This window comes from Streptomyces sp. 7R007 (assembly GCF_054850255.1).
In genome coordinates this window covers 167,282-259,959 of the sequence record NZ_JBTWMV010000010.1, presented here as the reverse complement: position 1 = coordinate 259,959, position 92,678 = coordinate 167,282, and the positions used below count along the sequence as shown (strand labels likewise).

Here is a 92,678-nt window from a genome sequence, read left to right as displayed (position 1 = left end):
TGTTTCACGTGAAACAGGACGCCTCTCCCGTGGTCCACTGGCTAGCCGATCCCCCGCCATCCGTCCGGGTCCACTCCACCGGGCACGGAGGCCCCCTCGTCGTACGGCTGACGCGTGAACACGAAGGAGCCGAGGTCCAGGTGGTCCACCGTCCCGTCGGGCCGTCGTACGGGCTTCAGGAGCTCTCCGGCGTAGTAGCCCTCCAGCCCCGTCCACGTCCCGTCGCCGTTCGCCCGGAAACGCGACCCACGGCCGCTGCCGGACAGCGTCTCCAGACAGACCCCTCCGTCGGCCGTCAGCCGCAGGGCGAACGCATGCGTGCCCCAGTACCAGGGACCCGCCAGCTCCAGCGTTCCCGCGTCGACTTGGGGCAACGGACGCCACGGCTCGGGGATGCGCGGCTCCGCCTCCGCGACGATGCGCACGAGGTCGGCGCCGACGACGGACAGCAGCGGACCTGAGGTGCAGTTGGCCAGCACCACCGCCGCGACGTCGTCCTCGACGCTGATCGTGAGGTTGGCCAGGAAGCCCGGCAGCGAACCGGAGTGCCCCACCAGCAACCGGCCGTCCTGGCGCTGGATCTGCAGTCCGAGCCCGTACGTGGCACCGTCCAGCACGTCCACGGCCTCCGCCGGTGCCGCCGGGGTCCGCATCTCCCGTACGGACCACGCATTCAATACCCGTTCGTCGCCCTGTGCCAGGAAGACGGCGAACCGCGCCAAGTCCCCTGTGGTGGACCAGAGTTGCCCCGCCGGTGCCATCCGGCCGAGGTTCTCGGCGGGTTCGGGCAACAGAGCGTCGGCCCAGGGGTGCACGGCCCAGCCGCCCGCGTGAGGAGCCCGCGGGTGGGCGCTCGTACGGTGCAGGCCCAGGGGTTCGAGCACCTCACGCCGGAGTACCTCCTCCCACGGAGCCCCGCGCAGTTTCTCCACGAGAGCGCCCAGCACGGTGTAGCCGGGGTTGGAGTAGTGGAAGCGGCGGCCCACCGGGTGCAGAAGGGGCTGTGCGCCGAGGACATCCGCGAGCTCGGGGCGCAGGGAGCCCGGAGTGCGCTCCCACCACGGCGCCGGCGACTCGGCGGCCAGACCACCGGTGTGGGCCAGGAGATCGGCGATCGTGGCCTCCCCCGCGCCCGTGCCGGGCAGATGCTTCTCCAGCGGGTCGCCGAGGTCGAGCAGGCCCTCGTCCCGCAACCGCAGCACCAGCACGGCCGTGAAGGTCTTGGTGATCGAGCCGATGCGGTACTGCACGTTCTCGTCCGGCCCGTGTCCGTCCACCGAGGTCCGCGCGCCGTGCCAGACCGCCCGGCCGCCTCTCACGACGGTCGCCACCAACGAGGGGGCACGCCCCTCGGACTGGGCCACGGCGATCCGGTGCAGCAGGGCACGGCGGGTGGCGGGGAGCAGCTCTTCCTGAGAAGTCGTCATGCTCCCAGTCCATCCTGGGCGACGCCCGGCGGTCGAGCGCATTTGTCCAGCGGACGCGGATCAGGTCTGCGCCATGTCCACGAACCTGGAGTAGTGGCCCTGGAAGGCGACGGTGATGGTCGCCGTCGGGCCGTTACGGTGCTTGGCCACGATCAGGTCGGCCTCGCCCGCGCGCGGTGACTCCTTCTCGTAGGCGTCCTCGCGGTGCAGCAGGATGACCATGTCGGCGTCCTGCTCGATGGAGCCGGACTCACGCAGGTCGGAGACCATGGGCTTCTTGTCGGTGCGCTGTTCGGGACCACGGTTGAGCTGCGAGAGCGCGATGACCGGGATCTCCAGCTCCTTGGCGAGCAGCTTGAGGTTACGGGACATGTCCGAGACCTCCTGCTGACGGCTCTCGGCGCGCTTGGAACCGCCGGACTGCATCAGCTGGAGGTAGTCGATGACGACAAGCTTGAGGTCGTTGCGCTGCTTGAGGCGGCGGCACTTGGCGCGGATCTCCATCATCGACAGGTTCGGGGAGTCGTCGATGTAGAGCGGTGCGGCCGAGACGTCGGGCATGCGCCGCGCCAGGCGGGTCCAGTCCTCGTCGGTCATCGTGCCGGAGCGCATGTGGTGCAGGGCGACCCGGGCCTCGGCGGACAGCAGACGCATGGCGATCTCGTTGCGGCCCATTTCGAGGGAGAAGATGACGCTGGGCAGGTTGTGTTTGATCGACGCGGCCCGCGCGAAGTCCAGCGCCAGCGTGGACTTGCCCATGGCCGGGCGTGCGGCGATGACGATCATCTGCCCCGGGTGCAGGCCGTTGGTCAGCGAGTCGAAGTCCGTGAAGCCCGTGGGCACACCGGTCATCTCACCGCTGCGGGAGCCGATCGCCTCGATCTCGTCGAGGGCGCCCTCCATGATGTCGCCGAGCGGCAGATAGTCCTCGCTGGTGCGCTGCTCGGTGACCGCGTAGATCTCGGCCTGGGCACGGTTGACGATCTCGTCGACGTCGTCGTCGGCCGCGTACCCCATCTGGGTGATGCGCGTGCCGGCCTCGACCAGGCGGCGCAGGACCGCGCGCTCGTGGACGATCTCCGCGTAGTACTCGGCGTTGGCCGCCGTGGGCACCGTCTGGACGAGTGTGTGCAGATACGATGCGCCGCCGACCTTGTTGATTTCGCCGCGCTTGGTGAGCTCGGCGGCGATGGTGATGGGGTCGGCCGGCTCGCCCTTGGCGTAGACGTCGAGGATCGCCTGGAAGATGGTCTCGTGGGCCGGCTTGTAGAAGTCGTGGCCCTTGAGGATCTCGACGACGTCGGCGATGGCGTCCTTGGACAGCAGCATGCCGCCGAGCACGGACTGCTCGGCGTCCAGGTCCTGGGGCGGCACCCGCTCGAACGAGGTGCCTGCGCCCTCCCACGCGCCGCTGTCCCGGCCGCGGTCGTGCTGTTCGTCGCGGCCTCGTCCCCCGTCGCCGCGGCGGCGGGAGGCGGGCAGGCGATCACTGGGACCGCTGTCGGCCCACGGATCGTCCAAGGGCTCGGAAATGCTCACCGAGCCACCTCCTCCCGTCCGCTGAGCGGACCTCGCCGTGCTTCTCTTTTCTACGGCACGGCACTGACAAATGAGAGGCCCAACTCCGTTTGTGGCGCGTCGGGTTTGTACCGGTTTCTCGACCGACGAACGGAGCGGGCGCCGGACCACCGTAGGCCCGCGGGCACCGTCAGCCAATCTGGTTATCCACAGGCCATGTGGACGACGGCCCGGATGCTGTGGAGAACTCCGCGAAACCTGTGCACGACACGGTGGACAGCCCTGTGAACAAGCTGGCGACCTTTCCCCGTTACTCCGCTTGACCTGCACGTTTACCGTCCACCGGCTGTGCAGAAGAAAAACTTCCCCAGTCGGATCAAGATCACATCGAACGACGCACGGAAGACCACACGGCGAGAGGACTTGTAAGGGTCGCAAAAGCTTTGCATGTCTTACCTGTGGACGGTTAGATTGGTGCTCATGACACAGGCTCCCGCGACCCCCAGGGCCGGACGACGACAGCACGACCGAGAGATCGTCGCACTGGCCGTCCCGGCCTTCGGCGCGCTCGTCGCCGAGCCCCTCTTCGTCATGGCCGACAGTGCGATCGTCGGCCATCTCGGCACGGCCCAGCTCGCGGGTCTCGGGGTCGCCTCGGCTCTCCTGACGACCGCGGTGAGCGTCTTCGTCTTCCTCGCCTACGCCACCACGGCCGCCGTCGCCCGCCGCGTCGGCGCCGGTGATCTGCACGCCGCCATACGGCAGGGCATGGACGGCATCTGGCTGGCGCTGCTGCTCGGAGCCGCCGTGATCGCCGTCGTCCTGCCCGCGGCTCCCACCTTCGTGGACGTCTTCGGCGCCTCCGACACTGCGGCCCCCTACGCGACCACCTATCTGCGCATCTCGGCCCTCGGCATCCCCGCCATGCTCGTCGTGCTCGCGGCCACCGGTGTCCTGCGCGGACTGCAGGACACGAAGACTCCGCTGTACGTCGCCGTCGCGGGCTTCGTCGCCAACGCCGCTCTCAACGCCGGTCTCGTCTACGGCGCCGACCTCGGCATCGCCGGCTCCGCGTGGGGCACCGTCATCGCCCAGTGCGGGATGGCCGCGGTCTATCTGACCGTGGTCGTCCGCGGGGCCCGTCGGCACGGCGCCTCCCTGCGGCCCGACCTGGCCGGAATCAGGGCCTCGGCACAGGCCGGCGCGCCCCTGCTGGTCCGCACGCTCTCGCTCCGGGCGATCCTGATGATCGCCACCGCTGTGGCCGCCCGCCTCGGCGACGCCGACATCGCGGCCCACCAGATCATCCTGTCCCTGTGGAGTCTGCTCGCGTTCGCCCTCGACGCCATCGCCATCGCCGGGCAGGCCATCATCGGGCGGTATCTCGGCGCGGGTGACGCCGATGGCGCCCGCCAGGCCTGCCGTCGCATGGTGGAGTGGGGCGTTGCGGTCGGTGTCGTCCTCGGCATCCTGGTCGTCGTCGCACGGCCGGCATTCCTGCCGCTGTTCACCAGCGACTCCGTGGTGAAGGACGCGGCTCTGCCCGCGCTGGTGATCGTCGCTCTCTCGCAGCCGATCAGCGGTGTCGTCTTCGTCCTGGACGGAGTCCTCATGGGTGCGGGCGACGGGCCGTATCTGGCCTGGGCGATGCTGGTTACGCTGGCGGTGTTCGCCCCTGTGGCACTGCTCGTCCCCACGCTGGGCGGAGGTCTCACCGCACTCTGGGGGGCCATGACGCTGATGATGACGGTGCGGCTGCTCACCCTGTGGCTGCGAGCGCGGTCGGGCCGTTGGATGGTGACGGGCGCGACCCGCTGACCAGCCTCCCCATGGCACGTCGGCTCGGTTTCACGTGAAACATCGCCCGTCCCGCTCCGCCGATCCCGCGTCCGAACACCAGGAGCCAGACGTCGAGAGGGGCCACCCCGAACGGGGTGGCCCCTCTCTCAACTGCTCAAGCCGAACAACCGCTCAAACCGAGCGCAGCGTCACGCCGCGATGACCTCGATGTTGACCTTGGCGGCAACCTCGGGGTGCAGACGCACGGACGTCTCGTGGGCGCCCAGGGTCTTGATCGGCGCGCCGAGCTCGATGCGGCGCTTGTCGACCTCGGGACCGCCGGCAGCCTTGATCGCCGAGGCGATGTCGGCCGGGGTGACGGAACCGAAGAGACGACCGGCGTCGCCGGAGCGGACGGCCAAGCGGACCTTGACGCCCTCGAGCTGGGCCTTCACCTGGTTGGCCTGCTCGATGGTCTGGATCTCGTGGATCTTGCGAGCACGACGGATCTGCTCGACGTCCTTCTCGCCGCCCTTGGTCCAGCGGATCGCGAAGTTCCGCGGGATCAGGTAGTTGCGAGCGTAACCGTCCTTGACGTCGACGACGTCGCCCGCGGCACCGAGGCCGGAGACCTCGTGGGTGAGGATGATCTTCATGAGTCGGTCACCCTTCCCTTAGCGCGCGGTGGAGGTGTAGGGCAGCAGCGCCATCTCACGGCTGTTCTTGACGGCCGTGGCGACGTCACGCTGGTGCTGCGTGCAGTTGCCGGTCACGCGGCGGGCACGGATCTTGCCGCGGTCGGAAATGAACTTCCGCAGCATGTTCGTGTCCTTGTAGTCCACGTACGTGACCTTGTCCTTGCAGAAAGCGCAGACCTTCTTCTTCGGCTTGCGCACAGGCGGCTTCGCCATGGTGTTTCTCCTGTGTGATCAAGAAGTTTGGGTAACGACCCGCCCTCGACCCGCCAGGCCCGGAGATCCGGACCGAAGGTCTAGAAGGGGGGCTCGTCCGAGTAGCCGCCGCCACCGCCGCCGGAGTTTCCACCCCAGCCACCGCCGCCGCCCTGGTTGCCACCGGCGGGAGCGCCGGTGGCCCACGGGTCGTCGGCGGGAGCGCCGCCGCCCTGCTGACCGCCGCCGGGGCCACCGCCCCAGCCGCCGCCACCCTGGCCGCCACCGCCGCCGTAACCGCCCTGGCCACCGCGGCCGGCGGTCTTGGTGACCTTGGCCGTGGCGTTGCGCAGGCTGGCGCCGACTTCCTCGACGTCCAGCTCGTAGACCGTGCGCTTGACGCCCTCACGGTCCTCGTAGGACCGCTGCTTCAGCCGGCCCTGCACGATGACGCGCATGCCTCGCTGGAGCGACTCGGCGACGTTCTCCGCCGCCTGACGCCAGACCGAGCAGGTGAGGAACAGGCTCTCGCCGTCCTTCCACTCGTTCGTCTGACGGTCGAAGGTGCGGGGAGTGGACGCGACACGGAACTTCGCGACCGCCGCACCGGAAGGGGTGAAGCGCAGCTCGGGGTCATCGACAAGGTTGCCGACGACCGTGATGACGGTCTCGCCTGCCATGGGGGAACCTCTCGGCGGGTTTGCTGCTGGCTGCTTGTGCTGCTACTCGAATCCCGAGATCAGCTGAGCGGAAGGGCTCAGTGGGTCTCGGGGCGGAGGACCTTGGTCCGGAGGACCGACTCGTTCAGGTTCATCTGGCGGTCGAGCTCCTTGACGACCGCAGGCTCGGCCTGCAGGTCGATGACCGAGTAGATGCCCTCGGGCTTCTTCTTGATCTCGTACGCGAGACGACGACGGCCCCAGGTGTCGACCTTCTCCACCTTGCCGTTGCCCTCACGGACGACGGAAAGGAAGTTCTCGATCAGGGGGGAGACAGCGCGCTCCTCCAGATCGGGGTCGAGGATGACCATCACCTCGTAGTGACGCATGTGGAACCCACCTCCTCTGGACTCAACGGCCACGGTCGTTCCGTGGCAGGAGGGTTGTGATGCGTACGCAACGGTATCGGTCGCCACTGACAATCGGGGCTGACCTCGCGGTTCGCCCGAGCTGGCCTGGGCAGACACCGGTGCAGACGCTACAGACTACCCGCACACCCGCTTCCGGTTGAAATCCGGCCGGGGTGACCGTCAGTCTGTACACATCGGGTGTGTATGGCGCTACGATGCGCCGCCTTTCGCAGGAGGTGCCCCATGGCACAAGCATTGCGACCCAACACCGGCGCCGGAGGCCTCTTCGCCACGGACGGCAAGTCCCACCCGCTCCAGGACACGCTGCTCGCGGTGACCCTGGTGCTCGGCGTGACGGCGTTCGTGACCGGCTTCTTCCACAGTCTGCATCTGCTGAGCTCCTGGGCCGGCCTGGTGGGCATCCTCACCGGCGCGTACGGCCAGTGGATCTCGGAGACGACCCGCGAGCGCTTCGGACTCATCCTGGGTCTCGGCGCCTCCGGTGTCGGCTTCTTCCTCGGCATGGCGCACGGCGGGCTCTTCGGCGGGGTCATCGGCTGACGCCTGGGGACACCGTCCTCCCAACCCGACACAAAGCACCGCGCAACGCCCCGGCGGCCCGCAGGCCGGGGCGCAGCTTCCGTACGTCCAACCGGGGCGCTCGCAAGGCGCAGTAGGCTTCGGCGCGAGAGCCGGAGCCCCTGTACCCATGGGGACACACCAGCCCGAGGAGCGCCCCGAATGAGCCTGACCCTGAGGACGATCAGTCGCGAGCAGCATCTGGCCTACATCCAGAGCCTGCCGTCGGCGAGCCACATGCAGGTTCCGGCCTGGGCGGACGTGAAGGCGGAGTGGCGCTCGGAGAACCTCGGCTGGTTCGACGAGCGGACCGGCGAACTGGTCGGCGCCGGCCTCGTCCTCTACCGCCAGCTGCCCAAGATCAAGCGCTACCTCGCCTATCTGCCCGAGGGCCCGGTCATCAACTGGTTCGCGCCGAATCTGACCGAGTGGCTGGAACCGATGCTCGCCCACCTCAAGCAGCAGGGCGCCTTCTCCGTGAAGATGGGCCCGCCGGTGATCATCCGCCGCTGGGAGGCGAACTCCATCAAGGCGGGCATCCAGAACCCGGACGTGAAGCGGCTGCGCGACATCGAGGCCGACTTCATCGAGCCGCGCGCCTTCGAGGTCGCCGACAAGCTGCGCCGTATGGGCTGGCAGCAGGGCGAGGACGGCGGCGCCGGCTTCGGCGACGTCCAGCCCCGCTACGTCTTCCAGGTGCCACTGGCCAACCGCTCGCTGGAAGAGGTCCACAAGAACTTCAACCAGCTGTGGCGCCGCAACATCAAGAAGGCCGAGAAGGCCGGTGTCGAGGTCGTCCAGGGCGGCTACCAGGACCTTGAGGAATGGCAGCGGCTGTACGAGATCACGGCCGTGCGCGACCACTTCCGGCCGCGCCCGCTGTCGTACTTCCAGCGCATGTGGACGGCCCTCAACACCGAGGACCCCAACCGCATGCGGCTGTACTTCGCCCGGCACAACGGCGTGAACCTCTCGGCGGCGACCATGCTGATCGTCGGCGGTCACGTCTGGTACTCCTACGGGGCCTCCGACAACATCGGCCGTGAGGTCCGGCCCTCGAACGCGATGCAGTGGCGGATGCTGCGCGACGCCTACGCGCTGGGCGCGACCGTCTACGACCTGCGGGGCATCTCCGACTCGCTGGACGAGACCGACCACCTCTTCGGCCTGATCCAGTTCAAGGTGGGCACGGGCGGCCAGGCCGCGGAGTACCTCGGCGAGTGGGACTTCCCTCTGAACAAGCTGCTCCACAAGGCGCTCGACATCTACATGTCGCGCCGCTGACGTCACGTTCAGTGCTTCCATACCTCTGATACACCGCAGCCACGAGAAAGGTTCCAGGTCCGGCCATGGCGCTCACGCTCTACGTCGACACCGCGCGCTGGCGGGCGCACCACAAGCACGTGCAGGAGCAGTTCCCGGGCCTGGTCCCGGTCTGCAAGGGCAACGGCTACGGCTTCGGGCACGAACGGCTGGCGGAGGAGGCCACGCGGCTGGGCTCGGACATCCTCGCCGTCGGCACGACGTACGAGGCCGCGCGCATCAAGGACTGGTTCAGCGGTGACCTGCTGGTGCTGACGCCGTACCGGCGCGGGGAGGAGCCGGTCCCGCTGCCCGACCGGGTCGTCCGCTCGGTGTCGTCCGTCGACGGCGTGTACGGCCTCGTGGGCGCCCGGGTGGTCATCGAGGTGATGTCCTCGATGAAGCGCCACGGCATCACCGAGCAGGAACTGCCGCAGCTGCACGCCGCCATAGAGAACGTCCGTCTCGAAGGCTTCGCCATCCACCTGCCGCTGGACCGCACCGACGGCTCGGACGCCGTCGAGGAGGTCATCGGCTGGATGGACCGGCTGCGCGCGGCCCGGCTGCCGCTGCACACGATGTTCGTCAGCCACCTCAAGGCCGAGGAACTGCACCGGTTGCAGCAGCAGTTCCCGCAGACCCGCTTCCGCGCCCGGATCGGCACCCGGCTGTGGCTGGGCGACCACGAGGCCACCGAGTACCGCGGGGCGGTCCTGGACGTCACCCGTGTGGCCAAGGGCGACCGGTTCGGCTACCGCCAGCAGAAGGCGGCCTCGGACGGCTTCCTGGTGGTCGTGGCGGGCGGTACGTCGCACGGTGTGGGTCTGGAGGCTCCCAAGGCGCTGCACGGCGTCATGCCGCGCGCCAAGGGCGTCGCCCGTGCCGGTCTCGCCACGGTCAACCGGAACCTTTCTCCGTTCGTCTGGGGCGGCAAGCAGCGCTGGTTCGCCGAGCCGCCGCACATGCAGGTCTCCATCCTGTTCGTTCCCTCGGACGCGCCCGAGCCGAAGGTCGGCGACGAGCTGGTGGCCCATCTGCGGCACACCACCACGCAGTTCGACCGGCTCGTCGACCGCTGAGCGACAACCCCGAACAGGCGAAAGGCCGTACACGGAATCCCTCGTGTACGGCCTTCTGCATGGACGGCGGGCGGCCCCCTACGGGGCCGGCCAGCGCTTGTTCGCTCAGAGCGAACCGTCTGTGGGGGACCCCAGTGCATGGCTGCCCCACTCCACCTGCGGGCCCTCGTAAGAGGCCGCGTGGCGTGGTGGATGTGCCGCCGCGCCGAGGACGAAGACGTCCTCCGCACCGTCGAGCACGCCTCCCGAGGGGTCGTCGTCACCGGATCGGCGCACCGGGTCCCGTTCGGGCATGAGGATGTCGCGCACGACGACGGCGCACAGGTACAGCGTCCCCAGGAGGTGGATGCCGATGGCCCAGTGGTAGCCGTCCTGCGGCAGGCCCTTGTGGGCGTCTCCGCTGGTCGTATAGGCCAGGTACATCCAGATGCCCAGGTAGTAGACGACCTCGCCCGCCTGCCAGATCAGGAAGTCCCGCCACTTCGGCCGCGCCAGCACCGCCAGCGGTACGAGCCACAGGACGTACTGCGGCGAGTAGACCTTGTTGGTCACGATGAACGCGGCGACGATCAGGAACGCGAGCTGCGCGAAGCGCGGACGTCGCGGGGCCGTCAGCGCCAGTGCCGCGATGCCCGCGCAGCACAGCAGCACGAGCAGCGTGGCCAGCGTGTTGACGGTGTCGGTGCTCAGCGGGTCGGACGAGTTCTGAGCCATGATCAGCCAGAAGGACCCGAAGTCGACGCCCCGGTCGTGGCTGAACTTGTAGAACTGCACCCACCCGTCCCAGGCGAAGAGCATCACGGGCAGGTTCACCACGAGCCAGGCGACGACTGCTCCGGCCAGGGCCCTGCCGAAGTCCCGCCACTTGCCCGCACGCCAGCACAGCAGGAACAGGGGGCCGAGCAGGAAGACGGGATAGAGCTTGGCGGCCGTGGCAAGCCCCAGGAGGACGCCGAAGGCCACGGATCGGCCCCGGGCCCACATCAGCATCGCCGCGGCCGTCAGAGCGACGGCCAGGAGGTCCCAGTTGATGGTGGCGGTCAGCGCGAAGGCGGGCGCCAGGGCGACCAGCAGACCGTCCCACGGCCGGCGGGCGTGCGTGCGGGCCACGCAGACGGCGATGACGGCCGCGCACGCCATGAGCATCCCGGCGTTGACCATCCAGTACCACTGTTCCTGGTCCTGGATGCTGCCGCTGCCCGGGGTGAGCCAGGCGGCCACCTCCATGAACACTCCGGTCAGCACCGGGTATTCGAGGTAGGGCATGTCGCCGGAGAGCTTGTCGAAGTAGGGCACCAGCCCGTCGGCGAAGCCGCGCCCCTGGTACAGATGCGGGATGTCGGAGTAGCACGCCTTCGTGTACTGGGAGCTGGCGCCGAAGAACCAGGCGCCGTTGTAGCAGGGCGCCTTCTGGATCAGGCCGAGGGCGAACATGCCGATGGCGACCAGCGCGACCACTCTGACGGGCGTCCACCAGGACGTCCCGAGCAGGGCGCGCCGCCCGAGGGGGCCGCCGATCAGCTCACTGCCGCTCCGGGCGACCGCGTCCTCCCTGGTCGGCCGCACCGGGGCGGGCTCGTGCACGCTCTCTTGCGTCGATTCTGCGCGGGGCATGCCGCACATCCTGCCGTACATGCCTAGCAATACGCCGAGGGCCGCCACACCCTCTCAGGTGCGGCGGCCCTTGTTTCACGTGAAACATGCGCATGTTTCACGTGAAACACCCGTGCTGGGCGGATTCGCGCCTATCCGGTCGAGCCTCCGAAGAGACCGCCGTTGCCGTTGCCTCTGCTGTTGCCGGTCCCGGAAGTGTCCGTGGCCGTCGGCGACGACGTCACGCCTCCGTCCGTACCGCCCGTGTCCGTGCCGCCGGTATCCGTGCACTGCCAGCTGAACTTGCAGGACTCGGTCGCCGAAGGCGTCGGGGTCGTCAGCGTCTCGCTGGGCGTCGGGGTCGGGGTCGGACTGGACTCCTGGGTCTCCGTGGCCGTCACGCTGGGCGTCGGGCTCGGCACGTCGTTGACGACCTCGCCGATGGGTTCGGGCGTCGGGAAGTCCTTCGCCGGCATGCCCTTCAGCGCGTCCGCCATGTAGTCGTGCCAGATCTCGGCCGGGAACGACGCACCGTGGATCTTCTCCTGGCCGCCGGTTCCGTACATCTCCAGGAACTCGCGCTTCTTGTTGTTCTCGTTGTCGTCCAGGCGGAACATCGTGATCGCCGTGGACAGCTGCGGGGTGTAGCCGACGAACCAGGCGGACTTGTTGCCGTCGGTGGTACCGGTCTTGCCCGCGACCTCACGGCCGGGCAGCTGGGCGTTGGTACCCGTACCCTTCTCGACCACCGTCTTCAGCACGTCGGTGACGTTGTCGGCGACCTGCGCGGTGAACGCCTGCTTCGGCTGGTCCTTGTGCGTGAAGACCGTGCCGTCCTTGCTGGTGACCTTCTGGACGGAGTACGGGTCGCGCTGCTCACCGCTGGCGGCGAAGGTGCCGTAGGCGCCGGCCATGCGGATGGCACTCGGGTCGGAGATGCCGATGGAGAACGACGGGTAGCTGGTGCCGGTCAGGCTGCTCTCCAGCAGGCCCGCGTCGACCGCGGACTCCTTGACCTTGTCCAGGCCTACGTCCATGCCGAGCTGGACGTAGGCGGAGTTCACCGAGTACTGCATCGCTTCACGAAGGTCGATCTGGTAGTTCGGCGGATTGCCCACCGACTCGTTGCCGTCGTTGCTCTGCAGCCACTCGTTGCCCTTGTCGTCCTTCCAGACGTCCCCGTTGTACTCCTTGATCTTGAGCTTGTTCTTGCCGCTGTACAGGCTCTTGGGGGAGATCTGGGTGCGCTCGTCCTGCGCCTGTTCCGCGCCGAGGTCGGGGTCCCTGACGCCCCACTTCATCGCGGCCGCGAGCACGAACGGCTTGAAGGTCGAACCGACCTGGGCGCCGGTGGAGTCGGCGTTGTCCGTGAAGTGCTTGGTGGCGTCCTCACCGCCGTAGATGGCCTTGATGGCACCCGTCTGCGGATCCACGGAGGCACCGCCGAACTGGACGTGCGTGTCCGTCTTCGGTCGCTGCTTGGGCTTGATGTTGGCCTTCTCGACGTTCTTCACCGCGGTCTCGAGCTCGTTGACCTTCTTCTTGTCGAAGGTCGTGTAGATCGAGTAACCGCCCTTCTGCAGGTCGTCCGCGGAGATGTTCGTGTTGTTGATCAGGTAGGCCTTGGCCAGGTCGACGAGGTAGCCGATCTGGCCGCTCAGCTTGTTGTTGGCGCGCGGGTTCTGCCAGGCGGGGAGCTTGGTGTACTTGGCCCGTTCCGTGGCGCTCAGGTGGCCGTACTCGACCATCTTGTTGAGGGTGTCCTGCATCTGCGCCAGGGCCCGCCGCTGGTTGGCCTGGGGAGTGGCGGCCGGGTCGAGGGACGTCGCGCCCGCCGGGTCGTAGTACGTCGCGCCCTTGAGCATCGCCGCCAGGAAGGCGCACTCGCCCGGGTTCAGGTCGACGGCGTCCTTGTTGAAGTACGCCCGGGCCGCGGCCTGGATGCCGTAGGCGCCGCGGCCGTAGTACGCGGAGTTCAGGTACCCGGCCATGATCTCGTCCTTGGAGACCGTGGTGCCGACCTTGATCGAGACGAAGATCTCCTTGAACTTGCGGGAGATCGTCTGCGACTGGTCGTCGAGCATCGCGTTCTTCACGTACTGCTGGGTGATGGTGGAGCCACCCTGGGTCTCACCGCCCCGGGCCATGTTGAACACGGCGCGGGCGATGCCCTTGGGGTCGATGCCGCTGTCGGTGTAGAAGGTCTTGTTCTCCTGGGAGATGACCGCGTACTGCATCTCCTTGGGGATCTGCGAGAGGTTGACGATCTGACGGTTCGTCTCGCCACCCGTGGCGACCATCTCGCTGCCGTCGGCCCAGTAGAAGACGTTGTTCTGGGCCGTGGCGGTCTTGGCGAGGTCCGGGACGCCCACCATCGCGTAGGCAATGCCCGCGACCGCCACCAGGCTGCCGAAGAAGCCGATGAAGAGACCGGTCACCAGCTTCCACGACGGCACCCAGCGCGCCGCGCCGTACTTGCCGGCACGGGGATAGTCGATCAGCCGCTTCTTTCCGGGGTCGACCGCGCGTCCCCGGCCCCGGCCGGGCCCGTTCGGCCCGCCGGGCGCGCCGCGCCGGCCGCCCCGGCCGGGTTCGGCCGCTCTGCGGCGACCGCCCCCACTTCTCTGTGCCGCGCGCCGGGCTTCCGCGCGGCCGCCGTACGGCCGCTCCTCGCCTCCCGACCCGTGAGAACCCGACCCGTACGCGTCGGAAGGAGACTCGGTGGCGCCTCGCGGTGCCGCACGGCGGCCGGAGGACGAGCCGGACTGGCCGCGTCGGGCCGCGGCACGTCCGCCTCCCTGCGGCTGCGGCGGTTTGCGACGGTGCTCGCTCATCGAACGACTACTCCTCGGGCAGGCGCACCCTTGCGCGCCTGGAAACGGCGGCTGGTTTCCGGTCCCCCCGATGTACGGATGCGATCGGTTGCGCATTCACCCGTACTGCACCGAGGACGATGACGCCCCCTTGCGTCACTCGGTTCCCGGTGGTGTGCATGCCGCACAGACTACGCACCGTCAAAACCCACCGAGCCCAGAAGTTCACCCCAAATCAGGCAACTTGCCTCGGATGAATAAGTGATGTGATCCCGTTCACCGTCTCCCCACTTGTCGCAACCGGAAGGCCGTTCTATCGTCGTGATGTATCGAGTCGATACATCAGCGCGAGATAAAGACGAGGAGGCGAGAGGATGAGCCGACGCTCCGGGATCCTCGAATTCGCCGTACTCGGCCTGCTCCGCGAGTCCCCGATGCACGGCTATGAGCTGCGCAAACGACTCAATACGTCACTGGGCGTCTTCCGGGCCTTCAGCTACGGGACGCTCTACCCCTGCCTCAAGACGCTGGTCGCCAACGGCTGGTTGATCGAGGAGTCGGGGAACACCCACGAGGACGCCCTCGCCGCTCCACTCGCAGGGCGTCGCGCCAAGATCGTCTACCGGTTGACGGCGGAGGGCAAGGAGCACTTCGAGGACCTGCTCTCGCAGACCGGCCCCGACGCGTACGAGGACGAGCACTTCGCCGCCCGGTTCGCGTTCTTCGGGCAGACGTCCCGGGACGTGCGCATGCGCGTGCTGGAAGGCCGACGCAGCCGGCTGGAGGAGCGGCTGGAGAAGATGCGCGCCTCGCTGGCGCGCACGCGGGAGCGCCTCGACGACTACACGCTTGAGCTCCAGCGCCACGGGATGGAGTCCGTGGAGCGCGAAGTGCGCTGGCTGAACGAGCTCATCGAGAGCGAGCGGGCCGGGCGGGACCTGAAGGGTTCCGCGTCCGGGGGGTCCGCTCAGCAGGACACCACCAATGGATCGACGGGCGGCCTGCCCCGTCCCGGGGACACCCCCGGGACGGATACGCCCGGCGACACCGCCACGTGACGGCCCACTCGGGCGTCACTCGTACACACAGGGAGCAACCGGAATGGGTTCGGTTCGCGTAGCCATCGTCGGCGTGGGCAACTGCGCCGCGTCGCTGGTGCAGGGAGTCGAGTACTACAAGGACGCCGACCCGGCGTCGAAGGTCCCCGGCCTGATGCACGTGCAGTTCGGTGACTACCACGTCGGTGACGTCGAGTTCGTCGCCGCGTTCGACGTCGACGCCAAGAAGGTCGGCCTCGACCTCGCGGACGCGATCGGCGCCTCGGAGAACAACACCATCAAGATCTGCGACGTGCCGCACACCGGCGTGACGGTCCAGCGCGGCCACACCCTCGACGGTCTGGGCAAGTACTACCGCGAGACCATCGAGGAGTCCGCCGAGGCGCCGGTCGACGTCGTCCAGGTCCTCAAGGACAAGCAGGTCGACGTACTCGTCTGCTACCTGCCGGTGGGTTCCGAGGACGCGGCGAAGTTCTACGCCCAGTGCGCCATCGACGCCAAGGTCGCCTTCGTCAACGCCCTTCCGGTCTTCATCGCCGGCACCAAGGAGTGGGCCGACAAGTTCACCGAGGCGGGTGTGCCGATCGTCGGTGACGACATCAAGTCGCAGGTCGGCGCCACCATCACGCACCGCGTCATGGCGAAGCTGTTCGAGGACCGCGGCGTGCGCCTGGAGCGCACCATGCAGCTGAACGTCGGCGGCAACATGGACTTCAAGAACATGCTCGAGCGTGAGCGCCTGGAGTCCAAGAAGATCTCCAAGACGCAGGCCGTCACCTCCCAGATCCCGGACCGCGACCTCGGCGCGAAGAACGTCCACATCGGCCCGTCCGACTACGTGGCCTGGCTGGACGACCGCAAGTGGGCCTACGTCCGCCTCGAAGGCCGCGCCTTCGGCGAGGTGCCGCTGAACCTCGAGTACAAGCTCGAGGTCTGGGACTCCCCGAACTCCGCCGGCATCATCATCGACGCCCTGCGCGCCGCGAAGATCGCCAAGGACCGCGGCATCGGCGGCCCGATCCTCTCCGCGTCCTCGTACTTCATGAAGTCCCCGCCGGTCCAGTACTTCGACGACCAGGCCCGCGAGAACGTCGAGAAGTTCATCCGCGGCGAGGTCGAGCGCTAGTCCGACACCCCGCTCAACAGCTCCTGCCAGGGCGTCGAGGGTCCCCGGGTCCATGACCCGGGGACCCTCCCCGTATGTGAGGCTGTGCCCCATGGCCGTCGTCCGTGACCTGCGCACCCTCCTGCGGTTCGGGAACTTCCGGCGCCTGCTCGCCGTACGACTGCTCTCCCAGGGCGCCGACGGCGTCTACCAGGTCGCGCTCGCCGCCTACGTGGTCTTCTCCCCGGAGAAGCAGACCTCGGCCGCCGCGATCGCCTCCGCGATGGCGGTCCTGCTGCTGCCGTACTCCTTCGTCGGCCCCTTCGCCGGCGTCCTGCTCGACCGCTGGCGCCGCCGCCAGGTCTTCCTCCACGGCAATCTGCTGCGCGCGCTGATGGCCTCCGTGACGGCCCTGCTGATACTCGGGCACGCCCCGGACTGGCTGTTCTACGTCTCCGCCCTGTGCGTGACGGCCGTCAACCGCTTCGTCCTGTCCGGCCTGTCCGCGGCGCTGCCCCGCGTCGTCGACGACGAGCGGCTGGTGATGGCCAACTCCCTCTCCCCGACGGCGGGAACGCTCGCCGCGACCGCCGGCGGCGGGCTCGCCTTCGCCGTCCGGCTGGTGGTCGCGGACTCCGACGCCGCCGTGGTCCTGCTGGGGGCCCTGCTGTACCTGTGCGGTGCGCTCGCCTCGCTGCGCATGGCTCCGCACCTGCTGGGACCGGAACGCGCGCAGGTCCAGCCCGGGCTGGCGACGGCTGTCACCGGCACCGCGCGGGAGCTGGTGGCGGGTGTACGTCACCTGGCCGCGCCGCCCCGCCGGGAGGCCGCCTGGGCTCTGGTCACCATGACGCTGATGCGGTTCTGCTACGGCGCCCTGCTGGTCATGCTGCTGATGCTCTGCCGCTACAGCTTCACGTCGAACACGGACGACGGACTCGCCCTGCTGGGACTGGCGTTGGGAATCTCAGGCGCCGGGTTCTTCGTCGCGGCGGTCGTGACGCCCGCGGCCACGGCACGGCTCGGGCCCGGCTGGTGGATCGTCGTGTGCGCGGCGACCGCCGCCGTGCTGGAGCCTGCCCTCGGGCTGCCGTTCGCCCGGACTCCCATGCTGGTCGCGGCGTTCGTCCTGGGACTGACCACCCAGGGGGCCAAGATCGCCACCGACACCATCGTGCAGTCCTCGGTCGACGACGGCTTCCGTGGCCGGATCTTCTCGGTCTACGACGTGCTGTTCAACGTCGCCTTCGTCGGCGCGGCGGGAACCGCCGCCCTGATCCTGCCCCCTGACGGTCGTTCGGCGTTCCTGGTTGTCACAGTCGCCGTCATCTACGGGGCGGTTGCTGCCGCTATGGCCCGCTTTGAGCGCCGATAAGTGTCACATCAAAGCCACAGAGTGGTCCTGGAGTACGGAGTTGTCAGTGGGGACCGGTAGCTTACGTGCGTCTTACTCGCGCTTTATGCGCCACGAACTCTGCTTTTAGGGGGACCTCTAAGTGTCTACTCCGCCTTCCCAGGGCCAGAACCCGTTCGCGCAGGGCCAGCAGCCCTACGGCCAGCCTCAGGGCCAGGCGCCCTACCCGCCCCAGCAGGGGCAGGCGCCGTACCCGCCCCAGGGTGGCTACCCGCAGCAGCCGGGTCAGCCCGGGTTCCCCCAGCAGGGCGCCGCTCCGTACGCGCCGGTTCCCCCGCAGCCCAAGCGCAAGCTCAGCTTCAAGACGATCAAGAACATCGTCATCGTCGTGGCGGCGGCGGGAATCGCCATCGGCGGCTGGATAGCCAGCCGGGACGACGCCAACACGGCGAAGGTCGGTGACTGCATGCACCGCGGCAGCACCAATGACAGCGACCCGGACCTCGAGGTCGTGGACTGCAGCTCGGCCAAGGCCCAGTACACGGTGCTGGCCAAGATCGAGGGCACCTTCACCGACTCGGTCGCCCAGACGAAGTGCGAGGCGCAGGCCAAGGACTTCCAGTACATCTACACCGAGTCCGGTGACGGCTCCGACTTCCTGCTCTGCCTGAAGGACTACAAGTAAGTCCGACGCGAGAGGGGCGGTGTTTCACGTGAAACACCGCCCCTCCGTCGTTCCCGAGGTCATGTTTCACGTGAAACATGACCTCGTTTCACAGTCAGCCCTGCTGGGCCCACCACTCCTTGAGAGCGGCCACCGCAGCATCGTGCTCCATCGGACCGTTCTCCAGGCGCAGCTCCAGCATGTGCTGGTAGGCGCGGCCAATGACGGGGCCGGGACCGACGCCGAGGATCTCCATGATCTGGTTGCCGTCGAGGTCGGGACGGATAGCGTCCAGCTCCTCCTGCTCCTGAAGCTGGGCGATGCGCTCCTCCAGGCCGTCGTACGCGCGGGAGAGCGCCGCCGCCTTGCGCTTGTTGCGGGTGGTGCAGTCCGAGCGGGTCAGCTTGTGCAGACGGTCGAGGAGCGGTCCGGCGTCGCGGACGTAGCGGCGGACCGCGGAATCCGTCCACTCACCGGTGCCGTATCCGTGGAAGCGCAGGTGGAGTTCGACCAGACGTGAGACGTCCTTCACCAGTTCGTTGGAGTACTTGAGCGCCGTCATGCGCTTCTTGGTCATCTTCGCGCCGACCACCTCGTGGTGGTGGAAGGAGACCCGGCCGTCCTGTTCGAACCGGCGCGTGCGCGGCTTGCCGATGTCGTGCAGGAGTGCGGCGAGGCGGAGGGTCAGGTCGGGGCCGTTCTCCTCCAGCGCGATCGCCTGCTCCAGCACGATCAGGGTGTGGTCGTAGACGTCCTTGTGACGGTGGTGCTCGTCGCTCTCCAGGCGCAGGGCCGGCAGCTCGGGCAGGACGAGGTCGGCCAGCCCCGTGTCGACGAGCAGCGTCAGGCCCTTGCGCGGGTGCGCGGACAGGATCAGCTTGTTCAGCTCGTCCCGTACGCGCTCGGCCGAGACGATCTCCAGGCGCCCGGCCATCTCCTTCATGGCCGCCACGACCTCGGGGGCCACCTCGAAGTCGAGCTGCGCGGCGAAGCGGGCGGCCCGCATCATCCGCAGCGGATCGTCCGAGAAGGAGGCCTCGGGAGTGCCCGGTGTGCGCAGCACCCGCGCCGCGAGGTCGTCGAGCCCGCCGTGCGGGTCGATGAACTTCTTCTCCGGGAGCGCGAGAGCCATCGCGTTGACGGTGAAGTCCCGGCGTACGAGGTCCTCGTCGATGGTGTCGCCGTACGAGACCTCCGGCTTGCGCGAGGTGCGGTCGTAGGCCTCCGACCGGTAGGTGGTCACCTCGATCTGGTAGCCGTCCTTCTGCGCCCCGACCGTGCCGAAGGCGATGCCGACCTCCCACACGGCGTCCGCCCACGGCCGGATGATCTTGAGGATGTCCTCGGGGCGGGCGTCGGTGGTGAAGTCGAGGTCGTTGCCGAGCCGGCCCAGCAGCGCGTCCCGGACCGAGCCGCCGACCAGGGCGAGGGAGAACCCGGCCGCCTGGAAGCGGCGGGCTAGATCGTCGGCGACAGGGGCGACCCGCAGCTGTTCACTCATCGCGGGGCGCTCCTGGTTCACGGCGCTGGGGGCTTCTTCGTTGGCGTTCGGCACAACAGAAGAGGGTACGTGGCCCGGGCCGCCGCGGGTGCCTCCATTAAACGTGCACGGACAGTTCCGCCGATACACGCGCAAGGGCTGCCCTTGTGACGTACGGAGGCGCTCCTCTTTATACGTGCACATAGGGGATGCTGCGGCCGGGTCCCACGATCTTGTGGAGCGGACCGCGGCACTTCCCCTCAGCGCGCATCGTTACCATGCGTGGACGCACATTGCGACGACCACTGACGACGACGAGGGACGGGCGAGCGCGTGGCCGAGGCGGCAGACATCCAGGGGATGAGTTCCTCACCTGCCCGCCGCTGGCTGCGGCGCACCGGCGCACTGCTCGCCGGGGCGCCCCTGCTGGCCGGCGTGCTGCAGCTGCCCGCCCCGGCGGCCGAGGCGTCCACTCCGGAGGCCTCCGGTGCCGGCTCGGTCTCCGTCGCCGTCGACACGCTCACCCCGAGCGCCCCGACCGACGGGGACACCGTGACCGTGAGCGGCACGGTCACCAACAACGGCAAGCAGACGGTCACCGACGCCCATGTGGGCCTGCGCGTGGGCCAGCGGCTCACCACCCGCTCGTCCGTCGAGGACGCCGCCGCCGACAGCACCGACGTCCAGGCGGCGACGGGCTCGGAGGTCGGCGGCAAGTACGTGGAGGAGTTCTCCAAGCTCACCCCCGGGGTCGCCGAGCACTTCAGCATCTCGGTGCCGGTGGACAAGCTGGACCTCGGCGACGACGGCGTCTACCCGCTCGCCGTCACCCTGGCCGGCGAGACCGCCGCACAGCCCTGGAGCCAGACGCTCGGCGTCCAGCGGACCTTCCTGCCCTGGCAGCCCGACGAGGCCGGCACCAAGACGAAGACGACGTTCCTGTGGCCGCTGATCTCCACCGTCCACATGACGGCGGAGACGGGTTCGAACGAACAGCAGACGCCGGTCTTCCTCAACGACGACCTCGCCAAGGAGATCGCGCCGGGCGGCCGTCTGGACGAGATGCTGACGCTGGGCGAGAACCTCGACGTCACCTGGGTCGTCGACCCCGACCTGCTGGCCTCCGTCGACGCGATGACCCGTTCCTACAAGGTGCAGACCGACGGCGGCACCCCGGTGGCCGGCACGCACCAGGCGGTCGCCAAGCAGTGGCTCGCCGAGCTGCAGAAGGCGGTGGACGGCAAGGAGGTCGTCGCCCTGCCCTTCGCCGACCCCGACCTCGCCTCGCTCGCCCACAACGGCACGAGCGTCACCGGCTCGCTGAACCACCTCAACGAGGCCACCGCCGTCGCCGCGACCACGGTCAAGACCGTGCTGCACGTGACGCCGAGCACCGACTTCGCCTGGCCCGTGGACGGCGCCGTCGACCCGTCGATCGTGAAGGTCGCCACCTCCGCCGGTGCCGACACGGTGATCGCGCGCAGTGACAGCCTTCAGGAGACCGGCGGCCTGCCGTACACGCCCTCCGCGGCCCGCCCGATCGGCGGCGGCACCACGGCGGTGGTCACCGACGCACGGCTGTCCACGGCGTTCCAGGGCGACCTGACGAAGGCTTCCTCCGCCACCCTGGCGGTCCAGCGGTTCCTCGCCCAGAGCCTGGCGCTCACCCTCCAGACAGACAAGGAGCGCAGCATCGTCGTCGCCCCGCAGCGCATGCCGAGCGTGCGTCAGGCCCAGGCGATGGCGGCGGCGCTGACCGCCCTTCAGGGCGGCACGTGGTCCGACACGCAGAAGCTGTCCTCGGCCGCCGCGGCCAAGCCGGACCCGGGTGCCACGACGAAGGTGCCGTCCGCCTCCGCCTACCCGGCCGCGCTGCGCAGGCAGGAGCTGCCGCGCACGGCCTTCGAGCAGATCGCGGCCACGCAGGACAAGCTCGACAACTTCCGGGTGATCCTGACCGACGAGTCCCGCGTGGTGACCCCCTTCGGGCGGGCGATGAACCGTGAGATGGCCACCTCGTGGCGCGGGCGCGCGGCGGACGCGGACGGCTTCCGCAGCAGTGTGGCGTCCCACCTCGACGACCTGACCAGTCAGGTCCGGCTGATCGACAAGTCGGACACCAAGCTGTCCGGGCGCAGCGCCACCATCCCCGTCACCGTCCAGAACAACCTGGTGCAGGGCGTCGACCACCTCGTGCTGCGCCTCACCTCGATGAGCCCGACCCGCCTCCAGATCGGCGGCAAGGCGTACTACGAACAGCCCGTCGCCGTCTCCGGCGGGCACAGCCAGACGGTGAAGTTCACCACGTCCGCCAAGGCGAACGGCCAGGCGACGGTGGTCGCCCAGCTGTACACCGAGGACGGCCAGGCCTACGGCGCCCCCGTCAGCTTCGACGTGAAGGTCACCGAGTTCACGGCCACCGTCATGCTGGTCATCGGCGGCGGTTTCCTCCTGCTCGTCCTCGCCGGCTTCCGGATGTACACGCAGCGCAAGCGCGCGGCCGCCCGGGCGGCCGAGGGGAACGGCCCCGAGGGCGCCGGTGAGGCCGCCGACGGCCCGGAGAACCCCGAAGGCCCGCAGGACCGTCTCACGGAGGAGTCCGGCACCGACGTCCGGGCAGACGACCCGGTGCAGGCGAGTGACCCGACGGCGGACACCGCAGCGGAAAGCGCCGACCCGTCCGGCACGGGTGAGAGAGTGGACCGTTGAGGATGTCGTGGCCGGTGGGCCCGGGACGATGAGGTGGGGTAACCATGAACGCGCCGTACGACGGTGACCGCGGCCGGGCCGCGGGCTCGGGGCACCCCGAGGGCCCGCCGCCCGAGCAGGGCCAGGTGCCGCCGCAGTCGCCGGCGGACATGTACCTCCAGGACGCCTATGACCAGGACCCCTACCGTGCGCAGGACCTCGCCGCGCAGGACCCGGTCGCCGAGGCGCTCTACGACCGCGCCGCGCACCCTCCGCCGCCCCCGGGCACGTACCAGCCGCAGCAGCCGTTGTACGGCCGGCCGCAGCAGTCGCCGTACGCCCCCGACCCGCGTGTGTGGGCGCAGACCCCGGCGCCCGAACCGGACAGCGCCACCCAGTACCTGCCGCACGGCAGCGACCCCCGCACCACCCAGTTCGTGGGCGTCGACGACCTGGTGACCCAGGCCGGCGAGGAGCCCCGGGAACACGACGCCTTCGCGCACCTCTTCCGCGACCAGCAGCAGAGCGGCCCCCACCCCGCGTCGGTCCCGAACCCCGCGGGCGCCCCGATGCCCGCCGACGACCAGACCATGAACCTCGGCACCACGCCCGCCGCGGCGCCGCCTCCCGCGCCCGCCCCGGCACCGGCTCCCGCCGCGAAGAAGGGCGGCCGGGCGGGCGGCCTGCTGAAGTCCAGCGCCGTCATGGCCGCGGGCACGATGGTCTCCCGCCTCACCGGCTTCGTCCGCTCCGCGCTGATCGTCTCCGCGCTGGGCGTCGGCCTGCTCGGCGACACCTTCCAGGTGGCCTACCAGCTGCCGACGATGATCTACATCCTGACGGTCGGCGGCGGTCTCAACTCCGTGTTCGTGCCGCAGCTCGTGCGCGCGATGAAGGAGGACGAGGACGGCGGCGAGGCCTACGCCAACCGGCTGCTGACCCTGGTCATGGTGGCGCTCGGCGCGCTCACCGCGCTCGCCGTCCTCGCCGCGCCACTGCTGATCCGCCTGCTGTCCGACTCGGTGGCGAGCGACCCGGCGGCCAACGAGGTCGGCATCACCTTCGTCCGCTACTTCCTGCCGTCCATCTTCTTCATGGGCGTCCACGTGGTGATGGGCCAGGTCCTCAACGCCCGGGGCAAGTTCGGCGCGATGATGTGGACGCCGGTGCTGAACAACATCGTCATCATCGTGACCCTCGGCATGTTCATCTGGGTGTACGGCTCCGCGGCCGACTCCGGCATGAAGGTCACCAACATCCCGCCGGAGGGCCAGCGCCTGCTCGGCATCGGCGTGCTGCTGGGCCTCGTCGTCCAGGCGCTCGCGATGATCCCCTACCTGCGCGAGACCGGGTTCCGGCTGCGGCTGCGGTTCGACTGGCGGGGCCACGGCCTCGGCAAGGCGGTGACGCTCGCCAAGTGGACCGTCCTGTTCGTCCTCGCCAACCAGGCCGGCGCGATCGTCGTCTCGCAGCTGTCCACCGCCGCGGGCAAGCACTCGCCCGTCGACGGCACCGGCTTCGCCGCCTACGCCAACGCCCAGCTGATCTGGGGTCTGCCGCAGGCCATCATCACCGTCTCCCTCATGGCCGCGCTGCTGCCGCGCATCTCGCGCTCGGCGGCCGAGGACGACACGGGCGCCGTCCGCGACGACATCTCGCAGGGCCTGCGCACCACGGCCGTCGCCATCGTGCCGATCGCCTTCGGCTTCCTCGCCCTCGGCATCCCGATGTGCACGCTCATCTTCGGCTCCTCGGGCACCAGCGAGGCCACCAACATGGGGTACATGCTGATGGCCTTCGGCCTCGGCCTGATCCCGTACTCGGTGCAGTACGTCGTCCTGCGCGCGTTCTACGCCTACGAGGACACACGGACGCCCTTCTACAACACCGTCATCGTCGCCGGCGTCAACGCGGGCGCCTCTGCGCTGTGTTACCTCGTGCTGCCGTCCCGCTGGGCGGTGGCCGGCATGGCCGCCTCGTACGGCCTCGCCTACGCCATCGGCGTCGGCGTCGCCTGGAACCGGCTGCGCAAGCGCCTCGGCGGCGACCTGGACGGCAACCGGGTGATGCGGACGTACGCCAGGCTCTGCATCGCCTCCGTGCCGGCGGCGGCGCTCAGCGGCGCGGCCTGCTACGAGATCGGCCACACGCTCGGCCAGGGTGTCGTCGGCTCGTTCGCCGCGCTGCTGGTCGGCGGGGCGGTACTGCTCGGGATCTTCTTCGTCGCCGCACGCAAGATGCGCATCGAGGAACTGAACTCACTGGTCGGCATGGTGCGCGGGCGTCTGGGGCGCTGAGGCGGGGGTACGCGCACAACCATCGTCCGCCACCGCGTGTCGTGCATAGAGGCGGACTGTGGGCACAATTGGTTTCGGCGTCGGACGGCGCGCACGGAAGTCGGTCGGCGCGCAATGGATGGGGAGGCAGGAACGACGGTGGCGGAACGGAGCACGGCTGCCGTCGACGTGGCAGACAACAGCGGTGACAAGCCGCTGACCGCAGTGGCGGACCAGTCCACGGCCGACGGGGTGGCCCAGAACCGGGAGCGGGACACGGACATCGACGAGGCACAGGGGAGTGGTGGGACCGAGGGTCCCGGGAAGGCCTCACCGCCGGAACTGCACAGCGGTCACAAGCTCGCCAGACGGTACAGGCTGGAGGAGTGCGTCACCCGACTGGACGGATTCAGCAGTTGGCGTGCCGTGGACGAGAAACTGCGCCGCGCCGTCGGCGTGCACATCCTGCCGGCGGATCACGCGCGGGCGCGTTCCGTGCTGGCGGCCGCCCGGTCGTCCGCGCTCCTCGGTGATCCCCGCTTCGTCCAGGTGCTGGACGCCGTGGAGGAGAACGACCTCGTCTACGTCGTCCACGAATGGCTGCCCGACGCGGTGGAACTGACCACGCTGCTCGCCACCGGCCCGCTGGAACCGCACGACGCCTACCAGATGGTCAGCCAGATCGCCTCCGCCATGGCCGCCGCCCACCGCGAGGGCCTCGCCCATCTGCGCCTGAACCCCAACGCCGTGCTCCGGACCTCCAGCGGCCAGTGGCGCATCCGCGGCCTGGCCGTGAACGCCGCGCTGCGGGGCATCAGTTCCGACACCCCTCAGCGGGCCGACACCGAGGCCGTCGGCGCGCTGCTGTACGCGGCGCTCACCCAGCGCTGGCCCTACGAGAACGACGCCTACGGTCTGTCCGGGCTGCCCAAGGACGTCGGGCTGATCCCGCCGGACCAGGTGCGGGCGGGCGTCCACCGGGGTCTGTCCGAGCTGAGCATGCGCGCGCTCGCCAACGACGGTGCCACGGCCTCCCGTCACGAGTCGCCGTGCACCACGCCGGAGGAGCTGGTGAAGGCGGTCGGGGAGATGCCCCGCATCCGCCCGCCGGAGCCGGCGTTCACCGCGCCGCCCGAGTACCAGGGCACGACGTACCAGCAGGGCTCCTACGGCCGTCCCGCGCCCCACCCCGGCGTCACCCAGCCCGTCCCACCACCGCCGGCCCCCCTGCAGAGCCGCACCGGCAAGGCCCTCAAGTGGGCCGTCTCCGCGCTCCTCATCGCCGCTCTCGGCCTGGGCAGCTGGCAACTCGCCGATGCCCTCATGGACAACGGCAACAAGAGGGACGACACCAACAAGACCCAGACGACGGACGGCAACGACAAGAACGGCGACAAGACCAAGCCGGTCAGGAACCTCGCCGTGCAAAGCGCGCAGGAGTACGTCGCCGAGGGTTCCGCGCAGGCTCCCGAGGACGTGAGGAACACGTACGACGGAGACAGTTCCACGTACTGGCGGACCAAGAGCTACAACGCCGGCCCCAAACTGGCGCCCTACAAGCCGGGCGTGGGCATCGTCTACGACCTCGGTTCCGCCCAGACGGTGTCGGCCGCGTCGATAGGGCTCCGGTACGCCGGCGACCACACGACGATCCATCTGTACGCCACGGACTCGCTGTCCCCCTCGTCGTCCGTCGACGGGATGACGGAAATCGGAACCGCGACCACGAGCGGCACCTCTCTCACGGTGAAGTCGACGAAGAAGGTGAAGACGGAGTACGTGCTGCTGTGGATCACGGACGTGCCCAAGGCACCCCAGGACGACTACAGCAGCGCCGGCTACAAGCAGGGCATCACCGACGTGAAGTTCACCGGCTGAGCACTTCGTCCAAGGGGAGGGGGTCAGATGGCAGATGAACCGGCATACGGCGACGCAAGCGATCAGGACCTCCTCGCCCGCCATGTAGCGGGCGATCCCGACGCCTTCGGCGAAGTGGTGCGACGGCACCGGGACCGGTTGTGGGCCGTGGCCCTGCGCACGCTCGGCGATCGGGAGGAGGCCGCCGACGCCGTTCAGGACGCCCTGGTCTCCGCCTACCGGGCCGCGCACACCTTCCGCGGGCAGTCGGCCGTCACGACGTGGCTGCACCGGATCACGGTGAACGCCTGTCTCGACCGCGCCCGCAAGGCCGCCTCCCGCAAGACCTCCCCCGTCGACGACACCGAGCGGCTGGAGCAGTTGCTGGAGCCGCACGAGGAGGCGTCGGCGCCGGCCGAGCGCAACGACCTGCACCGGCAGCTGCTGGAAGCGCTCGGCACCCTTCCGCCCGACCAGCGCGCCGCCCTCGTCCTGGTGGACATGCAGGGCTATCCCGTCGCCGAGGCCGCCCGGCTGCTCGACGTCCCGACGGGCACCGTCAAGAGCCGCTGCGCCCGCGGCAGAGCGAGACTCCTGCCGCTCCTCACCCATCTCCGCCCGGAAAGCGCCGCCGGCGGAAAAGAAGAGGGTGACGGGCGGAACCGGACCCCGGGGACATCCGTCCCACCGGCAGCGGGGCCGCCGACTGACGGCCCACGCGATCCAGGACCAGGCGATTCAGCTGCTATGAAGGGCGGAGGTGGGCGAGCGTGACATCCACGACGGACATGGCCGGGCACCCGGACGTCGCGGAGATCTCCGACCTCACCGAGGGACTGCTCCCGCCGTCCCGCACCGCCGATGTACGACGGCACCTGGACGAGTGCGAGCTCTGCGCGGACGTGTACTCCTCCCTGGAGGAGATCCGCGGACTGCTCGGCACCCTGCCCGGCCCCCCGCGCATGCCCGACGACGTCGCCCACCGCATCGACGCCGCCCTCGCGGCAGAGGCCCTGTTGAACGCGACGGCACCAGAGGAGTCGGACGCTCCGGCCCTCGTCGGCGCCTCCCGTTCCACGGACGGCGGTGACGACGCGCATGTTTCACGTGAAACATCGACCGCCGCAGACCGCCCCTCCGGACACGCCCGCCCCTCGACAACCGGACCGGGCCGCAAGAACCGCAAGCGCGGCGGGCGCCGCAGGGTCGCCGTCCTCGGCACCGTCTTCGCTGTCGCCGCCCTCGGACTGGGCTCCGTGCTCGTCGCCACGCTCGACGACGGCAAGCCCTCCGACACGGAGGCCAACGGTCGGCACACGACGGCGACGGACACCTTCTCCGGGAAGCAGGTGAAGGATCAGGTCGCTGCTCTTCTCACCGGAGGCCAGGCGACCGGACGCGGCTCCGAAGCTCCGCACAGCAATGTCGGCGCGCTGGGAGACCCCACCCTCATCTCCCCGAAGATGAGCAAGGAGCCCTCGGTTCCCGGCTGCGTGCAGAAGGCCATCGGCCGCACGGACCCGGCCCTCGCGTCCACGGAGGGCACCTACAAGGGATCCGACGCCCTGCTCGTGCTGTTCTCCGACGCCTCCGACACCGCCAAGGTGAACGCGTACATCGTCGACGCGGCCTGTGTGACGCACCCTTCCGCCAAGGCGGCGGTTCTGCTCAGGCAGTCCTACAGCAAGCCCTGAGCGGCCCCCCGACGAGCCGCACCGCGGAAAGCCGTCACACCGAGGCGTGGTCCGTCTCTCGCGTGGTATCCCGTACGGTGCCTCGCATCCGTGTGCCCGGACACAGCGGGAATGCGCGCCCCTTAGGATCCGTTGGGTGGGGTGAGAGCTCAGAACCTGGCTCCCACCGGTCCGACGACGCAGTCCAGAGACGAGGAATCAAGCCGTGAGCGACGTCCGTAACGTGATCATCATCGGCTCCGGGCCCGCCGGCTACACGGCGGCGCTCTACACCGCGCGCGCGTCGCTGAAGCCGCTGGTGTTCGAGGGCGCCGTCACCGCCGGTGGCGCGCTCATGAACACCACCGAGGTGGAGAACTTCCCCGGCTTCCGGGACGGCATCATGGGACCCGAGCTCATGGACAACATGCGCGCCCAGGCCGAGCGCTTCGGCGCCGAGCTGGTGCCCGACGACGTCGTCTCCGTCGACCTCACCGGTGAGATCAAGACCGTCACGGACACCTCCGGCACCGTGCACAAGGCGAAGGCCGTCATCGTCACCACCGGCTCGCAGCACCGCAAGCTCGGTCTGCCGAACGAGGACGCCCTCTCCGGACGCGGCGTCTCCTGGTGTGCCACCTGTGACGGCTTCTTCTTCAAGGACCAGGACATCGCCGTGATCGGCGGCGGCGACACCGCGATGGAGGAGGCCACCTTCCTCTCGCGCTTCGCCAAGTCGGTGACGATCGTGCACCGGCGGGACACCCTGCGCGCCTCCAAGGCGATGCAGGAGCGCGCCTTCGCCGACCCGAAGATCAAGTTCGTGTGGGACAGCGAGGTCGCTGAGATCCAGGGTGACCCGAAGCTCGCCGGTCTGAAGCTGCGCAACGTCAAGACGGGCGAGCTGTCCGACCTGGCGGTCACCGGCCTGTTCATCGCGATCGGCCACGACCCGCGCACCGAGCTCTTCAAGGGCCAGCTCGACCTCGACGAGGAGGGCTACCTCAAGGTCGCCTCCCCCTCGACCCGCACCAACATCACCGGTGTCTTCGCCGCCGGTGACGTGGTCGACCACACCTACCGCCAGGCGATCACCGCGGCCGGCACCGGTTGCTCCGCCGCCCTCGACGCGGAGCGCTTCCTCGCCGCCCTCGCGGACGAGGAGAAGGCCGAGCCCGAGAAGACCGCTGTCTGACCCCCATCCGCCCCTCGCACCAACCAGTTAAGGAGCCCGCCGTGGCCGGCACCCTGAAGAACGTGACCGACGACTCCTTCGAGCAGGACGTCCTCAAGAGCGACAAGCCCGTCCTGGTGGACTTCTGGGCCGCCTGGTGCGGTCCGTGCCGCCAGATCGCGCCGTCGCTGGAGGCGATCGCCGCCGAGTACGGCGACAAGATCGAGGTCGTCAAGCTCAACATCGACGAGAACCCGGGTACGGCCGCCAAGTACGGCGTCATGTCCATCCCGACGCTGAACGTCTACCAGAACGGCGAGGTCGCCAAGACCATCGTCGGCGCGAAGCCGAAGGCCGCGATCGTCCGCGACCTCGAGGACTTCATCGCCGAGTAGTCGGCGGGGCCGTCACGCCGACGGCTGATGTTTCACGTGAAACACGAAGGGGCCAACCCCCGCGGGTTGGCCCCTTCGCTTTAGAGCGGCCGAAGCGCCGGTTCCTTCTGTACGGCTCCCAGCAGCCGGTCGAGCGCCATCTCCACGTCTTCCTTCCAGGAGAGCGTCGTACGCAGCTCCAGCCGCAGCCGCGGATGCACGGGATGCTGCCGTACCGTCTTGAAGCCCACCGCCAGCAGATGGTCGGCTGGCAGGAGGCACGCCGGCTCCTTCCAACGGGCGTCGCCGAAGGCCTCGATGGCCTTGAAGCCCCGCCGCAGAAGATCCTTGGCGACCGTCTGGACCATCACCCTGCCCAGCCCCTGTCCCTGGTAGCCCGGCATGATGAACCCGGTCATCAGCTGCACCGCGTCCGGTGAGACGGGACTCGTGGGGAACGCCGTGGAACGGGGGACGTAGGCCGGCGGGGCGTAGAGCACGAAGCCCACCGGTACGTCGTCGACGTAGACCACCCGGCCGCATGATCCCCAGTCCAGCAGGACGGCCGAGATCCACGCCTCCTTCTCCAGGGCGGGCGTGCCCGCTTTTACCGCTGCCTCACCGCTGACGGGGTCCAACTCCCAGAAGACGCACGAGCGACAGCGCTTGGGAAGATCCTGGAGGTTGTCCAGCGTGAGCGGTACGAGCCGACGCCCCATGAAGGCTGATCCTCGCTTCCTTCGCCCGCCGCGTCGCGGGCGGCCGTCAGAGCGCTCCGTTCCCTGAGCAGGCTGCCGACGAAGCCGCCGACCGCGCCCAGGCCCAGCCCCGCGCTCACGAGTCCGGTGCGGCTCATCGTTCGCATGGCCCCTGCCTCCCTCTCCAGAGGTGCTGCCAGGTGGATGCGCCATACCCGAACGCATCGTATCCACGATGTGAGGGCCTCGACACCGCCTGAAAGCAAAGAGCGGGCTGTGTCCGATACCCACCGGACACAGCCCGCTCCGCCGGCCGACCGAGCGCATCCATCCACTCGTCGGCCACAGGCTCAGGCCTCGTCGTCCTCGGCGTCGCCGTCCAGCAGACTCTTCTGCAGGACCGGTCCCTCGCCGGGAGCGAGGGTGCTGAGGATCCGCTCAAGGTCCTCCATGGAGGCGAACTCCACGGTGATCTTGCCCTTCTTCTGGCCGAGGTCGACCTTCACCCGTGTCTCGAAGCGGTCCGAGAGACGGGTCGCGAGGTCGCTCAGCGCCGGCGAGACCCGGGTGCCGGCCCGCGGCCCCTTGGAGCGCTGGGCCGTCTGCGGCCGCGAGCCCATCAGGGTCACGATCTCCTCGACCGCCCGCACCGACAGCCCCTCGGCCACGATCCGGTGGGCAAGCCGGTCCTGCTCCTCCGAGTCCTCGACGGAGAGCAGCGCCCGCGCATGCCCGGCGGAAAGCACCCCGGCAGCCACGCGGCGCTGGACGGCCGGGGAGAGCTTCAGCAGACGCAGCGTGTTGGAGACCTGCGGGCGGGACCGGCCGATGCGGTCGGCGAGCTGGTCATGCGTGCAGTTGAAGTCCTTCAGCAACTGGTCGTAGGCGGCGGCCTCTTCCAGCGGGTTCAGCTGCGCGCGGTGCAGGTTCTCCAGCAGGGCGTCCAGGAGGAGCTTCTCGTCGTCCGTGGCCCGCACGATCGCCGGGATCGCCTCCAGGCCCGCCTCACGGCACGCCCGCCAGCGGCGCTCGCCCATGATGAGCTCATAGCGGGCGGGGCCCAACTGCCGTACGACGACGGGCTGGAGGAGACCCACCTCCTTGATGGAGGTGACCAGTTCCTGCAGCGCGTCCTCGTCGAAGACCTCACGCGGCTGGCGCGGGTTCGGCGTGATCGCGTCGAGGGGGATCTCCGCGAAGTGGGCGCCGATGGGAGCCGCGGGCACCTCCACGGAACCGCCCAGCGTCGGCTCCTCGGTTTCATGTGAAACAGGCGGCAGCGTGGCCACCTTCGCCGCGGCCACTCCGCGGTCGGTCGTCAGCACCGGGACGGCCGTCGGGGAGGCCGAAGGAGCGCCTCCCATGGCCGCCGGGGCCGGCGTCTTCTCCGTCGGGGCAGCGGGGATCAGTGCGCCGAGACCACGGCCCAAACCCCTCCGTCGCTCGCTCACTGAATCCCCTCCACCATGCTCGGGTTGCTCTGGGCGCCGATATGGGCCTGCGTCGGGTCGTAGCTGACGCCGACACCCTTCAGCGCGATTTCTCGTGCCGCCTCAAGATAGGACAGCGCACCGCTGGACCCCGGATCGTAGGTCAGCACGGTCTGTCGGTAGCTCGGCGCCTCGGAGATACGGACCGAGCGGGGAATGCTCGTCCGCAACACCTCGTCACCGAAGTGGTTGCGCACCTCGTCCGCGACCTGCGAGGCCAACCGGGTCCGGCCGTCGTACATCGTCAGCAGGATCGTGGAGACGTGCAGGGCGGGGTTGAGGTGTCCCCGGACCAGGTCGACGTTGCGCAGCAGTTGCCCCAGTCCCTCCAGGGCGTAGTACTCGCACTGGATCGGGATCAGGACCTCCTGGCCGGCGACCAGCGCGTTGACCGTCAGCAGACCCAGCGAGGGCGGGCAGTCGATGAGGATGTAGTCCAGCGGCTGCTCGTAGGCCTGGATGGCCCGCTGTAGCCGGCTCTCACGGGCGACCAGCGACACCAGTTCGATCTCCGCACCGGCGAGATCGATCGTGGCGGGGGCACAGAAGAGGCCCTCGACATCGGGGACGGGCTGGACGACTTCCGCGAGTGGCTTGCTCTCGACCAGGACGTCGTAGATGGACGGGACTTCGGCGTGGTGGTCGATCCCGAGTGCCGTGGAGGCGTTTCCCTGAGGGTCGAGGTCGATCACCAGGACGCGGCCCCCGTGCAGGGCCAGGGACGCGGCAAGGTTGACCGTGGTCGTGGTCTTGCCTACGCCACCCTTCTGGTTGGCCACCACGATGACCCGGGTCTGCTCGGGCCGTGGCAGGCCCTCGCCGGCGCGGCCCAGAGCCTCCACCGCCAGTTGGGCAGCACGACCGATCGGAGTGTCGTCCATTGGGGGCGGTGTTTCACGTGAAACATCCTCCCCCATCGACTCGGTACGGGGACCGGGGACCGGATCGGTCATCGGTCCCGCGATGTTGGCGTCGGACCGCAAGGATTCACTCTCCTCGACTTCAGGCTCGCAATGAACAGAGCCTCCCATGTCTTCGGGGTCGTGAACCAGTGAGGCCTGGTGTTCTGTGGAGAAATCCACCTCTGTGGACAACTCCACACCCTCATCGAGTGATCCAAGAGGCTTTCGGTCGCGGGGTTCGGCCGCAGCGCGGCCCCGGCTGATGATGCCGTGCAGCAGTGAGCGACGTTTCACGTGAAACACGATGCACAGCAAGCAGGGCCGGAATGCCGCGACACTCCGGCATGCGTAGGTTTGGCAGCTTGTGTGGAGTACGTCTCGTCGTCAGGACGGATCAGCGGCGCCGGCGCGCACGCCCCGTGCGGGCGGCCTTCGCGCGCTTGGCCGCGAAGCGCACACCGCCGGGACTCTCACCGACCTCGACCCGGACCACGGTCGACAGGGGATCGACGACCCCCTCGCCCACGTGCAGGATGGACGTCTCCACGGCACCGAGCTTGCTGAGCGCCGTCGCCGCGCTCTTCAGCTCCTCCTCCGCGGTGTCGCCCTTGAGCGCCAGCATCTCCCCGTAGGGACGCAGCAGCGGGATGCCCCAGGTCGCCAGCCGGTCCAGCGGGGCCACCGCCCGTGCCGTCACCACATGCACCGGAGTGAGCTTGCCCATGACCTCCTCGGCGCGGCCACGGACGACCGTGACATGGTCCAGGCCGAGCAACTCCACCACCTCGGTGAGGAAGTTGGTGCGCCGCAGCAGCGGCTCCAGGAGCGTGATCTTCAGGTCCTCCCGGACCAGCGCCAGCGGGATGCCGGGCAGGCCGGCACCCGAGCCGACGTCGCACACGGTGACGCCCTCCGGCACGACCTCCGAGAGCACCGCGCAGTTCAGCAGATGCCGCTCCCACAGCCGCGGCACCTCACGCGGGCCGATCAGACCACGCTGCACGCCCGCCTCGGCGAGCAGCTCCGCGTACCGCACCGCTTCCGCGAACCGCTCGCCGAACACCTCGCGCGCCTGCTCGGGCGCGGGGGGAAGCTCCGCTGCCTCCGTCACGGGGACCGTCCTTCCGTACCGCATCAGCGCACCGGGCGCCGACCACCAGAACTATCAGGCTGACAAAGTTCGGCCCCGCCTGCGCTACAGACGGGGCCGGAGGAACGTAGGGACCGATCAGGCGGGCAGCACGACGACGAAGCGCTGCGGCTCCTCGCCCTCGGACTCGCTGCGCAGGCCCGCGGCCTTGACCGCGTCGTGCACGACCTTGCGCTCGAACGGCGTCATGGGCTTCAGCTTCACCGGCTCGCCGGTGTTCTTCACGTCGGCGGCGGCCTTGGCTCCCAGCTCGGACAGCTCGGCCCGCTTCCTGGCCCGGTAACCCGCGATGTCCAGCATCAGCCGGCTGCGGTCCCCGGTCTCCCGGTGCACGGCCAGGCGCGTCAGCTCCTGCAGCGCCTCCAGCACCTCGCCGTCACGGCCGACCAGCTTCTGCAGGTCTCGGCTGCCCGTGTCGCTGATGATCGAGACAGCGGCGCGGTCGGCCTCGACGTCCATGTCGATGTCGCCGTCGAGATCGGCGATGTCCAGCAGACCCTCAAGGTAGTCCGCCGCGATCTCGCCCTCCTGCTCCAGGCGGGTCAGGGTGTCTGCACCCTCGGCAGCGGCGGAGGTGGTGCCTTCCGTCACGGGATGGACTCCTTCTTACTTCTTGGACGGGGACTTGGGCCGCTGCGGGCCACCCTTGCGCTGCCCGGACTGAGCCCTGCTGCGGGCGCCGGAACCGGGCTGCGAAGCGGCTTTCTTGGCGGTGGGCTTGCCGGCGTCGCTCTTGGCGTCCTCGGGCTTGGCGTCCTCGGGCTCCGCGGACTTGCTCAGCGAGGTCGCCGCACCGGAGTCGGCCGGCTTCACAGCGCCGGACTGGCGCTGGGCCTTGGTCTGGCGCTTGGGCTGCTGACGCTTCGGAGCGGCGGGGGTCGTCGGCGTACCGTCCTCGGCGCTCTCCACGGCCACGGCGCTCTCGCTCTTCACCACGGTGCCGTCGGCCTGCGCCACGAGTCCGGCCTTGGTCAGGCCGTTGATGAACTTGCGCTCGAACTCGTTGCGGTCACGGCCCTTGGCGACGATCGCCTTGACGATGGTCTTCTCGCTGCGCCGGCGGACCTTGCCGTGGTGCGTGACGTGCTTGGCCAGCCGCTCCAGGTAGGCGGCCTGCGCCTTGGAACCCGGGGTGGGGTTGTTGTGGATGACGTACATCTGCTGGCCCATGGTCCACACGTTGGTGGTCAGCCAGTAGACGAGGACACCGACGGGGAAGTTGATGCCGAAGACGGCGAACATGACCGGGAAGACGTACATCAGCATCTTCTGCTGCTGCATGAACGGCGTCTTCACCGTGGTGTCGACGTTCTTCGTCATCAGCTGGCGCTGCGTGTAGAACTGCGAGGCCGACATCATGACGATCATGATCGCGGTCACGACCCGGACGTCGGTCAGCGTGGCGCCGAGCTGGGCGACCTTGTCGGAGCTGTCCGTGAACTTCGCGGCCAGCGGGGCACCGAAGATGTGCGCCTTACGCGCGCTGGCGAGCAGCGAGTCGTTGATGACGCCGATCGTCTTGCCCGTCGCGATGCCGTTGAGCACGTGGTACAGGGCGAAGAAGAACGGGGACTGCGCCAGGATGGGAAGGCACGAGGAGAGCGGGTTGGTGCCCGTCTCCTTGTACAGCTTCATCATCTCTTCGGACTGACGCTGCTTGTCGTTCTTGTAGCGCTCCTGGATCTTCTTCATCTCGGGCTGCAGCGTCTGCATGGCCCGGGTCGCCTTGATCTGCTTCACGAAGAGCGGGATCAGGCAGATACGGATCAGGATCACCAGGGACACGATGGACAGGCCCCAGGCCCACCCGGTGTCGGCGCCGAAGATCGCGCCGTACACCTTGTGGAACTGGACGATGACCCACGAGACGGGTGTCGTGATGAAGCTGAAAAGGCTGGCAATCGTGTCCACTAATCATGCTCCTTGGGCATGGGACGAGGTCTCTGCGGCCGGGCTCGAAGGACGATTGTCCTCGATGGCCGGTTCGGCGGCGGAGGGCCCGCCCCTGCGTGCGCGCCATGCGTCACGCAGCATTTCGTGCCACCGCGGGCGCTTGCGCGGCGGAACATGGTCCACACCCCCGAGCGACCACGGATTGCACCGCAGGATGCGCCAGGCGGTGAGTGCCGTGCCCTTGATGGCTCCGTGCCGGTCGATGGCCGTGTAGCCGTAGTGGGAGCACGACGGGTAGTACTTGCACACCGGCCCGAGCAGCGGGCTGATCGTCCACTGGTACAGCTTGATCAGAGCCAGCAGCGGGTACTTCATCGCGCGCCCCCTCCCAGCAACCGCTCCACGGCGGCATCCAGGTCTCGGGCCAGCTGTGCATGGTCGGCGTCGCCCGCTCCGGGCAGCGCTCGTACGACTACCAGGCTACCGGGGGGAAACAGGGTCACTCGGTCACGCATCAGATGACGCAGTCTGCGCTTCACTTTGTTGCGTACGACCGCGCCACCCACGGCCTTGCTCACGACGAAACCCGCACGCGTCGGGGGAGCGCTCTCCCCAGGCGCGTGCGGGTCCGTGGCACCGCTACGAAGATGGACGACGAGGGTCGGGCGGCCTGCCCGGCGCCCTCGTCGTACCGCGGTCGCGAAGTCCTCGCGCCGCCTCAGCCGGTTCTCGGTGGGCAGCACGACGGCATGACCTGACCGGGATCAGGCGGACAGGCGGGCGCGACCCTTGCTGCGGCGGGACGCGAGAATCGCGCGGCCGGCACGGGTGCGCATACGCAGCCGGAAGCCGTGGGTCTTGGCGCGACGACGGTTGTTCGGCTGGAAGGTGCGCTTGCTCACTCGGGGGCTCCAGAAATCAAATCGGTGTGGCGGGTGCCGTCCTGGCTGTCACCGTGCGCCCACGAGTAGCTCGCAGTGACGCCCGAGTGCACCGCTTCCCGATCACCTGACGTGACCTGTGCCCATCGGAGGCAGGCGGCAGCAGCCATCGACAACTCGACCTGGTTACGGTACGCGGGGCTACGCCATCCGGTCAAACCAGGAGTCACGCAGAGACACTATCCACAGGCTGGGGACAACAACTTGAACCGCACCCGTCGCCCTGACTACCGTGGCTGAACTCCGATTCGTTCCCTTGACCCCTTGTTCTTGGCTCCACCCCATTTGAATCCCGACCCGTCCCACAACCACACGTTCGTGGGACCCGTGAGAGAGCGTGCCCTGTGGCTGACGTACCTGCCGATCTTGCCGCAGTGTGGCCACGAGTACTCGAGCAGCTCCTCGGCGAGGGCCGCGGCCAGGGCGTGGAGGCGAAGGACGAGCACTGGATCCGCCGCTGCCAGCCGCTCGCGCTGGTCGCGGACACGGCCCTGCTCGCCGTACCGAACGAATTTGCGAAAGGCGTGCTGGAGGGCCGCCTCGCCCCGATCGTGAGCGACACGCTGAGCCGCGAGTGCGGCCGCCCCATCCGCATCGCGATCACCGTCGACGACTCCGCGGGCGACCCCCCGCCCGCGCCCCCGGCCCCGCGCCCCCAGCCGCGCTACGAGGAGCCCGAGCTCCCCGCCAACCAGTACGACGGCCCCTACGACGGCTACGGCCGCCACCGCGCCGACGACCACTCGCCCGCCGGCCGCCCCGAGCAGCGCCCCGGCGGCCCCGGCGGCCCCGGCGGCCCCGGCGACCAACTGCCCACCGCCCGCCCCGCCTACCCCGGCGAGTACCAGCGCCCCGAACCCGGCGCCTGGCCCCGCCCCGGCCAGGACGAGTACAGCTGGCAGCAGCAGCGCCTCGGCTTCCCCGAGCGCGACCCCTATGCCTCCCCGTCCCAGGACTACCGCCGCGAGTCCATGGAACGCCCCTCCTACGACGGCCAGCGCCCCGACTACGACCAGCCGCGCCAGGACTACGACCAGCACCGGCCCGACTACGACGCCCCGCGGTCCGACTACGACCAGCGCGACGCCCGCCGGGAGCTGCCGGAGCCGCCCCCCGGCTCCGGCCACGTCCACCGCGGCGGCCCCGTCGGCCCGAACCTGCCCACCACCGGCGCCCCCGGCCCGCTGGCCGCGCAGCCCGCGCCGGCCCCCGGCCCCGGCGAGCCCACCGCCCGCCTCAACCCGAAGTACCTCTTCGACACGTTCGTCATCGGCGCCTCCAACCGCTTCGCGCACGCCGCCGCGGTCGCCGTGGCCGAGGCGCCCGCGAAGGCGTACAACCCCCTGTTCATCTACGGGGAGTCCGGGCTCGGCAAGACCCACCTGCTGCACGCGATCGGGCACTACGCGCGCAGCCTCTACCCGGGCACGCGCGTGCGCTACGTGAGCTCCGAGGAGTTCACCAACGAGTTCATCAACTCCATCCGCGACGGCAAGGGCGACAGCTTCCGCAAGCGCTACCGCGAGATGGACATCCTGCTCGTCGACGACATCCAGTTCCTGGCGGACAAGGAGTCGACGCAGGAGGAGTTCTTCCACACCTTCAACACCCTCCACAACGCCAACAAGCAGATCGTGCTCTCCTCCGACCGGCCGCCCAAGCAGCTGGTCACCCTGGAGGACCGGCTGCGGAACCGTTTCGAGTGGGGCCTGATCACCGACGTCCAGCCGCCCGAGCTGGAGACCCGGATCGCGATCCTGCGCAAGAAGGCGGTCCAGGAGCAGCTCAACGCCCCGCCGGAGGTACTGGAGTTCATCGCCTCCCGGATCTCGCGCAACATCCGCGAGCTGGAGGGCGCGCTGATCCGGGTGACGGCGTTCGCGTCGCTCAACCGGCAGCCCGTCGACCTCGGACTCACCGAGATCGTCCTCAAGGACCTCATCCCCGGCGGCGAGGACTCGGCCCCCGAGATCACCTCCACCGCCATCATGAGCGCCACCGCCGACTACTTCGGCCTCACCGTCGAGGACCTGTGCGGCACCTCGCGCGGCCGCGCCCTGGTGACGGCCCGCCAGATCGCCATGTACCTGTGCCGCGAGCTGACGGACCTCTCCCTGCCGAAGATCGGCGCCCTGTTCGGCGGCCGCGACCACACGACCGTCATGCACGCGGACCGCAAGATCCGCAACCTGATGGCCGAGCGCCGCTCGATCTACAACCAGGTCACCGAGCTCACCAACCGCATCAAGAACGGCTGACGGCCGCGCGCGTACGTCCCTGAGGGCGCCCCCGGAGGAATCCGGCGGGCGCCCTTCGCCGTATCGACCCCCCGCCACGTCGCCCCGGCACCACCACGCCCCCCTGGGCCCCTCGTACAGCCCGTCGTACGGCGGCCATCCGCTGTTCGATTCCGGGGCCGGGTTACGGCCACGGTCCACAGATTCGGGGACTTTCTGCCGTCCACATCCTGGGGACTGTGAAGTTGTCCAGATCGCGGTCCACAGGCCACCCGCCTCAGAACGATCAGGCCAGGTCAGGTGGTTGTGGATTCGTGGACGAAGGATCTCCACAGACTGTGGACAGCCGGATGATCCACAAGCTGTGCACGGAGTTGTCCACCGGCAACCCACAGGCTGGGGCCGGTTGTCCCCAGTGATCCCCACCTTCTCCACATGCCTGTCCACTGTTCGGCAACGCGACGCGCCTGATCACCGCGTCGAGTGAAAGGCGTCACAGGAAGGTGCCGGGTTGGGCTGTGGGAAAGGTGGGTAAACCTGGGGACGGCGCTGGGGAGAAGTCGCCTCTGCCTGTGCATGGGGTGTGCAGAACTTTCTGTTCTCCACAGAACCCCCGAGTTGTCCACCGTCGTCGCCCACAGGGCCCGTGGACAAAATCTCCGCTCTGAGCTGGGCAAACGTGGTTATCCACGGTATCCACAGGCCCTACTACTACTCCCGACTAGAGACAGCGGGGAATTCGTTTCGAAGCGGGTCCTGTGCACAACTCGCCGTCCGGCTCCCGGCTGCCCCTCGTCACGACTTGACCCCGAGAGGCACCTACTGTCAGTGCCGTGCGTCAGACTGTTCCCCGGTGTCCTTCCCTCCACAGGGAGCCCACTACACCGGGACGAGCACCGAGACAGACGACGAAGCCACGCAGGCCGAGAAGCGCCGGCAACAGCAGGAGGCGGCAACAGTGAAGATCCGGGTGGAACGCGACGTACTCGCGGAGGCAGTGGCCTGGGCGGCGCGCAGCCTCCCGGCCCGTCCGCCGGCGCCTGTCCTCGCCGGCCTCCTGCTGAAGGCCGAGGACGGCCAGCTGAGCCTGTCCAGCTTCGACTACGAGGTCTCCGCGCGCGTGGGCGTCGAGGCCGAGGTCGAGGAGGAGGGCACGGTCCTGGTCTCCGGCCGGCTGCTCGCCGACATCTGCCGCGCCCTGCCCAACCGCCCGGTGGAGATTTCCACAGACGGTGTACGGGCGACCGTGGTCTGCGGCTCCTCGCGGTTCACACTCCACACCCTGCCTGTGGAGGAGTACCCGGCGCTGCCGCAGATGCCGAACGCCACGGGCACCGTCCCGGGCGAGGTCTTCGCCTCCGCGGCCGCCCAGGTGGCCATCGCCGCCGGCCGTGACGACACGCTGCCGGTGCTGACCGGTGTGCGCATCGAGATCGAGGGCGACACGGTCACGCTGGCCTCCACCGACCGCTACCGCTTCGCGGTCCGCGAGTTCCTGTGGAAGCCGGAGAACCCGGAGGCGTCCGCGGTCGCCCTGGTGCCCGCGAAGACGCTCCTGGACACCGCCAAGGCGCTCACCAGCGGCGACAACGTCACGCTGGCGCTGTCCGGCTCGGGTGCGGGCGAGGGCCTGATCGGCTTCGAGGGCGCGGGTCGCCGGACGACGACCCGCCTGCTGGAAGGCGACCTGCCGAAGTACCGCACGCTGTTCCCGACGGAGTTCAACAGCGTCGCGGTGATCGAGACCGCCCCCTTCGTGGAGGCCGTCAAGCGTGTGGCCCTGGTCGCCGAGCGCAACACCCCGGTGCGGCTGAGCTTCGAGCAGGGCGTGCTCATCCTGGAGGCCGGCTCCAGCGACGACGCACAGGCTGTGGAGCGGGTGGACGCGCAGCTGGAGGGCGACGACATCTCGATCGCCTTCAACCCGACGTTCCTGCTGGACGGCCTGAGCGCGATCGACTCCCCGGTGGCCCAGCTGTCGTTCACGACGTCGACGAAGCCGGCCCTGCTGAGCGGCAAGCCCGCCCTGGACGCGGAGGCGGACGAGGCCTACAAGTACCTGATCATGCCGGTGCGGCTGAGCGGCTGAGTGCCTGCCCGGTTGTCCACAGCGCGTGGACAACCGGGCGCCTCGCTGGGGAGAAGTCCCAGGTGAGGGCGTACGTCTGAGCGCGTATGCCCACAGATGTGCGCGGACGTCCGGGTTTAGGCTCGGACGCGGGTACGCAAGTGCCCCACACGCCACACAGCAACCTAAGGATCAACTGATGGAGCTCGGTCTCGTCGGCCTCGGCAAGATGGGCGGCAACATGCGCGAGCGGATCCGCCGCGCGGGCCACACCGTCGTCGGATACGACCGCAACCCGGATCTCGCGGACGTCCACAGCCTCAAAGAGCTTGTGGAGAGCCTCGCGGCCCCGCGCGTGGTCTGGGTGATGGTCCCGGCCGGTGCGCCCACCCAGTCGACCATCGACGAGCTCGCCGAGCTCCTGGAGCCGGGCGATGTCGTCGTGGACGGCGGCAACTCCCGCTGGACGGACGACGAGAAGCACGCCGAGGAACTGGCGGCCAAGGGCATCGGCTTCGTCGACTGCGGCGTCTCGGGCGGCGTCTGGGGCCTGGAGAACGGCTACGCGCTGATGTACGGCGGCGACGCGGAGCACGTCGCCAAGGTGCAGCCCGTCTTCGACGCTCTCAAGCCGGAGGGCACGTTCGGCTCGGTGCACGCCGGCAAGGTGGGCGCGGGGCACTTCGCGAAGATGGTCCACAACGGCATCGAGTACGCGATGATGCAGGCCTACGCCGAGGGCTGGGAGCTGCTGGAGAAGGTCGACTCGGTCACGGACGTGCGCGAGGTCTTCCGCTCCTGGCAGGAGGGCACGGTGATCCGCTCCTGGCTGCTGGACCTGGCGGTGAACGCCCTCGACGAGGACGAGCACCTCGACAGGCTCAAGGGTTTTGCACAGGACTCCGGTGAGGGACGCTGGACGGTGGAGGCCGCCATCGACAACGCGGTGCCGCTGCCGGCGATCACCGCGTCGCTGTTCGCGCGGTTCTCCTCGCGCCAGGAGGACTCGCCGCAGATGAAGATGATCGCCGCGCTGCGGAACCAGTTCGGCGGCCACGCGGTCGAGAAGAAGTAATCCACAGGGCTGCACGAGCGGTCCACAACCTGGGGGAGGTCGGCGACCGACCATGCACGTCACGCATCTGTCGCTGGCCGACTTCCGCTCGTACGCCCGGGTCGAGGTGCCGCTCGACCCGGGTGTCACCGCCTTCGTCGGCCCCAACGGCCAGGGCAAGACCAACCTCGTCGAGGCGGTCGGCTACCTGGCCACCCTCGGCAGCCACCGCGTCGCCTCGGACGCCCCCCTGGTCCGCATGGGCGCCGACCGCGCGGTCATCCGGGCGCAGGTCAGACAGGGCGAGCGGCAGCAGCTGGTCGAGCTGGAGCTGAACCCGGGCAAGGCCAACCGCGCGCGGGTCAACAGGTCCTCGCAGGTCAGGCCCCGTGACGTGCTCGGGATCGTGCGGACGGTGCTGTTCGCGCCGGAGGACCTCGCCCTGGTCAAGGGCGATCCCGGCGAGCGGCGCCGGTTCCTCGACGAGCTGGTCACCGCCCGCTCACCGCGGATGGCGGGGGTGCGCGCGGACTACGAGCGGGTGCTCAAGCAGCGCAACACGCTGCTGAAGTCGGCCGCGCTGGCCCGGCGGCACGGCGGCCGCTCGATGGACCTGTCCACGCTCGACATCTGGGACCAGCACCTCGCGCGCGCGGGCGCGGAGCTGCTGGCGCAGCGGCTGGACCTGATCGGGGCGATCCAGCCGCTGGCCGACAAGGCGTACGAGCAGCTGGCCCCGGGCGGCGGTCCGGTCGCCCTGGAGTACAAGCCGTCGGCGCCGGGCGAGGCGCACACGCGCGAGGGGCTCTACGAGCAGCTGACGGCGGCCCTGGCGGAGGCGCGCAAGCAGGAGATCGAGCGGGGCGTCACCCTCGTAGGGCCGCATCGGGACGATGTGACTCTCAAACTCGGTCAGCTGCCGGCCAAGGGGTACGCCTCGCACGGCGAGTCGTGGTCGTACGCGCTGGCGTTGCGGCTGGCCTCCTACGACCTGCTGCGCGCCGAGGGCAACGAGCCGGTGCTGGTCCTCGACGACGTGTTCGCCGAGCTGGACGCGCGCCGCCGGGAGCGGCTGGCGGAGCTGGTGGCGCCCGGCGAGCAGGTGCTGGTCACGGCCGCGGTCGACGACGACGTACCGCATGTCCTGGCCGGGGCGCGGTTCGCGGTGTCGGGCGGGACGGTGGAGCGCGTATGAGCGACGAACAGCCCCCGGAGAAGCCGAAGAAGGCACCCGAGCCCTCCGGCGTCGACCTCGCGCGCGTGGCGCTCAGGGCGGCGAAGGAGGCCGCACGCGCGCGTGGGGACGCGGCGCGGCAGAAGAAGCAGGCGCGGCGCGGGGGCCTGCGCTCCGGGGCGCGCGCCGACGGCCGGGACCCGATGGCGCTCGGCGCGGCGATCAACCGTCTGATCACCGAGCGGGGCTGGGAGGCCCCGGCGGCGGTGGGGGGCGTGATGGGGCGCTGGCCCCAGATCGTCGGCGAGGACGTGGCCAAGCACTGTGAGCCGGAGCGGTACGACGAGGACGAGCGGGTGCTCGTCGTGCGCTGCGACTCGACGGCCTGGGCGACGAACCTGCGGCTGCTGGCGCCCACGCTGGTCGCCCGGCTGAACGAGGACCTCGGGCACGGCGCGGTGCGGCTGATCAAGGTGCTGGGCCCCGGCGGCCCCGCCCGCCGCTACGGCCCCCTGCGCGCTCCGGGCAGCACGGGGCCCGGCGACACCTACGGGTGACAGACCTCACACAGCCACAAGCGGCGGCGGCCCGGTCACGGGACCGCACGCGGTTGCGAATCCCGACCTGACTCCCAAGTAGCCAAGGGTTGACAGCCGGAAGCGCTGAGTGCCTCCGTGAGCCTCTTGGAGCCCCGTTCCGCATATGGGGACTCCGCCGAGACCGGTTGAGGGCGCCACATGAGGACTCAGGTACCCGCAAACCCCCATCACTGTCGGCGCTACCGGTAGACTGGAAGCCAATCCCGCCCCAGTCGTGGGGACGTCCGGGAAAAGCTGAGCAACGCTGATCAAGGCTTACCAACGCAACATGCCGCAGCCGCTCCGGCAAACCGCCGACGAGTCTGGCTCGTGCTGTGCCAGAAAGGGCGCTTCGTGGCCGATTCCGGCAACCCCAACGAGATCAACCAGTCCACCGACGCCGGCGAGAACGGCGCGGTGACCTCGTCGAACGGCGAGGTCACCGCCTCGTACGACGCCAGCGCCATCACCGTCCTCGAGGGCCTGGACGCGGTCCGCAAGCGACCCGGTATGTACATCGGCTCCACGGGCGAGCGCGGACTGCACCACCTGGTGTACGAGGTCGTCGACAACTCGGTCGACGAGGCGCTGGCCGGCTACGCGGACACCATCGACGTGACGATCCTGGCCGACGGCGGTGTCCGGGTCGTCGACAACGGCCGCGGCATCCCTGTAGGCATCGTGCCGTCCGAGGGCAAGCCGGCCGTCGAGGTCGTGCTGACCGTGCTGCACGCGGGCGGCAAGTTCGGCGGCGGCGGTTACGCGGTCTCCGGTGGTCTGCACGGCGTGGGCGTCTCCGTCGTCAACGCGCTGTCCTCGAAGGTCGCGGTCGAGGTGAAGACCGACGGCCACCGCTGGACGCAGGACTACAAGATGGGTGTCCCCACGGCGCCGCTCGTGAAGCACGAGGCGACGGAGGAGACGGGCACGTCGGTCACCTTCTGGGCGGACGGCGACATCTTCGAGACCACGGAGTACTCCTTCGAGACGCTCTCGCGGCGCTTCCAGGAGATGGCGTTCCTCAACAAGGGTTTGACGATCAAACTCACCGACGAGCGCGAGTCGGCGAAGGCCACCGCGGGGGCGGACGAGGCGGGCGCCGACGAGAAGTCCGAGGTCAAGTCGGTCACGTACCACTACGAGGGCGGCATCTCCGACTTCGTGAGGTACCTCAACTCCCGCAAGGGAGACGTGGTCCACCCGACGGTGATCGACCTGGAGGCGGAGGACAAGGACAAGCACCTCTCCCTCGAAGTCGCGATGCAGTGGAACAGCGGCTACAGCGAGGGCGTGTACTCCTTCGCCAACATCATCCACACCCATGAGGGCGGCACGCACGAGGAGGGCTTCCGCGCGGCCCTGACGAGCCTGATCAACAAGTACGCGCGCGACAAGAAGCTGCTGCGCGAGAAGGACGACAACCTCACGGGCGACGACATCCGCGAGGGTCTGACGGCGATCATCTCGGTGAAGCTGAGCGAGCCGCAGTTCGAGGGCCAGACCAAGACCAAGCTGGGCAACACCGAGGCGAAGACCTTCGTGCAGAAGGCGGTCTACGAGCACCTCAACGACTGGCTGGACCGCAACCCCGTGGAGGCCGCGGACATCATCCGCAAGGGCATCCAGGCGGCCACCGCGCGCGTGGCGGCCCGCAAGGCGCGCGACCTGACGCGCCGCAAGGGCCTGCTGGAGACGGCGTCCCTGCCGGGCAAGCTCTCGGACTGCCAGTCGAACGACCCCACCAAGTGCGAGATCTTCATCGTCGAGGGTGACTCCGCCGGCGGCTCGGCCAAGTCCGGCCGCAACCCGCAGTACCAGGCGATCCTCCCGATCCGCGGCAAGATCCTCAACGTCGAGAAGGCCAGGATCGACAAGATCCTGCAGAACCAGGAGATCCAGGCGCTGATCTCGGCCTTCGGCACGGGCGTGCACGAGGACTTCGACATCGAGAAGCTCCGCTACCACAAGATCATCCTGATGGCGGACGCCGACGTCGACGGCCAGCACATCAGCACCCTGCTGCTGACCTTCCTGTTCCGCTTCATGCGGCCGCTGGTCGAGGCCGGGCACGTGTACCTGTCGCGCCCCCCGCTGTACAAGATCAAGTGGGGCCGGGACGACATCGAGTACGCCTACTCCGACCGCGAGCGCGACGCGCTGATCGAGATGGGCCGCCAGCGCGGCAAGCGCGTGCGCGAGGACTCCATCCAGCGCTTCAAGGGCCTCGGCGAGATGAACGCCGAGGAGCTGCGCGTGACCACGATGGACCAGGAGCACCGCGTCCTCGGCCAGGTCACCCTCGACGACGCCGCCCAGGCCGACGACCTGTTCTCGGTGCTGATGGGCGAGGACGTCGAGGCCCGGCGCCAGTTCATCCAGCGCAACGCCAAGGACGTCCGCTTCCTCGACATCTGAGTCGGTCTCAGCTGACCGCACCAGGAAGGACCTTCACCAGCAATGACCGACGAGAACACTCCCGTCACCCCGGAAGAGGGCGGCGAACTCGCGATGCGTGTCGAGCCCGTCGGGCTCGAGACGGAGATGCAGCGCTCCTACCTCGACTACGCGATGTCCGTCATCGTCTCGCGTGCGCTGCCGGACGTCCGTGACGGCCTCAAGCCCGTGCACCGCCGGGTGCTGTACGCCATGTACGACGGCGGCTACCGCCCCGAGCGCGGCTTCTACAAGTGCGCGCGCGTGGTCGGCGACGTCATGGGCAACTACCACCCCCACGGCGACTCCTCCATCTACGACGCCCTCGTCCGGCTCGCCCAGCCCTGGGCGATGCGCATGCCACTGGTGGACTCCAACGGCAACTTCGGCTCCCCGGGCAACGACCCGGCGGCCGCCATGCGGTACACCGAGTGCAAGATGGCGCCGCTGTCGATGGAGATGGTCCGCGACATCGACGAGGAGACCGTCGACTTCACGGACAACTACGACGGCCGCTCCCAGGAGCCGACCGTCCTGCCCGCCCGCTTCCCGAACCTGCTGATCAACGGCTCCGCCGGCATCGCGGTCGGCATGGCGACCAACATCCCGCCGCACAACCTGCGCGAGGTGGCGGCCGGCGCCCAGTGGTACCTGGAGAACCCCGAGGCCTCGCACGAGGAGCTGCTGGACGCGCTCATGGAGCGCATCAAGGGCCCCGACTTCCCGACCGGCGCCCTCGTCGTGGGCCGCAAGGGCATCGAGGAGGCCTACCGCACGGGCCGCGGCTCGATCACCATGCGCGCGGTCGTCGAGGTCGAGGAGATCCAGAACCGCCAGTGCCTGGTGGTCACGGAGCTGCCCTACCAGGTCAACCCCGACAACCTCGCGCAGAAGATCGCCGACCTGGTGAAGGACGGCAAGATCGGCGGCATCGCGGACGTCCGGGACGAGACCAGCTCCCGCACCGGTCAGCGTCTGGTCATCGTGCTCAAGAGGGACGCGGTCGCCAAGGTCGTACTGAACAACCTCTACAAGCACACGGACCTGCAGACGAACTTCGGCGCCAACATGCTGGCGCTGGTCGACGGCGTCCCGCGCACCCTCTCCCTGGACGCGTTCATCCGCCACTGGGTGACGCACCAGATCGAGGTCATCGTCCGCCGTACGCGCTTCCGGCTGCGCAAGGCCGAGGAGCGGGCGCACATCCTGCGCGGCCTGCTGAAGGCCCTGGACGCCATCGACGAGGTCATCGCGCTGATCCGGCGCAGTGAGACCGTCGAGATCGCGCGCGGGGGCCTGATGGAACTCCTGGAGATCGACGAGATCCAGGCGAACGCCATCCTGGAGATGCAGCTGCGCCGCCTGGCCGCCCTGGAGCGGCAGAAGATCGTGCAGGAGCACGACGAACTCCAGGCGAAGATCAACGAGTACAACGAGATCCTCGCCTCCCCGGTCCGCCAGCGCGGCATCGTCAGCGAGGAACTCGCCGCGCTCGTCGAGAAGTACGGCGACGACCGCAAGACCATGCTGGTGCCCTACGACGGCGACATGTCCATCGAGGACCTCATCGCCGAGGAGGACATCGTCGTCACCGTCACGCGCGGCGGCTACGTCAAGCGCACCAAGACGGACGACTACCGGGCGCAGAAGCGCGGCGGCAAGGGCGTACGCGGCACGAAGCTGAAGGAAGACGACATCGTCGACCACTTCTTCGTCTCCACCACGCACCACTGGCTGCTGTTCTTCACCAACAAGGGCCGCGTCTACCGGGCGAAGGCGTACGAGCTCCCCGACGCCGGCCGGGACGCGCGCGGGCAGCACGTCGCGAACCTGCTCGCCTTCCAGCCGGACGAGGCGATCGCCGAGATCCTCGCGATCCGCGACTACGAGGCGGCGCCGTACCTGGTGCTGGCCACGAAGGCGGGTCTGGTGAAGAAGACGCCTCTGAAGGATTACGATTCGCCCCGCTCCGGCGGCGTCATCGCGATCAACCTCCGTGAGCGCGAGGACGGTTCGGACGACGAACTGATCGGAGCCGAGCTCGTTTCGAGCGACGACGATCTGCTGCTGATCAGCAAGAAGGCGCAGTCGATCAGGTTCACCGCGACGGACGACACGCTGCGACCCATGGGCCGCGCCACCTCGGGTGTCAAGGGCATGAGTTTCCGCGAGGGGGACGAGCTGCTCTCGATGAATGTTGTTCGACCCGGTACGTTCGTGTTCACTGCCACAGACGGTGGGTACGCGAAGCGGACCGCCGTCGACGAGTACCGCGTCCAGGGTCGCGGCGGCCTCGGCATCAAGGCCGCCAAGATCGTCGAGGACCGCGGCTCGCTCGTCGGCGCGCTGGTGGTCGAGGAGAGCGACGAGATCCTCGCCATCACACTGTCCGGCGGTGTGATTCGTACGCGAGTCAGCGAGGTCAGGGAGACGGGCCGTGACACCATGGGCGTCCAACTGATCAACCTGGGCAAGCGCGATGCCGTGGTCGGTATCGCACGTAACGCCGAGGCCGGGCGCGAGGCGGAGGAGGTCGACGGTGACATCACCGTGGACGAGACCGCCGAGGACGCCACGACCGCCGGCACGGACGAGGGTGAGTCGCCCTCGGCCGAGTAGCACGAGGAGTGAGTCATCGTGAGCGGAGCCACGGGCGCCGGATCGGCCGGTACCTCCACCGGTTCCTCCACCGGTACGGAGACGGACGGCGGCGGCCGTGGCTCCGCCGCGCGTGCGACGGATTCGCACACGACCCAACTGCGCAAGATCGACGACGGCGCGGCCGCCTCACCCTCGCCCGAGAAGCATGGATCCCAGGGGGGAACTGTGACGGACTCCCGAGGCCCGCAGCCGCAGCCGGCCCCGTCCGCGCCGCCGCAGCAGCAGACGGCCTCTCCGCTGCCCGGGGAACGGCAGCCGGAACAGCCGGCGGGGCCGTATCACCCGCCACAGGCGTACCCGAACCCGGCGGCGGCAGCCCAGGCGGCTCCGGCGCCGGCCGGTGCCGTACGCCGTCCGCGCACGGGCGCGCGCACCACGCCGCGCGTCCGCAAGGCCCGGCTGCGCGTGGCGAAGGCCGATCCGTGGTCGGTCATGAAAGTCAGCTTCCTGCTCTCCATCGCGCTCGGCATCTGCACGATCGTCGCGTCGGCCGTGCTGTGGATGGTCATGGACGCCATGGGCGTCTTCTCGACGGTAGGGGGCACGATCTCGGAGGCCACCGGCTCGAACGAGTCCAACGGTTTCGACCTCCAGTCGTTCCTCTCGCTGCCGCACGTCCTGATGTTCACGTCGATCATCGCGGTCATCGACGTCGTCCTCGCGACGGCACTCGCGACCCTCGGCGCGTTCATCTACAACCTCTCGGCGGGCTTCGTCGGCGGTATCGAGCTGACGCTGGCGGAGGACGAGTGACGGCCTCGCCGATCAGCCGCTGAATACCGATTTTGGGACTGCCCGCGTCGTGCGCTAATCTTCAGGAGTCAGCGCGCGGGACACACACCGCAGAGCGCGGCGGGGCTATAGCTCAGTTGGTTAGAGCGCATCCCTGATAAGGATGAGGCCACAGGTTCAAATCCTGTTAGCCCCACCAGCATGAAGGCCTTCAACCGGTTCCGGTTGGGGGTCTTCCGCTTTTTCAGGGCCTTTTCCGGGTCAGGAGGCGCAGTCGGCCTCGGCCTGCTCCGACGCGGGCCCGGACTCGGTGTCCGTGAGCGGACGGTGGCGGCAGCTGGGGGTCTTGCCGTGGGCCTCGGCCCGGATGCGCTGCTTCATCGTCGGCGGCAGGGAGCGGGCGTGGACCCGGGACCAGGGGAGCGCGGCCGGCGTCGTCACGTCGCCGGTGGCGGCCGGGCTGCTGTTGCGGGTCTGCTCGGTCTGCGGTACGGCCGCGGCGGCGGTCGTGGTGGCCAGTCCGAGCGCCGCGAACAGCGCCAGGAAGGCGGTGACGAGCGCGGTCCACAGCTTGGTGACCTGGTTCCGGTTCATGGGCCCCTCACTTTCGGGTTGGGCGATTTGCGTACTTTCCTCATGATGTGTATGGGGGCCTCGAAGTGGTGGATCGACGCCCGTGGCGCGTCGATCTTCAGATGAACACCACCCGGATGGAGGCACGGGGGGAGAAAAGTGAGAAAAGGAGCACCGCACTCCGGTTCTACTGCGGTGCGCGAGTGGGCAGTTGGAGGGCCCCCGCAGGTCACCGATCGGTATCGGTCGGTGTGTATAGTCGGGCGCCAGAGGTCCCCTACGTCAAGGAAAGACGAGGTCGCGCGGTGAAGAAGCTTCTCCTGGTCGCACTGGCCGCCATCGGCGGGCTCCTCGTGTACCGCCAGATCCAGGCGGATCGCGCCGAGCAGGATCTGTGGACGGAGGCGACTGACTCCGTGCCCACGGGTTCGTGAGTACCGACAGCCGATTCTGAGCACACCCCGGCCGCCTCGCGGTCGGGGTTTTGTGTTGCCCGCGTCACTCCCGGGGCCTGCGAGGCGGGTGTTTCGGACGCGCGTACGCAATCCCCGGGTGCCGCGCGACCGGGCGGGGCAGGATGGCCACGGTCCGGCGGCTTGCGCGACGACGAGGGGTGGCGGGTGACGGTGCGGCGTACGGCGTGGTGGTGCGGTCGTCCGTCGCTCGGCGCGCGCGTGGCGGCCGTGGTGACAGTCCTGGGCGCCCTGACCGCGCTGCCGGCCCGTCAGGCCACGGCCGACGCGTCCTACGGCTCCAGCGGTTCCGGCGCCTCCTACGGCTCCTACGGCTTCGCGGACGACGTACGGACCGTCGCCGGAGCGAAGCAGACCACCGACGCCCCTCCCCTCACCCCCGGCGCCGACTACCGCAGCTCCCTCCCCAGGGCGGCCAAGCTCTACTACCGCCTGGACCTGGACGCGACCTCCAACACCTACGTCGCCGTCACCGCGGTCCCGCCCGCCGGCAGCGCCCCCGCCGCCACCGACGGCATCAGGGTCTCGGTGCAGAACGCCGACAGCCACTCCTGCTCCTACGAGAGCGCGAGCTTCGGTGCCTCGCACAGCCCCCGGCCCATCACCGCGTGGGGCGCGCGGACGACCGCCCCGGCCAACCCCGTGTGCGAGGGCGGCGGCACGTACTACGTCGTCGTCGAGCGGGTCGGCACGGCGGACTCCCCGCCCGGCGCCTGGGACCTGGAGCTCACCGCCACCACCGAGGCGCCCCTGCGGAAGGCCGGCGCCACGAACGCGCCCGAGTCGTGGAACTCCGCCTCGCCCGCACCCCTCACCGGCGAGGCGCGGCGGCGCCAGGGCGGGTCGGGCTTCAGCCGGGCGGTCTCGGTGGGACAGGGCGTGTGGCGCGCCGACCTGCGGCCCGGGCAGACCCTCTTCTACAAGGTGCCGGTCGACTGGGGACAGCAGCCGTACGCCACCGCCGAACTCGGCAGCACCGGCAGCGGCAGCGGCTACGCGGTCGACGCACTGGACCTGGACCTCTACAACCCCGTGCGCGCCTACGTCGAGGACGCGGGCGTCGGCTACGACGGACGCCAGAAGACGGCCACGCTCGCGCCCGTGGCGCCGGTCGCCTACGTCAACCGCTACGGCATCTCCGCCCAGGTGAACGGCATGCGGTTCGCCGGGGCGTACTACCTCGCGGTGCACCTCGCGGCCGACGTGGCCGACGAGTTCGGGGACGGGCCGTTCGGGCTGACCCTGCGGGTGCGCGTCGCCGGGGCGGCGCAGTCCGGTCCGGCCTATGCGGGGCCGTCCGTCCCAAGGGGCCTCTTCGAGGTCACGTCGGGGGAGCGGGAGGCCGCGGCGGACGGCGGCGGGAGCGGCGGCGCGGGCGGCGGCGACCTGATGAGGGCGGTGGCCGTCGGGGGGATCGGCGCGGGGACGCTGGTGCTCGTGGTGCTGGGGGTGTGGACGGTGCTGGGGCGCCGTCAGATGCGGGCCAGGGCCCAGAAGCCGATGGCGTAGCAGGCCAGCGAGAAGAGCAGGAGCGGGATCGCCACCTTGGCCGGGGGGCCCGGGCGGCGTGCCCTGCGGGCGGCTTCACGAGCGGCCTGGCGTGCGGCCTGGCGGGTGCCCGGTCGCGGTGGCTGGGGGGAGGCCTGGAGGTTCGGGTGCGTGATTTCCTGCGCGGGATGGGGAACCTGCGGGATCTGGGCGGTGTACCAGAGAGTAGAAGCGTCAGCGCGCTGGGGTGGCGGGGGAGTCAGAGCCTGGGTCGGATCGTGCGGGGAGACATAGGGGGACCCATGAGGGGACATGTGGGGGGACACATGGGGGGCAGGGGAGGACGCGTGGGGAGATACGGGGGGACGCGGGCTCTGGTCGGTTCGCGTGGGAGTGGGGGACGGCTGCGGGGGCGGCAGGTGGAAGCTGCCGGTGTCCGACATGGCGGGCCAGGAAGGAGCGGAGGCGGCGGTATCCGCGGCCTGCTGAGGCGCGGGCTCGCGAGAACGGCGTGGGTCGGCGGACGCAGGCGACGGGCTCGCCTCGGCCTCCTCCTCGACAGACGGCGGCTCGGCCGGGACTGTGCGGCTGCCGGTGCCGGTGCCGGTGCCGGTGACGGTGATGGTGCCAGTGGCGGTGGCGGTGTCGGTGGCGGTATCCGTGTCGGCCTCGGAGGCGGACGGCGGCCGCGTGCTCCGTCCGGCGGCCACACCCGGGGCCGGCTTGAGGGGGCCCCGGGGACCGAAGCCCGGGGGAAGGGGGCCGAGTTGGTCGAAGATCTCGATCTGTTCGTCGTCGGGGCCGGGCTCCGGCAGGAGTTCCACGGCGGCGGCGAGCGCCTTGCGCGCCCCCGTGGCGGTGCGGAAGCGGGCCTGCGGGTCCGGTTGCAGCAGCGTGGCGACGACCTGCCACAGCGGTTCCGGGATGCCCTTGGGCGCGCTCGGCGTCCCGTGCGTCGCGAAGTACTGCACGAGCGCCTTGGCGTCCGGCTTGGCGCCCTCCAGCAGATACAGGGCGACCAGACCCGTGGCGAACAGGTCGGCGGCGAAGTCGGGGTCCGCGCCCAGCATCTGCTCGGGCGCCAGATAGCCGGGCGTGCCCACCACCAGGTCGGTCTCCGTCAGGCGCGGCTCGCCCAGCCGCATCGCGATGCCGAAGTCGGACAGCCGCAGCCGCGGCCGGCCGGCGCCGGTGGCCTCCAGCAGGATGTTGGCGGGCTTGATGTCCCGGTGCACGACCCCTTCCGCGTGCACCGCGGCCAGCCCCGACAGCAACTGGTCGAGCAGGGTGCAGACGAACGCGGGGGGCAGCGGGCCGTAGTCCCCCACCAGGTGGACCAGCGAACCGCCGGCGACCAGGTCCATGGTGAACAGGACCTTGTCGTCGTCGGCGGCCCAGCTGGCCGGTGCGAGCACATGGGGGTGGTCGATGCGCAGGGCCTGTTCGCGCACGAAGCGCAGCAGGGAGTGCGCGTCGCTCTGCTGGAGCACCTTGGCGGCCACATAGCGGCGGCGGCGGTGGTCCCAGGCGCGCCAGACGGCGCCGACGCCGCCGCGTCCGATCGGGTCGACCAGTTCGTACCGGCCGGCGAAGACCTCACCCATGGCAGTGCGTCGCTCCTCCCCCTGCGGCTGTCCCCCTTACGTGCCCTTGCCTGCCCTTGCTTCCCCCCTCGATGAGCGATACGACCCCCCGTTGTCGCCGCGGACTTCCCGTCAAGCTCGCGCGGACTTCTCCCCGGCCGTCAGTTCTGGTGGGACTGGTAGTGCGCGACGGCGTCGGAGGTGCGGCCGGCGCCGTAGACCCGGAGGAACTCTGCCAGTTCCGGGTGGGTCGGGGCGAGGGTGTCGGCGGCGTCGATGATGTCGCCGGCGGCGGCCACCGAGCGCAGCAGCGACTGGATCTCGCGGACCACCCGCTTGACCGTCGGCGCTCCCGAACTGCTCGTCGTGGTCGTGCTGTTGCTGAGCACCGAGCCCCCCTGTGACTTCTTGATCTCTTCCATGCGGTCGGTGGCCTCGGCGGCGCTGACGCTGCCGTCGGCGACCTGCCCCGCCAGGTCCTGCAGCAGCTGCACCCGCTGTACCACGGCCGGATTGCCGATCTTCGCGCGCTGACCGCTCATCAGCTGTGACAGCATCGGAGCGGACAGTCCCAGTACCCCCGCCAGACGAGCCTGGTTGAGCCCAAGATCGTCTATGAGCTTACGGAAGAGCGCCCCCAGCGGCTCCCCGTACCAGTTCCGCTGCAGTTCCCGCGCTCTTGCGGTCGCTTCCTGCTGTGCGGCGTCCATTGCGTCTCCCCATCGCTTCCCCAAGTACGGTGGTTCGCTGTAGCGAACCACGCCGAGCATCTTACGGAGAGTGGTCGCCCGCGGGGACCCCCAATCTTTTTGCGAGATCCCGGGGGTGACCCGGTACTCTGGTCTCCGGCGCCCGCCGGGACGAGGTTCTTCCGGGGGGACGCTCCTCTTCCGGGGCCTTAGCTCAGTTGGTAGAGCGCCGTCTTTGCATGGCGGATGTCAGGGGTTCGACTCCCCTAGGCTCCACCCACGAGAACCCCTCCACCTGCGGAAACGCGGGTGGAGGGGTTCTTTTCGTGCGGGTGCCGGTCAGGGCAGGACCGCCGCCGAGACCACGTAGTCGGCGACGATCGCCGACGTCACCGCCAGGCGGGCGGGCAGGCCGTGGGCGGGGCGCAGGCGTACCGGGAGCGGGAAGGCCGGGGGCCAGGCCAGGGCGGTGCCGCGGAAGGAGAGGCGGGGCTGGAGCTCGGCCGGGGACGCCTTGTAGGCCGCTTCCTTGGCGGAGAACAGGACGAGGGAGGCGTGGTCGGGGGCGGCGGTGAGCGGGGTCAGTTCGGTGGGGTGGGCGATCAGGTGGCGGGCGCGGTGGAGGTGGGGGGCGGAGGTGAGGGGTTCGATGTCGACGCCGACACGGGTGCCGGTGGCGTCCGGCAGGACGACGCACACCGCCACCGTGCCGCTGTGGCTCAGTGACCCCTGGACGCCTGCCGGCCAGGCGGGGGCGCCGGTCGGGGTGCGGGCGGGCCAGTGCGGGCGGCCCGTCGCCGCGGACAGGGCGCGGTGGGCGGCCAGGCGGCCCGCCGCGTACTCCGCGCGGCGGCGCGGGCACGCGGCGGACAGCCTTGTGGGGACGGGGAGTCGGTCGTGGTCGAGCTCGCCCACGCGAGCGATGCCGATGCTCACCGGCAGCGGGGCGAACAGCGCGGCGATGGACTGGGCGGCGTGCGGTGCGCAGGCGAGGGGCGCGGTGGCGGACGTGGGGGCGATGGGGCTGTTCATGCCGAGCACTCCCGTGGTCCGTCCGCCCCGCTCCCGTCTCAGCCCGCCGCCGTCTCCGCCAGGTAGTCCTCGAAGGTGCCCTTGCCCACCGCGTGGGCGGTCGTGAGGTGGCCGCCGTCGCGGAAGGCGCGGAACGTCCTGCCGGGCAGCCGCAGGGGGACGACCTTGCGGCTGCGGCCCTGCGCGGCGAGGTAGGCGCGGGCCAGTTCGGTCGCCCGGCGCACCTGGGGGCCGCCCATGTCGGTGACCCGGCCCGCGGGGCCGCCGAGCGCCAACTCGGCCAGCCGGTCGGCGACTTCCTCGGCGGAGATGGTCTGGTACGAGAACGCCGGGGCCAGCATCATCAGCGGCATCCTGGAGGTGCCGTCGAAGATGGCGCGGACGAAGTCGTGGAACTGGGTCGCGCGCAGGATCGTGTACGGGATGCCGCTGTCGCCGACCAGCCGCTCGCACTCCAGCTTGCCCTTGAAGTAGCTGAACGGCACCCGGTCGCAGCCGACGATGGAGATGTACACCAGATGCCGGGTGCCGGCCTTCTTGGCCTCGGCCACGAGCCTCTCGGTGGCCGCGACGTCCTTCTTGCCGTTGCTGGTCGTCGCGCAGTGCACGATCGTGCCGGCTCCGCGCACCGCCTCCGCGACGCCCTGGCCGGAGAGCAGGTCGGCGACCACCGGCTCGCCCGCCTCCGGCTTGCGCCCGCCACGGCTCATGACCCGCACCGTGCGGCCGGCGTCCAGCAGGCGCGCGACCACGGGGCGGCCGAGCGTGCCGGTCCCTCCGGTCACCAGGATGGTTTCGTCCATGACACTCCCCACACTCCCCTTTTCACGACACTGCTCACGGCGCTGGTCACAACGCTGTTCACAACGCTGGTCATGACCCTTTTCATGACGGCTTTGTTCAGCACGCAGCATGCCCGTGCCGTGAGCAGCGGGCCACAGGGGAATCGGAGTCTGTCAGGTCGCGCGAATACCTGACACATTCCCCGGTGAATCAAGGGAATCCCCCCGGAAGACCTGACGGACTCGCTTCCGTGCATCCTCCTGCCTCCTTTGGCTGCCCCACCATCCATTCCATGTCGCGCACCGAATTCATCCCGACCAAAGTCGGGGAGCTTTTCGTGGAAGTAGTGGAAGCGGCCGGCAGCGGTCCGCCGGTCCTGCTGTGGCACAGCATGCTGGTGGACCGCCTGCAGTGGCAGCGGCTCACCGACGCGCTCGGCGCCGAGCGCACCCTCGTCCTCGTCGACGGCCCCGGCCACGGCCGCAGCGGCACCCCGCCGGCCGGCTACACGCTGGAGGACTGCGCCGACGCGGCCGCCGAGGTGCTCACCGCCCTCGGACTCGACGCCGTCGACTGGCTGGGCAGCGCCTGGGGCGGCCACGTCGGCCTGGTCTTCGCCGCCCGGCACCCCCGGCGCTGCGTCAGCGTGGTCACCATCGCCACGCCCGTCGCGCCGCTGCCCGCCGCCGAGCGCCTCCAGACCCGTGTACTGGCCGCGGTCTACGGCCGGTTCGGGCCGCTGAAGCCGCTGGCCGACGGGGTCGCCGACGCGCTGCTGTCCAGGCGCTCCAAGCGCACCGACCCCGAGGGCCGGCGGATCGTGCGGGACGCCTTCGTGCGGGCCGGCCGCGTCGGCATGCACCGCTCGATGCACGCCATGATGCTGCGCCGGCCCGACATCACCGGTCTGCTGCCGGCCATCGCCGCGCCCGTGCTCGTCATCGCCGGCGGCGCGGACCGGATGTGGCCGCCGGAGGCCGCCGCGCGCTCCGCCGCCGACATCCCGCGCGGCTCCAGCGCGGTCGTCGACGGCGCCCACCGGCTGCCGGCCCTGGAGCGGCCGGAGGCGGTGCTCACGCACGTACGCGCGTTCTGGGCGCGCATCGGCCGCATTTCCGTCGTGAAGTAACGCCGGGCAGTCCGTCCCCGGAGAAATCCACCGTACGACAGGGAGAAAAAGAAATGTCCAACCCCGATTTCGGTGTCCTCGACGTCCGTTACAAGAACCACGAGGCGATCGCGCTTCCGGGCGGCGGCGAGCTCTACTACGAGGAAAGCGGCGTCGGCGGCGACGGCATCCCGCTGACCTTCGTGAACAACTTCTACATCGTCAGTCCCATCTGGGGGAACTTCACCCAGGACCTCGCCACCGAGTTCCGCCTGCTCAACTACGACCTGCGCAACCAGGGCGCCTCCAGCCCCGGCTCCGCCCCGGCCACCTTCGACGACCACGTCGAGGACCTGCGCCGGCTGCTCGACCACCGGGGCATCGAGAAGACGTACGTCGTCGCCACCTCGATCTCCACGCTGATCGCCCGCGAGTTCACCTACCGCTACCCGGAGCGGGTGGCCGGGCTGGTGCTGATCGGCCCGGCGTTCTCGCCCAACGGCTCGCTGCGCCGCATCCTGCTGAGCCGGCACTGGCTGTGGACGCTGGAGACGGGCGGCACCACGGCCCTGTTCGACCTGCTGTACCCGCTGGTCTTCCCGGACCAGCTGGTGCACTCCGGGGGCAAGGCGGCCTACCTGGCGCTGCGCGACAACTTCCTGGCGCTGCTGTCGAAGAGCTCCATCGCCGAGAACCTGCGGGCCTCCCTGGAGATCGAGGACGACCCCGGCAAGCTCGCCACCATCACCCAGCCCACCCTCCTGATCAACGGCGACGGCGACTTCGCCTGGAGCCGCTCGGTGATCGAGGACGCCCTGGCCCGTATCCCCGACAGCCGCGAGGTCACGCTCGCCCGCGCCGGCCACGTGCCGTTCTTCGACGACCCGGCCGGCTTCCAGAAGGCCACGGCGGAGTTCGTCCACGAGTGCGAGGCGAGGAAGGCCGCCGCGTAGGCCGCGCCGCCACTCCCCCCGTCCCCCGCGTCATTCACGAACCCGCGAAGGGAATCCCATGACCACACGCCTGCTCACGGGCGCCACCGGCTTCGTCGGCGGAGCCGTCGTCCTGGAGCTGCTGGACCGCACCGAGGGCGACGTCTACGCCCTGGTCCGCGGCGCCGACGCGGCCGACGCCCGGCGGCGCCTGCACGAGGCCCTGATCGCCATGGCCCGCGGCTACGGCCGCGCCGACCTGGAGGACGCCGTCGTACGCCGTACCAAGGCCGTGCGCGGTGACATATCCGAGCCCGGCTGCGGCGTCGACCCCGCCGGGCTGCCCGCCGTCGACGAGGTGTGGCACTCCGCCGCCTCGCTGCGCTACGAGGAGGAGTTCCGCGCCGAGATCGAGGCGCTGAACGTCGGCGGCACCCGCAACGTCCTGGACCTGGCCCGCCGGTGCGGCGCCCGCACCTTCCACTACGTCAGCACCGCCTACGTCGCCGGTTCGCGGCGCGGCTTCGTGCCGGAGGAGCCCGTCGGGGACCTCTCCCTGGCCAACAACTGCTACGAGGAGACGAAGATCCGCGCCGAGCTGCTGGTGCAGGCGGCGGCGGGCGACTTCGACCGGATCCGGATCATGCGGCCCACCGTCGTCATCGGGCACAGCCTGACCCGGCACGGTCTGAACTGGTCGGGCATGTACGGCTTCACGCGCCAGGTGATGGTGTTCGAGAAGCTGGCCCGCCGCAAGGTCGGCACCTTCCTCGACCACGCGCGCGTGCGGCTGATCGCCGAACCGGACTGCCCGGTCAACCTGGTCCCCGTCGACATCGTGGCCCGCAACGCGGTGAGCATCGCGCTGTCGGACTCCCCGGCGACGTACTTCCACCTCGGCAACTCCGCCACCGCGCCGGCCGGCATGGTGCTGAGCAAGATCATGGAGCTGGTCGGGCTGCGCGAGCCGGTGTGGGCCACCGACCCGGACACCTTCACCGCGCTGGACGAGCAGCTCGACAAGGGCATGGCGTTCTACGGCTCGTACATCAAGAACGCCAAGTCCTTCGACCTCTCCCACACCCGGGCCGTCTGCGGCCCCGACTCCTGCCACGCCCCGCTCGATGCGGAGGAGATCCAGGAGTACGTCCTCTACTACCTCCGCCAACAGCCCACGTACGTCGAGAAGTCGGGCCCCCGGCGCACCCTGCACCCGCTCGTGGCCTGACCGGCAGCCGCATCCCCGGAGGAATCATGCACGACAACGACGCGGTGACCGCCGCCCTCAACGAGGTCTGGGCCCAGGTCACCGGCGCCCCCCTCGCCCTCGACGATCCGGCGGCCCGCTCCGGGTCGCTGTGGAACCTCGGGCTGACCTCGGCCGGCTTCATCCAGCTGCTGGCCGCCGTGGAGGAGGAGTTCGGCTTCGAGTGGGACCTCGACGACGACATCTCCTCCTTCGACCAGCTCGTCGCGCACGTGGCGGCCAAGGGGAGCCGGTGATGGGCCGCCCGGTCCCCGCCCGGCTGGCGCTGCCCACCGCGCCCGCCCTCGCCGCCCGCCGGCACGGCCGCGTCCCGCTGCACCTGGACGCGCCGCTGGACCTGTTCCCGCACGCCGGCACGGAGCTGGACTACGTCACCTTCGCCGACCTGGTGGACCGCGCGGCCCGGCTGCTGGCCACCGCCGGAGCCGGGCCCGGCGACCGGGTGATGGTGGTCAAGCGCCCCAGCTTCGACATTCCGCTGCTCGCCTTCGCCTGCGCCCGCCTCGGCGCCGTACCCGTGCTGATCCACCCCACGGTGGGCGCGGACAGCCTGCCGGTGCTGGTGCAGCGGGCGCGCCCGGTGGCGGTCGTGACGGACGCGTACGCCGAGCGGCTGGGCGTCCTGGACGGCCTGGCCGAGGACGGGCCCGCGCTGTGGCGCATACCCGAACTCGCCTCGCTGGTGCCCGGCGAGCTGCCCGGGGCCGCGGCTCCCGCGCCGGAGGCCGAGCAGCTGGTCACCCACACCTCGGGGACGACCGGCGTGCCCAAGCTGGTGCTCCAGACGGCCCGCACCTTCGCCGGGCAGGCCCGTCCGCAGACCGTCATCGGACGGCTGCTGCGGGTGAGGGACCCCTACCTGGTGTGCATCTCGCCGGTGCACGTGCGGACCATGGCGGCGATCGTGTCGACGCTCGCGCTGGGCATCCCGTTCGGCTTCATGACCCGCCCGGATCCCGAGAACGCGGCCCGCATGCTGGAGCGGGTGCGGCCGGGGTTCGTCGAGACCGTGCCCAACGCGTTCATCCGCTGGGAGGAGCTCGCCGAGGAACGGCCCCACCTCCTCGCCGGGGTGCGGATGTTCGTGAGCACCTTCGACGCCGCGCACCCGCGGACCATCCGCACCCTGCTCGGCGCCGGGCGGCGGGGCGCCCGGTACGTGCAGGTGTACGGGCAGTCGGAGACCGGGCCGGTGGCGATGAAGTTCTACCGGCGCAAGGGCAGCGGGCGGTGCGCGGACGGGCGGTGTGTCGGGCGGCCGCTGCTCGGCCAGGCCAAGGTGCGCATCGACACCGGGCGGCGGGGGAGCCCCGGCGCCATCCTGGCGCGGACCTCCGCGGTCACCCCCACCTACCTCGGCACCCCCGACCAGCGGATCGACGGCTGGTGGGCGATGGGCGACTTCGGGGCCGTCACCGGGAAGGGGTGCCTGCACCTGTACGACCGGATCGTCGACCGCAAGCCCGGCGTGGACAGCCTGCTCGCGCTGGAGGACACGATCCTGGAGCGCGTTCCCGCCCTCACCGAGGCGGTGCTGATCCCCGTCGAGGACGGGCCGCCGGTGCCGCTGGTGTGCACCCGTGGCGACCGCCCGCTGGACCCGCGGGCCTGGCGCGAGGCCGTCGCCGGACTGCCGGCGCTCGCCGCACCGGCCCAGCTGACCTGGGACGACATTCCGCACACCGCGACCTGGAAGGTCAAGCGGCGCGAGGCGGCACGGATGGTGGAGGGAGTGGGACCCCATGTCGGAGGTGCCTGACATCTGGCTGGAGGCGCTGAAGCGGCTGCGCCCGGTGCCCGAGGAGTACTTCCGGGCCACCGTCGACGTCGCCGAGGCCGCCCGGCAGCTCGGCGTCCCCGCCGAGACGGTGTACGGGCTGGTCGAGGCCGGACTGCCCGCCGAGGAACGGTGCGGCGGCCCCCGCCTCGACTACCACGACGTCGCCAACCTGGGCCTGACCGCGGCCCAGGGCCGTTCCCTGGCCGAGCTGGCCGAGGCGCGGATGCTGCGGATGGCGGCCGGGGAGCCCTCCGGCTGGACGGCCGAGCGCACCTGGCGGCTGCGGCTGGCCGCGCCCTGCGACGCCGAGGGCTGCCCGGGCGAACGGCCCACGGCCCCCGAACCCGAACTGCTCGACGGCCGCCTCCTCGACCTCACCGACGACGGACAGGCCACCGTGCTGACGCGGGGCCTCGGGGACGCCCCCCGGACGGCCGCCGTGAGCGCCGTGTACGACGAGCTGCTCGCCCGCCTCGACGACGGCACCTACCAGTTCGGCTGGCTGCCGCACCGGCTGCGCGAGACGCCGGCCACGGCCGCCGCCTACGGCATGGTCGACTGCCGGGTGGCCGCCTGGATCATGGCGCACCGGGCCCGCGCGGCGGGGCTGGAAGCCCGTACCCGCAAGGGCTTCGTGCTCGGTCTGGTGGGCGTCGAGCACGCCTGGACCGAGGTGTTCGAGCAGGACCGCTGGCTGCCGCTGGACCCGGTCCTCGCCTTCCTGGCCCGCCGGCACAAGGCGTCGCACCCCGCGTTCACCGACTTCTGCCGCGGTTCCGTGCACAACCGGCTGCTGGCGTGGCCGGTCGCCGCCGAGGAACCGCTCGTCCCGCACGCGTGCGCGTACGGCGGCCGGGTGACGCTCACCTGCCACCAGCTCACCACCCGACCCGCTCCGACCTCTGGGAGGGTGTAATGCTCGCGAAGCTCGCCGCGGTGACCGCGGGCCGCCGCACACTCGTCCTCGTCCTGACGCTGCTCTTCGTCGTCGTGGGCGGAGCCCTGGGCGGCGGTGTCAGCGACAAGCTCTCCGCCGGGGGGTACGAGGTCCCGGCCGCCGAGTCCACCCGCGCCGCCGACACGGTCGCCGCCGACTTCGGCGGCGGCGTCCCCAACCTGGTGGTGCTGGTGCGCACCCCCGCCGGCCTCGACGATCCGGCGACCACCCGCAAGGGCCTGGCGCTGACGAAGGCGCTGGCGCACGAGCCCGGCGTCCGCACGGCCGTGTCGTACTGGTCGCAGGACCGCGCGCCCCTGCTGCACAGCGAGAAGGGCGACTCGGCCCTCGTCCTCGCCCATCTGTCGGGCGACGAGGACCAGGTCGCCGCGAGCCTGAAGAAGCTGCTGCCGCACTACGAGGACGGCTTCCAGGGCCTGAAGCTGAAGTTCGGCGGGCAGGCCGAGGCCTACCGGGAGCTGACCGAGCAGACCCAGAAGGACCTCGCGCTCGCCGAGACGCTGGTCCTGCCGCTCACGCTGCTCCTGCTCGTCCTCGTCTTCCGCGGGGTCATCGCCGCCCTGCTGCCGCTGGCGCTCGGCATCGTCGCCATCGTCGGCACGCTCGCCGTGCTGCGCGCGCTGGTCGCCGTCACCGACGTGTCGGTGTTCGCGATGAACCTCACCACCGCGCTCGGCCTCGGACTCGGCATCGACTACGCCCTGTTCGTCGTCAGCCGCTTCCGCGAGGAGCTGCGCAAGGGCGCCGAGGTGCAGCAGGCGATCACCACGACCCTGCGCACGGCCGGCCGGACCGTGCTCTTCTCCGCGCTGACCGTCGCGCTCTCCCTGTCCGCGCTGCTGATCTTCCCCATGTACTTCCTGCGGTCCTTCGCCTACGCGGGCATCGCCGTGGTCGCGTTCGCGGCGCTGGCCGCGCTGGTGGTGCTGCCCGCGCTGCTGGCGGTCATCGGGCACCGGGTGGACAAGTGGTCCTTCGGCCGCCGCCGGGAGCGCGGCGCCGACAGCGGCTTCTGGCACCGGCTCGCCACCCTGGTGATGCGCCGCCCGCTCCCGCTGGCCACGGCCGTCGTCGCCCTCATGGTGTTCCTGCTGACGCCGTTCACCGGCATCAGCTTCGGCCTCGCCGACGAACGCGGCCTGCCCAGGCACGCCGAGGCCCACCAGGTCGGCGACACCATCACCCGCGACTACGCCGCCCAGGCCATGTCGCCGATGCTCATCGCGGCCGACGGCGCCGCGGGCACCGCGCAGGTCGCCGACTACACCGAGCGGCTGTCGAGGCTGCCGGACGTGGCCCGCGTCGACGGACTCGCCGGGTCCTGGACCCACGGCCGGCAGGTGGCCGAACCGGGGCCGCTGTACCGGCAGTTCGAGGGCGAGGGCCGCACCTGGCTGCTGCTGGTGCCCGACGTCGGCCCCTACAGCGACGCCGGACAGCACCTGGTGGACGAGGTGCGCGCGCTGCCCGCGCCGTTCCCCGTCGAGGTGGGCGGCACGGCCGCCTCGTTCAAGGACACCATGTCCTCGCTCGACCACCGCCTGCCCTACGGCCTGCTGATCATCGCCGTCAGCATCTTCGTGCTGCTCTTCCTGCTCAGCGGCAGCGTGCTGATGCCGCTGAAGGCCCTGGTCCTCAACCTGTTCAGCCTCACCGCCACCTTCGGCTCCCTGGTCTGGGTCTTCCAGGACGGTCATCTGAAGTGGCTGGTCGGCGACTTCACCGCCACCGGCACGACCGTCGCCACCAACCCGATCATGATGTTCTGCGTCGCGTTCGGGCTGTCCATGGACTACGAGGTCTTCCTCCTGTCCCGGATCAAGGAGGAGTACGACCGCACGGGCGACAACACCCGTTCCGTCGCCCGCGGCCTGGAGCGCACCGGCGGCCTGGTCACCGCCGCCGCCCTGCTGATGGCGCTGGTCTTCCTGTCCTTCCTCACCTCCGGCATCACCTACATGAAGATGCTCGGCTTCGGTCTCGCGCTCGCCGTCCTGATGGACGCGACCCTCGTGCGCGGCGTCCTGGTCCCGGCGTTCATGCGCCTGGCCGGCCCCTACAACTGGTGGGCCCCGGCCCCGCTGGCCCGCCTGCACGAGCGGATCGGCCTCAGCGACGGCGACGAGGAGCCCGTACCGCGTCTGGCCGCGGTGCCCAAGCAGCGCGAACCGGTCAACCGCTGACGCCCGAGCGGACCGCCGACGCCACCGTCCACAGCCTGTGAAAGGAAACCCGATGAGCGACCGTGCCCCGCACGCCTCCCCCGGCCGCCGCCTGCTGCTCGAACTCGTCGACGTGCCCGGCCTGTTCGACGGACTGGACGACGACGCCGACCTGCTGTCCGCCGGCATCAACTCCGGCGAGCTGATCCGGCTCGCGCTCGCCATCGAGGAGCGCACCGGCGTCCCCCTCGACGACGAGGAGATGACCGCCCTCTACACCATCGACGGCATCGACCGGGTGCTGGCGGCCGCGGGGGTGAGCGGCTGATGTGGCTCGCCCACGCGGTGCGCCGGCGCCGGCAGCTCGCCCCCGGCGCGCCCGCCCTCGCCGACGAGACCCGCACGCTGACCTGGCGGGAGCTGGACGACCGCACCGACGCGCTGGCCGCCGGACTGCTGGCCCGTGGCCTGCTGCCCGGCGACCGGTTCGCCGTCGCCTCCCGCAACCGCCTGGAGGTCGTCGAGCTGTACATCGCCGCCGCCAAGGCGGACGTCGTGGTCTGCCCGGTCAACCCCACCTTCCCCGCCCCGGAGATCGCGCACATCCTGGCCAACGCCGGACCGTCCCTGATGATCGCCGACCCCTCGGTGGTCACCCGGCTCGACGACACCGTGCCCCGGATCCTGCTCGACTCCCCCGAGTTCACGGCCCTCTACGACACCCCGAAGCGCCCGCTCCCCCTGCCCGACCTGGACGAGGTCTTCGCCGTCGTGCACACCTCGGCCACCTCCGGCCGCGCCAAGGGCGTCGCCCTCACCCACCGCTGCATCGCCGCCGGCTACACGGCGACGGCCGCCGAGTTCGGGTTCACCGCCGACGACGTGCTGCTGTACCCGTGCCCGCTCTTCCACGGCAGCATGGTGGTCGGCCTCGCCCTGCTCGCGGCGGGCGGCACCCTCGTCGTGCAGGGCGAGTTCACCCCGCAGCGGTTCCTGGCGAACGTCGAGCGGTTCGGGGCGACGACCACCTTCCTGGTGCCGTCGATGATCCGGTTCGTGCTGCGGGCCAGGGCCTTCGCCACCACCGACCTGTCCAGCCTGCGCGAGGTGATCTTCGGCGGCGCGCCCATGCCCGAGCCGTTGCTGCGCGAGACGATGCAGCGCTTCGGCGTCCCGGTCCGCAACTCCTACGGCCTGTCCGAGGGCGGCCCGATCGCCACCGCCCGCTACACCCCCGACGGGCCGACCCCCCTGACCTCCTCGGGCCGCATGCTGCCCGGCTGCCACATCGAGATCCTCGACGAGCAGGGGAACCCGGTCCCGTACGGCGAGACGGGCGAGGTCTGCGTCAAGGGGGACGGCGTGATGCGCGGCTACTGGAAGGACCCCGAGGCCACCGCCCAGGCCGTCCGCGACGGCCGGCTGCGCACCGGGGACCTCGGCCACATGGACGCCGACGGCCACATCCACCTCGTCGACCGGCGCGGAGACGTGGTCATCCGGGGCGGGCAGAACGTGTACCCGGCCGAGATCGAGCGCGTGCTGGGCACGGTGTCGGGGGTGCGGGACGTGGCCGTCGTCGCCGCGCCCTCGGAGGAGTGGGGGCAGGTGCCGGTCGCCTTCGTCGTGGCCGAGGGCGAACCGCCTTCCGTGGCCGACCTGTTCGCCGCCTGCACCGCCCAACTGGCCAGTTACAAGCGCCCGGCGGCCGTGCACTTCGTCCCGGAGATCCCGCGCAACGCGGCCGGCAAGGTCCTGCGCCGGGTCCTCAAGGAGCGGCTGCCATGAGGGTCGCCTGCGTCGGCGGCGGTCCCGCCGGACTCTTCTTCGCGCTGCTGCTGCGCCGGGCCGGCGCCGGCCACCAGGTCGACGTCTTCGAGCGCAGCGCCCCGGACGCCACCTTCGGCTTCGGGGTGGTGTTCTCCCGGCTCAGCCTGATGCGGCTGCGCCGCACCGCCCCCGACGTGGTGGCCGGCATCCTCGACGCCGGCGCCCGCTGGGACCGGGTCGAGGTGCGCCGGGGCGGCGAACGCGCGGGCGCCTGCGGGCACGGCTTCGCCGCCGTCGAACGCCGGGCGATGCTCCGCATGCTCCGGCGCCAGGCCGCCGAGGCGGGCGCCCGGCTGCACTACGGCACGGAGGCCGACCCGGCCGCCCTGCTCGACCGGTACGACGTGGTGGTGGCCGCCGACGGGGCCGGCAGCCGCGGCCGGGCGGCCTTCGCCGAGGACCTGGGGGCGCGGGTGGCGCCGGGGGAGGGCCGGTACGTGTGGTTCGCCTCCGACCGGGTCTTCGAGGACATGACGTTCCTGTTCGCCCACAGCCCCTACGGGCCGGTCGCCGCGCACGCCTACCCGTACGGCCCGGACCGCTGCACCTTCCTGGTGGAGATGGACGCCCGCAGCTGGGCCCGGGCCGGCTTCACCGACGGGCACACCAAGGCGCCCGACTGGACCGACGAACAGGCCATGGCCTTCGCCCGGGAGGTCTTCGCCGACCAGCTGGGCGGCGGCCGTCTGTACGGCAACGGCTCGCGCTGGCTGCGCTTCCCGCAGGTGACGGCCGACCGCTGGCACCACAAGAACCTGGTCGCCATCGGCGACGCCGTGCACACCGCGCACTTCTCCATGGGCTCCGGCACCACCCTGGCCCTGGAGGACGCGGCGGAGCTCGTCCGCGTCCTGACCGAGGGCGCCCCGCTCGCCGCCTACGAGGAGACACGGCGGCCGGTCGTCGCGGGCGTCCAGGAGGCCGCTTGGGCGAGCCGCCGCCTGTGGGAGTCGCCCGAGTCCCACCAGGGGCTCCCGCTCGACGTGCTGATGCTGCGCCTGCTCACCCGGGCGGGCCAGTTGTCCGTACGGCAGATCCGGCGCCTGGACGCCGGGTTCGGCCCGTCCCTCGCCGACCTGCCGGAGGGCCCGGTGCGGCGGCTGACGGAGCTGGACGGCGCGCTGGTGGAGGTGCGCGCCGACGCCGACCCCCGGGAACTCGCCGAGCGGATACGGCGGTTGGGGGCCCCGGAGACCGGCCTGCTGGTTCCGGCGCCGGATGCGGACACCGGGTCCGTACGGCGGCTCGTGGGCGTCGTCGGTGACGTGGTGCGGGCGGCGCCCGTGGACGTCGTCCTCGTGGCCGAGGGGGCGCGGGGCCGCCTGCCGCAGATGGTCCTCGCCGAGGAGCTGCACGGTGGTTCGGGGGCGCGTACGGGATACGTATGCCGTCCACAGGATGTGGAGTACGGCTGGACGCACGTGCTGGCCGGCCGGGCGGACGAGGTGTGGACGACGCAGTGACCCGCACGCACGACGGCCCGTCTCCTTCACGGGGAGACGGGCCGTTCGCCGTTTGTCTTCCTGCGACCGCACCGGTTCATTCCTGCGACAGCGCCGGCCGCACGACCTCCAGCATCCGCACCAGCCACTCCCGGGAGGTCTGCCGGGAGGCGAACGGGCCGTCGCCGAAGGCGAGTTCGGCGGGTGAGCGGGTCATCGACGCGGCGCCGACCACCAGGGACATCAGCACGCCGGTGGCCGGGCGGACCTCGACGCCGGGCAGCAGGGAGCCGTCCGCGCGGGCCCGGCGCAGGGCGCGGAAGAGGGCGTCGAGCCAGCCCAGCTGGCAGTGCAGCGAGGGGTCCTCGGGCGTCTGCAGCTCCTGGGTGAGCCGGGCCCCCGCGCGGACGACGACATCGCTCTCCAGCATCCGCACCAGCGTGTCGACCATGTCGACGGCGATCTCGAACCCCGGCGCGCCGCGCTCGGCGAGTTCCGCCAGCGCCGCGCCCGAGATCCGGCACGCCTCGGCCTGGACGGCCCGGGCCAGATCCGACTTGGCCGCGAAGTGGAAGGTCAGCGCCCCCTTGGTGACCTGGGCGAGATCGCTGATCGCCGTGAGAGCGGCCCGTTCGTAGCCGACCTGGTCGAACACCGTCGAGGCCGCGCGGACCAGCTTGGCCCGGGTCCGCTCGGCCCGCTCCTGTTTCACCACGACTGTTTCACCACGACCCCATCGCCCCCACGCTCTGGCCTCAGTGGCTCCTTGGTCTTACCCGACACGACGACATTAGAAACCGGGCGTGCGGTTTGTCAAAGGTCAGGGAGGGGAGGGCTGAATGTGGAAGATCCCCTTCCTGTCCATCGCGATCACCAGGGCTTTTACCTGCACTTTCGTGACCATGTGGGGTGCGGGGGGTGCTGACCAGCGAACGTTGACAAACCGCGCGCCCGGTTTTTAATGTGTGGCTTGTTCTTGAGCATTCAGGTGGCTGTCGGACACACACACCCAAAGGGGGACACCGTGAGCACTGCCGTCCTGAGGCCTGAAACACCTTCCGTCGACAACGGTCTGGCCGAACTGGCCGACCTGCTCTTCGCCTCGCTGCGCCGGCGCGACCAGCGGGAGAAGGGCGAGAAGTACCTGCGCGGTCTGCTGACGGCCAAGGGGCGCAAGTCGATCCGCAACATCGCCAGCGTCAGCGGCGGTTCGGCCACCGAGCAGAGCCTGCACCACTTCGTCTCCTGCTCCCCCTGGGACTGGGAGCGGATGCGCCGGGTGCTGGCCGAGTACGTGCACAAGACCCTGGAGCCGCAGGCCTGGGTGGTGCAGTCGATGCAGATACCCAAGGTCGGGGAGCACTCGGTCGGCGTCGACCGGCACTTCGTCCCGCACCTCGGGCAGACCGTCAACGGCCAGCAGGCGTTCGGCGTGTGGATGGCGGCGCAGCACGCCAGCGCGCCGGTCAACTGGCGGATGTACCTGCCCGGTTCGTGGCTCGGTGACAGTGACCGGCGGCGGCGGGCGGAGATACCGGAGTCGCTGCCCGAGGAGAACCTCGCCGCCTGTGCCGCGGCCGCGGTGCTGGAGGTGGCCGGCTGGGGGCTGCCCACGCTGCCGGTGCTGCTGGACGCCCGGGCGCCGCAACTGCGGGGCGCGCTGGACACCCTCGGGGCGCTGGGGGTGCCGTTCCTGGCGCGGATCAACCCGGGCGACCGGCTGACGGTGGCCGACCCGGCACTGCCCGGGTACGGGGCCGGACCGCTGCCGGCCCAGCAGATCATGCGGTCGGTCACGGGGCTGCGCCGTCCGGTGCAGTGGCTGGACGCGGGCGCGCCGACGCCGGCCGTGCGCACGTCACTGGCGGCGGCGATCCGGGTGACCGCGGGGCGCGGCGGCGACGCGGGGGCGGAGCGCATGCTGCTGCTCGCGGAGTGGCGTGACCCGCAGCGTCCGCCGGCCGAGGTGTGGCTGTCGGGCATGGCGTCCTCGCCGCCGGGCGCCCTGCTGCGGCTGACCAAGCTGGTGCGCCGCGTCGCCCGCGACTACCGCGAGGTGGGCGAGCCCAGCGGCCTCAGCGAGTTCGCGGGCCGCTCCTACCACGGCTGGCACCGCCACATCACCCTCGCCTCGGCGGCCCACACGGCGGCCCTGCTGGGCGGTCGACGATGACGGGGACGCCTGGGTGGAGCGCCGATGGAGTTGCCGGGTGGGCGGCGGTGGTGGCTCCTGTGCGGGCGGCGGTGAGGGTGGTGGCCCGTGGACGGGGTGCCGATGGAGCTGCTGCGAGGGCGAGGGCTAGGTGTATTGATCACGAGCGTTGTTAACGCGGGCCGGTCTTGATCGTGGCGAAGGCCCCCGTGTGTGGTGGAGGTGTCGAATCTTCACCGCACGGAGGCCTTCGTGTCCCACCGTAATGCCCGGCTGACCGTTCACGGCAGGCGGTTGCTGGTCGAGCGTGTCCGTTCCGGCCGTCCGGTCGCGCATGTCGCAGCCGAGATGGGTATCTCGCGGCCCACAGCTCACAAGTGGATCCGGCGCTGGCGGTTGGAGGGCGAGAGCGGTCTCGTCGACCGTTCCAGCCGTCCGCGCAGGACACCGCACCGAACCACGACCGCCACCGAGGCGCATGTCTGCCGTCTGCGGCAGGACCGCAAGCTGGGCCCGGCACGTATCGGACCGATCCTGGGCCTGCCCGCCTCCACCGTGCACCGCATCCTGACCCGCCACGGCCTGAACCGCCTGGCCTTCCTGGACCGGCCCACCGGCCAGGTCATCCGCCGCTACGAACGCGACCGGCCCGGCGAACTGATCCACGTCGACGTCAAGAAACTCGGCCGCATCCCCGACGGCGGCGGCCACAAGGTCCTGGGCCGGCAGGCCGGCCGCGCCCGCCGCAACAACGTGGGCTTCGACTACGTCCACTCCGCCGTCGACGACCACTCCCGCATCGCCTACAGCGAGATCCACGACGACGAGAAGGCCGCCACCTGCGCCGCCTTCCTGCGCCGGGCCGCCGCCTTCTTCACCGCCTGCGGCATCGACCGCATCGAGCGGGTCCTGACCGACAACGCCTGGCCCTACCGCAAGAGCTTCGCCTGGCGACAGGCGCTGGCCGACCTCGGCGCGGCCGGCAAGCTGACTCGCGCCTACCGGCCGCAGACAAACGGCAAGGTCGAACGCTTCAACCGCACCCTGCTCGACGAATGGGCCTATCTGCGGCCCTACACCAGCAACACCGAACGAACCGACGCCCTGGCAGACTTCCTGCACACCTACAACCACCACCGCTGCCACACCGCACTCGGCGGCCAGCCACCCATCAGCCGCGTGAACAACGCTCCGGGTCAATACAGCTAGGGCGAGGGCGGCCGGGGTGGTCCCGGTCCCCAGCCGTCCGTGTCCGGCGCTGCCGGGGACGGATCAGGTGGCTTCGGGCCGGCAGGTCATGGACCTGCTGGGAGAGTCCCGGTGATCGGGTCGGGGCGGGTTCCCGCCGTGCTGGTGCCTCGGGGGATACCCGTCGGGGAACCCGGCGTTGGTACCCCTCCGGCCGGCCTGTCAGCCGGCCCTGACCTCCGCCCCGCTGCTGCCGACCCCGGCGTTCTCCGTGGCCGTCTCGCGGGAGGTCGCCGCGACCGGGTCCGTGGCACCCTCCGGGCGGAGGCGGGCGATGGTGGCCGGGTGGGCGATGGAGGGCAGGATGTGCCGCCACATGACGGCGACCCGGACGCGCAGGTCGGCCCGGCGGTTGACGGCCTCGGAGACCAGCTGGACCCCGGTGAAGGTGGCCACGATGAACTCGGCGGTCTCCCGGGGCACGACCTGCGGCAGCACCTCCCCCTGGTCCTGCCCCTCGGCCAGCAGCCGGGTGGTGAGGTCGAACCAGTCACCCCACGGGTGCGTGCCGTGGAAGAAGACGCCCTCTATCGACAGCCGGGTGCCGGCCCGGGCGATCGGGTCGTGCCGCAGGACGTGCGCGAACTGGTGCGTGATGTCGATGACCGACTGCAGCGGCGAGACGTGCGGCGGCACGGTCACCAGCCCGGTCTGCTCGTCCATGATCGCCTGGGCGAGTGACTCCTTGGACGGGAAGTGGAAGTACATCGCGCCCTTGGTCACGTTCGCCCGGCGCAGGATCTCCGAGGTGGCCGCGCGTTCGTAGCCGTACTCGGCGAACACGCTCGCCGCGGCCTCCACGATCGAACGCCGGGTCTGCACCGCGCGCGCCTGCTTGGCCATGACTTCCCTCCGAGCCGTGTGTGCCGCCCACTCTACCCGACCACCCGGTCTGTTTCCCCAGTCCCGACTTGGAGACCGTGGGCGGAATGACCCCCTCCATGGCGGCCCGTCCGCAAATGAGTGAGGTACATCACGTGGTGAGCGCCCCGCTTTCCTCGCTTAAACAGACCGCGCATCCTGTTTTTTGGCATACTGGCCTCACGCCAGAGCCGAACGCCCCGCCGCGAAGGGGGAACCACCCGTGACCGCGCTCCTGCCGATACCCCGGGAGTTCGTCCACCGGACCGACGACCGGGACGTCCTGCTCACGCATTTCCAGTCCCGCGCCGACGGAACCTACCGGATGGCGACCCGCTGGCCCCACGCCCACGCGCTGTTCGCCCCGCTCCCCGGCGGCGGCCACAACCCGATGCTGATGGCGGAGACGATCCGCCAGGCGGGCGCCGCGGTCGCGCACATGGCCTACGGCGCCCCCACCGACCTGCGCTTCCTGCTCTGGGACCTGCGCTACGACGTCCCCGAGTCCGTCCTCGACGCCGGCCTGCCGCTCTCCCCGGCCACCGCGACCGTACGGTTCGCGGACGTCCGGCGGCGCGGCGGCCGCCTGTCCTCCTTCCGCTTCGAGGTCGACCTGCACCGCGGCGACCTGCGCGTCGGCCACGGCGCCGCCTCCGCGACCTGCGTGACCCCGGCGGCGTACGGCAGGCTGCGCCCGCCCCGCCCCCGCGCCGTCGCCGAGGTCCCCGAGCCGCTGCCCCCGGCGCTGGTCGGGCGCGACCGGCCCGCGGACGTGCTGCTGGCGGCGACCGGCAGGCGGGACGTGTGGCGGCTGCGGGCCGAGCCCGGTCATCCGGTCGTCTTCGACAGCCAGAGCGACCACATGCCCGGCCGCGCCCTGATCGAGGCGATGCGGCAGGCCGTCCAGGTCGCCACGGGGTGCGAACGGATCGTGATCCCTTCCCTGAGCGCCGAGTTCCGCCGTTACGTCGAACTCGACCGCCCCTGCCACGTCACCGCCGCGCTGCCCCGGTCGCCGGGCCGCCCCGCCCGGGTCACCCTCGTCCAGGACGGCGAGGTCGCCGCGGAGGGCGAGCTCACGGTGCGGGCGTCATGACGGGCCGCGTGCTGGTCGTCGGCGCCACCGGGTTCATCGGGTCGGCGGCGCTGCGGGCCCTGGCCGGCGACGGCGGCGCGGTGCGTGCCTCGGTACGGCGTGTGCCGGACGCCTCCGCCGCCGTGCCCGGCGTCGAGTACGCCGTCGCCGACCTCACCGACCCGGCCTCCCTGCGCGGCCTGTGCGACGGCGCCGACACCGTGCTGCACTGCGCCTCCTTCATCGGCGCCGACGAGGAGCGCTGCCGCGCCGTCAACGTCGACGGCACCCGCGCCCTGCTCGCCGAGGCCGCGCGCGCCGGGGTGCGCCGTACCGTGCTGGTCGGCACCACCGCCGTCTACGGCGCCGGACCGCACCGCGGGCTGAGCGAGGACGAGCGCGAGCCCGCGCCCACCTCGGCCACCAGCCGCACCCGGCTGGAGGCCGAGCACGCCGTGCGGGCGGCCGGCGGCACGGTGGTCCGGGCGCCGCTGGTGTACGGCCCCGGCGACGTGTGGGTGGTCCCCGGCATCGCCGAACTCCTCGCCCGCGTACCGGCCCTGCCCGGCGACGGCACGGCCCTGCTGTCCCTGGTGGCCGTCGCCGACCTCGCCCGGCTGCTGGCCGTCCTCGCCCGCACCCCCGACCTCGTCGCCCCCGGCGGCGTCCACCACGCCGCCCACCCGCACACCCTCACCCTGCGCGGGTTCGCCACCCTGCTCGGCGCCGCGCTGGACCTGCCGGTCCCCTCGGCGGGCCTGCCCCTCGACGCCTACCTGACCCGCCTGGCCGAGACGCCCGGCACCGTCAGCGCCCACCAGGCCCGCCTCCTGGCCGAGGACCGCTGGTACCGCACCGCGCTGTGGTCCCGCACCGGCTGCCCCACCGGTCCCGGCCACGCGACCCGGCTCACGGAGGCGGCCGACTGGTACCGGGAGCGGCCGGCGGCGCGGACCGCCGACTGACGCGCGAGATACGGGGGAAAGCCCCGGCACGCAGGGGGGACCCGGAAGGCGGCCCCCACCCGAGCACCCACCGGCCGTCCGCCGGGGCTCCACCACCCGGTCCCGCTCCCCGCCCCTGGAAGAAGACCATGCTCGCTGCCTACATCGAAGACTTCGGCCCCCCGGACGTCATCCGTCACGGTGAGCTGCCCGACCCCGTGCCCGGTCCCACGGACGTGCTCGTGGCCGTCGACGCCGTCGCCGTCAACCACGTCGACACCTTCGTGCGGTCCGGTGCCTGGCGCACCCCCGTGCCGCTGCCGTTCGTCGTCGGACGGGACCTGGTGGGGACGGTGGTCGAAGCCGGGCCGGGGGCGCCCGGGTTCGCGCCCGGCGACCGGGTGTGGTGCAACAGCCTCGGCCACGAGGGACGCCAGGGGGCCGCCGCCGAGCTGGCCGTCGTCCCCGTGGAGCGGCTGTACCGGCTGCCCGAGGGCGCCGATCCGCTCGACGTGGTGGCGGTGGCGCACGGGGCGGCGACCGCGTACCTGGGCCTGTTCACGCACGGCCGGCTGCGCGCCGGCGAGACCGTGGTGGTCGTGGGCGCCGCCGGGAACGTCGGCAGCGCCGCCGTCGTCCTCGCCGCCCGCGCCGGGGCCCGTGTCGTCGCCGTCGCCTCGGCACGCGACGAGGCGTACTGCCGGTCGCTGGGCGCCGCCGAGTTCGTCGACCGTCACCACCCGCGGCAGCCGGAGGCCGTCGGCCTGTGGCTGGACGCGGCCGGCGTCAACGACCTCGACCCGGCCGTGGCCGCGCTCGCCCGGCGCGGCCGGATCGTCCTGCTCGCCGGACTGCGCACCCGCCCCGAACTCCCCGTCGGCCCGCTCTACTTGAAGGACACCTCGGTACACGGCTTCGCCATCTCGCACGCCACCACCGCCGAACTCGCCGAGGCCGCCGCCGTCGTGGGCCCCCTCGCGGCGCGCAAGGCACTGCGGCCGCCCTCCCTCGACGTGCTGCCGCTGAGCGCGGCGGCCGAAGCGCACCGGCGGCTGGAAAACGGCGAAGTGCGCGGGAAAATCATTCTGCGTACGGGGACTTGACGCACCCTCGGGGCTTTCGTTGACCGCGTACGGCCGCGGTCGTCACGCTTCCCGATATGACGACCGAAAGCATTGTCAGCATCGTCGACGCTTCCCCGCTGTTCGACTTCCGCGCGGAAATACAGATCAAGGGAACACCGGACGGAATCTATTCCGTCGTCAGTGATCTGCCCCGCAGCCGCGAATGGAGCCCCGAATGCCGGGGCGGCGTCTGGGTCGGCGGCCCCCCGGCGGCCGTCGGCACCGTCTTCCGCGGCGAGAACGAGCGCGCCGACGAGGTGGTCGGCTGGGCCCCCGTCGTCCGCGGCACCTGGTACACCGAGGCCGAGGTCATCGCCGCCGAGCCCGGCCGCACCTTCCGCTGGGCCATGCGCACCGCGGCCGGGAAGCGGCAGGAGAGCGTGTGGGGCTTCGACCTCGCGCCCGGCACCAGGCCCGGGCTCAGCACCCTCGTCCACCACTTCCGTATGGGCCGGGCCACCGAGGGAATTCGCGCGATCACCGCGGAAATGGACGAGCCGGCCCGCGAGAAGTTCGTCGCCGAATGGGGCGCGAAGATCGAAGGCGATCTCGCGGCCACCCTCCGGCGGATCAAGAACATCGTCGAGCAGCAGGGCCGATAAGGAGGCGGACATGTTTCTGCAGCGGATAGCGAACAACGGAATCCGGCTCGGCACGCTCTTCGACCGTGCGGCCGCCAGGTTCCCGGCGAACTTCGTCGTCCTCGACCACGACCTGGACATCGCGCCCGGCACCGGCCGCCGGATGTCGGTCACCGAGGTCGCCGACCTCGTCGACGACTTCGCCGCCCGGCTGTGGGCCGCGCGGGTCCGCCCCGGCGACCGGGTGGTGCTGCACAAGTCGGACGGCTTCGACATCACCCTGCTCGCCGTCGCCGTGGCCCGCATCGGCGCCACCGCGGTGCTGCTGTCGCCCAAGCTGGACGGTGCCACGGTCGCCGCACTCGTCCGCCGCACCGGCCGGCCGTACCTGATCACCGACCAGGACAAGCTGGAGCGTCATCTCCCGCACGAGATCGTCGGCTTGACGGAGAAGGTGCTGCTCGCCACCGGCCGGCACCCGCACGCCACCCCCCTCGCCGGCCTCGCGGGCGCCCCCCGCGTCGACCCGGTGACGATGTCCCCCGACCACCCGGTGCTCATCACCCACACCTCCGGCACCACCGGCATCCCCAAGCTGGCCGTGCACACGGGCCGCACCTTCCAGGCCCGCTACCGCCCGCAGGCGAGCGTCGTCTCCCTGATCGGCCGGCGCGAACCGGTCGCGATGCACATGTCCTTCGTGCACTCCCGCCTGTTCACGGCGATGCCCATCACCCTCCTGCAGGGCCACCCCCTGCTCATGCTGCGCGACGACGAACCGGCCGCCGTCGCCGAGCTGTTCGCCCGGCTGCGCCCCGGCATCGTCGAGACCCACCCCAACACCCTGCTGCGCTGGGAGGTCCTGGCCGACGACCCGCGGGCGCCGCTGGCCCACGTCAAGTACTTCTCCTCCACCTTCGACGCCATCCACCCGCGCACCGTCGCCACGATGCTGCGCGCCTCCCGCCGCCGGAACCCCCGCTACGCCCAGATCTACGGCCAGAGCGAGGTCGGCCCCGTCGCCGCCCGCACCTACACCGACCGCCACCCCTTCGACGGCCGCTGCGTCGGCATGCCCTTCCCCGGCATGACGGGCGTGCGCGTGGTCAGCCGGGACGGCAACCCGGTGACCAAGGCCAACCCCGGCTTCATCGAGGTCCGCACCGACGGCCGCATCCTCACCTACCTCGGCGAGCACGCCCGCTGGCAGAAGCAGGTCAACGACGGCTGGTGGCGCATGGGCGACCTCGGCTACCGCACCAAATGGGGCTGTCTGCACCTGCTGGACCGCGAGGTCGACAGCATCCCCGGCATCGACAGCACCCTGGAGATCGAGGACACGCTGCTGGGCCGGCTGCCCGAGCTGGTCGAGGTCATCGTCGTGCACGGCGCGGACGGCGTCCCCGTACCCGTCGTCTGCACCCGGGACGACACCCCGCTGGACCTGGCCCGCTGGAAGGAGGCCCTGACCGGGCTGCCCGCCCTCGCCGCACCCGTCCAGTGGCGGCAGAGCGACCTCCCCCAGACGGCCACCACCAAGATCAAGCGCCTCGAACTCGCCCGCCTGCTCACCGAGGCCCCGGCATGAACCGCGCCGAGATCTGCGTGATCGGGGCGGGCCCGCGCGGCCTGTCCGTCCTGGAACGGCTCCTCGCCAACGAACGGCACACGCCCACCCACGACGAACTCCTCGTCCACGTCGTCGACCCCGCCGCCCCCGGCGCCGGGGCCGTGTGGCGCGCCGAACAGTCCCGCCACCTGCTGATGAACACCGTGGCCTCCCAGATCACGGTCTACACCGACGACTCCGTCCGCATCGAGGGCCCCGTGGAACCGGGCCCGACCCTGCACGAGTGGGCCGCATCGCTCGCCCTGCTGGGCCCGTTCGGCGACCACGACGAGGAGACCCTCCGGGAGGCCGCCCGGCTCGGCCCCGACTCCTACCCCACCCGCGCCTTCTACGGCCGCTACCTCGCCGACTGCTTCCGCCGCATCGTCGCCGGCGCCCCCGCCCACGTCACCGTGCGCGTCCACCGCAGCCGTGCCCTCGCCATGGCCGACACCCTCGGCATCCCCGGCGGCCCCCAGGGCGTCCGCCTGGAGGACGGCACCCGGCTCAACAGCCTCGACGCGATCGTCCTCGCCCAGGGCCACGTCCCGGCCCGGCTCACCCCGCACGAGGCCCGCACCGCGAGCCTCGCCCGCATCCACTACCTGACCTACGTCCCCCCGGCCAACCCCGCCGACCTCGACCTCGACGCCGTACAGCCGGGCCGGCCCGTGCTGCTGCGCGGCCTGGGCCTGAACTTCTTCGACCACATGGCCCTGTTCACGGCCGGCCGCGGCGGCACCTACACCCGCGGGCAGGACGGTGCCCTGACCTACCGGCCCTCCGGCCGCGAACCCCGGCTGTACGCGTTCTCCCGGCGCGGAGTGCCCTACCACGCGCGCGGCGAGAACGAGAAGGGCGCCCACGGCCGCCACCACCCGCGCCTGCTCACCCCCGCCCTCGTCGCCGCCCTGCGGGCCCGCCCGCACCTCGACTTCACCCACGACCTGTGGCCGCTGATCCGCAAGGAGGTCGAGAGCGTCTACTACGCCACCCTCCTGCGCGCCCACGGCCGCGGCGCCGAGGAGGACGGCTTCGTCGAACGCTTCCTGGCCGCCCCCGCCGACCAGGAGGCGGCCCTGCTCGACGCGTACGCCGTCCCGCCGGCCGAACGCTGGGACTGGGAGCGGCTCTCGCGCCCCTACGGCGACCGGGAGTTCGCCGACCGCGACGACTTCCGGACCTGGCTCCTCGCCCATCTGCGGGCCGACGTCCGCGCGGCCCGCGCCGGCAACGTCAGCGGCCCCCTGAAGGCCGCCCTCGACGTCCTGCGCGACCTGCGCAACGAGATCCGTCTCGCGGTGGACCACGGCGGCCTCGACGGCGCCTCCCACCGCGACGACCTGGAGGGCTGGTACACGCCGCTGAACGCGTTCCTGTCGATCGGCCCGCCCGCCTCCCGGATCGAGGAGATGACCGCGCTGATCGAGGCGGGCGTCCTCACGGTCACCGGTCCCGGTACCCGCGTCCGCATCGACACCCGCGCGCCCGCGTTCGTCGCCGACTCCGCCCAGGTCCCCGGCCCGCCGGTGCGCGCCACGGTCCTGATCGAGGCCCGGCTCCCCGAACCCGACCTGCGCCGCACCGACGACCCCCTCCTGCAGCACCTCCTCGACACCGAGCAGGCGGCGCCGTACCGCATCCCCAGCGCCGGCGGCCCCGCGTACGAGACCGGCGGCCTGGCCGTCACCGAGCGCCCCTACCGCCTCCTCGACGCCCGCGGCCGGGCCCACCCCCGCCGCTTCGCCTACGGCGTGCCCACCGAGTCCGTCCACTGGGTCACCGCGGCCGGCATCCGCCCGGGCGTCGACTCCGTCACCCTGACCGACTCGGACGCCATCGCCCGTGCCGCCCTCGCCCTGCCCCCGGTGACCGAACCCCCCTCGGGCATCCGCGCGGTGGGCACGGACACCGACCTGACCGGAGTGATCGTATGAGCGCCCCCGCGCAGACGGACGGCACGACAGGAACGGACCGGCAGGCCGGACTCCTCGACGCCGGACTGCTCTCCCCCGTCCGTGCCGGCACCCCCGTGGAGGCCGTCGTCGGGGACCAGGCGTGGCTGCGGGCCATGGTGGACGCCGAGGTGGCGCTCGCGAGGGCCCAGGCCCGGCTGGGGACCGTGCCGGGGTGGGCGGCCGAGACCATCGGTGACGTCGCCCGCTCCGCCCGGCTCGACCCGCGGCGGCTCGCGCTCGCCGCCCGGGAGACCGCCAACCCCGTCGTCGGCCTCGTCCAGGCCCTCGGCCGCGCGGTCGCCGACGTGGACCCGGCCGCCGCGGAGTACGTGCACCGCGGCTCCACCAGCCAGGACATCCTCGACACCGGCGCCATGCTGGTCGCCGCCCGGGCCCGCGCCCTGACCCTCGCCGACCTCGACCGGTCGGCCGCGGCGTGCGCCGCCCTGGCCGCCGCCCACCGGGACACCCCGATGGCCGGCCGCACCCTCGCCCTGCACGCCGTGCCCACCACCTTCGGCCTGAAGGCCGCGGGCTGGCACCGGCTCCTGCTCGACGCCCGCGAACGCCTCGCCGCCGTACGCCTGCCGGTCTCCCTCGGCGGCGCCGCCGGCACCCTCGCCGGCTACCTCCAGTACGCGGCACTGGACGGCGAAGGTGCCGTGGACCGCGGGGAGTACGTGGACCGGCTGGTCGACGCGTACGCCGCCGAGACGGGACTGGACCGGCCCGTCCTGCCCTGGCACGCGCTGCGCACCCCCATGGCCGACCTCGCCGCCGCGCTCGGCCTCACCGCCGGGGCGCTCGGCAAGATCGCCGTGGACGTGCAGTCGCTGGTGCGCACCGAGGTGGGCGAGGTCGCCGAGCCGGGCGGCGCCGGACGCGGCGGCTCCTCCGCGATGCCGCACAAACGCAACCCCGTCCTCGCCACCCTGCTGCGCGGCGCGGCCCTCCAGGTGCCCGTCCTGGCCGCCGGCCTCACCCAGTGCCTGCTGAGCGAGGACGAACGCTCGGCCGGCGCCTGGCACGCCGAGTGGCTCCTGCTGCGCGAATGCCTGCGCCTGGCGGGCGGCGCCGCCCACACGGCCGTCGAACTCACCGAGGGCCTCCAGGTCCGCCCCGACCGCATGCGCGCCAACCTCGCCCTGACCGGCAGCCAGGTCGTCTCGGAACGCGTCGCGGCCGTCCTGGCCCCGCGCCTGGGCAGGACGGCCGCCAGGCAGCTGCTGGCCCGCCTGTCGGCGCGGGCCGCGCGGACGGGACGTCCGCTGGCCGAACTCCTCGCCGCCGTACCGGAGGTGACACTGACGGCCCGGGAACTGGCGGACCTGTGCGACCCGGCGGCGTACACCGGCGCCGCGGGCGACCTGGTCGACCGGGCACTGCGCGGCTGACCGACGGCACACCGAAGGGGCCGGCCCCCGTCCAGGAGGCCGGCCCCATCGCCGTACGCCCGCTCAGCCCACCGCCACCGGCCGCCGCAGCCAGGCCAGCAGCCCGCCCACCAGCTGCGGACCGTCCTGCGTCAGCACCGACTCCGGATGGAACTGCACCGACGCGAAGTGCGCCCCGAGCAGCGCGTGCACCTCGCCCGAGTCCGCGTCCCGGCTCACCTCCACGGGGCCGGCGCCCACGCAGTTCACGCGGTCGGCGTGGGAACGGGCGGCGAAGGTGTTGTAGAAACCGACCCGGGCCCGGCTCCCGAACAGCTCGATCTCCCGCTGCACCCCCTGGTTCGGCACCTCCCGGCGGACCATCGCGAAGCCGAGCCGCGTGGCCAGCACCTGGTGGCTGAGACACACGGCGAGGAACGGCCGGCGAGCGGCGATCAACCCGTCGACGGCGCCCCGGAGATGGGCGATCTTGGGATGGCCGACGTCCCGGGGATCGCCGGGCCCCGGTCCGAGGACGACGAGGTCGTGCTCGGCGAAGGCATACGGCTCGTCGAAGCGGCGGACGGTGACGTCGAGCCCGAGCGAGTCCAACTGCCGCCCCAGCATGGCCGTGAAGGTGTCCTCTGCGTCGACGATGAGCACGCGGGCACCGGTGAGGCCGGGCAGCGGTTCCGCCACGCCGTCGGCCAGCCAGAACCGGGCCAGCGAGGCGTTCCGCTGTTCGAGAGCGCCGCGGACGTGGGGATGCGCCTCGAAGGAGCGCGGGGCCGCATCCGACGCGCGGTCACCGCCGCCGGCGCCCAGCGCCCGCAGCAGACCGTCCGCCTTGACCCGCGTCTCCGCCGCCTCGGACTCCGCGTCCGAGTGCCGCACCAACGTCGCCCCCACCGACAGCCGCAACCGGCCCCCGCCGTCGATCTCGGCGGTCCGGATGAGGATCGCCGAGTCCAGCGAGTACGACCCTGCGTCCTCCCACCCGATCAGCGCCGCGACCCCGCTGTAGAACGCCCGTCCCCCGGGCTCGTAGCGCTCGATCACCCGCGCCGCGCTCTCCACCGGCGACCCGGTGACCGTGGGCGCGAACAGCGTCTCCCGCAGGACCTCGCGGACGTCCCGCCGCGTACGCCCCTCGATGAAGTACTCGGTGTGCGCGAGGCGGGCCATCTCCTTCAGGTACGGTCCCACCACCCGCGGGCCGTCGTCGCAGACGCGGGTCATCATCTTCAGTTCCTCGTCGAGCACCATGTACAGCTCGTCCGCCTCCTTGCGGTCGGCGAGGAACTCCAGAACGCCGTCGAGCGTGGGCCCGTCGGCCGGATACCGGTACGTGCCGCTGATGGGGTTCATCACGGCCGCGCCCCCACGCACACTCACGTGCCGCTCCGGCGTCGCCCCGACGAGCGTGCGCTCACCGGTGTGGATCAGGAACGTCCAGTACGCGCCGGACTCCAGCGTCAGCAGCCGCCGGAAGAGAGCCGGCGCCGTGGCGGGCCCGTAGTCCGTGAGGTCGGCGACGAAGGTCCGCTTGAGCACGAAGTTCGCGCCCTCGCCCGTGCCGATCTCGTCCCGCACGATCCGCCGCACCAGCTCGGCGTACGCGTCGTCGCCGACGTCGAAGCACCCGCCGCTCAGCTCCACCGGCCCGCGCGGCGCCCGGTCGAGGAAGTCGTCCACGGCCACCGTCTCCCGCTCGGCGACGGTCATCGCCAGCAGCGGCGTCCCGTCGTCCGGCGCGGCGAACCCGCGCTCGGCGAGCTGCCGGTAGGGGACGAGCGCCAGCACCGCCTCGCCGGGCCCCGCGGGCAGCGGCAGCTCCGCGAGCCGGCCGACCTCCGCGACCGGGCCGGTGAGCACGTCGAGCAGCCCCGGCCCGTTCGTCTCCGGCCGGTGCAGCATCGCGTACGGCAGCCCCGGGCCGCCCAGCACCCGCTCCAGCAGACTCCTCCGGCTCACCGGAACACCTCCTCCGCGGTCGTCACCACGGCACAGCACCGGGCCGCGTACTCCAGCGTCCGCCGGTGCTCGGCCGCCCCGAAGTCCGCGACGCCGTCGGCCACCAGGAACGTACGGATGTCGTGCGTGAACGCGTCCACGGCCGTCATCAGCACGCCCACGTGCCCGTACACCCCGCACACCACCAGCTGGTCGCGGCCGTGCGCGCGCATGCGCTCCAGCAGGTCGGAGCGGAAGAAGGCGCTGTAGCGCCACTTGGTGAACCGCCAGTCGCCGTCCCGAGGCGCCAGTTCGCCGACGATCTCGCGGTCGGCGGGCGCGGTGCGCATGCCCGGACCCCAGAAGTCCCGCAGCAGTCCGCGCTGCTGGTCGGTCATGCCGCCGGGCTGCGCGGTGTACGCCACGGGGACGCCGAGGGCGCGCGCCCGGTCGGCCAACGCCGCGACCCGGGTGACGAGTTCGGCGCGCAGGGAGTCGGGCAGTGGCGCGAGGAAGTAGCGCTGCATGTCGTGCAGGAGCAGGACGGCCCGCTCCGCGTCGACCGTCCAGGCGGCGGTGTTGACGGGCAGGTCGCCGGCGGTGGGCAGGGGATAGGGGGCGATGGTGGGTATGCCGGGCATGGGGGACGGGGTCCTTTCACACGAAGTCGGCGACAGATACGGCTAGTTGCCGAGGGACGCCCCGCCGTCCACGGTCAGGACGTGCAGGGTGACGTGGGACGCCTGGTCGGACAGCAGGAAGGCGACGGCGTCGGCGACGCTCTCGGGCCGGGCGACGCGGCCCAGCGGGATGCCGGTGCGGAAGGCGCCGAGGTCGCCCTCGACGGTGGCGGCCGGCCCCGACTCGTCCCGCCACATGGAGCGCAGCATCGGGGTGTCGGTCGAGCCCGGCGCCACCACGTTGCAGCGAATGCCGTGCCGGGCCACCTCCAGGCCGAGCGACCTGGTGAACATGGCGGCCGCCGCCTTCGACGCCGCGTACGCCGCCATCGAGACGCGGGGCGTGCTCGCCGCGTTCGACGCCACGGTGACGATGGCGCCCCGGGAGCGCGGCACCATCCGGCGCACCACGGCCCGGCACAGATGGAAGACGCCGTCGGTGTTCACGGCGAACGTCGACCGCCAGTCCTCGTCGCCGTACCCGGACACCTCGCCCAGCCGCAGCACGCCCGCCGCGTTGACGAGGTGCTCCACCGGGCCGAGGGTGTCCTCCACGGCGCCCACGACCCGCTCCACGTCCGCGCCGTCGGTCACGTCGACGGCCCATCCGCGCACCTCGTGCCCGTCGCCGCGCAGCTTCTCGACCGTCTCGGCCAGCCGGACCTCGTCGCGGTCCAGCGCGGCCACCACGGTGCCCCGCTCGCACAACGCCCGCACCACGGCACCGCCGATCCCGCCGGCGGCCCCGGTGACCAGGGCGACTCGCTCCACCACCACGTACCTCCAAGAAAACGAACGTCGGCTGGACTAGGGCCGCCAGGCCGAGACGACGGCGACGGCCTGACGCGGATTGAGCCGGGGATCGCACAGGGTCGTGTACGGCCCCGCGGGCGCCCCGGGCCCGAGGTCGCACTCCGTCACCTCGTACGGCGTGGCCTCCAGATGCAGCCCGCCGGTGACACCGCCGCTGGAGCGCACCACCCGCTGGAAGGCCCGCACCTCCGCGGTCACGGCCTCCAGACGCCGGGTCTTGAGCCCGCAGGCGGCGGTCACGGTGTTGCCGTGCATGGGGTCGCACAGCCACACCACCGGATGCCGGGCCGCCCGCACCGCCCACACGAGCGGGGCCAGCCGCTCGCCGACGCGGTCCGCGCCCATCCGGGCCACCAGGGTCAGCCGGCCGGGCTCACGGTCCGGATCGAGGCGGGCGCACAGCTCCAGCACCTCGTCGACGCTCGTGCCCGGGCCGACCTTGCAGGCGACGGGGTTCACCACGCCGGCCAGCAGGGCGACGTGCGCCCCGTCGGGCTGCCGGGTCCGCTCGCCGATCCACGGCCAGTGCGTGGAGCCGAGAAAAGGACGGCCGCGCTCGTCCAGCCGCGTCAACGGCATTTCGTAATCGAGCAGCAGCGCCTCATGGCTGGTCCACACGCCGGAATTCAGATGCCGCAGAACGTTCCGGGCGGCCGCGTATCCGCGCAGCAGCCGCAGCGGGTCCGGCTGGCGGGCGTCCTTGTCGGCGACCGGTGAATTCACCATGTGCCCGCGATATACGGGGAGTTCGATGCCGTCGATGATTTCGCTGGGCTGCGAGCGGGGCTTGGCGTACTGACCGGCGATCCGCCCGACGCGCACCACCGGAAGCCCCGAGCGGGCGGTCAGCACGCCCGCCAGCGCGTCCAGCAGGCCGGCCTTGCGCACCACGTGCGCGCGCCCGCACTCCGCGAAGTCCTCGGCGCAGTCACCGGCCTGCACGACCAGGGCCCGGCCCTGCGCCACCTCGGCCAGCAGCGCCCGCAGGCGCCGTGTCCGTGCGGCCGACACCAACGCCGCACTCGCCCCGAGCCGCTCCCGCACCCCCGGCAGCCGCGGATCATCACCCCAGTCCGGCTGCTGAAGCGCCGGGAGCGTTGTCGTCACTGTCACTGGTCGTCTCCCGTAGCAAAGGTGAACCAAGACGACGGGAATTCCGGATCCCGGCGGTCCAGCCATGGTTGGCCGCCACCGACACCCACGGCAAAGGGCGGGGGAAGAGTAGGTCAGGTGCGAACCAGAGCTGACAGACAACACCACGAACAATTCGGGGGAACCGCGGACCGGTTCTACTGTCATTACTCCCGGACGGGATGCATGTGACGACGGTGATGGTGGCGGCGTACTTCGGCGTGACCGTGGCTCCGACCTGGCGAAATTCAAGCGTGACATCGTGTCGCGCTATCCAGGAAGTCATCCACAGCCCCGGTCCAGCCTCACCCTCTACTCCCGCCGAGCCGTCCTCACCATCGCCCTGCTCCTGCGCGACAGCGACGTCGCCCGGCAAGGTGCGCACCTACCTGCTCGACATGGAGCTGATCGGGCTGCGGGACGGAGTCCAGCGCATCGAGCGGCGGCTGCGGCAGCACCACGCCCGGCGGCGCAGGATCGAAGGCGGACGTGCGGAAGCCCGGAGGCGCGGGGTGTGATCGCGGCTCCGGGCTTCGTGGTGGCAGGTCAGCGCTGGTCGTCGCCCTTCGCTGCCTCCTCCTCCGCCTGCTTCGCCTGGACCTCCGGGTCCAGGACGGATTGGCCACTGCCGTCCACGGACGTCAGATTGCCGGACTCGGGGACCTCGGTCGCGGCGGGAGGCTCGACCAGCCAGTCCGGGTTGGCCTGCTTGTCCCACCACTTCCACGCGGCGAAGGCGCCGCCGGCCACCGCGCCGAGCACCAGCAGGAACCGGGCGGCACGCCCGGCCCGCGCACGGCGCTGGTGCTTACGGGCCAGCTTCTGAATCTCCTTCGGCGACACCTGGCCGCGCAACGCGGCCAACGCGGCAGCCCCACGCGCGGCGGCCTCGTCCCGGACGGGCCCGGCCGCGGCGACCGCCTGCTCGATCCTCGGCCGGGAGTAGTCGGCGGCCTGCCGAGCCGCCCGGCGCGTCACGGCCGCCGCCTCGTGCGCGGCCTGGTCGACCTTCGGCGGCACATGCGTCCGGGCCTGTTCCAGCCGCGGCGCGACATACGCGTCGTACTGGACGCGGGCCTGATCCGCGGCCAGCGACACCTTGGGCGCAAGCCGTACGCGGGCCTCGTGTGCGTAGTGCGCGGCCCTGTCCTTGGCCGTGTCGGCGTAGGGCGCCACCACTTCCGCGGCGTGCAGCACGCTGTCCTTCGCCGAACCGGTCGCGGCGCGCACGCTGTCGATGCGGGTCACGGGTTCCTCCTCCTCGGTGGCGTACGGTAATCGACTTTCCACCCTTTTACGGATCATGCCTGCCAACAGACCCCGAGGCATGTTGGCGGAGTCCAATAGAGGATGAATACGGTGCAACAGGAGCTTGTCGTCGACAATGCCACGGATCGACGCCGAGCGCGCCCCCCGCGGCCCCGGCCGTGCGAGGATCAGGGGGTCACAGGAAGACAACGGAAGGCAGATCGTGGCTGAGCAGCTTTACGCCACCCTGAAGACCAACCACGGCGACATCGAAGTCCGGCTCCTGCCGAACCACGCCCCCAAGACGGTCCGGAACTTCGTCGAGCTCGCCCAGGGCGAGCGTGAGTGGGTCAACCCCGCCACCGGCGCCAAGTCCACGGACCGGCTCTACGACGGTACGGTCTTCCACCGGGTGATCAGCGGTTTCATGATCCAGGGCGGCGACCCCCTGGGCAACGGCACCGGCGGTCCCGGCTACCAGTTCGAGGACGAGTTCCACCCGGACCTCTCCTTCAACAAGCCCTACCTGCTGGCCATGGCCAACGCCGGCCCGGGCACCAACGGCTCGCAGTTCTTCATCACCGTCGCCCCCACGACGTGGCTGAACCGCAAGCACACCATCTTCGGCGAGGTCACCGACACCGGCAGCCAGAAGGTCGTCGACGCCATCGCCGGCACTCAGACCAACCCGCGCACCGACCGCCCGGTCAAGGACGTCGTCATCGAGTCGGTCGTCATCGAGACCCGCGAGGGCTGAGACCGCGAGGACCGAGACCGCCGGGGCACAGTCCCCGCACGGCAGGAACCAAACGCCCCGCTCATCCGTAAAGATGGGCGGGGCGGTGCATTCCGCCCACCGGTGTACGACGACCTAGGGGATGTCATGGACCACGCGGCAGGCAGCTCGCAGGACGCCCGAAGCCTGCCCGGCTGCTACCGCCACCCGGACCGCGAGACCGGCATCCGCTGCACCCGCTGCGAACGCCCGATCTGCCCGGAGTGCATGGTCGACGCCTCCGTCGGCTTCCAGTGCCCCGACTGCGCCCGCGGCGGCTCCGGCACCGGCCGGCTCCCGGCCGCCGCCCGCCCCCGCACCCTCGCCGGCGGCACCGTCACCGCCGACCCCCGCCTGGTCACCAAGATCCTGGTCGGCGCCAACCTCGCGTTCTTCCTGGTCCAGCTCGCCGTCGGCGACCGCTTCACCGACCGTCTCGAGCTCATCGGCCAGGCCTACGTCCCCCTCCTCGGCGGCGTCGAGGGCGTCGCCCAGGGCCAGTGGTACCGCATGCTCACGGCGATGTTCCTGCACGCCGGCTACGTCCACATCCTGTTCAACATGCTCAGCCTGTGGTGGATCGGCGGCCCCCTCGAAGCCGCCCTCGGCCGCGCCCGCTACCTCGCCCTGTACGTCGTCTCCGGCCTCGCCGGCAGCGCCCTGTCCTATCTGCTCGCCGCCGCGAACCAGCCCTCCCTCGGCGCGTCCGGCGCCATCTTCGGCCTCTTCGGCGCCACCGCCGTCCTGATGCGCCGCCTCAACTACGACATGCGGCCGGTCATCGCCCTGCTGGTGATCAACCTCATCTTCACCTTCGGCTGGAGCGGCATCGCCTGGCAGGCCCACATCGGCGGTCTCGTAGCCGGCGTCGTCACCGGCTACGCGATGGTCCACGCCCCCCGCCGGCACCGCGCCCTCGTGCAGTACGGCACCTGCGCCGTGGTCCTGCTGGTCGTCGTGGTCATGACCCTGGTCAGGACGGCTCAGCTCACCTGAGGTGCCCGGTTGTCCACAGCGGGTGGCGAATCTTGTGCACACTGTGCGCGAACACCCGTGCCCCCCGGTGCCGACCGACGTTCACGCAGGTCAGAGCGGGTGCGAACAGGTGTCCGAGTCATCGTCCGACGGGGTCTGACAGTCGTATCGGCGTCAACACCCGACGGGTTATCCACAGATCGTCTTTCTTTTTCCCCACTGTGGAAACCGCTGTGGATAACTCAGCGGATAGCCGTGGGCAGAGCTGAGTTCACAGGGAAGTCGCCGCTACTTCCACTGCGTGGAGACGCCGAATCCGGCCGCGATGAACCCGAAGCCGACCACGATGTTCCAGTTGTCCAGCTTGTCGATGGGCAGCGAGCCGTCGGTCACATAGAAGACGACGATCCAGGCGAGCCCGATGAGGAACATGGCCAGCATCACCGGCGCGACCCAGGCCCGGCTGTTCAGCTTGATGCTGGTCGCCTGCTTCGACGGCGGCGGCGTGTAGTCGGCCTTCTTGCGGATACGTGACTTCGGCACGAGGGTCTCTCCTGTCGATGCGCTGCGTGGCCGCGCAGGGAACTGTGGCTGGCTCCGGGGCAGCGTACAAGGGGACTCTTGGGCTCCCCCGGGCGTCCGTTAGCGTAGTGCTTCCGCGGTGCCGAAGGAGATAAGGGTACGTTGAGCAATTCTGCCGACTCCCCCCAGGCCGGATCCAGTCCTGCCCGGGGCCGCCGTTTCCGGCCCGTGCGGGTGCTCACGGTGGCCGTCTTCGCCCTCGCGGGGCTCATTTTCTTCACCAGTTTCAATACGGCCAAGGGCACCAATATCCGCACGGACACGTCCTTGCTGAAGCTGTCCGACCTCATCCAGGAGCGCAGCCGCAAGAACAAGGGGCTGGACGAGTCCAACGCCTCGCTGCGCGACGACGTGGAGGCCCTCGCCGAGCGGGACGACGGCAGCACCAAGGCGCAGGACGACAAGCTCGCGCGGCTGGAGGAGAGCGCGGGCACCCAGCCGGTCAGGGGCACGGCGATCACCGTCACGCTCAACGACGCCCCGCCGAACGCCACCGCGAAGCTGCCGGGCTATCCGGAGCCGCAGCCCGACTACCTGGTCATCCACCAGCAGGACCTCCAGGCCGTGGTGAACGCGCTGTGGCAGGGCGGCGCCAAGGGCATCAAGGTCATGGACCAGCGGCTGATCTCCACCAGCGCCGTGCGTTGCGTGGGCAACACGCTGATCCTGCAGGGCCGGGTCTACTCGCCGCCGTACAAGATCACCGCGGTCGGGGACCCGGAGAAGCTGAACCGGGCGCTGTCGGACTCGACGGCGATCCAGAACTACATGGTGTACGTGAATGTGTACGGCCTGGGCTGGAAAGTCACCCAGGACGGGACGGTGACTCTGCCCGGCTACTCGGGCACAGTGGATCTGCACTACGCCGAGCCCGCGGGGTGAGCTGAGCCGTTCAGGAGCTGCCGGTGCGCGTTGTGGTCAGGACCGTCAGCGAGCTGTGCATCACCGTGGGGACACTGATCGCCCTCTTCGTCGTCTACGTCCTGTTCTGGACCGGTGTGCGGGCGGACGGGGCGATGAACCACCAGATCGACGTGCTGCACGACCAGTGGGCCCGGCAGACCGCGGCGCCGGGAACGACCGCCGGAAGCCCGGCGGCCCCGCGGAAGGCGGCGCCGTACGTGCCCGGCAAGCCCTTCGCGATCATGTACATCCCGCGGCTGGGCCGGGGATGGCACAAGCCGGTGCTGGAGAACACGGCCGTGAACACCCTGAAGAAGGGCCTCGGCCACTACGCGGGCACCGCCCGTCTCGGCGGGACCGGGAACTTCGCGGTCGCCGGCCACCGGCGCACGTACGGCGATCCCCTCGTGGACTTCCCCAGGCTGCGGCCCGGGGACGCGGTCGTGCTGACCGACGGGACGACCTGGTTCACGTATCGGATCGACAAAGGGCCCTACAAAACGGTTCCCACGGACGTTGAGGTGATCGACCCTGTGCCACGTAAGTCCGGGTACACGCGTGCGGGCCGGTATCTGACCCTGACCACGTGCGATCCGGAGTGGGGACACAGTCACCGGCTCATCGTGTGGGCCCACCTGGATTCCACACGGCCTGTGGACGAAGGCGAACCGGCGGCGCTGCGCGGTTAGTCTGGTGCGGGTACGGCGTGAGTCTGGTGCCGTGGTGGAACGGAAGGGACGGCATGTACGGCTGGATCTGGCGGCATCTGCCGGGGAACGCGTGGGTGAGGGCGCTGATCTCGCTCGCGCTCGTCCTGCTGGTGGTCTACGTCCTCTTCCAGTACGTCTTCCCGTGGGCCGAACCGCTGCTTCCCTTCAACGATGTGACGGTGGACAACCAGTGAGCGCGCGCGTTCTCGTCGTGGACAACTACGACAGCTTCGTCTTCAACCTGGTCCAGTACCTGTACCAGCTGGGCGCCGAGTGCGAGGTGCTGCGCAACGACGAGGTCTCCCCGGCGCACGCCCAGGACGGCTTCGACGGCGTGCTGCTGTCGCCGGGCCCGGGCACGCCCGAGGAGGCCGGCGTCTGCGTCGAGATGGTGCGCCACTGCGCGACGACGGGCGTCCCGGTCTTCGGCGTCTGCCTGGGCATGCAGTCGATGCAGGTGGCGTACGGCGGTGTGGTGGACCGCGCGCCGGAGCTGCTGCACGGCAAGACCTCCCTGGTCGAGCACGAGGGCAAGGGCGTCTTCGCCGGCCTGCCGAGCCCGTTCACCGCGACCCGCTACCACTCGCTGGCGGCGCTGCCCCCGACCGTGCCCGCCGAGCTGGAGGTCACCGCCCGTACGCACGACGGCATCATCATGGGCCTGCGCCACCGTGAACTGCCCGTCGAAGGCGTCCAGTTCCACCCCGAGTCGGTGCTGACCGAGCACGGCCACCGGATGCTGGCGAACTGGCTGGTGGAGTGCGGCGACGAGGGCGCGGTGGCGAGGTCGGCGGGGCTCGCCCCGGTGGTGGGCAGGGCCACGGCGTGACCGCGCTGCGCCCCGAGCGCGAGTCGGGGGCCTCGTACGGGCAGGAGCCGTACGAGGTCTCCGGCGCGTTCGAGGAGTGGACCGTCGGGCAGCAGGCGTACCAGCCGCCGATCGACGAGGAGACGGTGGCGCTGCGGATACCGGATCCGCCGCCGGGGGACTCCATAGCGCCGTCTGCCGCCTCAGCGGCCCCTTCCGTCACAGGAACACCGACGGGGGGCCGAGCGGCCCGCAGAAAGGCCGCCAAGCGCCGTCACGGGCGTCATGGCGGGACACACGCGGCCGCCGCGTCCGCCGCGTCCTCCGAGGCGGCCGAGACGGCGTCCGCACCGCTCTCCCGCGTGGAGGCCCGCCGGCAGGCGCGCGCCCGCAAGCCGAGCCCGGCGGTCATCGCGAGCCGGGTGATCGGCGAGGTGTTCATCACCACCGGCGTCCTGATGCTGCTGTTCGTCTCCTACCAGCTGTGGTGGACGAACGTGCGGGCGCACGCGCAGGCGGACAAGGAGGCGAGCAGCCTCCAGAAGGACTGGGCGAGCGGCAAGCGCGCGCCCGGTGTCTTCGAACCCGGCCAGGGCTTCGCCATCCTGCACATCCCCAAGCTGGACGTGGTGGTGCCGATCGCGGAGGGCGTCAGCAACAAGAAGGTGCTGGACAAGGGCATGGTCGGTCACTACAGCGAGGGCAGGCTGAAGACGGCGATGCCGGACGCGAAGACCGGCAACTTCGCGCTGGCCGGGCACCGCAACACCCACGGCGAGCCGTTCCGCTACATCAACAAGCTCAAGCCGGGCGACGAGGTCGTGGTGGAGACGCAGGACGAGTACTACGTCTACAAGATGACCTCGACGCTGCCGGTGACCTCGCCGAGCAACACGAGCGTGATCGACCCCATCCCCAAGGGGTCCGGTTTCACCAAGCCCGGCCGCTACATCACCCTCACCACCTGTACGCCGGAGTTCACCAGCAAGTACCGGCTGATCGTCTGGGGCAAGATGGTCGAGGAACGGCCGCGCAGCAAGGGCAAGCCGGATGCGCTCGTCGAGTAAGGGCAGATGAACGTGGCAGCGACCACCGACGACGACACTCAAGAGGAGACCGGCGCCCCCGAGGCGCCGCCGACGCACCGCCGGGGCGGCCGGATCGCCCTGGCGGTCAGCGTCTTCGGCGAACTCCTCATCACCGCGGGCCTGGTCCTCGGCCTCTTCGTCGTCTACTCCCTGTGGTGGACGAACGTGGTCGCCGACCGCAAGGCGGACAAGGAGGCCGACAAGGTCCGCGACACCTGGAGCCA

General features: G+C 70.8%; 84 protein-coding genes and 2 tRNA genes (1 of these 86 cut by a window edge). 55 read left to right on the top strand and 31 right to left on the bottom strand.

The window, feature by feature from the left end:
• Positions 1-41 precede the first annotated feature (41 nt).
• Positions 42-1,427, bottom strand: coding sequence for a serine hydrolase domain-containing protein (locus tag ACYF6T_RS16525; RefSeq protein ID WP_461697104.1), 1,386 nt, complete (start codon positions 1,425-1,427; stop codon positions 42-44).
• A 60-nt stretch (positions 1,428-1,487) separates the two neighbouring features.
• On the bottom strand, positions 1,488-2,966 hold the full coding sequence (dnaB, locus tag ACYF6T_RS16520; protein WP_461697103.1) for a replicative DNA helicase: 1,479 nt from the start codon (positions 2,964-2,966) through the stop codon (positions 1,488-1,490).
• A 450-nt stretch (positions 2,967-3,416) separates the two neighbouring features.
• On the opposite strand from dnaB, the gene ACYF6T_RS16515 reads away from it, so the two are divergent.
• Positions 3,417-4,763 (top strand): MATE family efflux transporter, encoded by a 1,347-nt coding sequence (locus ACYF6T_RS16515; protein WP_461697101.1) that lies wholly within the window; start codon positions 3,417-3,419, stop codon positions 4,761-4,763.
• A 170-nt stretch (positions 4,764-4,933) separates the two neighbouring features.
• Here ACYF6T_RS16515 and rplI read toward each other — a convergent pair whose 3' ends face one another.
• From rplI to rpsF, 4 genes are all read right to left on the bottom strand, one after another.
• On the bottom strand, positions 4,934-5,380 hold the full coding sequence (gene rplI / locus ACYF6T_RS16510) for a 50S ribosomal protein L9 (RefSeq protein WP_461697100.1): 447 nt from the start codon (positions 5,378-5,380) through the stop codon (positions 4,934-4,936).
• A gap of 18 nt (positions 5,381-5,398) precedes the next feature.
• Positions 5,399-5,635, bottom strand: coding sequence for a 30S ribosomal protein S18 (gene rpsR / locus ACYF6T_RS16505; protein WP_003949403.1), 237 nt, complete (start codon positions 5,633-5,635; stop codon positions 5,399-5,401).
• An 80-nt stretch (positions 5,636-5,715) separates the two neighbouring features.
• Positions 5,716-6,294, bottom strand: a complete 579-nt coding sequence (locus tag ACYF6T_RS16500; RefSeq protein WP_461697090.1) for a single-stranded DNA-binding protein — start codon at positions 6,292-6,294, stop codon at positions 5,716-5,718.
• A 77-nt stretch (positions 6,295-6,371) separates the two neighbouring features.
• Complete coding sequence (gene rpsF, locus ACYF6T_RS16495) at positions 6,372-6,662, bottom strand: 30S ribosomal protein S6 (protein WP_004950685.1); 291 nt, start codon at positions 6,660-6,662, stop codon at positions 6,372-6,374.
• Between the two features lie 264 nt (positions 6,663-6,926).
• Here rpsF and ACYF6T_RS16490 point away from each other — a divergent pair, with 264 nt between their 5' ends.
• From ACYF6T_RS16490 to ACYF6T_RS16480, 3 genes are all read left to right on the top strand, one after another.
• A complete protein-coding gene (locus ACYF6T_RS16490) occupies positions 6,927-7,244 on the top strand; it encodes a hypothetical protein (protein WP_461697081.1) in 318 nt (105 codons plus the stop codon).
• Between the two features lie 180 nt (positions 7,245-7,424).
• A complete protein-coding gene (gene femX, locus ACYF6T_RS16485; protein WP_461697079.1) occupies positions 7,425-8,546 on the top strand; it encodes a peptidoglycan bridge formation glycyltransferase FemX in 1,122 nt (373 codons plus the stop codon).
• A gap of 65 nt (positions 8,547-8,611) precedes the next feature.
• Positions 8,612-9,643, top strand: a complete 1,032-nt coding sequence (locus tag ACYF6T_RS16480) for an alanine racemase (RefSeq protein WP_461697077.1) — start codon at positions 8,612-8,614, stop codon at positions 9,641-9,643.
• Between the two features lie 105 nt (positions 9,644-9,748).
• Here the strand turns inward: ACYF6T_RS16480 and ACYF6T_RS16475 are convergent, their stop codons facing one another.
• Both ACYF6T_RS16475 and ACYF6T_RS16470 read right to left on the bottom strand, forming a co-directional pair.
• Entirely contained in the window at positions 9,749-11,257 is a 1,509-nt protein-coding gene (locus ACYF6T_RS16475; RefSeq protein WP_461697076.1) for a glycosyltransferase family 87 protein, read from the bottom strand.
• A gap of 131 nt (positions 11,258-11,388) precedes the next feature.
• On the bottom strand, positions 11,389-14,070 hold the full coding sequence (locus tag ACYF6T_RS16470) for a transglycosylase domain-containing protein (RefSeq protein WP_461697074.1): 2,682 nt from the start codon (positions 14,068-14,070) through the stop codon (positions 11,389-11,391).
• 353 nt (positions 14,071-14,423) lie between these two features.
• On the opposite strand from ACYF6T_RS16470, the gene ACYF6T_RS16465 reads away from it, so the two are divergent.
• The 4 genes from ACYF6T_RS16465 to ACYF6T_RS16450 all read left to right on the top strand — a co-directional run bounded on the left by ACYF6T_RS16465 (position 14,424) and on the right by ACYF6T_RS16450 (position 18,251).
• Positions 14,424-15,107 (top strand): PadR family transcriptional regulator, encoded by a 684-nt coding sequence (locus ACYF6T_RS16465; protein ID WP_461697072.1) that lies wholly within the window; start codon positions 14,424-14,426, stop codon positions 15,105-15,107.
• 43 nt (positions 15,108-15,150) lie between these two features.
• Positions 15,151-16,233, top strand: coding sequence for an inositol-3-phosphate synthase (locus ACYF6T_RS16460; RefSeq protein ID WP_461697071.1), 1,083 nt, complete (start codon positions 15,151-15,153; stop codon positions 16,231-16,233).
• Between the two features lie 91 nt (positions 16,234-16,324).
• Positions 16,325-17,587: an MFS transporter gene (locus tag ACYF6T_RS16455; protein ID WP_461697069.1), complete on the top strand. Its 1,263-nt coding sequence runs from the start codon at positions 16,325-16,327 to the stop codon at positions 17,585-17,587.
• 121 nt (positions 17,588-17,708) lie between these two features.
• On the top strand, positions 17,709-18,251 hold the full coding sequence (locus ACYF6T_RS16450; RefSeq protein ID WP_461697068.1) for an LppU/SCO3897 family protein: 543 nt from the start codon (positions 17,709-17,711) through the stop codon (positions 18,249-18,251).
• Between the two features lie 94 nt (positions 18,252-18,345).
• Here ACYF6T_RS16450 and ACYF6T_RS16445 read toward each other — a convergent pair whose 3' ends face one another.
• Positions 18,346-19,785 (bottom strand): CCA tRNA nucleotidyltransferase, encoded by a 1,440-nt coding sequence (locus ACYF6T_RS16445; RefSeq protein WP_461697067.1) that lies wholly within the window; start codon positions 19,783-19,785, stop codon positions 18,346-18,348.
• Positions 19,786-20,043: 258 nt separating this feature from the next.
• Between ACYF6T_RS16445 and ACYF6T_RS16440 the strand changes: the two genes are divergently transcribed.
• The 7 genes from ACYF6T_RS16440 to trxA all read left to right on the top strand — a co-directional run bounded on the left by ACYF6T_RS16440 (position 20,044) and on the right by trxA (position 29,773).
• Positions 20,044-22,419 carry a DUF6049 family protein gene (locus tag ACYF6T_RS16440; protein ID WP_461697066.1) on the top strand — a complete coding sequence of 792 codons (2,376 nt, stop codon included), beginning with the start codon at positions 20,044-20,046 and terminating at the stop codon, positions 22,417-22,419.
• A 44-nt stretch (positions 22,420-22,463) separates the two neighbouring features.
• Positions 22,464-24,695, top strand: a complete 2,232-nt coding sequence (gene murJ, locus ACYF6T_RS16435) for a murein biosynthesis integral membrane protein MurJ (RefSeq protein WP_461697064.1) — start codon at positions 22,464-22,466, stop codon at positions 24,693-24,695.
• Between the two features lie 138 nt (positions 24,696-24,833).
• Positions 24,834-26,552 carry a protein kinase family protein gene (locus ACYF6T_RS16430; RefSeq protein ID WP_461697062.1) on the top strand — a complete coding sequence of 573 codons (1,719 nt, stop codon included), beginning with the start codon at positions 24,834-24,836 and terminating at the stop codon, positions 26,550-26,552.
• Between the two features lie 27 nt (positions 26,553-26,579).
• Positions 26,580-27,305: an RNA polymerase sigma factor SigM gene (gene sigM, locus ACYF6T_RS16425; RefSeq protein WP_461697061.1), complete on the top strand. Its 726-nt coding sequence runs from the start codon at positions 26,580-26,582 to the stop codon at positions 27,303-27,305.
• The gene (locus tag ACYF6T_RS16420; RefSeq protein WP_461697060.1) at positions 27,302-28,225 is read left to right on the top strand and encodes an anti-sigma factor family protein; all 924 of its coding nucleotides are present in this window, start codon (positions 27,302-27,304) and stop codon (positions 28,223-28,225) included. Before sigM ends, ACYF6T_RS16420 begins: the two co-directional genes overlap by 4 nt.
• Positions 28,226-28,430: 205 nt before the next feature.
• The gene (gene trxB / locus ACYF6T_RS16415) at positions 28,431-29,399 is read left to right on the top strand and encodes a thioredoxin-disulfide reductase (protein WP_461697059.1); all 969 of its coding nucleotides are present in this window, start codon (positions 28,431-28,433) and stop codon (positions 29,397-29,399) included.
• Between the two features lie 41 nt (positions 29,400-29,440).
• On the top strand, positions 29,441-29,773 hold the full coding sequence (gene trxA / locus ACYF6T_RS16410; RefSeq protein ID WP_003999720.1) for a thioredoxin: 333 nt from the start codon (positions 29,441-29,443) through the stop codon (positions 29,771-29,773).
• An 80-nt stretch (positions 29,774-29,853) separates the two neighbouring features.
• On the opposite strand, the gene ACYF6T_RS16405 is transcribed toward trxA, so the two are convergent.
• From ACYF6T_RS16405 to rpmH, 9 genes are all read right to left on the bottom strand, one after another.
• A complete protein-coding gene (locus tag ACYF6T_RS16405) occupies positions 29,854-30,471 on the bottom strand; it encodes a GNAT family N-acetyltransferase (protein ID WP_461697057.1) in 618 nt (205 codons plus the stop codon).
• Between the two features lie 329 nt (positions 30,472-30,800).
• Entirely contained in the window at positions 30,801-31,901 is a 1,101-nt protein-coding gene (locus ACYF6T_RS16400; protein ID WP_461697055.1) for a ParB/RepB/Spo0J family partition protein, read from the bottom strand.
• Positions 31,898-32,971: a ParA family protein gene (locus ACYF6T_RS16395; protein WP_461697117.1), complete on the bottom strand. Its 1,074-nt coding sequence runs from the start codon at positions 32,969-32,971 to the stop codon at positions 31,898-31,900. The genes ACYF6T_RS16400 and ACYF6T_RS16395 overlap by 4 nt, the downstream gene beginning before the upstream one ends.
• A gap of 265 nt (positions 32,972-33,236) precedes the next feature.
• Positions 33,237-33,953, bottom strand: a complete 717-nt coding sequence (gene rsmG, locus ACYF6T_RS16390) for a 16S rRNA (guanine(527)-N(7))-methyltransferase RsmG (RefSeq protein WP_461697053.1) — start codon at positions 33,951-33,953, stop codon at positions 33,237-33,239.
• Between the two features lie 117 nt (positions 33,954-34,070).
• Positions 34,071-34,583: a Jag family protein gene (locus tag ACYF6T_RS16385; protein ID WP_461697052.1), complete on the bottom strand. Its 513-nt coding sequence runs from the start codon at positions 34,581-34,583 to the stop codon at positions 34,071-34,073.
• Positions 34,584-34,598: 15 nt separating this feature from the next.
• The gene (yidC, locus tag ACYF6T_RS16380) at positions 34,599-35,903 is read right to left on the bottom strand and encodes a membrane protein insertase YidC (protein ID WP_461697051.1); all 1,305 of its coding nucleotides are present in this window, start codon (positions 35,901-35,903) and stop codon (positions 34,599-34,601) included.
• Positions 35,904-35,906: 3 nt separating this feature from the next.
• The gene (yidD, locus tag ACYF6T_RS16375) at positions 35,907-36,260 is read right to left on the bottom strand and encodes a membrane protein insertion efficiency factor YidD (protein ID WP_461697049.1); all 354 of its coding nucleotides are present in this window, start codon (positions 36,258-36,260) and stop codon (positions 35,907-35,909) included.
• A complete protein-coding gene (gene rnpA, locus ACYF6T_RS16370; RefSeq protein ID WP_461697047.1) occupies positions 36,257-36,628 on the bottom strand; it encodes a ribonuclease P protein component in 372 nt (123 codons plus the stop codon). The genes yidD and rnpA overlap by 4 nt, the downstream gene beginning before the upstream one ends.
• 21 nt (positions 36,629-36,649) lie before the next feature.
• Complete coding sequence (gene rpmH, locus ACYF6T_RS16365) at positions 36,650-36,787, bottom strand: 50S ribosomal protein L34 (RefSeq protein ID WP_003956500.1); 138 nt, start codon at positions 36,785-36,787, stop codon at positions 36,650-36,652.
• 383 nt (positions 36,788-37,170) lie between these two features.
• Between rpmH and dnaA the strand changes: the two genes are divergently transcribed.
• From dnaA to ACYF6T_RS16320, 9 genes are all read left to right on the top strand, one after another.
• Complete coding sequence (gene dnaA, locus ACYF6T_RS16360; RefSeq protein WP_461697038.1) at positions 37,171-39,084, top strand: chromosomal replication initiator protein DnaA; 1,914 nt, start codon at positions 37,171-37,173, stop codon at positions 39,082-39,084.
• Between the two features lie 937 nt (positions 39,085-40,021).
• Positions 40,022-41,152 carry a DNA polymerase III subunit beta gene (dnaN, locus tag ACYF6T_RS16355; RefSeq protein ID WP_461697116.1) on the top strand — a complete coding sequence of 377 codons (1,131 nt, stop codon included), beginning with the start codon at positions 40,022-40,024 and terminating at the stop codon, positions 41,150-41,152.
• Positions 41,153-41,330: 178 nt separating this feature from the next.
• Positions 41,331-42,206, top strand: a complete 876-nt coding sequence (gnd, locus tag ACYF6T_RS16350; protein ID WP_461697036.1) for a phosphogluconate dehydrogenase (NAD(+)-dependent, decarboxylating) — start codon at positions 41,331-41,333, stop codon at positions 42,204-42,206.
• A 52-nt stretch (positions 42,207-42,258) separates the two neighbouring features.
• The gene (recF, locus tag ACYF6T_RS16345; protein ID WP_461697034.1) at positions 42,259-43,380 is read left to right on the top strand and encodes a DNA replication/repair protein RecF; all 1,122 of its coding nucleotides are present in this window, start codon (positions 42,259-42,261) and stop codon (positions 43,378-43,380) included.
• Complete coding sequence (locus ACYF6T_RS16340; RefSeq protein ID WP_461697032.1) at positions 43,377-43,916, top strand: DciA family protein; 540 nt, start codon at positions 43,377-43,379, stop codon at positions 43,914-43,916. Before recF ends, ACYF6T_RS16340 begins: the two co-directional genes overlap by 4 nt.
• A gap of 375 nt (positions 43,917-44,291) precedes the next feature.
• Entirely contained in the window at positions 44,292-46,352 is a 2,061-nt protein-coding gene (gyrB, locus tag ACYF6T_RS16335) for a DNA topoisomerase (ATP-hydrolyzing) subunit B (protein ID WP_461697030.1), read from the top strand.
• A gap of 42 nt (positions 46,353-46,394) precedes the next feature.
• On the top strand, positions 46,395-48,989 hold the full coding sequence (gene gyrA / locus ACYF6T_RS16330; RefSeq protein WP_461697028.1) for a DNA gyrase subunit A: 2,595 nt from the start codon (positions 46,395-46,397) through the stop codon (positions 48,987-48,989).
• Positions 48,990-49,007: 18 nt separating this feature from the next.
• Positions 49,008-49,784 (top strand): DUF3566 domain-containing protein, encoded by a 777-nt coding sequence (locus ACYF6T_RS16325; protein ID WP_461697027.1) that lies wholly within the window; start codon positions 49,008-49,010, stop codon positions 49,782-49,784.
• 101 nt (positions 49,785-49,885) lie between these two features.
• Positions 49,886-49,962, top strand: a tRNA-Ile gene (locus tag ACYF6T_RS16320).
• Between the two features lie 62 nt (positions 49,963-50,024).
• Here the strand turns inward: ACYF6T_RS16320 and ACYF6T_RS16315 are convergent.
• Positions 50,025-50,357 carry a DUF6344 domain-containing protein gene (locus ACYF6T_RS16315; protein WP_461697025.1) on the bottom strand — a complete coding sequence of 111 codons (333 nt, stop codon included), beginning with the start codon at positions 50,355-50,357 and terminating at the stop codon, positions 50,025-50,027.
• 284 nt (positions 50,358-50,641) lie between these two features.
• Between ACYF6T_RS16315 and ACYF6T_RS16310 the strand changes: the two genes are divergently transcribed.
• Together ACYF6T_RS16310 and ACYF6T_RS16305 are read left to right on the top strand one after the other, a co-directional pair.
• Positions 50,642-50,770: a DLW-39 family protein gene (locus tag ACYF6T_RS16310; RefSeq protein ID WP_003999697.1), complete on the top strand. Its 129-nt coding sequence runs from the start codon at positions 50,642-50,644 to the stop codon at positions 50,768-50,770.
• Between the two features lie 162 nt (positions 50,771-50,932).
• Positions 50,933-52,318 (top strand): hypothetical protein, encoded by a 1,386-nt coding sequence (locus ACYF6T_RS16305; protein WP_461696987.1) that lies wholly within the window; start codon positions 50,933-50,935, stop codon positions 52,316-52,318.
• Here ACYF6T_RS16305 and ACYF6T_RS16300 read toward each other — a convergent pair.
• Together ACYF6T_RS16300 and ACYF6T_RS16295 are read right to left on the bottom strand one after the other, a co-directional pair.
• Positions 52,282-53,901 (bottom strand): serine/threonine-protein kinase, encoded by a 1,620-nt coding sequence (locus ACYF6T_RS16300; protein ID WP_461696986.1) that lies wholly within the window; start codon positions 53,899-53,901, stop codon positions 52,282-52,284. The two genes, ACYF6T_RS16305 and ACYF6T_RS16300, sit on opposite strands and share 37 nt — an antisense overlap.
• A gap of 140 nt (positions 53,902-54,041) precedes the next feature.
• Positions 54,042-54,590, bottom strand: a complete 549-nt coding sequence (locus ACYF6T_RS16295) for a helix-turn-helix domain-containing protein (RefSeq protein ID WP_461696985.1) — start codon at positions 54,588-54,590, stop codon at positions 54,042-54,044.
• A 182-nt stretch (positions 54,591-54,772) separates the two neighbouring features.
• Between ACYF6T_RS16295 and ACYF6T_RS16290 the strand changes: the two genes are divergently transcribed.
• Positions 54,773-54,845 (top strand) — tRNA-Ala (locus tag ACYF6T_RS16290).
• Positions 54,846-54,908: 63 nt separating this feature from the next.
• Here the strand turns inward: ACYF6T_RS16290 and ACYF6T_RS16285 are convergent.
• Both ACYF6T_RS16285 and ACYF6T_RS16280 read right to left on the bottom strand, forming a co-directional pair.
• Complete coding sequence (locus tag ACYF6T_RS16285) at positions 54,909-55,601, bottom strand: 4'-phosphopantetheinyl transferase family protein (RefSeq protein ID WP_461696984.1); 693 nt, start codon at positions 55,599-55,601, stop codon at positions 54,909-54,911.
• A 38-nt stretch (positions 55,602-55,639) separates the two neighbouring features.
• On the bottom strand, positions 55,640-56,404 hold the full coding sequence (locus ACYF6T_RS16280; protein ID WP_461696982.1) for an SDR family oxidoreductase: 765 nt from the start codon (positions 56,402-56,404) through the stop codon (positions 55,640-55,642).
• Between the two features lie 317 nt (positions 56,405-56,721).
• Between ACYF6T_RS16280 and ACYF6T_RS16275 the strand changes: the two genes are divergently transcribed.
• The 10 genes from ACYF6T_RS16275 to ACYF6T_RS16230 are packed head-to-tail and all read left to right on the top strand — an operon-like array spanning position 56,722 to position 67,884.
• Entirely contained in the window at positions 56,722-57,513 is a 792-nt protein-coding gene (locus tag ACYF6T_RS16275; RefSeq protein WP_461696980.1) for an alpha/beta fold hydrolase, read from the top strand.
• A 53-nt stretch (positions 57,514-57,566) separates the two neighbouring features.
• Entirely contained in the window at positions 57,567-58,445 is an 879-nt protein-coding gene (locus ACYF6T_RS16270) for an alpha/beta fold hydrolase (protein ID WP_461696978.1), read from the top strand.
• Between the two features lie 58 nt (positions 58,446-58,503).
• The gene (locus ACYF6T_RS16265; RefSeq protein ID WP_461696976.1) at positions 58,504-59,652 is read left to right on the top strand and encodes an SDR family oxidoreductase; all 1,149 of its coding nucleotides are present in this window, start codon (positions 58,504-58,506) and stop codon (positions 59,650-59,652) included.
• Between the two features lie 26 nt (positions 59,653-59,678).
• Positions 59,679-59,927 (top strand): acyl carrier protein, encoded by a 249-nt coding sequence (locus ACYF6T_RS16260; protein WP_461696974.1) that lies wholly within the window; start codon positions 59,679-59,681, stop codon positions 59,925-59,927.
• Positions 59,927-61,450 (top strand): class I adenylate-forming enzyme family protein, encoded by a 1,524-nt coding sequence (locus ACYF6T_RS16255; RefSeq protein WP_461696972.1) that lies wholly within the window; start codon positions 59,927-59,929, stop codon positions 61,448-61,450. Before ACYF6T_RS16260 ends, ACYF6T_RS16255 begins: the two co-directional genes overlap by 1 nt.
• Positions 61,434-62,387: a transglutaminase domain-containing protein gene (locus ACYF6T_RS16250; RefSeq protein ID WP_461696970.1), complete on the top strand. Its 954-nt coding sequence runs from the start codon at positions 61,434-61,436 to the stop codon at positions 62,385-62,387. The genes ACYF6T_RS16255 and ACYF6T_RS16250 overlap by 17 nt, the downstream gene beginning before the upstream one ends.
• Positions 62,387-64,612 carry an MMPL family transporter gene (locus tag ACYF6T_RS16245; RefSeq protein ID WP_461696968.1) on the top strand — a complete coding sequence of 742 codons (2,226 nt, stop codon included), beginning with the start codon at positions 62,387-62,389 and terminating at the stop codon, positions 64,610-64,612. The genes ACYF6T_RS16250 and ACYF6T_RS16245 overlap by 1 nt, the downstream gene beginning before the upstream one ends.
• A 52-nt stretch (positions 64,613-64,664) precedes the next feature.
• On the top strand, positions 64,665-64,919 hold the full coding sequence (locus tag ACYF6T_RS16240; protein ID WP_461696967.1) for a phosphopantetheine-binding protein: 255 nt from the start codon (positions 64,665-64,667) through the stop codon (positions 64,917-64,919).
• Positions 64,919-66,379 carry a class I adenylate-forming enzyme family protein gene (locus ACYF6T_RS16235; RefSeq protein ID WP_461696965.1) on the top strand — a complete coding sequence of 487 codons (1,461 nt, stop codon included), beginning with the start codon at positions 64,919-64,921 and terminating at the stop codon, positions 66,377-66,379. The genes ACYF6T_RS16240 and ACYF6T_RS16235 overlap by 1 nt, the downstream gene beginning before the upstream one ends.
• Complete coding sequence (locus ACYF6T_RS16230; RefSeq protein WP_461696963.1) at positions 66,376-67,884, top strand: FAD-dependent monooxygenase; 1,509 nt, start codon at positions 66,376-66,378, stop codon at positions 67,882-67,884. Before ACYF6T_RS16235 ends, ACYF6T_RS16230 begins: the two co-directional genes overlap by 4 nt.
• Positions 67,885-67,960: 76 nt before the next feature.
• Here ACYF6T_RS16230 and ACYF6T_RS16225 read toward each other — a convergent pair whose 3' ends face one another.
• Positions 67,961-68,578, bottom strand: coding sequence for a ScbR family autoregulator-binding transcription factor (locus tag ACYF6T_RS16225; protein WP_461696962.1), 618 nt, complete (start codon positions 68,576-68,578; stop codon positions 67,961-67,963).
• 261 nt (positions 68,579-68,839) lie between these two features.
• Here ACYF6T_RS16225 and ACYF6T_RS16220 point away from each other — a divergent pair, with 261 nt between their 5' ends.
• Both ACYF6T_RS16220 and ACYF6T_RS16215 read left to right on the top strand, forming a co-directional pair.
• On the top strand, positions 68,840-70,036 hold the full coding sequence (locus tag ACYF6T_RS16220) for an IS701 family transposase (RefSeq protein ID WP_461696960.1): 1,197 nt from the start codon (positions 68,840-68,842) through the stop codon (positions 70,034-70,036).
• 231 nt (positions 70,037-70,267) lie between these two features.
• A complete protein-coding gene (locus ACYF6T_RS16215; protein ID WP_461696958.1) occupies positions 70,268-71,224 on the top strand; it encodes an IS481 family transposase in 957 nt (318 codons plus the stop codon).
• 201 nt (positions 71,225-71,425) lie between these two features.
• Here ACYF6T_RS16215 and ACYF6T_RS16210 read toward each other — a convergent pair whose 3' ends face one another.
• Positions 71,426-72,106: a ScbR family autoregulator-binding transcription factor gene (locus tag ACYF6T_RS16210; RefSeq protein WP_461696957.1), complete on the bottom strand. Its 681-nt coding sequence runs from the start codon at positions 72,104-72,106 to the stop codon at positions 71,426-71,428.
• A gap of 241 nt (positions 72,107-72,347) precedes the next feature.
• Between ACYF6T_RS16210 and ACYF6T_RS16205 the strand changes: the two genes are divergently transcribed.
• From ACYF6T_RS16205 to ACYF6T_RS16175, 7 genes are all read left to right on the top strand, one after another.
• Positions 72,348-73,220, top strand: coding sequence for a ScbA/BarX family gamma-butyrolactone biosynthesis protein (locus tag ACYF6T_RS16205; protein WP_461696955.1), 873 nt, complete (start codon positions 72,348-72,350; stop codon positions 73,218-73,220).
• On the top strand, positions 73,217-74,164 hold the full coding sequence (locus ACYF6T_RS16200; RefSeq protein WP_461696954.1) for an NAD-dependent epimerase/dehydratase family protein: 948 nt from the start codon (positions 73,217-73,219) through the stop codon (positions 74,162-74,164). The genes ACYF6T_RS16205 and ACYF6T_RS16200 overlap by 4 nt, the downstream gene beginning before the upstream one ends.
• Positions 74,165-74,292: 128 nt before the next feature.
• The gene (locus ACYF6T_RS16195; protein WP_461696953.1) at positions 74,293-75,246 is read left to right on the top strand and encodes an alcohol dehydrogenase catalytic domain-containing protein; all 954 of its coding nucleotides are present in this window, start codon (positions 74,293-74,295) and stop codon (positions 75,244-75,246) included.
• Positions 75,247-75,302: 56 nt separating this feature from the next.
• A complete protein-coding gene (locus ACYF6T_RS16190; RefSeq protein WP_461696951.1) occupies positions 75,303-75,869 on the top strand; it encodes an SRPBCC family protein in 567 nt (188 codons plus the stop codon).
• 10 nt (positions 75,870-75,879) lie between these two features.
• Positions 75,880-77,436 carry a class I adenylate-forming enzyme family protein gene (locus ACYF6T_RS16185; protein WP_461696950.1) on the top strand — a complete coding sequence of 519 codons (1,557 nt, stop codon included), beginning with the start codon at positions 75,880-75,882 and terminating at the stop codon, positions 77,434-77,436.
• On the top strand, positions 77,433-79,394 hold the full coding sequence (locus ACYF6T_RS16180; RefSeq protein WP_461696949.1) for an FAD/NAD(P)-binding protein: 1,962 nt from the start codon (positions 77,433-77,435) through the stop codon (positions 79,392-79,394). Before ACYF6T_RS16185 ends, ACYF6T_RS16180 begins: the two co-directional genes overlap by 4 nt.
• Positions 79,391-80,809, top strand: coding sequence for a nitrosuccinate lyase (locus tag ACYF6T_RS16175; RefSeq protein WP_461696948.1), 1,419 nt, complete (start codon positions 79,391-79,393; stop codon positions 80,807-80,809). The genes ACYF6T_RS16180 and ACYF6T_RS16175 overlap by 4 nt, the downstream gene beginning before the upstream one ends.
• A 63-nt stretch (positions 80,810-80,872) precedes the next feature.
• On the opposite strand, the gene ACYF6T_RS16170 is transcribed toward ACYF6T_RS16175, so the two are convergent.
• The 4 genes from ACYF6T_RS16170 to ACYF6T_RS16155 are packed head-to-tail and all read right to left on the bottom strand — an operon-like array spanning position 80,873 to position 85,347.
• Positions 80,873-82,705 (bottom strand): anthranilate synthase family protein, encoded by a 1,833-nt coding sequence (locus tag ACYF6T_RS16170; protein WP_461697115.1) that lies wholly within the window; start codon positions 82,703-82,705, stop codon positions 80,873-80,875.
• Between the two features lie 53 nt (positions 82,706-82,758).
• On the bottom strand, positions 82,759-83,382 hold the full coding sequence (locus tag ACYF6T_RS16165) for an isochorismatase family protein (protein ID WP_461696947.1): 624 nt from the start codon (positions 83,380-83,382) through the stop codon (positions 82,759-82,761).
• 42 nt (positions 83,383-83,424) lie between these two features.
• A complete protein-coding gene (locus ACYF6T_RS16160) occupies positions 83,425-84,195 on the bottom strand; it encodes a 2,3-dihydro-2,3-dihydroxybenzoate dehydrogenase (protein ID WP_461696946.1) in 771 nt (256 codons plus the stop codon).
• Between the two features lie 33 nt (positions 84,196-84,228).
• Positions 84,229-85,347, bottom strand: coding sequence for a 3-deoxy-7-phosphoheptulonate synthase (locus tag ACYF6T_RS16155; RefSeq protein ID WP_461696945.1), 1,119 nt, complete (start codon positions 85,345-85,347; stop codon positions 84,229-84,231).
• Positions 85,348-85,742: 395 nt separating this feature from the next.
• Between ACYF6T_RS16155 and ACYF6T_RS16150 the strand changes: the two genes are divergently transcribed.
• Positions 85,743-85,883: a hypothetical protein gene (locus ACYF6T_RS16150; RefSeq protein WP_461696944.1), complete on the top strand. Its 141-nt coding sequence runs from the start codon at positions 85,743-85,745 to the stop codon at positions 85,881-85,883.
• A 28-nt stretch (positions 85,884-85,911) separates the two neighbouring features.
• Here ACYF6T_RS16150 and ACYF6T_RS16145 read toward each other — a convergent pair whose 3' ends face one another.
• Positions 85,912-86,613: a DUF5324 family protein gene (locus ACYF6T_RS16145; RefSeq protein WP_461696943.1), complete on the bottom strand. Its 702-nt coding sequence runs from the start codon at positions 86,611-86,613 to the stop codon at positions 85,912-85,914.
• A gap of 223 nt (positions 86,614-86,836) precedes the next feature.
• Here ACYF6T_RS16145 and ACYF6T_RS16140 point away from each other — a divergent pair, with 223 nt between their 5' ends.
• Together ACYF6T_RS16140 and ACYF6T_RS16135 are read left to right on the top strand one after the other, a co-directional pair.
• On the top strand, positions 86,837-87,370 hold the full coding sequence (locus ACYF6T_RS16140) for a peptidylprolyl isomerase (protein ID WP_461696942.1): 534 nt from the start codon (positions 86,837-86,839) through the stop codon (positions 87,368-87,370).
• Between the two features lie 126 nt (positions 87,371-87,496).
• Positions 87,497-88,384 carry a rhomboid family intramembrane serine protease gene (locus tag ACYF6T_RS16135; protein WP_461696940.1) on the top strand — a complete coding sequence of 296 codons (888 nt, stop codon included), beginning with the start codon at positions 87,497-87,499 and terminating at the stop codon, positions 88,382-88,384.
• Between the two features lie 267 nt (positions 88,385-88,651).
• Here ACYF6T_RS16135 and crgA read toward each other — a convergent pair whose 3' ends face one another.
• Positions 88,652-88,906: a cell division protein CrgA gene (crgA, locus tag ACYF6T_RS16130; protein ID WP_461696938.1), complete on the bottom strand. Its 255-nt coding sequence runs from the start codon at positions 88,904-88,906 to the stop codon at positions 88,652-88,654.
• Between the two features lie 141 nt (positions 88,907-89,047).
• Here crgA and ACYF6T_RS16125 point away from each other — a divergent pair, with 141 nt between their 5' ends.
• The 6 genes in view from ACYF6T_RS16125 to ACYF6T_RS16100 are tightly spaced (at most 23 nt apart) and all read left to right on the top strand, a layout consistent with a single transcriptional unit that may run on beyond the window.
• Positions 89,048-89,827, top strand: coding sequence for a DUF881 domain-containing protein (locus tag ACYF6T_RS16125; protein ID WP_461696937.1), 780 nt, complete (start codon positions 89,048-89,050; stop codon positions 89,825-89,827).
• A gap of 23 nt (positions 89,828-89,850) precedes the next feature.
• Positions 89,851-90,537, top strand: coding sequence for a class E sortase (locus tag ACYF6T_RS16120; protein WP_461696936.1), 687 nt, complete (start codon positions 89,851-89,853; stop codon positions 90,535-90,537).
• 17 nt (positions 90,538-90,554) lie between these two features.
• Positions 90,555-90,752 carry a hypothetical protein gene (locus ACYF6T_RS16115; RefSeq protein WP_461697119.1) on the top strand — a complete coding sequence of 66 codons (198 nt, stop codon included), beginning with the start codon at positions 90,555-90,557 and terminating at the stop codon, positions 90,750-90,752.
• Positions 90,749-91,387: an aminodeoxychorismate/anthranilate synthase component II gene (locus ACYF6T_RS16110; RefSeq protein WP_461696934.1), complete on the top strand. Its 639-nt coding sequence runs from the start codon at positions 90,749-90,751 to the stop codon at positions 91,385-91,387. The genes ACYF6T_RS16115 and ACYF6T_RS16110 overlap by 4 nt, the downstream gene beginning before the upstream one ends.
• Positions 91,384-92,433, top strand: a complete 1,050-nt coding sequence (locus ACYF6T_RS16105; RefSeq protein ID WP_461696932.1) for a class E sortase — start codon at positions 91,384-91,386, stop codon at positions 92,431-92,433. The genes ACYF6T_RS16110 and ACYF6T_RS16105 overlap by 4 nt, the downstream gene beginning before the upstream one ends.
• 6 nt (positions 92,434-92,439) lie before the next feature.
• A protein-coding gene (locus ACYF6T_RS16100) for a class E sortase (protein WP_461696931.1) crosses the window boundary here: on the top strand, positions 92,440-92,678 show its start. It continues 514 nt past the right edge of the window; 239 of the gene's 753 nt are visible here — the first part of the coding sequence; the start codon lies at positions 92,440-92,442; its stop codon lies beyond the right edge, outside the window.

Bases quoted from the DNA above. Each gene is read 5' to 3' on its own strand.
- ACYF6T_RS16525 (WP_461697104.1), bottom strand. From the start codon at position 1,427: ATGACGACTTCTCAGGAAGAGCTGCTCCCCGCCACCCGCCGTGCCCTG.
- rplI (WP_461697100.1), bottom strand. From the start codon at position 5,380: ATGAAGATCATCCTCACCCACGAGGTCTCCGGCCTCGGTGCCGCGGGC.
- rpsR (WP_003949403.1), bottom strand. From the start codon at position 5,635: ATGGCGAAGCCGCCTGTGCGCAAGCCGAAGAAGAAGGTCTGCGCTTTC.
- ACYF6T_RS16500 (WP_461697090.1), bottom strand. From the start codon at position 6,294: ATGGCAGGCGAGACCGTCATCACGGTCGTCGGCAACCTTGTCGATGAC.
- rpsF (WP_004950685.1), bottom strand. From the start codon at position 6,662: ATGCGTCACTACGAGGTGATGGTCATCCTCGACCCCGATCTGGAGGAG.
- ACYF6T_RS16490 (WP_461697081.1), top strand. From the start codon at position 6,927: ATGGCACAAGCATTGCGACCCAACACCGGCGCCGGAGGCCTCTTCGCC.
- femX (WP_461697079.1), top strand. From the start codon at position 7,425: ATGAGCCTGACCCTGAGGACGATCAGTCGCGAGCAGCATCTGGCCTAC.
- ACYF6T_RS16480 (WP_461697077.1), top strand. From the start codon at position 8,612: ATGGCGCTCACGCTCTACGTCGACACCGCGCGCTGGCGGGCGCACCAC.
- ACYF6T_RS16475 (WP_461697076.1), bottom strand. From the start codon at position 11,257: ATGCCCCGCGCAGAATCGACGCAAGAGAGCGTGCACGAGCCCGCCCCG.
- ACYF6T_RS16470 (WP_461697074.1), bottom strand. From the start codon at position 14,070: ATGAGCGAGCACCGTCGCAAACCGCCGCAGCCGCAGGGAGGCGGACGT.
- ACYF6T_RS16465 (WP_461697072.1), top strand. From the start codon at position 14,424: ATGAGCCGACGCTCCGGGATCCTCGAATTCGCCGTACTCGGCCTGCTC.
- ACYF6T_RS16460 (WP_461697071.1), top strand. From the start codon at position 15,151: ATGGGTTCGGTTCGCGTAGCCATCGTCGGCGTGGGCAACTGCGCCGCG.
- ACYF6T_RS16455 (WP_461697069.1), top strand. From the start codon at position 16,325: ATGGCCGTCGTCCGTGACCTGCGCACCCTCCTGCGGTTCGGGAACTTC.
- murJ (WP_461697064.1), top strand. From the start codon at position 22,464: ATGAACGCGCCGTACGACGGTGACCGCGGCCGGGCCGCGGGCTCGGGG.
- sigM (WP_461697061.1), top strand. From the start codon at position 26,580: ATGGCAGATGAACCGGCATACGGCGACGCAAGCGATCAGGACCTCCTC.
- ACYF6T_RS16405 (WP_461697057.1), bottom strand. From the start codon at position 30,471: ATGGGGCGTCGGCTCGTACCGCTCACGCTGGACAACCTCCAGGATCTT.
- ACYF6T_RS16395 (WP_461697117.1), bottom strand. From the start codon at position 32,971: ATGGGAGGCTCTGTTCATTGCGAGCCTGAAGTCGAGGAGAGTGAATCC.
- yidD (WP_461697049.1), bottom strand. From the start codon at position 36,260: ATGAAGTACCCGCTGCTGGCTCTGATCAAGCTGTACCAGTGGACGATC.
- gnd (WP_461697036.1), top strand. From the start codon at position 41,331: ATGGAGCTCGGTCTCGTCGGCCTCGGCAAGATGGGCGGCAACATGCGC.
- recF (WP_461697034.1), top strand. From the start codon at position 42,259: ATGCACGTCACGCATCTGTCGCTGGCCGACTTCCGCTCGTACGCCCGG.
- ACYF6T_RS16340 (WP_461697032.1), top strand. From the start codon at position 43,377: ATGAGCGACGAACAGCCCCCGGAGAAGCCGAAGAAGGCACCCGAGCCC.
- gyrA (WP_461697028.1), top strand. From the start codon at position 46,395: ATGACCGACGAGAACACTCCCGTCACCCCGGAAGAGGGCGGCGAACTC.
- ACYF6T_RS16315 (WP_461697025.1), bottom strand. From the start codon at position 50,357: ATGAACCGGAACCAGGTCACCAAGCTGTGGACCGCGCTCGTCACCGCC.
- ACYF6T_RS16300 (WP_461696986.1), bottom strand. From the start codon at position 53,901: ATGGGTGAGGTCTTCGCCGGCCGGTACGAACTGGTCGACCCGATCGGA.
- ACYF6T_RS16295 (WP_461696985.1), bottom strand. From the start codon at position 54,590: ATGGACGCCGCACAGCAGGAAGCGACCGCAAGAGCGCGGGAACTGCAG.
- ACYF6T_RS16285 (WP_461696984.1), bottom strand. From the start codon at position 55,601: ATGAACAGCCCCATCGCCCCCACGTCCGCCACCGCGCCCCTCGCCTGC.
- ACYF6T_RS16280 (WP_461696982.1), bottom strand. From the start codon at position 56,404: ATGGACGAAACCATCCTGGTGACCGGAGGGACCGGCACGCTCGGCCGC.
- ACYF6T_RS16270 (WP_461696978.1), top strand. From the start codon at position 57,567: ATGTCCAACCCCGATTTCGGTGTCCTCGACGTCCGTTACAAGAACCAC.
- ACYF6T_RS16265 (WP_461696976.1), top strand. From the start codon at position 58,504: ATGACCACACGCCTGCTCACGGGCGCCACCGGCTTCGTCGGCGGAGCC.
- ACYF6T_RS16260 (WP_461696974.1), top strand. From the start codon at position 59,679: ATGCACGACAACGACGCGGTGACCGCCGCCCTCAACGAGGTCTGGGCC.
- ACYF6T_RS16255 (WP_461696972.1), top strand. From the start codon at position 59,927: ATGGGCCGCCCGGTCCCCGCCCGGCTGGCGCTGCCCACCGCGCCCGCC.
- ACYF6T_RS16250 (WP_461696970.1), top strand. From the start codon at position 61,434: ATGTCGGAGGTGCCTGACATCTGGCTGGAGGCGCTGAAGCGGCTGCGC.
- ACYF6T_RS16245 (WP_461696968.1), top strand. From the start codon at position 62,387: ATGCTCGCGAAGCTCGCCGCGGTGACCGCGGGCCGCCGCACACTCGTC.
- ACYF6T_RS16240 (WP_461696967.1), top strand. From the start codon at position 64,665: ATGAGCGACCGTGCCCCGCACGCCTCCCCCGGCCGCCGCCTGCTGCTC.
- ACYF6T_RS16235 (WP_461696965.1), top strand. From the start codon at position 64,919: ATGTGGCTCGCCCACGCGGTGCGCCGGCGCCGGCAGCTCGCCCCCGGC.
- ACYF6T_RS16230 (WP_461696963.1), top strand. From the start codon at position 66,376: ATGAGGGTCGCCTGCGTCGGCGGCGGTCCCGCCGGACTCTTCTTCGCG.
- ACYF6T_RS16210 (WP_461696957.1), bottom strand. From the start codon at position 72,106: ATGGCCAAGCAGGCGCGCGCGGTGCAGACCCGGCGTTCGATCGTGGAG.
- ACYF6T_RS16200 (WP_461696954.1), top strand. From the start codon at position 73,217: ATGACGGGCCGCGTGCTGGTCGTCGGCGCCACCGGGTTCATCGGGTCG.
- ACYF6T_RS16195 (WP_461696953.1), top strand. From the start codon at position 74,293: ATGCTCGCTGCCTACATCGAAGACTTCGGCCCCCCGGACGTCATCCGT.
- ACYF6T_RS16190 (WP_461696951.1), top strand. From the start codon at position 75,303: ATGACGACCGAAAGCATTGTCAGCATCGTCGACGCTTCCCCGCTGTTC.
- ACYF6T_RS16185 (WP_461696950.1), top strand. From the start codon at position 75,880: ATGTTTCTGCAGCGGATAGCGAACAACGGAATCCGGCTCGGCACGCTC.
- ACYF6T_RS16180 (WP_461696949.1), top strand. From the start codon at position 77,433: ATGAACCGCGCCGAGATCTGCGTGATCGGGGCGGGCCCGCGCGGCCTG.
- ACYF6T_RS16175 (WP_461696948.1), top strand. From the start codon at position 79,391: ATGAGCGCCCCCGCGCAGACGGACGGCACGACAGGAACGGACCGGCAG.
- ACYF6T_RS16170 (WP_461697115.1), bottom strand. From the start codon at position 82,705: ATGCTGCACCGGCCGGAGACGAACGGGCCGGGGCTGCTCGACGTGCTC.
- ACYF6T_RS16165 (WP_461696947.1), bottom strand. From the start codon at position 83,382: ATGCCCGGCATACCCACCATCGCCCCCTATCCCCTGCCCACCGCCGGC.
- ACYF6T_RS16135 (WP_461696940.1), top strand. From the start codon at position 87,497: ATGGACCACGCGGCAGGCAGCTCGCAGGACGCCCGAAGCCTGCCCGGC.